The organism is Flavobacterium sp. RHBU_3, from assembly GCF_046613565.1.
Classification (GTDB): Bacteria; Bacteroidota; Bacteroidia; order Flavobacteriales; family Flavobacteriaceae; genus Flavobacterium.
In genome coordinates this window covers 230,687-330,589 of record NZ_JBKJHC010000005.1, presented here as the reverse complement: position 1 = coordinate 330,589, position 99,903 = coordinate 230,687, and the positions used below count along the sequence as shown (strand labels likewise).

The following is a 99,903-nucleotide window of genomic DNA, read 5'->3' as shown; positions in this document are numbered from 1 at the left end:
AAACTTCTCTGTTGCGGGTGCAAAAGTACACCCATTTTTCACTTCTACAACCATTTTTTAAATCTTTTTTGAAGATCATTTAACACAAAAAGGTAAGTGGCTGATATATCATGATTTGAAACAGGAAGTTTTTTGGAATTATTTTTAACCTCTTTAAAACGGCTACTATACATATGCATTATGACGCCTTTTTAAATAAAAAGTCATCATTGTTACATTTGATAAAGAAGACCGAAACTATAAACAGAGAATACAAAAAGGGCTTTGAATTAGCAAAGCCCTTAAATTATTCAAACCGTATAGCCTTGACCGGCGAAATACGGGTTATAATGTAAGAAGGTATAAGCAGCAGCAGCAGGCACACTATTATAGTACCGAGATTAACCAACACTATAGAAGCAATATCAAGTGAAACCGGAGCTACATTTACATAATAGTTTTCCGGACGTAACTTTACTACACCAAAATACTTTTGAATAAGCAACACCCCTATCCCTATACCGTTACCCCAAAGAAGGCCTCGGATTATAAGGTGAGCAGCATTATACAAGAATATTTTTCGCACGCTCCAGTTATTAGCGCCAAGCGCCTTTAGCATACCTACCATTTGGGTACGTTCTAATATAAGCACCAACAGTGCTACTACCATATTTATGGTAGCCACAATTACCATAATAATTATAATCACCAATATATTCACATCAAACAGCTGAAGCCAGTCAAAAATATTAGCATACTTCTCTTTAATAGTTACGCTGTTAAGTGTGCTGGGTATAGCGTCATAAATTTCTTTTCCTTTTTCATCGAGTTGATCAAAATCATCAAGAAAAACTTCAAAAGAGCCCACCTGATCGGCACGCCATTTATTAATGCGCTGCACATGGCGGATATCACCTATTATATAGGTAGCATCAAATTCCTGAAAACCGCTGTTGTAAATCCCTACAAGTACAAACCTCCTGAGATTAGGAATACCATTACCTCCCTCTTTCATAAAAAAGGTATTAAACTTATCCCCCACTTTAAGCTCAAGCTTATTTGCAAGGTATTCGGAAAGTATTACCTCTTCGTTAAGCCCCGCTTTAAGATTAGGCACACGACCACTTACCAGGTATTCGCTTAACGAGCTCCACTGATAGTCTTTGCCTACACCTTTAAATATAATACCTTCAAAAGCTTTTTCAGTACGTATTATACCCGCCTTACTGGCTACAGCCTGTATATGGCTAATACCCTCCACCCCCTTGAAACTTGGATAAAATGGCTGATGTGACGACAAAGGCTCTACACTAACCTCACTTTGATTATCGTCAAAGTTGGAAATGATAATATTTCCGTTAAAGGCAGAGATTTTTTCGCGTATTTTATCTTGTAGGCCTACGCCCGTAGCTATAGCACCTATCATCATAATAATACTTATTGCAATAGCTGTTACTGCAATTTTTATAATTGGCGCAGACACACTACTTTTGTGGCTTTTAGCAGAAACAAGCCTGCTGGCTATAAAATATTCTAAATTCAAAGTTTGTATATGGTATATAATCCGTCTGTCTTTCGCAAAGCTCTAGTTGCTGCAGTCAAAAATACAGTTTTATTCTTATTTATACTGATTACCGCCTGCGGAAATTCGGCTGCTGTTACCTCTGCAAACACCACAACAATTGAAACCGAGAATCCTGAACCCGGCAAAAAAGGCATTAACACCGGTGCCGATCGCTCATGGCTGTACCTGCCACTGCTGCGCAATAAACGTGTAGGGGTTGTAACAAACCAAACCGGTACTGTTGTTCAATACGACACGATACGCACACCCGGTTCGGACAAAATAACTTTGGAACCAAAATATGTGCATCTTGTAGATTTTTTAATTGATAAAAAAATAAACATCCAAAAGATATATGCCCCTGAACATGGTTTTAGGGGAACAGCAGACGCAGGAGAACTTGTAAAAGACGGCAAAGACACCAAAACGGGTATACCTATTATATCTATTTATGGTAACAACAAAAAACCATCACCGGAACAATTAGCCGACATAGACATTTTGGTATTCGACATACAGGATATAGGCGCCCGTTTCTACACTTATATATCGTCATTACATTATGTAATGGAAGCGTGTGCTGAGCTACACATTCCGCTGGTAGTACTGGACAGGCCAAACCCTAACGGCGGTATTGTAGACGGACCCGTGTTGGAAAAAGAAAACAGCAGCTTTATAGGAATGCACACTATACCAGTGTTGCACGGCATGACCATAGGCGAATATGCGCAAATGATTAATGGTGAAAAATGGCTGAAAGATGGTATACAGTGCGATCTTCATATTATTGCGTGCTCTTACTATAAGCGTGAAATGCCTTACTCTCTCCCGGTAAAACCGTCGCCAAATATACCTAATGACCAGGCTGTGAACCTGTACGCCAGCCTTTGCTTTTTTGAAGGAACTAATGTAAGCGTAGGCCGTGGTACAGACAAACAATTTCAGATATACGGGTCGCCGGATTTACCTGATGATGGTTTCAGTTTTACGCCTGCGCCAAACGAGGGTTCTAAAGAACCACCTCAAAACGGGAAACTTTGTTTTGGCAAAGACCTTACCAATGTACGCCACGTAAAAAAGCTGGAATTAAAATGGCTGATAAAAGCCTACGAGGAAACAGCTGATAAAAGCAGGTTCTTTACTTCTTTCTTCACCAAGCTGGCCGGCACAAAAAAACTACAGGAACAAATAGAAGCCGGAATGAGTGAATCTGAAATAAAGGATACTTGGACCGAAGGGCTAAATGCTTTTAAGGAAATGCGAAAGCCTTACCTTATATACGGCAATTAAATTCTTAAGTTTTACCCAAAGTCTTTTTAACTGAACAATTGGTGTCGTATCTTTAGGTTATAATAATTGCAAAACCTAAAAGCCATGAATATTAAAGAAACAACAGAAACCGTAATACAGTTTATTCTTAACCTGATAGAAAAAGCTAAAGGATACGTAGATGACATTATTGAGTTTTTCTCAAAAATAAGAGACCGTATAGAATCGTTCCTGGAGTATATAGAAGAAAAACTTGCCGCTATAACCGGCTTTATAGAAGAACTGAAACAACAACAGGCCGAACACATGCTGGCAGTATAGAGAAAAAGCCTTCCCTTAATTAAGCGGAAGGCTTTTTCTTATTAACAGCTTTGCCCAGCAGGCGTGCTACCATGTATAAAAACAACAGCAGGATAAAAACGGGCACCGCAATAACGCCTATTTCTCCTGCCATATCTGTTGTAGATGTTTTTATAGCATTAGCATTAAAGGAATACACTCCATACCCTACTGCTAAAGATATAACGAGCATTATAAAAATATCCCTCAGTTTTTTCATATCTATTGATTTATGGGTTGGCCAAACTGTAATATATAATTGTTATTATCGTAAATAGCAAACTCGCGCATGCCATATTCAAAATCATCCATGTCATAACAAATGCTGCATTTGTCTTTCCAGGCTTGCCACAGTTCCTCTACTCCCGTTACATTAAAGTAGAACGAGCCCGTAAACATGGGGCCGCTATACGGCACATGGGCATTAGGGTACGCCAGCATTATTTCTATACCATCGCGCTCCAGCACCGCCCAGCCTTCTTCAAACAACGTACATACAAAGCCCAACACTTCGGTATAAAAATCTACCGTTTGGGGTATTTCTGCTGTCCACAGCATTGGGGTAAGATAATTGAATTTTGCCATGATGATTTGGTTTTAAAAACGAAGATACAGCAAAATTATTTCCCTGTACATCCGTGTATAAAAAAAGGCGCCTTACAGCGCCATCCTCTTTTTCATTTCTTCTACTATATTGTATGCCGCAGGGCATATAGCCACATTTTTTAGTGTAATATCTGTAATCTGCTGAAACTTCTTCCTGTCGGTATGCGGATATTCGCGGCAAGCTTTCGGCCTTACGTCATATATCATGCAGTAATTTTCGGAATCAAGAAAAGTACAAGGTACGCTTTGCAACACATAGTCTCTATCTTCATCTACCCTAAGGTATTTGTCTATAAACTGCTGCGGCTTTAGCCTAAGATGTTTTGCTATGCGTTCTATATCGGCCAGCGTAAATAGCGGCCCTGTAGTTTTACAACAATTAGCACACTTGAGGCAATCGGTACGTTCAAACTCACGGTCGTGAAGTTCCTGCATAACGTAGTCCAGGTTTTTTGGCGGCTTTTTCTTTAGCTTATCAAAAAACTTCTTATTCTCAGCATGCTTATCACGGGCCATGCGCCCCAGGTTTTTTAATACCTCTTCCACTGTGTTATTCTGCTTTCAGCAATTCCTTTATCTTTTCCTCCACTTCAGGGCTGTTCCATTTATCGGCTATCCCCTCCATTTTCATAACCTCATCCATAATTGCCTTTTGGCAGTCGCCCAGGGCCAGTGCCTCACTGTACGGACGGTGGCTAAAGGTAACCATACTGTATAGCGGTTGCCATAACTCAGGAAACTTATCTGAAAAGTGTTTCTCTATCTTTTTCCTAAGTATAAAGCTTTCATCGGCAGTGCTGCTGCTCATCTCCATAAAGTTGCGGTACGAAAGCTCTGCTATGGCATCGGCATCGGGCTTACGGCTTTTTTCATATTCCTTAAATATGGTTGCCCAGTCGTCACCATATTGCTGCATCTTCTGGTTAAGCACCGTAATATCTTCAAAACCTGCATTCATACCATGACCATAAAACGGAACAAGCGCATGGCAGGCATCGCCTATAAGAGCCACTTTATCTGAGAATGTCCATGGAAAACACTTCATGGTAACCAGAGAACTGGTAGGATTTTTAAAGAAATCCTCAACCAGCTTAGGTATTACCTCTTGTGTAGACGGGAAATACTTTTCAAAAAATGCTTCAAGTGTTTCTTTATCCTTAAGGCTGTCAAAAGAGTTTTCGCCCTCAAAAGGCATAAATAATGTACTGGTAAAACTGCCATCGAGGTTTGGCAGGGCTGTTAGCATAAAATCATGCCTTGGCCATATATGCAGTGAGTTTTTATCAAGCTTGTGCGTGCCATCCGGGTTAGCCGGAATATTTAGCTCTTTATATCCTAACGGTAAAAATTCCTGGCTGTAGTTAAATCGGTTTTGGCGTTGCATACGGTGTCGTATGCGGCTAAAGGCACCATCTGACCCAAATACCATATCATATTTCAATTCGGTCCAGGCACCACGTTCTGTTTCTCCTGTGTATAATGTGGCTGTTGCCAGGTCTACATCCCAAACGCGGGTTTCAAAGAAAAACTCAGCGCCTTCGTTTTCGGCAAGGGTAACCATCTTGCGGTTCAATTCGCCCCGGCTTATAGAAAAAATGCTTTCGCCGTCTTTACCGTAGTACTGGTACACAAGATCATTATTTTGCAGGTGAATGCCTCTTTTTTCCATAGGCACGGCCATTTTTCGGATTTCGTCACCCAAGCCCACCTCATCAAGCGCACGCCAGCCGCGGTGCGAAACTGCAAGGTTTATAGAACGCCCAGAGAACTGAATGGCCCTAATATCGGGGCTGCGGTCGTACACATGTACGGTATGCCCTGCCCTTCTTAAATATATTGCCAAAAGCGAACCAACCAACCCTGAGCCCACTACGGCAATCTTCAACGGAGTTTGCATGAAATGTATTTTCTGTAAAGTACAAAAGTACTAATTAATTATACGCACCACTTTTTTTGTTGAATTATTTGCAACAGGGTTATTAAGAAAACTTTAGCAGCTAAAGGATTCTTAATGAATTAACAGTTTACCTCAATAAGCAGTAATTTTAATATATCAAATTTTAAAATACACTATTATGAGAGATTTAATTTGGCTTATCGTTGTAATCCTTCTTATAGGATGGGCAATAGGATATTTTGCCTTTAGCCAGGCAGTAGGTTCACTAATACATATCCTACTTGTACTTGCCATTATAGGTATATTATACAGGTTAGCTACCGGCAGAAGGCCTTAGGCTGCTTTTACTCACTGATAACCTATATAACACCAACCTATTCCTGAATACTACAGGAAAGGAAAAAATTCTAAAAACAGCAGTTGCCACAAGCGCTGCTGTTTTTATTTTTCTCACTTTAATGTTGGCCTGAGTTTCTTAAAATTTTCTTATAATACCAAATACTTTGGCAAGGTTTGTGCTACTTACGAATGTGATTATTACTTTTGGCAAACCAAAAAGGTTTTCTTTTAATGAAAAGGCAAAGCAGGTATATCGGTCAGCGTGTATTGTGGGTGCTTATGGCATTGCACATACTCAACTTTAGTATCGATAACCCGCACACTTTTTTTGAACACAGTACCGTAGACGAAGATTTTGAAGAGGTAGACAGTATGGCCGAGCTTGTACTGGAAGACGTGCTTCTTATAGAAAACGCCATACCTGAACACCACACCAAAAGTACCCAACACCTAAAACTAAACGTAAAGAAAACCGTGTGGACCTTTGAGGCTATACAAGGTTTAAAAGTAGCTTCGGAAGGCGAAGAAAACTTTAAACAGGTACAGCCCGATACTTTTTACAAAGATCCATTATACAACACACCAAAACTTACCCTATTTTCTCCACCACCGGAGGTTTAAAAGCTCTTTTATTCCACACATCGGATTGTCGTTGATTTTCAACGACATGCGTTAGTTTATTAATTAATTTTAATAGACCATTTCCGGCTGTGGATTTGTTTTAACAAAAAAAGTACGCTTTTAAATACACATAAGATGAAACTAAAAAACTTCTTACCCTGCATGGCCTTGCTGCTGTGCTGGGGTAGTATGGTTGCGCAGGCACCCCAAAACCTTACGCTTACCATAAAACAGGCAGAAGAATTATTCTTTAAGAACAACTTTCTTTTACTGGCAAGCCAATATGATATAAACAAAGCTGACGCCGCAATAATACAGAGTAAAGTATACCCAAACCCAGAAATTACGGCTGATATGATTGCCTATCAGGGGCAAAACAATTTGTATTTCCCTACAGGCAGTAAAGGAAACTTTCAGGCTGGACTAGAGCAGCTTATCCTTATTGGGGGTAAACGTAAAGCCCAGATAGAAATGGCTAAACTGGATAAGAAAATGGCTGAAGCTGAACTGGCCGACCTTACCCGGAACCTGCAACAACAAATATGGCAATCGTTTTACACGGTGCATAACCAGCAAAAAATAATAGAAAAGTACAATAAGCTGCTGGAAAAGCTATCTACGCTTATAGGCAGCTATGAAGTACAAGTGGCAAAAAACAACATCGCATTAAAAGACCTTGTGCGCCTAAAGTCGGTTTATGTAAAGATAAACAACGACAAATCGGAAGAAAGCCAAACGCTTATAGATGAGCAACAAAAACTGAACATACTACTGGGCACCACAGCAACCATTAATACCATATATGAAGCCGGTGATGCCAATGGTTTTGCTGCAAAATCGTTTTTGTATGATGATATATTAAACAAGTCATTAGAAAACAGACCCGATTTTAACGAAGCAAAACTGGCTGGCGAGTCGGCTAAACTGAATGTATCGCTACAACGTAAACTAGCTATACCCGATGTTACCATACGTGGCGGCTACAACCAGCGCGGTGATGCCTTTAACAATCAGTATAACATTGGGCTTGGGATACCGCTTCCTGTATTTGACCGTAATCGTGGCAACATACAATCGGCCAAAGTACAACAGACAGCAAGCGAAAAAAACATTGATTATAAGCAACTGGAAGTACAAAATGAAGTACTTGCCGCTTACCAGAACTTTACCCGCAGCGTAGAAGAATACAAACGTATCAACTCGCTTATTAACCAGGACTTTGATGCGGTCTTTAACGGTATTAACACCAACTTTCAGAAAGGTAACGTATCTATGATAGAGTTTGCCGATTTCTTTGAGGCTTACAACGAAGCACAAACCGAAGTAGAAAGGGTAAAACAACAGTTGGCACTGGCTGCCGCCCAAATTAATTATGTAACCGGCACAAATAATTTTTAAGCAATGAAAATTTTAAGAAACATCCTATATATATCAGTAAGCGCATTAACCCTGCTTACTGCCTGCGGTAAAAAAGAAGCAGAACCAGCAAAGGAAGAACAAACACAAAAATTTGTGATGAGCGACCAGATGTACAATCAAAGTACATTTGCCACAGCCACTGAAGAATTTGCACAAAACGAAATACGCCTTTTTGGCAAAGTAAGCGCCGAAAACAATAACATCAGCCAGGTATTCCCTGCCGTGGGCGGTAGCGTTATAGAAATTAAGACTGAGCTGGGCGACTATGTAAAGCAAGGTCAGCTATTAGCAAGTATACGCAGTACCGAAATTGCAGGTTACCAAAGTGAAACCAGTGATGCAGATGCTAACGTGAGCATAGCCGAACGCAACCTCCAAAGTGTAAAAGACATGTATGAAGGTAAGCTGGCCAGCGAAAAAGAACTGGTTATGGCACAAAAAGAACTGGATAAAGCCAAAGCCGAACGCGAAAGGATGCGCGAAGTAAACCAGATTTACAAACTGAAGAGCGGATCGGTGTACAACATGTATGCGCCTATAAGCGGGTACATTGTAAGTAAAGACATCAGCCCTAACGAAATGCTGAGCAGTAACCGTGATGAAGCCGTATTTACCGTAGCAAAACTTGATAATGTATGGATTTTGGCCAATGTAAACGAAAGTGACCTTGGCAGGATTAAAGTGGGCCAGGACGCAAGCATACACACCATAGCTTATCCTGATAGGGACATTAAAGGAAAAATTGATAAGATTTTTAACGTTATAGACCCTGATACCCGCGCTGCCAAAGCACTGATTAAGGTACCAAATACCGATGTGACCCTGAAGCCGGAAATGAATGCAACTGTAAAAGTGCACTATGCCGATGATAAAAAGTATGTAGCGGTACCAAGCGCAGCGGTTGTTTTTGACAACAATAAAAACTTTGTAATGGTATTTAACGGTAAAGACAATATAGAAACCCGTGAGATAACCATATACCGCGCACTTGATGATAAAACCTATATATCAGCAGGGCTTAAGCCGGGCGAAAAGGTGATTGTAAAAAGCAATCTGCTTATATATGATGCTATTAACGATTAATCCTTACAGCCATGATAAAGTTGATAAAAAACATAATAGGGTTTTCCCTACGCAATAAGCTGTTCACTTTTTTCTGGGTAGGATTAGTAGTTATAGCAGGTGTTATCAGTTATAAAAACATTCCGGTAGAAGCATTCCCCGACGTTACCAATACGCAGATTGTAATAGTAACCCAATGGCCGGGCCGCAGTGCCGAAGAGGTGGAGCGTTTTGTAACCTCACCCATAGAAATTTCCATGAACTCGCTTCAAAAGAAGTCGAACGTTCGTAGTATCACTATGTTTGGTTTATCGGTTATCAAAATTATCTTTGATGATGATGTAGACGACTTCTTTGCCCGGCAGCAGGTAAACAACGTGCTGCGCGGCGTAGAGCTGCCTGAAGGTATAGATGCAGAGGTACAGCCTCCTTATGGTCCCACGGGCGAAATCTTCCGGTATACACTGGAAAGTCCAACCAAAGATACCCGTGAACTGCTTACCCTGCAAAACTGGGTAATAGACCGTCAGCTTCGTGCTGTACCGGGTATAGCAGACGTTGCTGTTTTTGGCGGACGCGAAAAAACCTATGAAGTAGAGGTAGACCCTACGTTGCTTCAAAAATATGAGCTTACCTCACCCCAGGTATTTGAGGCTGTAAGTAAAGCCAACCTGAATGTGGGGGGAGATGTTATTGAGAAAAACGGACAGGCTTATGTAGTGCGCGGTGTGGGCCTTTTGGATAACATAGCCGATATAGAAAATACCATTGTAGCCCAATACAACGGCAACCCGATATTGATTAAGGACATTGCCAAAGTAGAGGAAAGCAACGTGCCGCGTGTAGGCCAGGTAGGCCTTAACGATAAGGACGACGTAGTAGAAGGCATTGCGATTATGCGTAAAGGCGAAAACCCTTCGATAGTACTTAAGGCGCTTAAAGAGAAAATTGCCTATGTACAGGATAACGTACTGCCAAAGGATGTAAAAATGGTAACGTTCTACGACCGTGACAATCTTATGGATTTTTGTACCGAAACAGTAACGCACAACCTTATGGAAGGTATTATTTTGGTTACTGTTATTGTATTCCTTTTCATGGCCGACTGGCGTACTACAGTTATTGTGTCTATAATTATTCCGCTGGCATTACTGTTTGCATTCTTGTGTTTAAGACTTAAAGGCATGAGTGCTAACCTGCTTTCATTGGGTGCGGTAGACTTTGGTATTATTATAGACGGCGCCGTGGTAATGGTGGAAGGGCTCTTTGTAGCACTCGATCACCTACGAGCTAAGGAAGGCGACGAACGCTTTAACAAGCTTGCCAAAATGGGGCTTATCCGTAAAACGGGTTCTAAACTGGGCGTAGCCATCTTCTTCAGTAAACTGATTATTATTTCTGCACTGCTCCCTATATTCTCATTTGAAAAAGTGGAAGGAAAAATGTTCTCTCCACTGGCCTGGACACTTGGTTTTGCCCTACTTGGAGCATTGATATTCACCCTTACGCTTGTACCGGTACTATGTTCTATTTTACTGAATAAAAACGTACGCGAAAAACACAACCCGTTTGTAGAGTTTTTCAATAAATCAGTTGCTAAGGGTTTTGCGGTAAGCTTTAAGCACAAAAAGACATCTATAATAGTATCGTTTGTAATACTTGGCCTTACATTATTCTCTACACGCTTTTTAGGCACCGAGTTCCTGCCGCCTTTAAATGAAGGTGCGCTTTGGGTAACTGCCGAGCTACCTATTAGCAACTCGCTTAGCGAAAGTGTAAAAATGGCTACCATTATTCGTAAGGAATTAAAATCTTTTGAGGAAGTAGACGATGTAATGTCGCAAACCGGACGTAGTAACGATGGTACCGACCCTAACGGTTTTGGCTTCCTGCAATTCCAGGTAGACCTTAAACCAAAAAGCGAATGGAAACACAAAATAACCATGGACGAGCTTGTAGAGCAAATGAACAAAAAGCTAAGCGTGTACCAGGGTATTACATGGAACTACTCTCAACCGGTTATAGACAACGTAGCCGAAGCCGTGGCAGGATTTAAAGCCAGCAATGCTGTAAAAATTTATGGTGACGACCTGCAAACGCTGGACAGACTGGCTAATGAAGTAATGGCCAAAATAAAACCGATAGACGGTGTTAAAGACGTAGGTGTACTGCGCAACCTGGGTCAGCCTGCAATGAGCGTGAAGTTTGACGAACAAAAAATGGCGCTGTACGGTGTGCAAAAAAGCGATGCACAGAGTATTATAGAAATGGCTGTGGGTGGTAAAACCGCTACAGAAAAATACGAAGGCGAACGCAAGTTTGACATACGTATACGCTACCTTAAAGAGTACCGCAAAGACGAAGAAGACATTATGAATCTTATGGTACCTACACTTCGGGGCGGCAAAGTACCTCTTAAAGAAATAGCTACGCTTACCACCGAAACAGGTCCATCTTTTGTGTACCGCGATAATACCAAACGTTTTATAGGGGTTAAGTTTTCGGTACGCGACCGCGACCTGGGCAGTACTATAGCTGAAGCACAAGCTAAAGTGAAGAAAATAAAACTCCCTAACGGCTACACCGTAGGCTGGACCGGCGAATACGAAAACCAAATTCGTGCCAGTGCCAAGCTTACTCAGGTAGTGCCTATATCGTTAGTACTGATATTTGTACTACTGTTCATTATGTTTGGTAACATAAAAGATTCATTACTGGTATTGGTAAACGTACCTTTTGCCATAATAGGAGGTATACTGGCGTTGCAAATTACAGGGGTTAACTTTGGTATATCTGCTGGTGTAGGCTTCATAGCCCTATTAGGTATCTGTATACAAAACGGGGTAATCCTGGTATCAGAGTTTCATGCTAACCTCAAGCTAAAAATGTCGCTCGCCGATTCTATCATAGAAGGCGTAAAAGCACGTACCAGGCCGGTAGTAATGACCGCACTTATGGCAGCAATAGGTCTTATGCCTGCTGCAATTTCTACAGGCATTGGATCTGAGAGTCAAAAACCACTTGCCATCTCTATCATTGGAGGCCTGGTTACCGCAACGGTATTTACATTATTAGTATTCCCTAACTTCTTCTACTGGGCCATGCGGAACAAGCACCAGAAAATGGAGATGTAATATAACAATATAAAGTTTTAGTTTCTTTTTTATGTAGGCCGTCCTGTACCGTAAAGTGCAGGGCGGCTTTTATTTTACAGGATGATAATTATCATTTTTTTACCCGTAGTGGTAAAGTAGCTTTGCTTAGGAAAACATGACACCATGAAAAATTCATTAGTGCAAAAATATAATGTCCCCGGGCCACGCTATACCAGCTACCCTACAGTGCCATACTGGGATGAAGCCGGCTTTACCACTGCACAGTGGAAAAAAACATGCGTAAAAGCATTTAACGAAAGTAATGCCGGCGAGGGAATAAGCCTGTACATACACCTGCCGTTTTGTGAGAGTATGTGCACTTTTTGTGGCTGTAACAAGCGTATTACCAAGCGTCATGATGTAGAAGAGCCTTATATAGCAGCAGTACTTAAGGAGTGGGATATGTATTGTGCCATGTTCAGCCAAAGGCCTAAAATAAAAGAACTACACCTGGGCGGAGGTACTCCTACATTCTTCAGCCCCGAAAGCCTGAAGACCCTTATAAAAGGCATTTTAAGAAAGGCCGACCGCATGCCCGGTCATGAGTTTAGCTTTGAAGGCCATCCTAACAATACTACCCGTGCCCACCTGCAAACTTTGTTCGATCTTGGTTTCCGCAGGGTGAGCTTTGGCGTACAGGACTATAACCCCGATGTACAAAAAGCAATTCACCGCATACAGCCGTTTCATAATGTAGCTAAGGTTACATTTTGGGCCAGGGAAATAGGTTATACCTCTATAAGCCATGACCTTGTTTTTGGGCTGCCGTTTCAAACGCTGGACAGCTGTATAGATACCATAGAGAAAACAAAATCGCTTAACCCCGACAGGCTGGCGTATTACAGCTACGCCCACGTGCCATGGATAAAAGGCAACGGGCAACGTGGTTTTGACGAAAGCAACCTGCCGAAGGATGAGGAAAAACGCAAACTGTATGAAGTAGGTAAAGAACTCCTGTCTGAAAAAGGATTCCATGAAATAGGTATGGACCATTTTGCGCTTGAAACAGATAGTATGTACAGCGCCTACCGCGACGGCAACCTGCACCGTAATTTTATGGGATACAATGCCAGTAAAACCCAGCTGATGATAGGCCTGGGGGTATCGTCTATAAGTGATAGCTGGTACAGCTTTGCCCAAAACGAGAAAACACTTGAAGACTATTATACCAGGATAGAAGCCGGCGAGCTTCCTGTTTTTAGGGGACACTTACTTACTGATGAAGACCTGTTAATCCGTACGCACATACTTAACCTTATGTGCCGGTTTGAAACCTCATGGAAACCTTTTGGCAACGGGTATTTTGAAGAACTGCCCGAAATACTGGAAAGCTTAATCGAAATGGAACACGATGGCCTTATTAACCTGGGCAACAACAGCATCAGCGTAACTGAAAAAGGAAAACCCTATGTACGCAATGTATGTATGGCTTTTGACCTGCGCCTACGCAGAAAAGCCCCCGACACTAGGTTGTTTAGTATGGTTGTGTGATTAAAAGAATCAACATTATAATAATTATCGACACCGGCAGTAAAATGCCAAAAACGAAATGCCGTATACAATTGTATGCGGCATTTTTGCTTTAAAAAAAGGTCAATTCAGCCTTTTTTGAGTACTTTTATAGTATAATTTTCTGTAAAAGATGTTTCGGCACAAAGGGAAAAGACGTTCATACATACACAACCTCAGGCTTGCATCGTTGTTGTCGTTTGTAGCCGGGATTGTAAATATATCGGGGTTATTGTTGGTAAATATACTTACAACAAACCTTACGGGACATTTTGCATACTTTTCAGATACTGTTGTGAATGCAGATTACAGCAAAGCACTGGTATATCTCCTTTTTGTTATATGCTTTCTCTTCGGATCATTCCTTTCGGCACTTTTAGCTGAACTTACTGCCCGAAAAAATCAAAACCTGTCTTATGTATTACCCATAGTCATAGAAATAGCTTTGCTTTTGTCGGCTACTTTTTTAATGGATGCTACTCCTGATTTAATCGCCTCATTACTGCTGCTTGCTATGGGCATGCAAAATTCGCTGGTAACCCGTGTTTCGCAATCTGTAGTCCGCACCACACACCTTACAGGATTATTTACAGACTTAGGAATAGAACTGTCGCAGTTGCTCTTTAATAAAAAAGATACCGGACGTTTTATTATTAAGAAATCCATAAACCTGAAGCTGGCAATTATTATATTCTTCTTTATAGGAGGTATCACAGGAGGCTACTCGTTTGCTTTCCTTGGCATTAAAACATTACTTATAGCTTGTATTTGCTTGCTGCTTGGATTGCTTTATGACTTTATACTGCTGAAATATTATAAAGTGAGGCGTAAGGTACTGTATCACTAAAAAAAAACACCCCTGCATTGAGCAGGGGTATCATAGAGTAGGATGTAAGTATTTAGGTTATATATACTATCTGCAGTTTGGCATAGCGCCTACAAAAAGGTTCATATTACCCGGAGACATATAAGGAATATTTAGCCCCAGGCCACGCACTATAAACAACATCCCTATAAAAGCTGCAACATAAGGAACTGCCTTTGCAAGAGTGTTACGCAATGGTGCCTTAAAGAATGAGGCTGTAAACACTACCACAGTCATTAGTGGAATAGTACCCACACCATAAAGAAACATAAAGGCAGCGCTGTATAGTGTATTTTGCATGGCAAGTGCTCCAAATAAAGCGGCATACACGAGCCCGCAGGGTAAAAAGCCGTTAAAAAGCCCGGTCATAAAAAGCGCTTTGTAACCTTTTTTCCGGAACTGGTTTCCCAAACCCGATTTTACAGTAGTAATAAGTTTATAAATAGGCTTAGAAAAATTATACTTAGCAAATATCCTTTCGGGTACCAGTGCTATGGTTATCATTATTATGCCTGCCAATATGGAAAGCTGTTGTTGCATTCCGGCCAGGTAAAACCCGCGCCCCAATATTCCAAAGGCAATGCCCAGTGTACTATAGGCAGTAAGCCTGCCCAGGTGGTAGAGCAATACCTGTATGGTTTTCTTTGCTGGGTTTTTATGGTCTACAGGCAGCATCATGGCTATGGGGCCGCACATGCCTATGCAGTGCAGGCTGGACACAAGCCCTAATATGAGTGCTGAGTAAAGCATTTTTTTTGCAGTTTACAGTTTACAGCAAACGGTTTACAGTTTCAGCACAACGACTGTTAACTGTAAACCGTAAACTGAAAACTAAAGATTCAACATATCCTTATTTATGTAGCCTTTGCCGTTATACTGCCAGTCTACAGTAATGTCCCAGCGGCCGCCTGCCAGATTGTTTTTAGGTATGAGCATGTATGGAGCGGATAATGAAATAGGAGTATCAAAATCCAGCTTCTGATCAGACGGCCTGTAAAGGGACACTTTACCTTCAATTTTTTTGAAATCAAATGATTCCGGAAATGTTATTTTTATGGCTTGCGCCGTATTTTCTATTATTACTTTCTGGTTTAGCGAAGCTGCATTATCTTCTTTTGCCAGTGTAGCCTCAAGGCTGCGTTCCTGCTTGTAATAGTCGTTTACTACAAGTTCGTTATCGTATTTTTTATCGCTTTGCACACGGAATATGAAGAAAAATATAAAACTCATAAACAGTACAAAAGCGCCTACTATTCCGGTTCCCCAACTAATTTTCATGATGCTGTTCTTTTTTTAGTTAAAACTCCTTGGCGCAAGGAAACTCGATGTTTCGGTATCTATGCGCTTATCACCCTCGTATACACCAAGTATAATCTTGGTCTTGTCTTTTTCGAGGAATGCAGGGTTAATCTCAATAAACAAAGTACCCTGTGCGAGGCCGGCTTTTTCTACTTTAAAGTTTTGCTTGCCTACAAGTTTTACGGTACCCTTTATATTCTCAAGCTTAAAGTGGACATTGGTAAACGTTTTTTCGGTTTTATTAATAACCTTAAAAGTGTATATGTTACTAATGTTGTCTCCTTTGTGTTCGTACAGCTGTCCCGGCAACCTTAGCACTGTGGCATCTACATCGTTTCTAAGGAACAACATGCCTATAAACACCGCTGTAAGTATACCCAGTACGGCTGTATAGCCTTTCATACGTGTGGTAAAGACAAACTTCTCTTTCTTAGTAATCTCGTCTTCACTGGCGTAACGAATAAGCCCTTGCGGAAGCCCCACCTTGTCCATAACGGTATTACACTCGTCTATACAGGCGGTACAGTTTATACATTCCAGCTGCGTGCCGTGGCGTATGTCTATACCAGTTGGGCAAACAGCAACACAAAGTTTACAGTCTATACAGTCGCCTTTGCCTACAGCCTTACGGTCTTCGTTTTTAACGATACGCCCACGTCCATTTTCGCCTTCACCGCGTACATGATCATAAGCTACAATAATACTTTTATTATCCAGTAGTGCTCCCTGAAGCCTTCCGTACGGACAGGCAATAATACATACCTGCTCACGGAACCATAGGTAAATAAAGAAGAACACGCCGGTAAATATCAGCAGGGCTATAAGGGTACCCTTATTCTTAGCCGGGCCTTCTGTTACCATTTGTATCAGCTCATCGCTACCTGTTAAATATGCCAGGAATACATTGGCTATAAAAAACGATACTACAAAGAACACAAACCACTTAAGCCCTTTTTTGCGAATTTTTTCTGCATTCCAGGGTTGCTTTTCGAGTTTCATCTGTGCATTCCGGTCGCCCTCTATGGCGTATTCTATCCGCCTGAAAACCATTTCCATAAAAATGGTCTGCGGGCATATCCATCCGCAGAAAATACGTCCGAAAACTACAGTAAACAGTGCCACAAATATTACTCCTGTAATCATGCAGATAACAAAGAGGTAAAAATCCTGTGGCCAGAACGGGAATCCGAAGATGTTAAACTTGCGCTCCAGCACATTAAACATCAGGAACTGCTCACCGTTAATTTTTACAAACGGTGCAGCAAATAAAAAGGCAAGCAGCAACCAGCTTACGGTTTTGCGGTACTTGTACCATTTACCTGCGGGTTTTTTAGGATATACCCAAGCCCGCTTGCCTTCTTCATTTATTGTTGATATACGGTCTCTAAATTCGTCATCATTATGTTCTTGCTCATACCTATCTGTTGACATAATGCTCCTTTTTTAAAATTATTTTGCGGGTTTTGCCGCAGCTGCATCTTCTTTCCAAAGGTCGCCCTGTGGCTCTTTCGGATCTTTAGGATTGCTTCCCTGAAGTGAGAGTACATAGCTTGCTACCGCTTGTATTTCAGATGGCTTAAGAGTACCTTTCCATGCCACCATACCTTTACCGTCTCTACCACCGTTTGTAATAGTGTGGAATACATTTTTTATTCCGCCACCCAGTAGCCAGTACTGGTCTGTAAGGTTTGGCCCTATGGCACCACCTGCGTCTGCCCTGTGGCACGGCACACAGTTATTAGTAAACACCTCTTTACCCTGTGCCAGCTCTGCAGGCTCAGTAAGTAGCGTAACGCTGTTTTCGTCTATAAGATCTTTAGCTGTTTTTTTGTATTCTTCTACCGCCAGCTTTGCATCGGCCATTTCTTGGGCAAATTCCTCTGCCTGGTTTTTATCTCCTGCAACATGGTAGCGTATCAGGTACACCACCCCAAAGAATATAGTGATATAAAACAGGGCTACCCACCACGGCGGAAGCACGTTGTCCAGCTCCTGTATGCCATCGTAGCTATGGTGTAGCGTGATTTCCCCTTCTTCTTCTATCGGTTTCGCCTTCGTAAAGATGGACTTCAGCTTTTTACCCAGTGCACTGTCTTTAAAGTCCAGTGCATCTGCTTCGGCAAGTTTAGCTTTTTGTTCGTCAGTAAGCAGGTTGTACGTTACCCTGTCTATAGCCAGTATTACTATTTCTATGGCTATTTGTATAAACAGGAATACTGCAAGAAATAAAGAAACCAGCGGGTATTTTATAAATGCGGGTCTGTCGCCGGAGTCTATAAAGTATTCCAGGGCAGCAAACACCATGGCAAATATTAAGGGAACCCTTACATATACCGGAATGAATTTTTTCATGATGCCTTCAGTTTAATGTTTACAATTATTGTTTGATTTCACTTTCTTCATCACCAAAAGGGATATTACTCAATTCGGTAATTTTTTCTTTCTTGTAGGTATATGTCCATGTGTACAGTGCTACAAAGAAGATAAAGAAGATAAGCAGTGATAGTAGCGGATAGATCTCAACTCCCGAGATGGTTTCCAGATTGTGTTTTACAAACTTCAGCATGGCTTCTTATTTAGTGTTTTCTGCTACAGGTTTCGCTTTTATATCAGTACCCAGGCGTTGCAGGTAAGCAATCAGGGCTACAATTTCCCTTTGTTTCATTGGTACAAATTCTTCTCCTTTGGCGGCAGAAGCTTTTTTACTGGCTTCATAGCTCTTCACAAAGTCAGGGTCGGTATGCAGGTTAGCTTCAATTTTAGAAGCCTGCTCGTCTATAGCCTTTTGTGCATTGGCGATATCCTCTTTGGTATACGGTACTCCAAGGGTAACCATGGTTTCCATTTTTTCCTGAATTTCGCTGTAGTCTGCTTTTTTATTGTCAAACATCCATTTGTACGAAGGCATTATACTTCCTTCAGATACACTTTGCGGATCCCACATGTGGTTAAAGTGCCAGTTGTCGCTGTACTTGCCGCCTACACGTTTAAGGTCTGGACCGGTTCTTTTAGAACCCCACAGGAATGGGTGGTCGTACACGTATTCACCTGATTTAGAACACTCACCATAACGTTCTACCTCACTTCGGAACGGTCTTATCATTTGCGAGTGGCAGTTTACGCAGCCTTCTCTTATGTAAAGGTCGCGGCCTTCAAGCTCCAGCGGGGTATATGGTTTTACCGCACTTATGGTAGGTATATTACTCTTAACCATTATGGTAGGTACAATTTGTATTACACCACCTATAGTTACTGCAATTGTAGCCAGTATGGTAAGTTGTATTGGCCTTCTTTCAAGCCATCCGTGCCATTTTTCGCCTTTAAGCCTTTTGGTGCTTATTTTTTCAAGAGCAGGAGCCTCAGCCAATTCATCTTCTATGGTTTGTCCTTGCTGTATGGTTTTTATAATGTTGTATACCAGCACAAACATTCCTATTACATATAGGGTACCACCTATGGCTCTTAGCCAGTACATAGGCATAATTTGTTTTACGGTTTCCAGGAAGTTACCGTATTTAAGGGTGCCATCAGGGTTAAACTCTTTCCACATTGACGCCTGGGTAAAACCGGCAACATACATAGGAAGTGTATACATAACAATACCCAATGTACCTATCCAGAAGTGGAAGTTAGCCAGTTTTTCAGAGTACAGTTTGGTTTTTGCCATACGCGGTATTAGCCAGTATAGTAAACCAAAACTCATAAATCCGTTCCATGCAAGTGCACCTACGTGTACGTGGGCAATAATCCAGTCAGTAAAGTGGGCTACAGCATTAAAGTTTTTAAGCGAAAGCATTGGCCCTTCAAATGTAGCCATACCGTAACCGGTAATAGCAACAACAAAGAATTTAAGTACTGAGTTTTCACGCACCTTATCCCATGCTCCACGAAGCGTAAGGAGACCGTTTATCATACCACCCCAAGACGGAGCTATAAGCATTACAGAGAATACTACACCCAAGTTTTGAGCCCAGTCTGGCAGGGTAGAATACAGCAGGTGGTGAGGACCCGCCCAGATGTATATGAATATTAGTGACCAAAAGTGGATAATAGAAAGCCTGTAAGAGTACACCGGCCTGTTAGCTGCTTTTGGTAAAAAGTAGTACATAAGCCCCAGGAAAGGCGTAGTAAGGAAGAATGCTACCGCATTGTGCCCATACCACCACTGTACCAGCGCATCTTGTACACCGGCATATACAGAGTAACTTTTGTGCCAGTTTACCGGAAGCTCAAGGCTGTTAAAAATGTGTAACAGAGCTACAGTAACAAATGTTGCTATATAAAACCACACTGCCACATACAGGTGTCGTTCTCTTCTTTTTAATATGGTACCAATCATGTTAATACCGAATACCACCCAAATAAGTGCAATGGCTATATCTATAGGCCATTCCAGCTCGGCGTATTCTTTTGCTGTAGTCCAGCCCAGTGGTAAACTAATTGCCGCTGCCACAATAATAAGCTGCCAGCCCCAGAAGTTAATGTTGCTTAGCGTATCGCTAAACATACGGGCCTTAAGCAGCCTTTGTAATGAATAATAAGTACCTGCAAACATGGCATTACCTACAAACGCAAAGATTACAGCGTTTGTGTGAAGCGGCCTCAGCCTACCGTAGCTAAGCCATGATATACCCTCAGTAAGATTAGGAAACAGGTAAAAGAAAGCGATTAACAAACCAACCAAAAAACCTACAACGCCAAACACTATTGTGGCATAGAGAAACTTTTTGACGATTTTATTATCGTAATAAAATTGCTGCATTTCCATGATAGTTAAATATTATTTTTGTTTTCACTCTTTTTTGTTTCGTCGTCAAAAAGCATCCTTACCGATGGGGTATAGTCGTCGTCAAACTGGCCATTGCGCACCGCCTTAATAAAGGCGTACAAAAACAGCAATGCCACTATAACACTGATGGAGATTAATAGATAGATTACGCTCATACTTCTTAAATTTGTGTTAACAAAGGTAGTTTCGTACTTCGGGGGAAAACATGACATTTATCATCCTTCCCTTATTTTATCAGCTATTTTTTACGGTTTGCGTAGTAATTACTCATCACCGTAACAAACGATACTATGGTTACCGTACTTAGCGGCATAATTATGGCTGCAAACAGCGGCTGCATCTTGCCCATTACCGCAAAAGTGAGCCCCACGGCATTGTACAGCAGCGATAATGCAAAACTCATTTTTATGGTTTTTACCGTGTTTTTGCTCAGCTTCATAAAGTACGCTATACGGCTAAACTGTGTAGCATCGAGTATACCATCGCAGGCAGGGGAAAACACATTTACGTTTTCTGAAACCGATATACCCACATTACTTTGCGCCAGTGCTCCGGCATCGTTAAGCCCATCACCTACCATCATTACATTACGCCCCTGTTTTTGCAGGTTTTCTATAAAGGCAAGTTTCTGGTCGGGTTTTTGGTTAAAAACCAGTTCGGTGCCTGCCGGTAATAGTTTTTCCAGGGCATGGCGTTCGCCTTCGTTGTCTCCGCTTAATATCTTCAGTTTGTAATTAGTCGATAGGCTTTCAAACAATTCTGTTAATCCCTCACGATACTGGTTCTGGAAAATGAACCTGCCTATATAATTGTTGTTCAGGGCTACATACACGTACGTTTGCAGTGATTCTGTTTGTGGTGCACCCGTAAACGCTGCCGAACCTATTTTTATATGAAAACCATTTACATAACCATGAATTCCTTTTCCGGTTACTTCTTCAAAATCGTCTACAGGCAGTAACTGGCTTACCGGCAGGTACTCATATAACCTGCGGCTTAGCGGGTGGTTGCTGCCACGCAGCATACTACGAATGAAGGCTAACTCCTTAGTGTCTATTTCTTCACCTTCGTACAGTATTTCCGATTTTTTGTTAGTGGTTATGGTACCTGTTTTATCAAATACTATGGTGTCTACCTTAGCCATTTGTTCTATTACCGTAGCGTTTTTCAGGTACAGCTTACGGTTGCCCATAATACGTAGTACGTTACCCACGGTAAACGGCGCACTCAGTGCCAGTGCACACGGACAAGCTACAATAAGCACTGCCGTAAACACATTAAATGCCGTATTGTACTGTCCCATTAATAACCATACCGTAAGCGACACAACTGCTATAAGCAACAATGCCGGAGTAAAATATCGGCTAACAGTATCGGTAAGGGTTTTATAATTCTCTGTGCTTTTCTTTTCAAAAACCTCATTGCTCCACAGCTGGGTAAGATAGCTTTGCGATACCGAACTCAACACTTCCATCTCTACAACCGGGCCAAGCTGGCGGCCACCTGCATAAATTTTGTCACCTGATTTTTTGGTAATCGGTTCGGCCTCTCCGGTTACAAAGCTGTAATCTATCTCCGTTTGGGCACTCATCAGTATACCGTCTACAGGTATCAGCTCTTTATTGCGAATAATAAGCCTGTCTCCCGGGGTAACATCATATACCGGCACCGATACCTCTTCCCTGCTTCCGGTTAGTTTTGTCACTGCAATAGGGAAATATGATTTAAAATCGCGTTCAAACGAAAGGAAATTATAGGTCTTTTGTTGAAACAGCCTACCCAGCAGCATAAAAAACACAAGCCCACAAAGGCTATCAAAGAATCCCGAACCCAAATCGAAAATAATGTCTACACTACTGCGCACAAACATTACAATAAGCCCCAGGGCAATTGGAATTTCTATATTCAGCATACCTGCCTTAATGCTTTTCCATGCCGAGATATAGTAGCCACTTGCCGAATACAGGAACGACGGCATAGCCAGGGCAAATATCAGCCAACGGAAAAAACCGCGGTAATTATCCAACCAGTATTCTTCCACTTCAAAATATTCGGGAAACGAAAGCAGCATTACATTGCCAAAACAGAAAAAAGCCACACCCAACTTGTAAATAAGTTCACGATTTACTTTTTTCTTCTTTTCCTCGTAGTTTTCCAGGCTTATATAGGGCTCATATCCTATTGCATTGAGTAACAGTACAATTTCCTTAAGGGTGGTAACTTCAGGGTTAAACACTATTCTTGCTTTCTTTTCGTGGAAGTTAACCTGCGAACTGCTAATGCCTTTGTTTAGCCTGTTCAGGTTTTCCAGAATCCATATACACGAACTGCAATGTATGTGTGGAATGTACAGCGATACGATGTGCGTATGCTGTTCATTAAACTCCAGCAGCTTGCCGGTTATGGTTTCATTATCAAGAAAATCATATTTGCTGCCTATATCCTGTGGAGTGGCGCCGGGTGATTTCTCAAAATCGTAATAATCAGTTAGACCGTTTTGTGTAAATAATTCGTATACGGTTTTACAACCCGCACAGCAGAATGATTTATCATCAAAAACAATCTCATCCTTTTTTACAATTTCTAACCCGCAGTGATAACAGTTTTGGGTTTCCATAAATGCTCATTTTACCTGTAGCAAAGTTGCGGGTAGCCAATACTTTAAAATATGACTTTTATCATGCTTTGATCGAAAGCTTTATTTTATATTTGCATTGGTATGAGTAAATGTGAACAATGTATAGTACGTGAGCTTAGCTCATTAAAAGCGCTTAATAAGGAAGAGCTTTTAAAAATAGCTGGCTGCAAGTCTACCTACACTATAAAAAAAGGTGAGACTGTTTTTAGCGAAGGCGAAAATGTGAATGGCATTTTTTGCGTGAAGGACGGCGTGTGCAAACTTACTAAGCTAAGTGCAAACGGTAACGACCAGATTGTTAAGCTGGTATCTAAAGGCGAACTATTGGGGCAGCGCAGCATGATAAGCGAAGAGCCTGTAAACCTTAGTGCGGTGGCACTGGAGGATATGACGGTATGCTTTATACCCAAACAGGAAGTAATGGGCTTTTTTAACGAAAACAATAAATTTTCGTTCCAGGTGATGAAAACCATTTGTGGCGACCTGAAAGAAGCAGACGACCACCTGGTAAACATGGCACAGAAATCCGTAAAACAGCGCCTTGCCGAAACACTGATTTACCTGCAGGATAACTTTGGTGTAAATGAAGACAACAGCCTTAACCTAAAGCTATCTCGCGAAGAGCTGGCGGGTATGGTAGGCACTGCCACAGAAAGCTGTATCAGGATACTGTCTGAATTCAATAAAGCAGGATACATAGCTCTTACAGGCAAAAAAATAACCATCCTGAACAGTAGCGCTCTTAAGAAACTGTAAAACCAATTTAAACTACATATCCTTATTTAATTTTCATTAAGTAACCTTTCGGCTACATCCCTGCCGCTGGTTAATGCTGCCTCTACGGTACCCATAGCAGCACCCTCATAAAGATATTCTCCTGCAAAATATATAGTATTGTTTACGGGCTGTTGCAATGTTTTGCGCGCTTGTGGGCTTTCTACTATGTCATAAGCATAAGAACCGCGGGTAAATGGCTCGGTATGCCAGTTAGCCACTTCGCATGCTGTGAGGTTACCCTTTACTATCTCAATACCGAAAACCGCGCTCAGGGATTTCAATGTAACGTCCAAAATATCATCATTACTCATCGTTGCGATTGCAAATGCAGGCGGTCCTCCGAGCCAGCCGGTTAGTAAAGGCCTGCGCGATGGACTTTGTGTCCAGTAGGTTGGTATGGTTTCATCGGTAAAGAGGAAACCCATAGTAGAAAGGTCTGATTCCCGTGAATGTATAATATGGTTTTCCCAAAATAAAGTATCAAACTCCAGCAGTATTTTTATAACCGAACCAAAACCAATATTTCGGAATGCCTGGGTTTGTACAGGCAAAGGCGGATTAAATAAAACTGCCCCTTCTTCATTTTCAGAAGCCTGCAAAACACCTAAAGGTAGGGCAACTATTAACTTCTCTGCTGTATATAGGTCGCCGGTTGTAGTTACTATTTCTACCCCATTGTTTGTATGGTTAATAGTACGGGCTACTGCATTAAGAAAAATCTCATTCCCGGCATCAGTACAAACAGATGCAAGATAGTTCATCAATACACCATACCCGCCTGTAATACGATGCTGTTCATCTTCGTTTTCATGGTTCCACTCGTTTCGAAGGGCAAAAGCACTGGCAATGTCACTATCGGCAGTGTCGTAACCTGCTACATAGTTTTCTATCTGCGTGCGCATCAGCGCGTGCGCATCTCCCGAAAAATATTGCTCCATAAAATGGGCAATGGGCATATCGTGCTCTAACATATTGAGCCTCTCCAAAAAAACTTCAAAGCCTTGTATAAACTCATAGCTTTGCTCAAACTCATTGTTACGATAGTGCCACATTTCAAAATCAACGCCAGTGGTTCCTATACCGGCTTCATTAAGTAATTGTAATGTCACAGGCAGATTGCCGTGTACAAACTCGGCCCCCAACTCCGTCACCTCAGAAAAATCGCCCATAATCGTATGTATGCGGCCACCTATGCGGTTACGAGCCTCCAAAACAATTACTTTTTTCCCGGATTTAGACAAAAGAGATGCAGCCATAAGTCCTGCTGCTCCAGCGCCTATTATAATAACATCAGTCTTTTTCATTGGAAAAATATGTGACGGAAAGGTAATAATTTATGCTAAAACACCGGTAAATGAAAAAGCCATAACTTTTTAAAAAAGTCATGGCTTTTATGTGTGACCCCATCGGGATTCGAACCCAAATCGTCAGAACCGGAATCTGATATTCTATCCATTGAACTATGGAGCCAAGATTTTTTGTTTCAGGTTTAAAGTTTCAGGTTCTATACAGAACGGCAATCAACTTGAAACTTTAAACCTTAAACAAAACTCTTATGATAAAACCTTCTTCACTAAAGTAGAAATGGTTTTACCATCGGCAGTACCGGCAAGCTCTTTATTAGCTATACCCATAACTTTGCCCATATCGGCCATGCCGTTAAAGCCGTTTTCAGCCACAATGCGGCGTATAACTACTTCAACTTCTTCCTCGCTTAGCTGAGCCGGAAGGAATTTCTCTATTACAGCAGCTTGTGCAAGCTCAGGATCGGCAAGATCCTGACGGCCCTGCTGAATGTATATAGCAGCGCTATCCTTACGCTGTTTAACCAGTTTTTGCAGTAGCTTTATTTCTTCCTCGGCAGATACTTCTTCTTTAGCTCCGCTTTCGGTTTGTGCTAAAAGAAGGCCTGATTTTATTGCCCTTAGCGACTCCAATGCTACTGTATCTTTCTCTTTCATGGCTGCTTTCATAGCGTCCATAATCTGTGATTGCAAACTCATAAACCTTGATTTTAATGTGCCCGCGAAGATAAAAAAATAACCCGAAAATATTGTTATATTTCCGGGTTAAGGTTCACATTTGGGTTAGTTTAATCTACGTTGTCATGAAGGAACGAATTGTTCGACCTCAGTTGCAGGTCATTGTTGCTGTCTAATCCCAGCGACAGGCGCGACCTGTTATTATCATTACGCGTTTCGTTAAGGTCTACCCCCATACGCTTGTAAGCAGGCTCCTTTTCAAACTCGTCTATTCTTGAGTTATGGAACTTATAATTAAATTCCTTCATCTTCCTTCTGCGTTCCTCAGCCCTTAGCCTAAGGGTTTCTTCAATGGTCATTTCCACCGGAGAAATATCCTCAGCTGTAGGAGGAGTAAACCTCGGTGCCACAGGCTCTGCCGGCATTACAGGCTGCTGCGCTACAGGTTGTTGAACTTGCACAGGCTGCTGCTGTACTGGCTGTGGTTGTACAGGTTCTGCCTTTGGTTCTTCCGCTACAGGCTCAAATATATTCCTAAGTGTAAACTGAAGCTCTTCAGACACCGGTTCTTGTACAACCTTAGCTGCAGGCTTAGAGTTTAGCAGTTCATTTTCTTTTTCAAGGTAGTCCTCAAGAGAATAACGAATAACACCACTTTCATTCACTTCAGTTACCGGAACCACATTTACTGGCTCGCTTACTGTAATGTTACGCATTTCGTCCGTAAGGCTGAACAGTAATTTCTCCTCGCTTTTGGCATTATTTACAGAAAGGTCAAAAGAAAATGCAAACTGCTCTTCTTTCTTTTCTACGATAACAAACTCCGGGTCTATTACCTCTATATCCCTTACGTCTTTAATTACAGGCTGAGAAAAAGCTTTAAAAACCGGAGCTGCCTCTTGTACTGGCTGTACCTGCTGCACTACCTGTACCGGCACTTCAGCAACAGGAACTACAATAGTTTCCTGCTCAGGAGCCACTATTTCAAAGAATACGTCAAGATTATTGATGTGCTCTGAAGTGGGCTCAGCCATCACTTCAGCTATCGGCTTTTTTTCCTCAACTTCCTCCTCAAGCGTAAACACGATTTTTTCTTCAACAACCGGCTCAGGGGTTACTTCTACTTTCGGCTGCTCTATGGCAGTAGAAAAGTCGAATGCCTGTACCGTTCTCTTAGTAAGATCGTGCACCATTTTTTGCTCTTCTTCAAGGGCATGCACTATCTTTTTAGGTTCAGTATTTACAATCTCATTTTGCTGTTCCAGGTTAAAACCGGTAGCAATCACCGTTACGGCAATAGCATCGCCCAGGCTTTCGTCTTCGCCCACACCCATAATGATGTTAGCGTTAAACCCTGCTTCGCTTTGTATGTGGTCGTTTATTTCACCTATTTCGTCAATGGTAATCTCGGTAGTACCCGAAACAATAAGCAACAGTACGTTCTTAGCACCGTTAATCTTGTTATCGTTTAGTAGCGGACTATCAAGCGCTGCAACAATAGCGTCTTTGGCACGGCAATCGCCCGAAGACAATGCCGAACCCATTATAGCTGTACCACTGTTACTTAGTACCGTTTTAGCATCTTTAAGGTCAATGTTTTGTGTATAGTGGTGTGTAATTACCTCTGCTATACCGCGCGACGCCGTGGCTAACACCTCGTCTGCCTTAGAGAAACCGGCTTTAAAGCCAAGGTTACCATACACCTCCCTAAGCTTATTGTTATTAATAACAATAAGCGAGTCTACCTGCTTGCGCAGACGCTCTACCCCCTTCATAGCCTGCTCAGTACGTACCCTTCCTTCAAACTGGAACGGAATGGTAACAATACCCACAGTAAGGATATCGCGCTCTTTAGCCAGCTGGGCAATAACAGGGGCAGCACCGGTACCGGTACCGCCACCCATACCTGCTGTAATAAAAAGCATCTTGGTATTGGTGTCGAGCATTTGCTCTATTTCTTCTATACTTTCAAGAGCCGACTGCTGGCCTACTTCAGGATTAGCACCCGCGCCAAGGCCTTCGGTAAGGTTAAGGCCCAACTGTATTTTGTTGGGTACCGGACTGTTTTGCAATGCCTGGCTGTCTGTGTTACAAACAACAAAATCTACGCCTTTAATGCCCTGCCTAAACATGTGGTTGATAGCGTTACTACCGCCTCCGCCTACTCCTATTACCTTGATTACGTTCGACTGGTTTTTAGGTAAGTCAAACGAAATACTTCCAAAATCTGTATTCATCATAATCAACGGGTTTTATTCTGCGTTATCTAAAAAATCTTTAATCTTATCTATATACTTGTCAAAGAATGACCTCTTCACTTTCTTCTCAGTCGATTCATTAACAATACTCATGTCTTCTTTTGGTGCTGCTACAGTTTCCAGTACAGGCTCCTCTACTTTGGCAGCTATTTGTGCCGCTACAGGTACAGGTGTTTCTACAGCGTTTACAACCGGTGCCGCTACAGGCTGCTGACGTACTACCGGCTGGTACACCGGTTTTTGCATCTCTACAAGCGGAGTAGCACTTTGTGTATTGTTTCGCAGGCTGTTCATTACAAGTCCCACTGCCGTTGCATATAGCGGGCTCGAAATTTCCTCACCTGATTTACCAGCAAGGTGTTCGTTAGGGTAACCTATACGGGTATCCATGCCAGTTATGTATTCTACAAGTTGCTTTATATGTTTCAGTTCAGATCCACCGCCTGTAAGTACAATACCGGCAATAAGCTTCTTGCGTGGATCTTCATGTCCGTAAGCTTTAATCTCGGCAAATACCTGCTCTATGATTTCCACCACACGGGCGTGGATTATCTTAGAAAGGTTTTTAAGCGAAATTTCCTTTGGCTCACGTCCGCGAAGACCAGGGATAGAAACAATCTCGTTGTCTTTGTTTTCACCCGGCCAAGCTGAACCGAATTTTACTTTAAGCAGTTCGGCCTGTTTTTCTATAATAGAGCAACCTTCCTTAATATCATCGGTTATTACATTACCACCAAATGGTATTACTGCTGTATGGCGTATAATGCCGTCTTTAAATATAGCAAGGTCGGTAGTACCGCCACCTATATCGATAAGCGCTACACCTGCTTCTTTTTCTTCCTGGCTAAGTACCGCATCAGACGACGCAAGTGGCTCCAGCGTTAAACCCGAAAGGTCTAAGCCTGCACTTTTAATGCATCGGCCTACGTTACGGATGCTCGATGCCTGCCCCACCACCACGTGGAAACTGGCCTCAAGCCTGCCGCCGTACATACCAATAGGTTCTTTTATTTCGTTTTGACCGTCTATTTTAAATTCCTGAGGCAATACATGTATTATTTCTTCACCCGGCAGCATGGCCAGTTTGTGCACCTGATTAATAAGCAGGTCAATATCAGCATCGCCTATTACCTCTTCAGGATTGCTCCTGCTTATGTAATCGCTGTGCTGTATACTGCGTATGTGCTGGCCGGCTATACCCACCACCACATCATTAATACGGTAGCCGCTGTTTGCTTCGGCTTCCTGTACCGCCTGCTGAATAGATTGAATGGTCTGGGTAATGTTATTCACCACGCCACGGGCTACCCCAAGGCTTTTCGATTTTCCGATGCCCAGGATTTCCAGCTTGCCATACTCATTCTTCTTACCTATCATCGCTACGATCTTCGTAGTACCGATGTCTAAACCTACTGCAATGCTCTCTCTTTCCATATCTCTATTTTTTGGTGCACACCACCTGCTCTGTAAACTTCAGGTTGATGGTTTTGTAATTTTCTATCAACGTATCCTTGGTAGCGTCCTGCAAAAACGCTTTATAATTTTTAAACTTCCTGTCTATGTTTACCGGGCCGCCAAACAAAATATCGTAGCTGTACCCCCGCGTACTCATAGTAATGTAGCCGGTAGACATTACTGAAATCCCTGTGATGTTCTTCCTTAAAAAGTCATCATCATAAATATAATTCAGCAGTTCTTTTAGCTTCTTACGGTCTAGTTTATTAAAATCGCCTGTTAACAATGGTACTCTTGCCGTTTCACTTTCACTAAGCGGCATTGCTTTTCCGCCATAGTCTATGTAATACGATTTTGTACCCTGAAATGCTCTGGCCACCGGTTGCTTTTGTGTTATTTCCGCTATCAGTTTCCCATCTACTGTAGCGTAAACCTTTGCCCGGCCAACCATCGGATTTGCACTGATAGTTTTTTCCACCTTATTCAAATCTAACTGAACTTTCTTTATGGTGTTAACAGGACCAAAATTTTGTATTAACAACTTATTAACCGCGTCTTTTGTTATAAATTTATCATTATCGGCAAAAAATATCTCGGCTTTTTCAAGATTCCTCTGTTCATTGCGCTTCCCTGTAAAAGCATACAGAAACACCGTAACACACAGTATTGCTATCAGCCTTATGTTTGCCCAATCAATATTTTTCATCTAACATTGCCTTAATATCTCCTACCATTTCTCCTATATCACCTGCCCCTATGGTAATAATAACCCGGGCATCTGTTTGCTTAAGCAGCGGTAGCAATTCTTCTTTGCTTACCAGCTTCTTATTCGGGTTCTCTATCTTATCCAGCAACCACTGGCTGGTTATTCCTTCTATAGGTAATTCCCTTGCCGGATAGATGTCTAACAATACAATATTTTCAAACTGCCCCAGGCTTTTTGCAAAGCCATCGGCAAAATCCCTTGTGCGGCTGAACAGGTGTGGCTGAAATACCGCCAGTACCTTATCATTTGGGTACAGCTCGCTTACCGCCTGGTACACCGCATTTATCTCTGTAGGGTGGTGCGCATAGTCGTCTATATACACCAGCTCCTTTTCTTTTATCTGGTAACTAAACCTGCGCCTTACGCCTTTAAAGCTTGCCAACGCCGATTTTATATCCTCACCCGAAACACCGTATGTCCTTGCCATGGCTAAAGCCAAAGTAGCATTGGTAAGGTTGTGGTGGCCCGGCAAACCGAAACGTATATCGGTTATGGTTTCTTCCGGGGTTACAACGTCAAACACATACCAGCTGTCTTCTATACGGATGTTCTGTGCCGAAAATTGCCCTTCACCAACTCCCACGGTAACACCTTCAAGTGGAAGCCCCTTAACTACAAACAGCTTGCTTTTGTCTTCCACCTTGTCGGCAAACTCACGGAACGATGCTTCTATCGAAGCGGTATCTCCATAAATATCCAGGTGGTCGGCATCCATACTCGTCACACAGGCAATATCCGGGTGCAGGTGTAAAAACGAACGGTCAAACTCGTCGGCTTCCGCTACAGTAACCGTTTTGCCACTGCCTATAAGGTTAGAGTTGTAGTTTTCTACAACTCCGCCTATAAAGGCTGTAACGTCTACGCCACTCTGGTACAGTATGTGCCCCAGTATACTGCTGGTAGTGGTTTTGCCATGCGTACCGGCCACCGCAAAAGAGTACGTACCCTTAGTGATGATACCCAGTACCTCGGCGCGTTTTTTAACCACAAAACCGTTATCCAGGAAATAGTTCCACTCAGTGTGGTGCTTAGGCACCGCCGGGGTTACTACTACCAGTGTATTTTCTTTATCAAGGAACGAATCTTCAATCAATGCTGTGCTGTCGTCAAAGTGAATGTTTATCCCTTCGGCTACCAGCTCTTCTGTAAGATGGGTTGGGGTTTTGTCATAACCCGCTACATTTTTGCCTATGAACTTAAAATAGCGTGCAATGGCACTCATACCTATGCCGCCAATACCAATAAAATAGACATTTTTAATGTTTGCTAATTCCATCTTTTTTTAAGCTGCTGAGCACCTGAGTCCTTTAGCTTCTTAGCTATTTTCGGGACACCGGCATTCAGCTTATTTTTATTCTTTAGCCGGCTATTTAAGTACGTTATCTTATAACTTAAATCCGGAATTTATCTTCTGTTTCCCTGCTCAGTAACTAAGTAGCTTAGCGGCTCAGCAGCTTTACAATCTCTTCAACAATATCGTTGGTGGCATTTACCTTTGCCAGCCCTTTTATGTTTCCAGCCAAAGCTGCCTGCTTTTCGGTATTGCTTACCAAATCCGTAAACACCGGTTGAAACTCGGCTTCAAGCTGTGGCTCCTTCATCAATAATGCCCCTCCTTTATCTACAATAGCCTGCGCATTTTTGGTCTGGTGGTCTTCCGCTACGTTTGGCGACGGTATAAAAATTACCGGTTTGCCCACAATACAAAGCTCAGACACTGATGATGCCCCTGCCCGTGATATTACAAAATCTGCCGCAGCGTAAACCAAATCCATCCTGTCTATGAACGAAAGCACCTGAACCCCGTCTTTATCGCCATGATGACGGTATTCGTCAAAATAAAGCTTACCACACTGCCATATTACCTGCACACCTTGTGCCTGTATAAAAGCAAGCTCTTTATCAATAAGCTGGTTTATGCGGCGCGCGCCAAGGCTACCTCCTAATACCAACAATGTTTTTTTATTCGGGTCGAGACCAAAACGTGTTACGGCTTCATCTCTCTTATCTGCTGTACCTATCAGGTCCTGCCTTACAGGATTACCGGTAAAAACAATTTTCTCAGCAGGAAAAAACTTATCCAGGTTGTCGTAGGCTACACATATTTTGCTTGCCCATTTAGACAACCATTTGTTTGTGATGCCCGGAAACGAATTTTGTTCCTGTACAACCACCGGCACCTTCATACCACCAGCTACCCTTAAAAGCGGACCGCTGGCAAAGCCTCCGGTACCTATAACCACATCGGGTTTAAACTTTTTTATAATACTGCGCGACTTTATAAGGCTGCATATCAATTTTAGCGGAAACAGTGCATTATCAAATGTCAGCCTGCGTTGTATACCCGCTATCCATAGACCCTCTATTTTATAACCGGCCTGTGGCACCTTTTGCATTTCCATCTTGTCGCTAGCTCCTACAAACAGGATTTCGCTTTCCGGGAAACGCGCCTTCAACTCATTAGCAATAGCTACCGCAGGGTAAATATGCCCCCCGGTTCCGCCACCGCTTAATATGAATTTAGGATTCGCCATTGTTTATTTTTAAAAGCTTCTGAGTTGCTTAGCCTCTTAGCGACTTAGTCTCTCAATACATTAATTTATTAATCTAATTTCTTTATCCCTAAAAGCTAAGAAACTCAGTTGCTCAGCGCTAAGTAGCTTACTTCATTACCGCCCTCATCGGGTTTGCAGCATCCTCAACCGAAAAAGCCGCCGGCTCTATACCTTGTGCTTCGGCTTCTTCACGCTGTTTTTCTTTCAGTATGTGTTCGTCTATCAACTGCTGAATAATCGCTTCACGCTCCAGCTTATCGGCTTCTTCCTGTGCCACCTCTTCTTCTTTTTTGGTAACACTAAGAATGATGCCTATAGATATACACGTCATCCAGATGCTACTACCCCCGCTGCTGATTAGCGGTAGCGGCTGACCCGTTACAGGAAGTAATTCAGTTGCCACACCCATATTGATGAACGCCTGAAATATGATGGGAAAACCTAATCCCACTATAAGCAGCTTACCAAAGAGCGATTTCGATTTATGTGCCTGTACCAGGAACCTGAACATCAGCATCAGGTAAAGGAACATTACCAGCAATCCGCCCAGCATACCGTATTCTTCTACTATAATAGCGAAGATAAAATCGGAAGACGACTGCGGCAGGAAGTTCTTCTGAACACTCTTACCAGGTCCCAGTCCGTATACCTGTCCGGTAGCAATGGCTATCTTGGCGTTTTCAATCTGGTAGCGGTCTTCGTTTTCATCATCACTTGCAAAACGTTCTATACGGCTCTTCCATGTTTGTACCCTACTGTTTGGTATTGCCTTAGGGAACAACATTACAAACGATATGAACAGCGCAAGCATTACGGTACTCATACCTACAACCATACCCAGGAATCGCAACGGATAACCTCCCACAAACACCAGCATACATACCATGCTGAAGATAAGTGCTGCTGTACTGAAGTTGGCCGGTAATATAAGTGCCAGTATAATAAATACCGGAATCCATAATTCAATGAGCGATGATTTAAACGTATATGCCTTATCCTGTACCTTAGCCAGGTAGCGTGCTACATACACCATAAGGACTATCATAGCCAGAGACGACGTTTGGAACGTAACCCCCACAAACGGGATTTTTATCCATCGGCTGGCATTGGCTCCGTCTATTACTGTACCCTGCAAAAAGGTATACACTAACAGCACTGCTATAAGCGGCATAAACAGTATAGAAAGCCCTTTGTAATAATGGTACGGCACTTTGTGCACCATATAAATAAGCCCGAAACCAATAAATATATGCACCAGGTGCTTAACCAAATAACCTATAACAGTGCCCTTACCTATTACATACACAAGGTTGCTGCTTGCGCTGAAAACAGGCATGAACGACACAAGGGCAAGCAATATGGCGAACGACCAGATGCCCTTATCTCCTTTCAGGTTATTGATTAATTCTTTCATTTTTTATTTTGTTCTGCAAAAACGCGTTTTACAAATTCTGTACAGCAGCCTTAAACTGTTTGCCACGGTCTTCGTAGCTTTCAAACAGGTCGAAGCTTGCACACGCCGGCGAAAGCAATACAGCATCACCTTTCTCCGCCAGCTTAGACGCTGTTTTCACAGCATCGGCCATACTGGTGGTTTCTACCATAATATCTACCACGTTACCAAAAGCGTTTACGAGTTTCTGGTTATCTACACCAAGGCACACTATGGCTTTTACTTTTTCGCGCACCAGTGCCATAAGTTCATTATAGTCGTTACCTTTATCTACACCACCTACTATCCACACGGTAGGTGTGGTCATGCTCTCAAGAGCAAAATAAGTAGAGTTAGTATTAGTAGCTTTACTGTCGTTAATGTACTCCACACCCTGAATTTTCAGCACCTTTTCCAGTCTGTGTTCTACACCCTGAAAATTAGAAAGACTTTCCCTTATGGTTTTCTTCCTTATGTTTTTAAGCTGAGCAATAGCTGTAGCTGCCATAGCATTCTTAACATTGTGTTTTCCTTCAAGTGAAAGTTCGTTTATCGACATTGTAAATTCTTTTTCAGTTATGTTGCTAATAATGGCATTGTCCTTAACATAAATCCCTTTTTTATTTTTACCTGAAAGCGAAAAAGGGATCAATTTCGCTTTGGTTTTATTTTTAGAAAGCCAGTTGTTTATGGCTTCGTCATCCGCATCATAAATCAGATAATCATCTTTAGTCTGGTTCATGGTAATACGGAACTTAGCAGCAATGTACAGGTCGTAATTGTACTCGTACCTGTCAAGGTGATCCGGGCTTATGTTGGTTATTACCGCTATATGAGGGCGGTAATCCTCTATCCCGTCCAGCTGAAAACTGCTCAATTCAAGAACATATCCTTCCACCTTGTCTTCGGCTACCTGCCAGGCAAAGCTTTTACCTATATTACCTGCCAGCCCTACATTCATTCCGCCCTGCTTAAGCAAATGGTGCGCAAGCATGGTGGTGGTGGTTTTACCGTTACTGCCCGTAATGCCTATCGTTTCTTTTTTATTAAACTGATTGGCAAATTCAATTTCCGATATTACCGGTATGCCTTTTTCCTTCAGCTTCTTTACAATGGGCGACTTATCGGGTATACCCGGGCTTTTCATCACCACATCGGCATTCAGTATTAACTCCTCAGTATGTTTTTCCTCTTCCCAGGCAAGCCTGTTCAGAGCAAGAACTTCTTTATAGTTATTTTTTATCTTCCCGAAGTCCGACAAAAAAACATCGTATCCTTTTTTCTTTCCGAGGATTGCAGTACCCACACCGCTTTCTCCGCCACCCAGTACTACCAGCCTCATATTATCTCAGTTTTAGTGATACCAGTGAAAATATTGCCAGTATGATTGCTATAATCCAGAAACGGGTTACGATTTTACTTTCGTGGTATCCCTTCTTCTGGTAGTGGTGGTGCAGCGGCGACATCAGGAATATCCTTCTGCCCTCGCCGTATTTCTTCTTTGTATATTTAAAATAACTTACCTGCAGTACTACTGATAAATTCTCGGCAAGGAAAATACCGCACAGTACCGGTATAAGTAGCTCCTTTCGCACTGCAAGTGCCAGTACTGCTATAATACCGCCTATGGTAAGGCTACCCGTATCTCCCATAAAAACAGTGGCCGGATAGGTATTGTACCACAGGAAGCCTATGAGCGACCCGCCAAAGGCCGCTATGTACACTGTCATTTCACCGGAGTTAGGGATGTACATTATATTGAGGTAATTACTAAAAATGATGTTACCCGAAACGAATGCAAAAATCCCGAGGGTGAGCACCGCTATGGCACTGGTGCCTGCCGCGAGTCCGTCTATACCATCAGTAAGATTAGCACCGTTACTTACTGCTGTAATGATAAATATCACTACAGGAATAAATATCAGCCAAGCCCATTTGGTATAGTCACCTCCCATAAATGATAATGCCTCGGCATAGTCAAATTCATTGTTTTTAAAGAACGGTATGGTAGTAGCCGTAGATTTTTCTTCTACAGGCGCCTGTACAATTACATTTCGGCCCTGCTGATATTGTACAATAGGAGCACTATCAGTACGCACGGTAACCCCCGGGTGAAAGTAAAGCACGTAGCCTACTATTAGCCCCAGGCCTACCTGCCCCACTACTTTAAACTTACCCTTAAGCCCCTCTTTATCCTTTTTATGTACCTTAAGGTAATCATCAAGGAAGCCTATGGTACCCATCCATAATGTGGTAACAATAAGCAGTACTATATAAATATTATCAAGCTTGGCCAACAGTAATACCGGCACCAGTGTAGAGAATATAATAATAAGCCCTCCCATGGTAGGTGTACCTGCCTTTTGGCTTTGTCCCTCAAGACCCAGATCGCGCACGGTTTCACCTATTTGCTGACGGCGCAGGAAATTGATAATCCTTTTTCCGAATATGGTAGAAAGGAGTAGCGACAGTATTACTGCCAGTCCTGAACGAAACGTAATGTACTGAAACACCCCGGTACCTGGAACATCCCACTGTTTGTCTAAAAACTGAAATAGATAATAAAGCATACTATCGCGCTATTTATTTAATTGGCTTAATAATTCTTTTACCACCTGCATGTCATCAAAATCGTACTTTACTCCTTTAATTTCCTGGTAGGTCTCATGGCCTTTGCCGGCTATAAGTATAATATCGTTTGGCTTAGCCAGCTGGCATGCCAGCTTTATTGCCTGTTTACGATCTATGATCGCTACTGTTTTTTTATAGTTTTGAGGCTCTACGCCTTTTTCCATGTCTTCAATAATATCTTCGGGCACCTCACTACGCGGATTATCGCTGGTAAAGATGGCCTGATCGCTCATATCGCTGGCTATCTTAGCCATTTCCGGGCGCTTGGTCTTATCCCTGTCTCCGCCACAGCCTACTACTGTTATAAGCTTTTCATTGCGTGTGCGGATGTTTTCTATAGTATTCAGCACATTCTCCAATGCATCGGGCGTATGGGCATAATCTACAATAGCCGTAATGTTTGTAGGCGACACTATAAACTGAAACCTACCGCTTACGCTTTCCAGCTCGCTCATCAGCCTTAGCACCTCTTGCTCCTCAAGACCAAGATTTACAGCAGCGCCGTATATAGCCAGTAGGTTATACGCGTTAAACGTACCAATAAGCTTTACCCAAACTTCCTGACCGTTTATTTTTAAAAGCAGGCCGGAAAGTTGGTTTTCCAATATCTGCGCTTTATAATCGGCGTATGTTTTAAGACCGTAGGTAAGCTTTTTAGCAAGTGTGTTTTGCAGCATTACCAGCCCGTTCTTATCGTCTACATTTGATATAGCAAATGCTGTCTTTGGCAAATTATCGAAGAACGATTTCTTTACATCCCTGTACTCTGCAAACGTGGCATGATAGTCCAGGTGGTCATGAGACAGGTTTGTAAAAATACCTCCTGTAAACAGGAGCCCGCTGGTGCGGTGCTGGTGTATGCCATGGCTGCTTACTTCCATAAAGCAATAATCGCAACCGTTGTCTACCATTTCGCGCAGGTACTTATTTATACTTAGCGAATCGGGAGTTGTATGCGTGGCAGGATATTCCTTATCATCTACCATTACCTTTACGGTACTCAGCAAACCTGTTTTAAACCCCGCATTTTTAAACAGCTGGTACAGCAGTGTAGCTATGGTGGTTTTACCGTTTGTACCGGTTACCCCTACAAGCTTCAGGCTCTCAGACGGATTACCGTAATAGTTTGCCGCCATAAATGCCAATGCAGCATGGGTATTAGCCACTACTACATAAGTAACACCTTCTGCAACCACCTCCGGAAGCTCCTCGCAAATAATTGCTGTAGCTCCCATGCTTATTGCCTTGTCTATAAAACTATGGCCGTCGCTTACCGTACCCCTTATGGCTACAAAAGTATCGCCCGTCTCCAGCTTACGGGAGTCGAACTCTATTTTACCCACAGGTATATCGGTAGCGCCTTTTACCTGCTCTAAGGATACTTTATATAATATGTCGCGCAATAGCATCACGATAATTCCAGTATTACAGTTTGGTTCTTACGAATTGATTGTCCCGGCGAAAGCGACTGCTTTTTTACTTTACCAGAACCTTTTATTTCCACCTTCAGCCCCATATTACCCAGCATAGCTACAGCATCCATGCCTGCCATACCCAGCATATTTGGCATTATATTACTCTTATTCTTGTTTTCCTTATCATAGTAAGCAGCATACAACTGCTCCTGTTTTTTTATGTTTTTATCCAGCTGCTGCACCTTGTTTGTAGAAGGCACATCGGTAAATATCTTTTGTGCTATCCTTCTAAACACCGGCCCAGCTACGTCTGCTCCGTAATAGCCTTTTGCCACATGTGGCTTGTGCACCACCACTATACACGAGTACTGCGGTTCATCGGCAGGGAAATACCCCACAAAAGACGAAGAATAATACATTTCGCCATTGGTTTTACCCTTACCGTAGTTTACCTGCGCTGTACCCGTTTTACCGGCCATACTAAAGTTGGGCGAATACAGCTTAGAAGCCGTACCCTTTTTAACCACATTCTGCATAATCGCCTTAACCTGCTTAATGGTTCCCGGTGAGCATATTTTAGGGTTTATCACCTCTTTATCATACTTCTTTATGGTTTTGTCCCAGCCTTTTATTTCCTGAACAAAAAGCGGACGCACCAGTTCGCCGTTATTAGCTATACCATTATAAAAAGCAAGCGTTTGCAGCGGTGTAAGCTTAAGCCCATAACCAAAGCCCATCCACGGAAGTGTAAGCTTAGACCAACGTTTATCGTCGGGCCTCAGGAATGCCGGCATTCCCTCACCTTTAAGCGAAACACCTAACCTGTGGGTGATACCAAAAGCATCGAGCCTTTTGTAAAAATCCTTTGGGTCGTTCTTGTAACTGTTATACAAAGCCTGCGTAAGCACTGTATTGCTTGACAGTTCGAAACCACGTGCAAGTGATATTTTACCGTACCCTCCTTTGTGAGAGTCTTCTACTGTTTTTCCAAAGAACTTTACTTTACCACCATTGGTGTCGTACACCTGCGCTGTATCTACCTTTCCATCCTCTAACATAGCTACTAAGGCAGCAAGCTTAAAGGTAGAACCCGGTTCCTGGCTTTCGCCCACGGCATAGTTCACCGTTTCGTAGTACGACCCGTCGGTAGCGCGACCCAGGTTACTTATAGCCCTTACATAACCGGTTTTGGTTTCCATAACCACCACACAGCCATGATCGGCCTCATAATATTCCAGCTGCTTTAAAAGAGCATGGTGCGCTATATCCTGTATATAAACATTCAAAGAACTTATAACATCGTAGCCATCTACAGGATCCACCTCATTAACATCACTTATCGGCTTCCACTGGTTCTTGGCTATCTTCTGCATCATGTGGCGGCCATCCTTACCCTTAAGATACTCGGCATAAGCCCCTTCAACACCCACATAAAGCACCTCTCCATCTTCATCTACACGCTCGTACCCCACGGTACGCTCAGCTATTTTACCTATCGGATGCTCACGTACTATCTTTTGTTTTACGATAAGTCCGCCTTTGTACGGCCCCAACTTAAACAACGGAAAGCTTTTCAGCTCCATCAGCTCAGGATAACTAAGCCCTTTGGCTATAAGCACAAATCGCTTGTTTCCCCTGCGGGCATTGCGAAGCTTTTTCTCATAATCTTCAGATGCACCACCCAACATTTTTTCGAGCGAAACAGACAGCGGCCCTACAAATTGCTGAAAATCCTTTTCCTTAGGAGCCACGGCATCAAACCTCACCGTATAATTTGGCACCGATGTAGCCAAAAGGCTGCCATCACTACTGTACAGGTTACCCCTGTTAGCCGGTATAACCGAATCGTTTACCGTACGTTCTTTAGCAAGCCTGCGATAACTATCACCTTCTACCCACTGTATATTAAAGAGCTTTACAGAAACAAGGATAGCCATTACCACAAGGGCAAAGGCTACTACATATATCCGCAATGACTTTTTATCTTCTACTGCCATAACCGCTCAAAAAATCCTTCTTCCTTCTTCTTGGCCACCACTATTTTTTCCGGAGGGGTTGTTGCCGGGTAAATACCCCTTGGCTCCATTTTTGCCGCCACCGTACTTTCCATTTTCAGTTCCATCAGCTCGCTGCGGCGTGCTACAAACTCTGCCCGCAACTTCTGTATCTCATCCTTCATCTCACTTATGCGGTACACCTTCTTCTCATAATTATGAGAGTTAGCTACCATAAGCATTGCCACAAAAACCAGAAACAGTATAAAGCGCCAGTTTTTCATGGAGCCCTGGTCTACCAGATATTTTGCCTTAAGCAAGCTGTATACACCACCTTTCATAACCTGTTTCTTTATAATTTTTCAGCCACCCTAAGCTTAGCACTTCGGGCCCTGTTATTTATTGCAATTTCTTCTTCTGTAGGCACTATTAGTTTTTCAATGCTTTTAAACGGCACCTCAAACCTGCCAAACATATCGCGCTCAGGCTCACCCTCAAACATGCCGTTTCGCACAAAACGCTTTACCAGCCTGTCTTCAAGCGAGTGGTAGCTTATAACACTAAGCCTGCCACCCGGCTTAAGCACCTCAAGGCTTTGTTCTAAAAACTCCTTAAGCACCTCTACCTCCTGGTTTACCTCTATACGTATAGCCTGATAAATCTGCGCCAGTATTTTGTTGCTTTTATGCGCCGGAAGAAACTTAGCCAACACCTGTTTTAATTCACCAGTGTTCTTTATCGGCTTTTCTTTTCTTGCCACACCTATAGTATAAGCAAGCGCTCCTGCATTTTTTAGTTCACCATAATCAAAGAACACCTTCTTAAGATCTTTCTCATCGTAGTCGTTAACCACCTTATAAGCATCAAGATCGTTTTTCTTGCTCATCCTCATGTCCAGTTCAGCATCAAAACGGGTACTAAACCCGCGCTCTGCTACATCAAACTGGTGTGATGAAACACCAAAATCTCCCAGTATACCGTCTACCTCTTTTATACCATAAAACCTAAGGTATCTTTTTAGGAACCTGAAGTTTTCCGGTATCAGGGTAAAACGCTCATCATCTATTACATTTGCCTGAGCATCTTCATCCTGATCAAAAGCAAACAACCTTCCGTTCGGCCCCAGCCTCTTCATTATCTCTCTTGAGTGTCCGCCACCACCAAAGGTTACATCCACATATACACCATCAGGCTTTATATTGAGTCCGTCTACTGTTTCTTTTAGCAATACGGGGTTATGATATTCCATCTTCGTCATCCATTATATTACCCATCACATCTTCAGCCAGGCTTGCAAAGTCTTCATCAGAAATCGCTATCGAGGCTTCGTATCGGCCCTTATCCCAAACCTCCACAATACTTACCGCCGAACTTAGCACCACATCTCCTTCTATTCCGGCAAATACCGCAAGGTCTTTTGGTATCAGCAACCTTCCGGCAGCATCCATTTCTATCACTCTTACCCCAGCAGTAAACGCCCTGATGAAGTCGTTGTTCTTTTTCACAAAACGATTCAACTTATTCAGCTTCCTCATTTCCTTATCCCACTCCGCCATAGGGTAAAGCTCAAGACATTTCTGGAAAACCGACCTCTTCAGCACGAATCCCTGACCCAAACCTTCGTGCAATTGCTTCTTCAAAGGAGCAGGCAGCATTAGCCTTCCTTTGTTATCAGCTTTACATTCATATGTCCCGACTATGGTATTCAAGCAGTTAGATATTAGGTCTTCTTAAAGCAAAAATAAAAAAATATTACCACAATTTCCCACCACCTTACACATTGTTGATAAGTTTTACCACCACGCTTAAATTTCAGGGTTTTAGCCCAAAAAATAAAAACCAAGCTTCGATTAAAAAATACACACCAAAATCAAGTGTTTGAAGAGAATAAATCACCTAAACCCACACCAAAAACACACAAAATAAGAAATATTCAAAACTTGAAACAAAACAAGAAGCAGTGCGTTTGTGATATATTTAACAGAAGTACAGTGGTAAAAAGTGGAAACAAAAACCAAAAAAGCAAGTTTCACCACACTCTCTATTATATTTATGGGGTAAAGCCTTATTAATTTATAAAGTCATATATTTGTGCAGTTTTTGAACTGAAAAACCACATGCAAAGCAATAATAACGAAGGGAAGTACCACTACTTTGAAAAAGGCGAAGGCACTCCTATTATAGTACTACACGGATTAATGGGCGCCCTGAGCAATTTTGACGGCGTAGCAAACTATTTTCCGCAACACGGCTTTAAGGTTGTAATACCCGAACTGCCGCTTTATACCCAAAGCATTTTAAAGACCAATGTAAAGGCATTTGCCAAATGGGTAAAAGACTTTATAGAATACAAAGGTTTTGACCGCGTAATATTACTGGGCAACTCACTTGGCGGACATATAGCGCTTTACTTTAGTAAAATGTACCCCGAAAAAATGCTGGGACTTATTATTACCGGCAGCAGCGGACTGTATGAAAGCGCCATGGGCGACAGCTACCCTCGCAGGGGCGACCGCGAATACATAAAAAGAAAAGCAGGCGAAGTATTCTACGACCCTGCCATAGCTACCGAAGAACTTGTAGACGATGTATACGCCGTAGCAAACGATCGTATAAAACTGATAAAAACCCTTACCATAGCCAAAAGCGCCATTCGTCATAACATGGCTAAGGACTTACCAAAAATGCACGTGCCTACAGGCATTATTTGGGGCAAACAAGACGGCGTAACTCCACCGGATGTAGCCGAAGAGTTCCATAAGCTATTACCAAACAGCACCCTGTACTGGATAGACAAATGCGGACACGCTGCCATGATGGAGCACCCGGACGAGTTTAACCGACTGATGCACGAGTGGCTTACAAAGCAGGGACTACCTCAGTAATTTAAGATTTCAGAATAGCTTCACTCGAAATCTAAAAATATAAAAGGCGTAAAATCATTTGATTTCATGCCTTTGTTTTTTCTCTTAGTTCCGAAAAATCTGAAATCTGAATTCTAAAATTTGAAATACGTATCTTTGCGGCTTAATTGATGACGACATGAAAATTACCTCTGCCGAATTTATAGTAAGCAACTCCGATGCTGCCAAGTGCCCTAAGGAACCCATACCGGAATATGCCTTTATAGGCCGCAGTAATGTAGGCAAGTCGTCATTGATAAACATGCTTACTAACCGCACCTCCCTGGCCAAAACATCGGGCAGGCCCGGAAAGACCCAACTTATAAACCACTTTAAGATAAACAACAACTGGCACCTGGTAGACTTACCCGGCTATGGCTATGCACGCGTATCTAAAAGCACCAAGGAAACCTTCCAGAAGTTTATAACCGATTATTTTGAGAAGCGCGAGCAACTGGTATGCGGCTTTGTACTGGTAGACATACGCCACGAAGCACAAAAGATAGACTTGGAATTCATCAACTACCTGGGCGAATCAGGTGTGCCGTTTTGCATTATTTTTACCAAAGCAGACAAAATAAGCAAAGGCAAAGTACAGCAGCACGTGGCGGCTTACCGCAAAAAAGTAATAGAAAACGGATGGGAAGAAATGCCACAGCATTTTGTTACCTCATCTGAAGATGCTACCGGCCGTGAAGAATTACTAAATTATATAGACGAAGTAAACAAAGGTATTTTTGAAAACGAAGGTTTTTAACTATCTTAGCTTAAACATAAAACCACAGCCATGAAAGAAATTATGAAAAACTGGAGCGAAAATACCTGGAACGGTTTTTTCTGCACAATAATAGCCATCGCCTTTTTTATATTCTTGGCGGTAGTATAAAACAAAAGCGACCTGGTTTAGTCGCTTTTGTTTTATAACTGTTTTTTCATTCGGAAGTTTGTAAATAACTGTCCGTTATATTCCACCTGTTGTTCGGTTTCTATAACATATCCTTTGTTCAGAAAAAAAGTTTTAGCCGTAATAGAAACATGCACTTCTAAAACAGGAATTCCTTTGGCTACTGCAGAGCGTTCAATTTCTCTTACAATTAACGACCCCACGCCAATACCCTGATAGTCTTTATGAACAAAAAGATGGTCGAAGTAACCGTTATCATGCAAATCTCCAAAACCACATATTACACCCCCTGACTCTGCCACCACAGTAAAATGCTCCACAAGCTTAGCGCACCACCGTGCACCGTCTATCTGCGCCGGAGCCCAGGCATTAAGCTGTTCTATTGTGTAATCTTTAGCATTTACAAAATGAATAGTGTCCCTAAAAAGGGACACTACATCATAAATATCTTCAGCAACAAAAGGTCTTAACTTAACCATTTTCACTTACTCTTTTTTCAGTTCCAGCTTCTCTGCAAAGTAATCGCAGAAATCACGCATGGTATCGGCCATTTTTTCATCGCCTGTAGCACGCTGAAAGGTATCGGCCATGCTTACCAGCGTCTGATGGAAAAACACTTTCATTTCATCTACCGGCATATCCTTAGTCCATAAATCTATACGCATGCTTTCCTGCGGTTTGCTATCCCACACGCTTAGCATTACTGCCTTTGTGGGCTGTGCCACCACGCCACCATCGCGCGCTGTCCAGGTTAGTTTTTCGGGTACTCGGTTATCATCCAGTTCTATGGTAACTTTTATTTCAGATTTTACTACTTGTTTAGCCATTACTTTTCGGGTTTGTATTTAGAATTGTCAAAAATTGTTTGGGCATCCATTGCCAGCATTGCTTCTGGCTTTACCCCTTTGTTATGCTCCATGTACGAGCGCACTATCTGCCAGCCTATCCACTGCCCCAGCCTGCCCGGAGTATCGTTATCAAACCCAAGGTAGAATTTACTGAACGGCGCCGGCTGCACAAAACGGGTAAGCAACTTAGGATCGTTATCATAAAACAGCTTGTTTTCTACAAAGTAGCGCCAAATTTCTGTTTCGTTTTCCTTAGTCCACTTCATTTGCTGGGCAGTATAGCCTATTTTATTATTATCCTTTACTTCGGGTATCAGCATATCCTTCATGTAAAGCTCCTTGCCATAATAAATAATGTATGAAAGGAAGTTGTTGTTCTTTATAGGAGCAATTTTGTTTTTACTGAAAGCCGTAACAATATCCGGAAGTATTTGAGACGGGTTATGCTCCGGCAGGTGGTAGTTATCCATACTACCCACATAAAGCTCATCTTTTTCTCCTAAATATATACTTAGCGGAATCAATATAAGATCGCCGGTATACACGCATTTCATATCCAGGTCATCATACACAAGTGTTACTACCCTTGGCTTTGTAACAGTAGGGTAATAATATTTCATGTGGCGGTACAGGTCTGTAATATTTTCCTGCAGCGTGTCTACATTAGGGTATTTCTTTTGCACCTCAGCATATAATTGCTTCTGGAAAGGATCTTTCTGTTTTTCCAGCCACACATTATCCGGCACTTCCTTCGGGAAAAGGAAATCAAATTTCTTTTTAAGCTCCGGTAGCTGCGCAGGCGTACTTTCAAAGAAAATCTTATCAAAACGCTCTATCTTAATATCTTCAGCAGGAAGTTCGGCTATTTTCTCCTCCACTTTGTTCTCATCCTTACACGAAAACAGCAGCAGCGCTGCCAGCGGAAGTAACAGGTATTTTCTCATTTTATGTTTTATTGCTGCTTTGTTTAAACAGGATTCTCTAAATTTATGGCAAATATAGCACAACCATTATAATTTATACTGCAATGCAAGTACATTCAAAATTTGAAGCACAGGCTATTAACAACCATATAGTAAACTGGCTGGGCGATTATGCAGCTAACGCAAAAGCAAAAGGATTTGTTGTAGGCATATCAGGCGGAATTGATTCTGCCTTAACATCAACACTTTGCGCACAAACCGGGCTACCTACCCTATGCGTAGAAATGCCCATTCACCAAGCCGAAAGCCATGTAAGCCGCGCCAAGGAACATATAAACTGGCTAAAAGAAAATTACAGCAACGTTTCGTCTGTAGAAACCGACCTTACCAGCACTTTTATCCATTTTAAAGAACAGGTGCCCGCCGCACCTACCCAGGCGCTTACTGACCATACCGAAGCCAACACCCGTTCGCGCCTTCGTATGATTACCCTATACTACCATGCCGGAATTCACGGTTTTATAGTAGCAGGAACCGGTAACAAAGTAGAAGACTTTGGCGTAGGTTTTTATACAAAATATGGCGATGGCGGTGTAGATGTAAGCCCTATAGCCGACCTTACCAAAACCGAAGTACGCATACTGGCAAGGCATCTGGGCGTGACAAACAGCATACTGGTAGCCAAACCTACCGACGGGCTTTTTGGCGATGACCGTAGCGATGAAGACCAGATAGGAGCTTCTTATGAGGAGCTGGAATGGGCTATGCAGCAGGATGCCTTCGGGAAAGAAAGTCATGAATTTACCGGGCGCGAAAAAGAGGTTTTTGACATTTATAAACGTCTTAATACGATAAATCAGCACAAAATGAACCCGATTCCGGTGTGTGAAATACCTAAAAATTTGAAATAAAATTCTTTCATTCACAAATCTTTAAGAAACTAATGGTTAATTTTACTGTATGTAGAACCCAAAACATGCAGTTATGATTAAGTTATGCCTTGCGGATAACCACCCGGTGGTTCATTACGGAATGAAGTCGTATTTCAATGACAATCCGCAGATTAGCTTTGTGGGTGTGGTAAATAACCTGGATGCACTTATTGAGGTTTTAAGCAAAAAAACGGTTGACATAGCCGTAGTAGACCTGGAATTAGAGGGACTTACAAGCATAAGCAATGTAAAGAACCTTGTAAGGGATTTTCCGGACACTAAAATTGTTGTGTTTACAAACCTGGCAGAGCAAATTTATGCTCCAAATGCCTTAAAGGCGGGTATATCTGCCTATGTACACAAAAGCTCGCGGCTTGAAGACCTGGAAAGTGCTATAAAAAAGGTAGACGAAGGTGATGTTGTATTTAGCGACGCGGTTAAGAAAAACCTTGCCCTGCTAAACAAAGGCAAGAAAAGCGAACGCCTGTACCGCAAACTCTCTTCAAGGGAAATTGAAGTACTGCGCTACCTTAGCGAAGGAAAAAAGAACAAAGAGATTGCACACCTGCTGGACCTGAATGAAAAAACAATCAGCACGTACAAGCTCAGACTGCTTACAAAGCTACACGTTACAAACCTTGTAGACCTTGTAAACAAAGCCAAAACGCTGGATATAGTATAACAAAACAGTACAGGCAAAAGGAAAACACCACTACTCACAAAACGCTTTTAAGACAAAAATACCCCCTTAGGTATTAAAAAATTAAGCGCCCTTTTCCCGGGGCGCTATTTTTTTGCTTAATAAAAGCTGCTTCTTAACCTGCTCAGTTTTCGAGAAAGGTAATTTACCAGCGTATTGTAGTCATTTACCGCCATTAATATCTCCATATTATCAGCCTCAGGGCTTACCTGCATTTTAAGATCCTGAATCAGGCGCCCCAGCAGCAGCCATCTCAGGTCGGCAATATGCTCATTTGTATACACCGCTATAGACAGGGCTTTATGCTTTACAGGTATTTGCTTGCGCTCTTCCCACTCATGTACATGATAGCGTTCTTCCTGCATAAAAATATCAGCCGCCTCATATTGCAGCTCCGGAGGGAGCGCATTTAAAAACTCTTCAGGTACCAGGTTTTGGTGCGTCATATAATGATTAATTATGGCAGCGTACAAGTCCCTGAACAACGGATGGGTAAACTGTATCTCATCTTCCTGAAGGTTCAGGTAAACACGCTCATACACCTTATACTCCTTACGTTCGGTATGCTCGTATTCTTTACCAAACTCGTCAAACTTTATAAACACATCCTCAAACTCCTCCTCATTACCACCATAGAGCAGTAATATTTCTATCATTTTCCGCTCTACACGCTCCAGTATGTTTACACGTTCACGATTTTCCGGCATTTCATCCGTCACAGGTTTCATAGCCTGCGCCTTGCGGTCTTCTTTCAGCTTTTTATCGGCATCAGCTATATCCTTGGTGGTAATCTGAGCCAGCGTACTTACCAGCACCTGCTCATTAATATCCATAATGCGCGAAGTTTCCTGTATGTACACTTCACGCTGTATACGGTCGGGTATTTTAGAAATACTGGTTACCATATCGCGGATAAGACCTGCCTTTTTTACAGGATCCTGCTTCGCTTCATCCATAAGCAGCGAGGCCTTAAACTGTATAAAGTCTTTAGCGTTATTTTCCAGGTAATTTACCAGCTCATCGTGCGGAGTACGTTTTGCAAAGCTATCAGGATCATCCCCTTCCGGGAAGGTACATACCTTTACATTCATGCCTTCCTCCAGTATCAGGTCTATCCCCCGTACCGAAGCACGCAAGCCCGCAGCATCACCATCAAAAAGCACCGTGATGTTTTTGGTAAGGCGGCTCACCAACCTGATTTGGTCCGGCGTTAATGCCGTTCCACTCGATGCCACCACGTTTTCTATACCTGCCTGATGCATTTGTATCACATCGGTATAACCTTCAACAAGGTAGCAGTTATCTTTTTTAGCAATGGCCTGCTTGGCATGAAAAATACCGTACAGCACCTTGCTCTTATGGTAAATATCACTCTCGGGCGAGTTAAGGTATTTGGCTACCTTTTTATCGTTACCCAATATACGCCCACCAAAACCCAGCACGCGCCCGCTCATACTTAGTATAGGGAACATTACCCTACCCCGGAAACGGTCGGCCATACGGCCATCTTCACGCACTATGGTAAGGCCGGTTTTTTCCATATACTCCAGCTTATAGCCTTTACCCAGCGCTTCTTTGCTAAAAGCCTCATAAGCTTCGGGCGAATAACCCAAGCCAAACTTTTTTATGGTTTCGCCGGTAAAGCCACGCTCTTTAAAGTACGAATAACCTATAGCCTGCCCCTCATCGGTATTCAGCATTATATTCTGGAAATACTTTTGGGCAAACTCCGACACCAGGAACATACTCTCCTTTTCGTTGGCCTGTTCCTTATCAGCATCGCTTTGCTCAGTTTCCTCTATCTCAATATTGTATTTTTTGGCAAGGTAACGAATGGCTTCGGGGTAACTGAAATGCTCGTGCTCCATAAGGAATGCCACGGCATTACCACCCTTACCAGAACTAAAGTCTTTCCATATCTGTTTAACCGGAGACACCATAAACGAGGGCGACTTTTCATTACTGAACGGGCTCAAACCTTTAAGGTTGGTTCCTGCGCGTTTCAGCACTACAAAATCGCCGATTACCTCCTCTACACGGGCGGTTTCAAAAACGGTGTCTATGGTGTTTTTAGATATCAATTGTAGTATATAAAATCGTAAAGTTTATAAAGTCTAAAAGTCGCAGGCAACAAAGTTACAAAGATTGGCTTTTAAAAACATCTTTACACATAAACTCAAATACTATTTTACAAAAAACAGAAAAGGTTATAAAAGCAAAAAGCCTCCCGTTTGGGAGGCTTACCAGTTGGTCTACTAGGACTCGAACCTAGAATGACTGAACCAAAATCAGTAGTGTTACCATTACACCATAGACCATCGTGGTTGCTTATTGCGAGTGCAAATGTACTACATATTTTGTTTTTTCCAAATGTAGCGCATAAAAAAATTTAAAATTCCGGAATAAAACACCTCATAAACCTCCCAACAAAAACAGTATCAAATACTTGAAAAAACAGAGATTTTTTGTAATTTCAGCATTGCTACGAATACTTTAGGAACAATTCTGCCGTTTATTGTAACAACCAAAAAAACTGTTTATGAAAAACTTTACCTTTAAAAAACAGAACAATCTGGCCGGATGGCTGCTATTCATCACAGCATTAATAATTTACTATACCACCGCCGAGCCTACCATGAGTTTCTGGGACTGCGGCGAATATATTTCCACTTCGGCCAAGCTGCAAATAGGCCATCCGCCGGGAGCACCACTCTTCCAGATGCTGGGGGCTGTGTTTGCGTCTTTCGCACTAAACACTAAAGAGGTAGCCTTTGCTGTAAACATGGTATCGGTACTGGCCAGCGCCTTTACCATACTTTTTATGTTTTGGTCGCTTACGCTGATATTAAAAGACCTGCTACCAAAACAAACAGAGGATAACAAACATCAAAACCGCTTGATACTGGGTGCAGCTGCCGTGGGTTCGCTTGCCTTTTTGTTCTCAGACAGTTTTTGGTTCAGCGCCGTAGAGGCCGAGGTATACGCACTGGCTTCCCTGTTTATAGCACTTATTTTGTGGTGTGGCCTGCGCTGGGGTAATGAAATGCACAACCCTAAAGGCAACCGATGGTTATTGCTAATAGCCATGCTTACCGGGCTATCGTTCGGGGTACATTTTATGGCACTGCTTACACTGCCGTCTATAGGGCTTATCTATTATTTTAAGAACTACAATAAAATCACCATAAAAAACTTTATCATTGCCAATATCGGCATTGTAGCATTACTGTTCTTTGTATTTGCTTTCCTTATGCCGTACACAATGGCATTCTTTGGCAAAACGGAAATATTGATGGTGAATACCTTCGGGCTGCCTTTTAACTCCGGTACCATACTGGCTTTTGGGTTACTGATAGGTGGGTTTTATTTTAGCCTGCGCTATTCGGCTCGAAAAGGCTGGGCTGCCGCAAACACCGGCATACTGTGTATACTTTTTATACTGATAGGTGCTTCGTGCTGGATAATGCTACCCATACGCGCCAATGCCAATATTGTTATTAATGAAAACAACCCGAACAACGCTGCCGAACTCCTGGCTTACTACAACCGTGAACAGTACCCGGAACAAAAAACATTCTATGGCCCTATGTATACCGAAGCCTATGCAGGCCTGGATGCAAAACAGCCGTATGTAGATGAAAAGCCAAACTACGAACGAAACGATAAAACAGGCAAATACGAAATTGTAAACCAATATAAAAACGCCCGCCAGAATACCGACAATGCACACAAAGGTTTTATGCCCCGCATGAACAACCCCGATATGGCGGTAAACTACATGGCGCTTGCCGGACCTCCGGCATTCCACATTAACCCGCAATATGATTTTACCGACGACCTGGCGCATGCAGGCGTAGATATAGACAACCTAAGCGAAGAAGAAGCGGCACAGGCCATAGACAGCACACGTGCGCAACTTGAAGGCATTATAGCCAAATTCAGGGCAGCGTATGCTAAAGGCGAAATGGGGAATGAGGAGTACGACAACTTCTTGAAAAATTACGGGCGTTATCTTGTGGTAGAAAAGCCTACACTGCAACAAAACCTGTCGTATATGTTCAGCTACCAGTTTGGATATATGTACATGCGGTACCTGATGTGGAATTTTTCAGGCCGTCAAAGCGACGAGCAAGGCAAGCTGGATGCCGTAAATGGCAACTGGATGAGCGGCATTACCGCTATAGACGAAGCCCGCCTTGGCCCTCAGGACAGCCTTACATCGGACATGCAAAACAACAAGGGGCGTAATCTGTATTATATGCTGCCATTTGCACTGGGTATAATAGGGCTTGTGTACCACGCCAGGAAAGACACAAAGAGTTTTTATACCCTGCTGGTATTGTTCCTGTTTACAGGTATTGCCCTTAAAATATTCCTGAATGAAAAACCTTTCGAAGTCCGCGAGCGCGACTATGCACTGGTAGGGTCGTTCTATGTATTTGCAATATGGATAGCGCTGGGAGCATTTGCCGTACAGCAGTTCACTCAAAAATACCTGAAGGCACCCATGCTTGCACCCGTTGCCCTTGTACTTATACTTTTGGCAGTACCCGTACGTATGGCTACTCAAAACTGGGACGACCACAACCGTAGCGACCGCTACACCGCAGTAGCCATGGCAAAAGCCTACCTGGACAGTTGCGACAAAAATGCCATACTGTTTACCGCCGCCGATAACGACACCTTCCCGCTATGGTATGCACAGGAAATTGAGGGCTACCGCACCGATGTACGCGTGGTGTGTACAGAGCTGCTTAATGCCGACTGGTATATTGACATGATGAAACGAAAAACCTACACTTCGGAGGCACTGCCAATAAACTTTAGCCATGAGCAATACCGTGCCGGCACGCGCGATTACCTGCTGTACGACCCACGTACCGACAAGCGCGTAGACATGGGCGACTTTATGAAATTTATCCACACCGATGATGAACGCACTACTATAACTCTTGAAAACGGACGCAAGGCATATACCTACCCCGCCAATAAACTCAGGCTGACGGTAGACCAGCAAAAGGTTGTAAAAAACAAGGTGCTGCCAGCGCACAAATATGACTCTATAGTTCCGTTTATTGATATTGACCTACCTAAAAGCGCCATTTACAAAGGCAATATGGCCATGCTGGACATTATAGCCAATAACAATTGGGACCGACCTATCTGTTTTACCGGCCGTACCGGCGAAGCTGCCGATTATGGCTGGATGAAAAACTACCTGCAAGCACAGGGGCTGGTTCTAAAACTTGTACCCGTACGCACTGAAGCACCCGAAAATGCCTCGCCGTTTGAGTTGGGTTACGTGGACAGCGAAAAATCGTATGACACGGTAAAGCATTGGGACTGGGGGAACAGCGGTAACGCCAAAATATACCATGACCCCGAAACCCGCCACAACGGTATTACCTTTAGGGCAAATATGGCACGCCTGAGCGACACCCTTATAAAAGAAGGACAATATGACAAGGCACGTGAAGTGATAGACCTTGCCATGGAAAAAATGCCTGTAGACCTTTTTGGGTATTACACCATGGTTACACCATTTGCCGAAGGTTATTATCGAGTAGGTGAAAAAGCAAAAGCACAGCAATTACTGGCACAGCTTACCCGCAAGTACCAGGAAAGTCTGGGGTATTACCATTCACTTTCTGCTGTGGAACAAAACCGTCAGGCAAATGAAATTGTAATGCAGATAGAGCGCTACCGCATCTTACTACAGGTTATGCAGGAAAACGGTGATACCGCACTGTACGAAAAACACAAAGGAACATTTAATACCTGCAACGGCTGGTTTATGCGCTTTGGCAGGGAAAACGAAATATGATTCAGTTCCATTTGCTTCGCCTATTCGGGTATAACCCTTGGGTCGAGCGAAACGCAGTGGAGTCGAGACACCGAAGGTTCAACGAAGTTAAATCACTAATGGCATTCTATTGAGATTTCTCCATTCCGCTTCGCTACAGTCGAAATGGAAAAAACGAAACGCTACACTTTGAGATATGGCCTCTTTTTCATTCAAAAAAACACAATATCCTTTATCATTGGCAAAAAAATAGTTTCTTTGCATTTAGAATTTATATCCAGGATAATTCACCATACATGACAACATTCAATTTCAGGAAATGGGACACCATTGTGGGATGGTCCGTATTTGCGGTTGCCCTAATCACGTATTCATTAACTGTAGAACCTTCTTTGAGCTTTTGGGATTGCGGGGAGTACATATCTACTTCAGCCAAACTTGAAATAGGCCACCCTCCGGGAGCGCCGCTTTTCCAGATGATGGGCGCTTTTATGTCCATGTTCGCAATAGACAAAGAGCATGTAGCCCTTATGGTGAATATGGTTTCGGTACTTTCCAGTGCCTTTACCATACTGTTTATGTTCTGGTCAGGTACCATGGTACTGAAATCAGTTGTAAGCAAATATTCTGAACTAAGCGAAAGCAACCTTAAAGCCATACTTGCTTCTTGTGCTGTAGGCTCACTTGCCTTTACTTTTACCGATAGTTTCTGGTTTAACGCTACTGAAGCCGAGGTTTATGCCATGGCATCGTTATTTATAGCCCTGTTGCTTTGGCTTGGCCTTAAATGGGAGCAGGACATGCACACGCCACGCGGCAACAAATGGCTACTAATCATATCACTGATTATAGGCCTTTCGTTCGGGGTACACTTTATGGCACTACTTGCCTTTCCCAGTATTGGCTTTATATATTTCTTCAAAAATTACAAAACGGTAACGGTAAAGAACTTCATTATAGCAAACATTGTTATCATAGCTATACTACTGTTCATCTTTAAGTTACTGCTACCATACACCATGGCGCTTTTCAGGATTACTGAAATATTCATGGTAAATTCTCTTGGCATGCCGTTTAACTCGGGTACTATTTTTATGTTCCTGGCTATAGTAGCGGTATTTTACTTTGGTCTTGGCTATACTAAAAAGAAAGGCCTTGCCATGTACAACAGCATACTGCTAAGCATACTGTTTATACTTATAGGTTTCAGCACCTGGATGATGCTGCCGATACGCGCTAACGCTAATGTGGTTATAAACGAAAACAACCCAAGTGATGCCACCGAAGTACTGGCTTACTACAACCGTGAGCAGTATGGTGAGCAAAAACTATTCTACGGCCCTATGTATACTGATACGTACAGCGGCCTGGATAAAGACCACCCGTATGAAGACGAAAAACCTAACTACCAGCGTGATTACAACTCTGGCAAGTACGTTATAGTAAACGAATATAAAAACGCTAAGCAGAACACCGACAACAACCACAAAGGCTTTATGCCACGTATGTGGAACCCGGAAAGCGCAGCAAACTATATGAACTTTACAGCACCTCCTGCCTTCAGGCTGGATCCTGCTTATGATTTCTCTGAAGACCTATACCGCATGGGGCTTCCGGTAGACCAAATGAGCGAAGAAGAAGTAGGCCAGGCTGTAGCAGAAGCACGTGCCAATATAGAGCAGGTTATTGCCGAATTCAAAGCCTCATACCACTCTGGCCAACTTGATTTTACTGATTACAACAAGTTCCTTAACCACTACGGTTCTTATCTTATAGTAGAAAAACCAAGCTTTGCAGAGAACATGAAGTTCATGTTTGAATACCAGTTTGGCTACATGTACGGTCGTTACCTAATGTGGAATTTTGCCGGAAGGCAAAATGACCTACAGGGTCGCTATGACGACCTTGAAGGCAACTGGATTTCGGGAATTAAATTCCTTGACGAAATTAGGTTGGGCAGCCAGGAAAACCTGCCAAGCGACCAGGCAAACAATAAAGGCCGTAACGTATACTACCTGCTACCATTCCTTTTAGCATGTTTAGGTTTAGCTTACCATGCCACAAGGGATATGAAGAGTTTCTATGTACTGCTTACCCTATTCCTGTTTACAGGGCTTGCATTAAAAATATATCTTAACGAAAGACCATTCGAACCACGCGAAAGGGATTATGCCCTTGTGGGCTCATTCTACGTATTTGCCATTTGGCTGGGCTTTGGAGTATATGCCATTTACGAATGGATAAAACAATATGTAACCCCGAAGATAGCCCTACCTGCCGTTACCGCAGTATGCCTATTGGCGGCCCCGGTTCTTATGGCAAGCCAAAACTGGGACGACCACAACCGTGCTAACCGCTATACCGCACTGGCTATGGCTAAGGCATACCTGTCGTCTTGCGATAAAAACGCAATACTGTTTACCATTGGTGACAACGACACCTTCCCGCTATGGTATGCCCAGGAAATAGAGGGCTACCGCACCGACGTACGTATTGTAAACACCAGCCTGTTTATGACGGACTGGTACATAGACCAAATGAAACGCAAGGCTTATGAAAGCGAGCCTATGCCTATAACCTTTAATCACGACCAATACAAACAAGGTACACGCGATTATATGCTGTACATACCGGGTACTGATGAGCGCATAGACCTGAGTTACTTCCTTAAACTGATGGGCAGCGACGACAACAGGCTAAAACGCCAGCTGAACAACGGCCACTGGGTAAACTACTACCCTACTAACAAAATCCGTTTTAACGTAGACAAGGCTTCGGTACTTAAAAACAAAATTGTAAGTCCTGAGCTGGCTGACAGCATAGTACCGTATATTGACTTTACTATAAAAGGTGACGCTCTATACAAGAACCGCCTTATGATGCTGGACATTGTATACAACAACAACTGGAAAAGACCTATATATTTTACCGGCGGTAGTTTTGGCGATGACGATTATCTATGGATGAAGGACTACCTTCAGCTTGACGGTATGGTATATAAACTTGTACCTCTAAAAACTGCAATACCCGAAGATGGCAGCCCACTGGATATGGGTCGTATAGACACCAACAAAATGTACGACATTGTTATGCACTGGGAATGGGGTAACAGTGAAAGCCCGAACATTTACCATGATCCGGAAACCCGTAAAAACAGCATTACCTACCGTACCAATATGGCAAGGCTAATGCAGGCACTAATAGACCAAGGCGATAAAGTAAGAGCACGTAAGGTAATAGACCTGGCCATGACCAAGCTACCAGTAGAACAGTATGGTTTCTATACGCTACTGGAGCCGTTTATTACAGGTTACTACGAGTTAGGCGATAAACAAAGTGCACATAAAGTATTAGATATACTGATTAAAAAATACCAGGAAAGCCTTGTATTTTATGCCGGCGTAAGCCCAAGTGACCAAACGTATATACGCAACGACATTGCTACCGATATAGAACGCTATCGCAGTCTGCTGTGGCTGGCGCAGGAAAACGGAGATGACGAATACTATAATAAAGAGTATCCTAAGTTTAACCAGCTTAACCAAAAAGTAGGGAAATACAGAAGGGAAAACGAAGGTGAAGCAAAACCCGAAGACTCTTTAGATATTGAAGCGTTAGACACTAACAAAGCAAAAGCTGCCGATACAGCAAAAGGAAAATAACACAAATACAGATGCAGCTTCGGCTGCATCTTTTTTTAGCTATGGGATTTTACTGGGTAAAAACACGCTGGTTTATAAAGAAGTTCTTCGGGGGATTCATCTGGAATGTAGCCCGGAGGGAGAAAACCGTGTACCTTACCTTTGACGACGGTCCCATACCACAAGTTACTCCCTGGGTACTGGATGTGCTGAAACGCCACGACATTAAGGCTACATTTTTTTGCATAGGTGATAACATAGAAAAACACCCCGAAGTTTTTGAGCAGGTTATAGCAGCCGGGCATGCTGTAGGAAACCACACCTTTAATCACGTTAACGGTTGGGTGGTAGATGACGAAATCTATGTAAAAAATGCCGAGTTGTGCCAGAAATCCATAGAAAAGCACAAACCCGAAGGCACGCGCTTATTCCGTCCGCCGTATGGCAAAATGAGCCGCAAGCAGGCATCGGCCATGAGGCACAAAGGATTTAAGCTGATAATGTGGGATGTACTTAGTGCAGACTTCGACCAAGACATTACTCCTGAGAAATGCCTGAAGAATGTAATAAATAATGTGGAAAACGGCAGTATTATAATATTCCATGACAGCGAAAAAGCACGCCGCAACCTGCAGTATGCACTGCCACGAGCCATAGAATATTTAAAAAGGGAACGGTACCGTTTTGGTCTGTTACCGTATTAGTACTGTTCTTTTACCAGGCCGATGATTGTATTGGCATCAAGTTCGCCGCTTTGCCTCCATACCATTTCGCCGCCCTTATAGATCATAAGCGTAGGCAAACCTTTAATACGAAGCGCATCGGCAAGTTCCTGGTTTTTATCCACGTCAATTTTAATAACCTTAGCCTTATCGCCCAGCGCAGCAGCTACATCCCTGATTACAGGGTGCATGGCTACAGAAGGCTCATTCCATTCCGTATAAAAATCAATCAGCACAGGAACCGGCGAGTTAATAAGTTCTCCGAATTTTGACATAAATTGGCTGTGTTAAAATACTCTAAAAACCTTTGTTATTAGGAAATTTTCATACAAATATAGCATTTTTACAATACGAAGGCGCTAATTAACCTTTTTTTAGTGTAAGCACGGTAATTTCAGGCCAAATGCCCACCCTGCCCGGATATGCATGGAAACCGAAACCGCGGTTTACATAAATGTACCTGCCCAGGTTTTCATAAAGGCCAGCCCATTGTTTGTACACGTATTGTACAGGACTCCATTTTACAAAACCCGGTATTTCTATACCAAACTGAAAACCGTGTGTATGCCCGCTAAGGGTAAGCTGGTAATGCCTGTCGTCCTTTTGCACCTCTATATCCCAGTGGCTTGGATCGTGGCTCATCAGTATCTTGAAATCATCTTTACCTAAACCTTCCGAAGCCTTGTTAAGATCGCCTGCCTGCTTAAAGCCTTTACCCCAGTTTTCAACTCCCACCAGAGCTATCTGTTGACCGTCTTTATTCAGCTTTACGTGTTCATTAAGCAGCAGTTTAAAGTCGATTTGCCTATGCAGGTCTTTAATCTCTTTAAAGTTTTCATCCTTTGCCTGCTGCGAAGGCCATGAAACGTATTCTCCATAATCATGGTTGCCCAATACTGAGTATTTACCAAACTTAGGGGTGTGTATACGCTTAAAGGTTTCTATCCACGGATGCATTTCTGTTGCATGGGTATTTACAATATCACCAGTAAACAGTACTATGTCCGTTTTTTGCTCATTAATAAGATCAATTGCGTATTCTATTTTCTCTTTATCATCAAAACTGCCGCTGTGTACATCGGATATCTGTGTAATCGACATGCCATCAAAAGCTTCAGGCAAATCGGGGAAAGTAAGGGTAGTTTTGCGTACCTTAAAATTGTATTTGCCTTTGGTCATGCCATACAGCAGCGACAGGAACGGCACAGCAGCCACACCCAGCGCGGCAAGGCTTACAAAACGGCGGCGTTCGGCAAAGAACGGCTGCCCGGTTTGCCCTGCAAAAGCACGGATAACACCATTAAACAACCTAAAGATATCTTCGCCCAGCATTACTATGGCTATAAGCAGCTTTGGCACTACGGTTATAAGCATTAGCCCTATAGTAAACAGGGTTTGGCGGGTTTGTCCTTTACTGCGGTCAAACTGCATGAATGAATAAACAATATAAGCTATGATAAGCACTGATATTGCAAGGTATACCCAGTGGAACCAGCGGTTTTTTACCGCTTCCTTTACCGCTATAAAGGTGTAAATTTCGCTGATTACTATAAAAACCAGCAAAAGCGGCAGTATTATTTGGCGCATGTGTGTAGTAAAAAAATATATTGCTAAGGTTGCATCATAAAATGTGCCACATTACGTTATGTCAGTATACGTGTCAGGTGTTTTTTTAGCAAAACACTATCAGTTCGTTAGGTTTTTGTTCACTAAACACTGCCTAACTTTGCTATAAACACCACACGGAAAACTATCACTCTATATATACAGCGCCCCGCAGCTTTTATAGCAACGGGGCGCTGCACTTTTTTATTAAGGCAGGTTTCAGTATTTTTACATCCTAACAAAAACCGGACTCATGTCACAGCAAAAACGACTTTTCCTGCTTGATGCCTATGCGCTTATCTTTCGTGGCTACTATGCCTTTATAAAAAACCCAAGGATAAACAGCAAGGGCATGGACACCAGTGCCATACTGGGCTTTATGAACTCACTGATTGATGTAATAAAGCGCGAACGCCCGGACCACCTTGCCGTAGCCTTTGATAAAGGAGGCAGTGCAGTACGCTCTGAAATGTTTACGGCGTATAAGGCGAATCGTGATGAAACCCCTGAAGCCATTCGTATTGCTGTGCCTTATATACAGGAAATACTTCGTGCCATGCACATACCGGTTATAGAACTGGCAGGTTGTGAGGCCGACGATCTTATAGGTACTATAGCACAACAGGCAGAAAAGCAAAACTACCAGGTGTACATGGTAACGCCCGATAAGGATTTTGCACAGCTGGTAACCGAAAACATTTTTATGTACCGCCCATCCCGACTGGGGAATGACATAGAAATATGGGGTGTGCAGCAGGTACTGGACCGTTTTGAGATAGAGCGCACCGAACAGGTTATTGACTACCTGGGCATGATGGGCGATGCTGTAGATAACATTCCGGGACTGCCGGGTGTAGGCGAAAAAACCGCAAAAAAGCTACTGAAAGAATATGGCAGCATGGAAAACCTTTTGGCCAATACCCACGAGCTGAAAGGTAAAATGCGTGAAAACATAGAAAACAACAAAGAGCTGGGCATTATGTCTAAAAAGCTCGCGACGATAATTACCGACTGCGACGTAACGTTTGACGAGCACGACTACGAGCTTACAAAACCCGATACCGAAAAAGTAGAGGCCCTGTTTAACGAACTGGAATTCCGCCGCCTGGCCGACCAATTCCATAAGCTGTTTGCACACGGTGAAGAATACGACCAGATAAACCCTAATAGTGCTGATGCCCACGCAACAGCGGCTAAAAAAAGCAGCAAAAAAGACGAAAACCAAACCAACCTGTTTGGGTTTGATGATGCTGATACTCCTGCTGCAGGACACAGTTCTTTTTACAGCACGCTTGAAAATACCGACCACCACTACCAGGTAGCAGAAGGGATAGCCGTAAACTTTTTAATAAGTAACCTGCTTAAGCAAACGAGCGTATGTTTTGATACCGAGACTACAGGCGTAAATGCACTTACCGCTGAGTTGGTAGGCATGTCGTTCTCGTGGGAGAAAGGTAAAGGCTTTTACGTACCGGTTCCGGCAGACAGAACCGAAGCACAAGTGCTTGTAGATAAATTCCGCCCGTTCTTTGAAGCCGAAGAAATAGAAAAAGTAGGCCAAAACCTGAAATACGACCTTGAGATTCTTTCGAGCTACGGTATTACGGTAAAGGGTAAATTCTTTGATACCATGATAGCGCATTACCTGATTAACCCGGATATGCGCCACGGCATGGATGTACTGGCCGAAACCTACCTGAAATATACCCCAATGCCTATAGAAAACCTTATTGGCAAAAAAGGCAAGGGACAGAAGAGCATGCGCGATGTAGCACTGGAATTAATCAAGGAATACGCCGTAGAGGATGCCGATATAACCCTGCAACTGAAAGAAGTGTTTGCCCCGATGCTGGATGAAACCGGCACACGCAAGCTTTTTGACGAAATAGAAATTCCGTTGATGCCGGTACTGGCCGCTATGGAAACCGAGGGTATCAACCTTAATGTACCATACCTTAAGGAGCTTTCGGCAGAACTGAGCGCCGACACCAAGGCATTGGAACAAAAAATATACGAAGCCGCCGGGGAAACGTTCAACCTGGGTTCGCCGAAGCAATTGGGCGAAGTGTTGTTTGACAAAATGAAGATTGGCGGCAGTAAACAAAAGAAAACCAAGACCGGGCAGTATGCTACCGGTGAAGAAGTACTGTCGTACCTTACTAACGAACACCCCATTATTCAGGATATACTGGACTGGCGCCAGGTAGTAAAACTGCAAAACACCTATGTAGATGCGCTTCCGGGGCAGGTAGAAACCAAAACCGGCCGCGTGCACACCGATTATATGCAAACGGTAGCCGCTACAGGCCGACTGAGCAGCAACAACCCGAACCTACAAAACATACCTATCCGTACCGAGCGCGGCAGGCAGATACGCAAGGCATTTGTGGCACGCGATGAAAACTATGTTTTAGTTAGCGCCGACTACTCGCAGATAGAACTGCGCATTATTGCAGCACTGAGCGAAGACCCTGAAATGATACGTTCGTTCCAGAACAGGGAGGATATCCATGCCAGTACCGCGGCAAAAGTGTTTAATACTACTCTTGAAGAAGTAACCCGCGAGCAGCGTAGCCATGCCAAAACGGTAAACTTCGGTATTATTTATGGTGTGTCGGCATTCGGGCTTAGTAACCAGACTTCCCTGAGCCGCAGCGAAAGTAAAGACCTTATTGAAGCCTACTACAAAACCTACCCGCGCCTGAAGCAGTACATGAGCGAGCAGATAGAATCGGCACGCGAAAACGGTTATGTAACCACCGTACTTGGACGCAGGCGTTACCTTAAGGACATTAACTCCGCTAACGCCGTGGTACGCGGTGCCGCGGAACGAAATGCCGTGAACGCACCTATACAGGGCAGCGCTGCCGACATTATTAAAATAGCCATGATTAACATACAGAAACGACTGGTGAATGAAGGCTGGAAAAGCAAAATGTTGCTACAGGTACACGACGAACTTGTTTTTGACGTTTATAAAGAAGAACTGGAACGCATAAAGCCCATGATAAAGCATGAAATGGAACATGCTTTTACCCTTGCAGTACCGCTGGAAGTGGAAATAGGTGAAGGCGTAAACTGGCTGGAAGCGCATTAAGATATTATTACAAATTTAAATTAATCGCATCCTTTATAGATTTTATATTTATACTCGAGGGACTCTTTATGAGTAAAATTGATTTTATAAAGTCATAATTATAATCTGTTCCCGATGAAATGTAGTTAAAAAACAAATGGTCAATAGATGTACCCATGAATTCTTTCCCTTTTATTATAGAATAATCATAAATATTATCAACAATTCTATCAGTACTTGACGGACATAGAGTAACTAACACCATTGCAACCTCGGGCTCAATATTGAGTTGCCTATCAATATCTTGAGCCCACAGTTGGTGTATTTTGTCAAAATTAATTTTTGACATGTCATACTTTTCCGTTTCGAATGCATAAGAAGGTTTTTTATCTTGGACCTTTTGTTGTTCTTCTATATTTTTCCTATGTTCATTAGTGAACATTAACTTTTTTTTACCAAAGTTCAAAAAGTCATTGAATAGATTAGGATAAAACTCATATAATATAATTAAATATAAAACGAGAATAGTTTAAAATAACCTGCTGTCTCTTTTTTATCCTTATAATGAATATTTAATTTGCTATTAGATTGCACTAGTATTGAGACAAATATCATGTATTTATTAAGAACTTTTTTTACTTTTCTAGGATTAGTAAAATTTAACGAACTCAAAAAATCATTAATTCTATAATCAACCTGTAACTTCTTTTTATCCTCTTTATTTTTATAGATTTCTCCAAAATCGTATTTTTTTTCTCCAAAACAGTTAGTTATTAATGGAAGTATATTGTTGTTAATAGGCATCGTGAACGATATGTCAAAAATCTTTTCTAAATATTCATTTGATTTTACGACCTCACCATACTTTGTCCGTACCGCTTCTTCAACCGCCTTTTTATCAATCCCGCAAAAGAAAACAGTTTTTTTTCCATATGTAAAAAATAATTTGACCGCAGAAAGCAAATTAAGTATTTGGTTAGGCTCGCAACGATCAAGGTCATCTATTAAAACAATATTAAATTTCTTCTTTGAAACTTTCAAAAGTTCATTTTCCATCTCTATAAAATCCTCTTGAAATTCTTTCAAAGCCTCTCGAAATGACAGATCAGAATTTAATATATTTTCTACTATTTTCTCACTATCAAATTCAATTTTTGCTCCACCTGTTTTTATAAAGTCGCCAATTTTAATTTCAGGCGAGCTAAGCTCAAACTTCAAAGCCTTCGCTAAACCTGTAAAAAATTTCACAAGAAATTTCCTGCCTTTTGTAAAGAATTTACCTTTCTCGTTTTTAGTATTTATCTCTTCGAATAATGAAAGAATGAGATTACTATCTTTTTCATATTTCCATGCCTCAAAAAAACATGTATTAAAATCAGATCCCATCTTTTTTTCAATATATTTCATTAGAGTACTTTTGCCACTTCCCCATTCCCCATAAAGGGCAAACATTTTTATTTCTCCAAACTGATTTTTATTCTCTTTTAAAAATGAAGATATTATATTTCCTTTTTTAATGAGACCAAGATGATCATTCTCATATGTAAGATTATCGATATGAAGATTGTTAAGAAGGTTTACGGTTGCCATATTTCTGGTTGTTTACTTCAAAAATAATAATATGTTTTTAATTTAGCAGTTATATAGTATATGCAAACAACTATGAAAAAAACATTTACGCTACTTTTCAGCATAATAAGCTTTTCTGTATTCGCCCAAGGCGGGGAAGCTAAGTTCAGGAAGATAGACAGCCTGATGACCTACCTGTACCAGAACGGTAAGTTTATGGGTAGCCTTACACTACGCGAAAAAGACAAGGTGGTTTTCAGCAAGGCGTATGGTTTTGCGGACATAGGCAGTAAAGTTAAAGCCACTACACAAACCAAATACAAGATAGGGAGCATTACCAAGATGTTTACCGCCAGTGTGGTTTTTCAGCTTATTCAGGAGAAAAAACTAAAACCGGACACCAAGCTCAGCACGTTTTTCCCGAAGATAAAAAATGCCGATAAAATTACCATTGCAAACATGCTGAACCACAGCAGTGGTATTTATAATTACACTAACGACAGCACCTTTACCCCGAAGCTTACCACACAACAGCTGCGACGCGATATGCTGGAACAACTGTATAAATATGACGCAGTTTTTGAACCCGGCACCAAAGCCGAATACAGTAACAGCAACTACCTGTTATTGGGTTTTATTATTCAGGATATTACCCACAAAAGCTATAAGGATAATGTTACCAGCCGTATTATAAATAAAGTTGGGCTGAAAAACACCAAATATTACGGGAAGATAGATTCTAAGAAAAACGAGGCGTATTCATATAAAAAAGAAGGCGACACCTGGGTAAAACAGGAGGAGTGGCACGAAACTGTAGCGGGAGCAGCAGGAGCCCTACAGAGCACCCCGGAAGATTTAACTAAATTTATTACCGCATTGTGGGCGGGGAAAATCATTAACCCCGAATCGTTGGCACACATGACCACCATGGATTTCAGTTACGGTAAAGGTGTGTTCAACTTCCCGTTTGGGGAGCGTAAGTTTTACGGACACAACGGCGGCATAGAAGCATTTGAGTCGGTAGTAGGTTATTATCCTAAGGAAGAGCTTGCCGTATCTCTTATAACTAACGGGATAGACTGTAATTTTAACGACACCATGATAGGCATCCTGAGTTGTTACTACAAGCTGCCTTATCGTTTCCCTACATTTGATGCTGTAGCGCTTGACGAGAATACCCTGAAAAAATTTGAAGGTGATTACACCAATGCAAGCCTGCCGTTTGTAATAAACGTTGCGCTGGTAAAAGGCCAGCTAAGGGTACATGCCGACGAGCAGGGAACCTTTTATATTACCCCGCTTAGCGAAACCGAGTTCATACACGAAGGCTCGGGAGTAAAGATGATTTTCGACCCGAAAGGCTTTACCCTGGAGCAAAACGGCTCGGCTACGTATTTCAACAAAAAATAATAGTAAGAGTATACAAAAAACTAATGGCTGCCCGAAAGAGCAGCCATTTACTATTTTTTATAAAGGACAAACCGGCATTATTTCCTGGTAGATTCCCTTTGGCGTAATTCTGTTTTAATTACCGTAGTTTGGTAATCCGGAGCTTCTCCCTCTTTACTTTCAAGCCTGTTTATAAGGATGTCAGCCGCTGCCTCTCCAATTTCGGGACCGTGCTGGCTCACTGTACTAAGGCTTGGTGTAAGCCTGCGCGACCACACACCATCAGCAAAGCCTACAAGCTGTACTTCCTCAGGTATCTTTGCACCTAATTTAAGCGTACCCTTGTGTCCAGCCACTGAAGCGTGTTCCTCTACCGCAAACACACCGTCAATCTTTTTACCTTTGATATCGAAGAAATCAGGGAATTTCTCGTCAAATTCTTCGTTGCTTTCGCATCGTAGTATCAGGCTTTCGTCTATCGGGAGTCCGTTGTCTTTAAGTGCCTGTAAGTAACCTTCGGCTCTAAGCTTACCCACACTTGTATTATCAAGGTTAGAAAGCAAGGCTATCCTCTTACTTCCTTTCTTTATCATATGATTTACCGCATTTACTGCCGAATCAAAGTCGTCTACAATAACCTTATCACAGTTTACATCGTCAGATATCCTGTCAAACATTACAATAGGAATATCATCGGCTATAGCTTCCTTAAAGTGCTTAAACTCGTGCTCTTTTTGGGTTTCATCGGCTATAGAAAGGATAAAACCGTCTATGGTACCATTACTAAGCATGTCCATAGCAGCAATTTCCTTTTTAAGCGACTCGTTACTGATACAGGTAATTACATTATACCCGCGCTCGTTAGCCTCTTTTTCTATACCGCTAAAAACCTTAGCAAAGAAAGGATTAAGAATATTAGGGATAATAACACCTATGGTTTTAGAGCGTTTGCTTTTAAGGTTTACGGCAATGTTGTTTGGCTTATAATTTTTAAGCTTGGCAAATTCCTGAACCTTTATTTTCGTTGGCTCGCTGATTTCGGGGCTGTTGCTCAGGGCTTTCGACACCGTAGATACCGATACACCGAGTTCTTTTGCAATTTGTTTTAAGGTCGCTTTTGGTCTCATACACGGGAGGATATGTTTTTACATTGTAAAAGTAACGAAAATTTTACGAAAATCTTGCAACCAACTTTACGAAAACGTAAACATTGCAACGGCAATCTAATAGCTATTATTCCCTTTAAGCGCCATTAGCAAGAATTTTTCATAAATATATAACGTTTTCTTATTTCAAAACGTTAAAAACTTAATAAAAATTTCACCATTCTTACAACAAAACGCATTTTGCAAGAAATCGCATTATTTTGCAAAAAACCGCAATAAAATCCTCCTGAATTTTACAACGACCATTAAATGGTAAATATTTGTTAAAAAACCCCGAAACACCCTTCACGGACAAAACCACAATCATATAAGCGGCGTATGTAACAGTAACCACAGCAGGCAGGCAATGCTTGCCTTACATATTAACCGCTTAATTTATTCATTATGAAAAGTAAAAAAGTTACCGTAACCGAAGTTGTTACCGCCCCCGCCGCAAACATGGCAAGCCGCAGGAGTTTCTTAAAAATATCCGGGTTGGCTATTGCAGGTACAGGCTTACTGCTTGCCGGCTGCAACAACGATGACGACAATAACAACACCGACAGCCAGCTACCGGGAGTAAGAAATGGCGTTTTCGATCTGGGTGGAGGCGACGCAGGTATACTTACCTATGCCTATGCACTGGAGCAGCTGGAAGCCGATTTTTATACCCGGGTGGTAAACAGCAATACCTTCGGCTCAACATTCAACAGCGAAGAACAACAAGTACTTGCCGACCTGTACGCACACGAGGTACTGCATAGGGAATTTTTTAAAACAGCCATTACCGCCGCATTGCAAGGTACTTCGGGTACGCTGCTGCCCGACCTGGAATTCTCTTACGGATCTGTAAACTTTAACAACAGGAACAGTGTACTTGCTACCGCACAGGCACTGGAAGATACCGGTGTAAAAGCGTATAACGGCGCAGGGCAATATATTACCAATGCCGACTACCTGGTTATTGCCGGAAAAATAGTATCTATAGAGGCGCGCCACGCCAGCGCCATACGCAGCCTTATAAGCCCGGGCACGGCAAGCTTTGCAGGGAACGACGTGGTGGATACAAACGGACTGGATGGAGCCGAAAAACCCAGCGCAATAATTCCGGTGGTAGCCTCGCTGAATTTTATACAAACTGCTTTTTCTGCCAATTACCTTCCATAATCATTAACCTCTAACACGAACCGTCATGAATATTTTAAAACTTATAGAATCATTTACAAACGAAGGCTTTATAAAAAACCTTAACGAAAAAAGCAATCGCCGCGACAGCTTTAACCAATTTGGAAAAGTAGGAGCCAATGCCGCTATGGCCGCATTACCACTGGGTATGGCTGCTTTATTCAGCCAAAAGGCGAATGCCGCAAACAGCGCGTATGCAACCACATCAGCAGACAGTGCCACAAGTGCACTGCAACTGGCACTAATACTGGAATACCTGGAAGATGAGTTTTATGCCACAGCGCTGGATACAGCAGGGCTTATTCCGGCAGCAGACCAGGCTATCATAGCACAGATAAGCCAGCACGAAGCTGCACACGTAAATTTCCTGATGAGTGCCCTGGGCGCTAATGCACCGGCTAAACCTACATTCGATTTTACTGTAGGCGGGGCTTTTGACACATTCAGCAATTACGAAACCTTCCTGGCGCTATCACAGGCATTTGAAGACACAGGAGTACGTGCCTACAAAGGCCAGGCAGGCAACCTAATGGGTAACGGCGACTTACTTACTGCCGCACTGCAAATACACAGCGTAGAAGCGCGCCATGCATCGCAAATACGCAGGCTGCGCGGACTTAAAGGCTGGATAACCGGCAACACCCGTGGCGCAGGCATGCCCGAACAAACCCAGGGAGTTTATGACGGCGAAGAGAATACTACACATGGTGGGGTAAACATTACCATGTATACCGCTACAGCAGGCAATCCTGCTTTTGGTTCGGGGTCGTATACCGAATCATTTGATGAACCAATGACCGGTGAAACCGCCACAAGCATAGCAAGCCTGTTTATTGTGAGTTAACAGAATTTTAGGTTGGTTTTATATTTACAGATGCCCGGCACTTAAAAAAGGCCGGGCATTGTTTTACAAAAAAGAAAAGCCACGCAATGCGTGGCTTTCTAATGCTTTCTGTTATCTGACTCTTAGTGAGCAGCTGGAGCTTCAGCAGCTGGAGTAGCAGCAGCAGCAGTATCAGCAGCTGTAGTATCAGCAGCAGCAGTATCAACAGCTGGAGCTTCTGGAGCAGCAGTAGTGTCTACAGCAACAGTATCAGTACCTTCTGTAGCTTCACCTTCTGATTTCTTGCATGAAGTGAAAGAAAGACCTAGTACAGCAACTAGAGCCAGGCTTAAAACAACTTTTTTCATCTTACTAAATTATAAAGGTTAATTATTAATTCGGAGCAAAGATATAAATTTTTTAATACTGCAAAATAATTCCGCAACAATTTTTTTTAGGCTTTTCGCTCTTGAAATTCAATATATTATTAGCTTAGAACCCAATTTTAACATTATCATTAAAGGATTATTCATATCTGCATGCATAATATTTTGCAAAACAAGTCCGTTTAGCCCCTCTTCATAACAGGATTATTTTACCAGTTTCATCTCTTTTACCAGGTGGCCTGCGCCGGCAAACTTGTCTATAATAAACAGCACATAACGCATGTCTACCATTATGTTTCGGCAAATTTCAGGGTCGTAATAAATATCGCTCATGGTGCCTTCCCACACACGGTCGAAGTTAAGCCCTATAAGGTTACCCTTAGCATCTATGGCAGGGCTGCCGCTGTTACCGCCTGTAGTATGGTTTGTAGCAATAAAGCATACCGGCATTTTACCATTTTCGCCATACTGGCCGTAGTCTTTTTTATTGTACAGGTCGATAAGCTTTTGCGGCACATCAAACTCATAATCGCCCGGCACGTATTTTTCAATCACACCATCCAGGTAGGTTGTAGGCTCATAGTACACCGCATCGCGGGGTTCGTATCCTTTTACCTTACCATACGTAACACGCAGCGTGCTGTTAGCATCCGGGAAAATGCGCGCATCTTTCGGGCTAAGTTCCAGTATGGCTTTCATGTAGGTACGTTGCAGCGCGGTAATTTTCAGGTTAATTTCATCGTACTTCGGCATTACCTTATCATAGTATGCCAAAGCCATTGCCTTAATAACCTGATAGCCTTTATCGGCATTCAGTTTTTCAATAATTGCAGCAGGGTCGCTCTCTAACAGTTGCTGAACACCTTCGTAACTTGTCAGTTTACTTTTACCGTACACCTCAGCGGTAAGCTGGGTCACATTAGCATTAGCTAATGATTCCGGTAAAAACTGCTTAGGCGATTTGGTTAAGTACAGCGCCATAAGCTGTTCAAATACTTTTTCATCTACCACCTTGCTGTAGTCTTTAAAGGTAGCCTCAAAACCTTTTAGCGCGTTGGCTTTACGGTCGTTAAACGCCTGTGCGCCTTTAGCATTAAAAATTTGCTCTAACTGATACAGCTTGTACCCTGTGGTAAGCAGCTCCGTGTTGCGCAGGGCTACCTCAACAAAGTAATCACGAGCCAATGAATACTGCTCTATGGCTTTGTAGTTCTTTTCAAACTCAGGAAGCAGGTTACCGTACTCGGCTTGCCTGCCCGCGGTGTTTACCCACTGGGTAAATTTCTTTTCGTATTCGCGCTTTACAGCTACGGCATCGCTCTTTTTAAGCCCCTGCACCTCGCCTATCCATTTCTTCCAATAGTTGGCTATACCGGCATATTTAGCGGCATACTGTATTTTTATCTGCTGGTCTTTGCGCATAAAGCCGTCCTCAACTTTAAGGGCAGCATCGCGCACTTCAATTTTGGCAGGATCCAGTACGTTCATTATTTGCTCTACGGCTACAGCCGGAAGATACTCTGTAGTACGACCCGGGTAACCAAATACCATAGTAAAGTCGTTCTCTTTCACCCCACCTATGTTAACCGGGAAAAAGTGCTTCGGTTTGTACGGCACGTTGTCTTTGCTGTATTCTGCCGGGCGGTTGTTCTTATCGGCGTAGATACGGAACATACTAAAGTCGCCCGTATGGCGTGGCCACACCCAGTTATCGGTATCACTACCAAACTTACCAATGCTCGATGGCGGCGCACCTACAAGGCGTACATCCTTAAACGTTTCGGTTACAAAACGGATGTACTGGTTGCCTTCGTAAAACGTACGGATGCTGTTTTCCTGCCACGCTTCTTTTGGCAGCGACTTGGTAAGGCTACTTATGTTTTCCTGTATTTTTTGTTGGCGTGCTTTTTCGTCAAGCCCCTGGGTACCTTCAAGCACCTTTGTAGTTACATCGTCTATGCTAACAATAAACATTACGGTAACACCCGGGTTAGGCAGTTCTTCGGCAAGGCTCATGGCCCAGAAACCGTTGGTCAGGTAATCGTGCTCCAGGGTACTGTGGCTTTGTATGTTATCAAAACCGCAGTGGTGGTTAGTAAGCAGCAATCCCTGGTCTGAAATCATTTCGGCAGTACAGCCGCCGTCAAACTGAGGTACAGCATCTTTAAGGCTGCTGTGGTTAACATCGTAAATATCCTTAACCGACATTTTCATGCCCAGGTGTTTCATCTCCTTTTCGTTAAGGCCGCTAAGCAGTGAGGGTATCCACATACCGCCCTGCTGTGCAATGGCAGGCACTGTAATAAACAGTACCAGTAAGCGTAGTAGTTTCATTATTAGGTTTGTTTTTAACGGTTGCAAGGTAAGGAATTTTGGGGAGGGGATAAAACCAAAGAGATTTCACTATTTTTGACCAACAAACCAATATGTATGTCGCAAACATTTGAATCTTTTTCTAAAGAAGGATATAACGCTCTCCATGAAAACCAAGAGCTTTTTTTAGCCAAACATGAAATTAATAGTTATGCGCGTTGGGATTTCGACCAGCCATCGGGTGTATTTATGTTTTCTGACAAACCGGGTGATAACATAAAGAAATATTTTGCATTTCAGAGTATTGGAACCTATTCTCCAACAGCAGGAACCTGGATGTGGAGCTGGGCAAACAAGACTACATACCCTAATGTAAAAACAGCATCGGAACAGATTAAAGAGTTTGGAGAAAAAGCAGCATACGAAAAACTTATAACTGCCTCATGGGAAGCTGATGAAATAGACGGATGGGAAATGCTGGCCTTTACTCAAAAGATAATTAAACCTATAGGGACTTACAGAGTGTCGTCGGGTGGGCTGCTGCATTATCTTATTTTCATCAATGAACTATCTGAGGCAGAAGCCTTAGAAATGAAGGAAAATGCAACTGAGCTCATTCAATGTAATACACATGGCTTAAGAAGAATGGCATTTGTGTGCCAACACTTAAACAAGACCCAAAGAACAGGTTTTCATGAAGCCTTTGAAACCGAACCGGGAATGGAACTCTATGAAGATGACGATTTTCAGGCATGGTGCGATGATTGCGAAACGATACGACTTGAGGACGACGGCTGGAATGAAAAAGCTATGGAATTTGCAAAGATTAAACTCGTTTGCGAAAGTTGTTATTTCGAAATGAAGGATTTTAACACCTAAAATAAGATTGCCGCGCTCCGTTCCTCCGCTCGCAAGGACGGAGCCTGAAAAACGCAACACATAAGCAGCCCACCGACCCTGAAAGGGTTGCACATACTAACCTCGGGCAACGCCCGGGGTATTCCATAAAACCCACCCCGCCCTACTCCCCGATAACTATCGGGACTTCACAGGAGGGGAATGAGTAAGCGCATAAAACTCAACCTGACAAATCTCCCTATGAACGGTACAACAGTATTATAGGTTTTGGCTATATTTACCGCAAACCGTGGCTAAAACCTGCTTTTTGTTATGAAACGTATTGTTACCCTGCTGGCGCTTATGGGCATGTTGTGCCCTGCCCTTGCCCAAACCGAACATATCATTGCCCCGAATACCGCCGATCCGCTTAGTGGTACGCCAAACAATTACCACTTTGTGTACACCAACCCTAATGTGGCGCAAAAGGATAAGCTGTTCCTGTTTTTTCCGGGTACGGGTGGCGTGCCGTATGGGTATAGCCAAATACTAAAGCTTGCGGCCAACCTGGGTTACCACGCCATAGGACTTATGTACCCTAATGATATTGCCATTAACGACCTGTGTGCATCGGTAAGTGATACCACCTGCCACAGCCGCGCCCGCCTGGAGGTGTTTGACGGCACAGACCGTCACCCCGATATTACGGTTGACGAAAACAACTGCATAAAACGCCGTACCCAAAAGCTGCTGCAATACCTTGCCGCTAATTATCCTTCGGAGAGTTGGGATCAATACATGGATGGCGACAGCATACAGTGGAATAAAATTATTGTTAGCGGGCATTCGCAGGGAGGTGGGCATGCAGGTATTATATCGAAGCTGTATGAAGTGGACCGCGTAGTAATGTTTGCCGCCGCCGACTGGATAACGCCACTGGTACGCACCGCCGACTGGATTACCTGGGATGGACCCACACCTTCTAATAAGTATTACGGATTTATCCACGAGGAAGACCAAATGGTAAACTTTGCTGTAGAACAGGTTACCTGGAACAACTACGGTATGGATGCCTTTGGTTCACTTACGCTGGCAGACAATGCGAGTCCACCCTACGGTAATACACACATGCTGTATACCCAGGCTACCCCTGATAACGACCCTACAAATTTTCACGGATGCATAGTAGCCGACCCATACACACCCATGAATGGCACCACCCCGGTATTTAACGATGTATGGACGTATCTTATAGACAGCGACAGCAGCCTGAACACAAACGAAATCAACCCGGAAAAAGTAAGTGTGTACCCTAACCCTTTTTCGGGTAGTTTTAGCATTGTCAATGCGCCCGAAGGATATACCGTAGCCGTTTATGATGTGCTGGGTCGCGCAGTAGATTTTACACGAAATGGCAACAAAATAAGCCTTAATACCTCTGCCACCGGAATATACTTAGTGAAAGTAAGCAGTAACGGAAGCAGTATCATCAAAAAAATGGTACAAAACTGATTTTTGCAATTCGTATACAAAACAAAGTCCCGGATGTACAAACCCGGGACTTTGTTTTTATAATCAGCAAGACTTTTATTTTTCTTCTTTAGCCTCTACTACTTCGTACATATTTTTGCCGTCTACCTGTATGGGTTGGTAGTAGGTGTCACCATATTTCACATAGGTTTGCTCACCTACCCTAACTTCTTCGGCTCCTTCAGGCAGGTTCTCTACTACGGTTCCCGCTGTAGGAGGCACTACCGTATAACCGCCTGAACCTTTTTCGTAATAGGTACCCCCATAGTAGTAGTTGTTTGTGGTTTCGTTTACCACCACTGTTTGGCTGCCTTCGGGCAATACCTTAATGGTAGCCCCCACAGGCGCCTGTACGACTGTGTATCCGCCGTTACTTTCTATGTAATACACTCCCTGGTCGTAGTGGTACTGTTGGTTTTCTATAGAAATAATAATGGCTGTAGTGGCCAGCGATGCTACAAAAAAGCCCCACGGATGCCATACCGGCCCCCAATAGAACGGCCTGAACGGATGGTAATAATACGGCCTGAAACTATAGTACCCCCATCCGCCATACCTGTACGGTGGCCTTGAATAATGGTGCATGGGCGGACGCGGCCTGGTATTATAATGATTGTGGTTGTTGTTTATATTAATGTTCACATTGTTATTGTGGTTATTATTGTTCGGCCTATTGTTCGGCCTGCCACCCCCATGGTTTCCGTTATTATCTGGCCTGCCGCCGCCCTGGTTTGCATGTCCGGACGAACCCGGGCCGTTACCTCCCGGCTGCCTTGAAGGCGACCTGTGGCTACCACCGTTTATAGTGCCATGCGAATTGTTGTTTTGGGATGGGCGCTGAACATTTTGCCTGGACCTGCCACCGCCTCCTCCACCGCCTCTGGGAGCTGACGGTCTTGATGCCCTTGATGTCCCACGCGAAGCGCCGTGCCCCATACGCTGTGCCTCTACGGTATGAGAAAACAGCAGCATGCATAATACCAGAAAAAGTGATTTTATATAGGTTTTTATTTGCGTATTCATAATGTGGTGGTTTTAGGGTTACTGCGATTTTTTAGATAGCATCTGTATTTTTCGCGCTCCCGAAGGCGGCACAAAATCAAACAGCACATCGGGGAAATCACCGTTTATCTTCCAGTTTGAAAATTCCGCAAAGTACTGTGGGGTTCCTTTCTGGTCTTTGTAGGTAATTAAAAACTTTTGGGGTAGCGTAAGCGCATCATTAGACACCCATACCTGAAAATTCAGCTTACTGTTATCGGCCAGTATGTGCAGGTAATCTTTGCCGTTTATGGTTTCATTTTCCAACAGTACAACAGTACCAAACTCCGCCAGCAGGTCATCTGTAAATCCCGGATAAAAGAAATCGGCAGCAGGGAAATCAATGTCGTATTCGGCATTAATACTGTCTATGGTTTGCATAATCCCTCCTTCTGATGCTATTATGGAGAAATTATTTTCCTTGTACGAATAATACACCAAGTGCTTACCATTGTACCAATACCCTTTGTGCGAATCTGTACCTTTGGTTTGCACCAGCATTTTGTCGGGGCCTTTAAAAATCACTTCGTGGTTTACAAAACGTTTTTCCAAACCGTATTCGCCGGTGGCATCGTAGCTTACCGCCAGGTTAAAACTACAGGAATTCAGTTCGCCTATTATATCAGACATCCTGTCGAGCACCCGCACCGCAAGGGAATCTACACGTGCTGTTTGAGACATACATAGCAGGGGAATAGCGAAAACAAAGAGTAAGAGTTTCATTTTCATGATGGAAGCGGTTTTTGTATCTTAAAATTAAAGAATTACCTTACTCACTCCCACGGACAACTAATCAATTTAACAAAAAATTAAGACCAAAATACCATTGACCGTCAATGCATTACAAAAACAAAAACCCACACAACCACATAAAAAATCCCCACCCAAACCGGATGAGGATGCCTAAATTTTTATCCAATGGGGTGTTATTTGGTCTTATTTATCTGGTCTAATATCCACAGGTAATCTTCCTGGTTGTTTATAAAGTCACGGTCGGTAACATCGATAACCAAAACGTTTAATCCCTGTACTGATTTTATATAATCCAGGTAACCGCGGTTAATACTTTCAAGGTAATCGGCGCTGATGTCCTGCTCGTAGTCGCGCCCGCGTTTGCGTATGTGCTGCAACAGTCGCGGTGTATTTTGATACAAGTACACATACAGCCCCGGTTTGGGCAGTTCTTTATACATAATATCAAACAGGCGACGGTACAGGCGGTATTCGTCCTCACTCAACGTGACTTTTGAGAAGATAAGCGACTTAAAAATATGGTAGTCGGCTACTACAAAATCGCTAAACAGATTGAATTGAGAAAGGTCGTCGGTTATTTGTTGGTAGCGGTCGGCCAGGAACGACATTTCGAGTGAAAACGCATAGCGCGACTGGTCGTCATAAAACAACGGCAGGAACGGGTTATCGGCAAAGCGCTCAAGCACCAGCTTACCATTGAAATCCTCACTCATTTTACTAGCCAATGATGTTTTACCGGCGCCTATGTTTCCCTCTATGGCTATGTAATTAAACCGTTCGGGGTTATAAGATTTTAGCGGCGCAGGCAGTTTCATGACCCATTGGCAATCGCTATTATCGGTAGTTGACGCTATAAGTTTGCTTACATCTTTTTTAAAAATGGGATGTACCCAGTGTGGGGCTACATCGCGCAACGGGTACAGTACAAAGTTACGATCCTGTAGCCGCGGATGCGGCACCTGAAGTTGCACCTCATCTATTACCTCATCATTAAACACTATAATATCTACATCAATGGTGCGCGAAATATACTCACCGGTAGCACTGCGCATACGGCCTCCCTCCTGCTCGGCAGCACGTACGCCAACCAGCAATTGTAATGCGGTTTTAGAGGTATGCACTACTATGGCGCAGTTATAAAAAGCATCGCCCTCAAAGCCCAGCGCCGGGGTTTCGTAAATACCAGAAACCGTAACCACTGTAGCCACATGTGTATGTATATAATCTATAGCTTGTTGCAGGTTTTGCAGGCGGTGCCCCATGTTGCTGCCCAAGGATAGTATAGCGCTGTTTTGAAAATTCATTCGTACTGTTTTCCGTAAAACTGCAAAGTAAGGAAACATTTTACTGGTGGCTGCCGGGTGTTGATAAGTTTAGGCGAAAAAGAGTTTTCATCAACGAAAAAAATTTCGCATAAATCTGTAACACAAGCGGCATTCCTGCTACTTATTTGTAAATAAAAATTCAATTTTTTCAACTATGCAGTTTTTAAAAAATGTATTGTCTACCGTAGTGGGTATCTTCATGTTTATCATGATTTTCTTTTTCCTGATTATTATTGTAGGTGTAATAGCCGGAAGTAGCAGTGAAGATGTTGTAGAAGTAAAGGACAATTCGGTAATAGAACTGGACCTCAGTAAGGTTTCGCTTGATTATGGCGGAAAATTTGAAGGTGGAGAATTTGCTATATTTAACGACACACCTAATAATGGCCTGGAAGATGTACTAAAAGCCATTGACGCAGCTAAAGAAGACGACCGTATTAAAGGTATTACCATAACTAACAGCACTAACGCATTAGGAATGGCACAGCTAAAAAGCCTGCGTAACAAACTTGATAACTTTAAAAAATCAGGTAAGTTTATTGTTTCGTATGCCGATACTTACACGCAGGGCGACTACTACCTGAATTCGGTTTCAGATACGTTGTACCTTAACCCTGTGGGCGACTTCGAGTTTAAGGGCCTTAGCAGCGAAATAATGTTCTTTAAAGATTTCCAGGAAAAAACAGGCATTACCATGGAAGTAATACGCCACGGCAAGTACAAGAGCGCCGTGGAGCCATTCATTGCCAATGAAATGAGCCCTGAAAACCGCGAGCAAATGAGCACGCTGCTTAACGCCATGTGGACATCGGTAGTAGATGATATTTCGAAAAGTAGGAAAATATCGGCAGACAGCCTTAACGGTATAGCAGAAAGGCTTAGCGCCCGTACAGCAGAAATGGCTAAATCACGTGGACTGATAGACAAAATAGGCTACGAGGACGAGTACCGCAACGGTATTAAAAAAGCCCTGAAAGTAGAAAAAGACGAAGACTACAATGAGATAGACATACTGGATTATGTGCAGCAAAACAAAATAAATGAAATGATAAGCACAGCCGAAAGCCAGATAGCCATTATCTACGCCCAGGGAGAAATTTCGGGAGGAAAAGGCGGTGTTAACCAGGTAAGCGAAGAGCCTATTCGCGAGGCTTTCAAAGAAGCACTGGAAAATGACGATGTAAAAGCCATAGTGCTTCGTGTAGACTCTCCGGGTGGTAGCGCCCTTACTTCTGAACTTATTTGGAGGGAAGTAGAACTTGCCAAAAAGAAAAAACCGGTAGTGGTAAGTATGGGTAACTATGCTGCATCGGGCGGGTATTACATATCGTGTGCCGCCGACCGTATTTTTGCACAGCCAAACACTATTACAGGTTCTATAGGCGTATTTGGTGTACTGCCAAACCTTACCAAGCTAAGCAATGACATGGGTATCCATGCCCAAACGGTTAGCACTCACAACAATCATGCAGAATACAGCCTGTTTCAGCCACTGGAGGCCGACACACGTGAGGTAATACAACAAAGTGTAGAGCAGGTATACGGCGTATTTGTGAGCCGTGTAGCCAAAGGACGAAAAATGAGCACCGAAGCTGTAGATGCCATAGGCCAGGGACGTGTATGGAGCGGAGTCGATGCTAAGCGCATAGGTCTTGTAGACGAGCTGGGCGGGCTTGAAGATGCTGTAAAATATGCAGCAAAACTGGCTAAGGTTACCGACTATTCTACAATAGACTACCCTGAGTATGAGGCCGACTTTAATACCTTCCTTTCTAAACTTGGTAACAGCAGCGCATCGGTATTTACAAACCGCGAAACGTTTATTAAAGAAGAAGTTGGCGAAGAAAACTACCAGATTATAGAACGTCTTCGCAGGGTAAGCAAAACAAGAGGTGTACAAGCAATGATGCCTTTTGAAATAAACGTAAGGTAATTCCGTTATTTACCTTATATTTAAGGCAAATTATAACACATCAACAATGGCTAAAAAAATTTTAAAGTGGACGGGCATATCCCTGCTGGTTATCATTGTTTTACTGATAGCAGCACCGTTCCTTTTTAAAGACAAAATTAAGAGCATGGTCGTTAAGGCCATAAACGATCAGGTAGATGCTACCGTTTCGTTTGAAGACGTAAGCCTAAGCTTTATAAGCAATTTCCCACAGGCAAGCGTTACCGTAGACAAACTAAGCGTAATAAACAAAGCTCCTTTTGCAGGTGACACGCTGGTGTATGTGGGCGAACTTAACCTGAAAATGAGTGTTAACGAACTCTTTAAAGGCGATGGCGAACCTATGGACCTAAAATCGTTTAGTGTAAAAAACAGTGTGATAAACATATTGTTTAACAAAGACGGCATAGGCAACTTTGACATTGCACGTAAAAAAGCTGAAGAAGAGCAGCCTGCAACAGAAGAGCCAAGCAAGCCATTTGCTCTTAAGATAGATGAATACGCCATAGAAAACCTTAGGTTCCGTTTCTTTGACGAGCGCTCTAAAATGAATGTGGTTATAGACAGCCTTAACCATAACGGCACAGGTAATTTTGCTGCAAATAAACTGGATCTTGACACCCATACCGACCTAAACCTTACGGTAGATATGGACAAGACCAACTTTATGCGTAACACCAAACTTAAACTCGATGCGGTTATAGGGATGGATATGGATAAAAGCATTTACACCTTTAAGGAAAACAAGCTACTTGTAAACCAAATGGGACTGGAGTTTGACGGTAGCGTGGCGCTACTGGAAAACGGCCAGGATATAAACCTTACCTTTAAAACACCGGAATCGTCGTTTAAGAACTTCCTGGCACTTATACCGGAAGCCTACAGCAGTAGCCTGGCCAATGTAAAAACCGAAGGTAACTTTACTGTAAACGGTAAAATAAACGGCGTAATGGACGACAACCACATACCTAAGTTTAATGTGGCTTTCCTTAGTAAAAACGCTTCGTTTAAATACCCCGACCTGCCTAAGAGCATTACCAACATAAACATAGACACTAAAGTTGTGAATGAAACGGGTACTATGAACGACACCTATGTTAACATAGATGAATTCTCTTTCCGTATAGACCAGGATGTATTTAGCGCCAAGGCAAACATACGCAACATAGTAGAAAATGCGCTGGTAGATGCCAAGCTGAAAGGAACCGTAAACCTGGGCAACGTAACCAAGGCGTACCCTGTAAAACTGGACACACCACTATCGGGTATACTTAAGGCAGATGTGGAAACCAAGTTTGACATGGCTTCGGTAGAAAAAGGAGCTTATGAAAACATAGACAACCGCGGCAATATTAGCCTTAGCGGATTTAACTATACTATGGACGGCTTTAAAAATCCGTTTATCATCAGCCTTGCTGATATGTCATTTAACCCGGGGCGTGTAAGCCTTAACCGCTTTGATGCAAAAACAGGAAGCAGTGACCTTTCTGTAAGTGGTACCCTGGACAACTTCTACGGTTTTGTATTTAAGAACAAAACACTAAAGGGTAATTTCGCTATGAAGTCGAACAAGCTTGTTATAAACGACTTTATGAGCAATGAAACTGCCGCAGCAGCACCTGCTAAAACCGAAGGCGACGCAGAAGGTGAAAAGAAAGCAGCTACTAAAACAACAAGTAGCGATGCGGTAAAAATACCTGCATTCCTGGATTGTACTATTACTGCTAACGCTAACAGCGTAGTGTACGATAACCTTACCCTGAAAGACTTTGGAGGCAAAATGGTAATTAAGGATGAAGCAGTAGCCATACAAAATGCCAAGACTTCAATTTTTGGTGGCAATATTGGCTTTGCAGGAGATGTTTCTACAAAGCAGGCCACACCTACATTTAACATGGACCTTGGCCTGAACAGCCTTGATATCACCCAGGCTTTTACCCAACTTGACATGCTGAAAAAAATAGCCCCGATTGCCGAGGTTATTACCGGTAAACTTACCGCAGGTGTAAAAGTAGGCGGTAATCTGGATAGCAAGGAAATGACCCCGGACACTAACTCAATTTCGGGTAACCTGGGCGGTAATATTGCCAATGCAGTAATACATACAGACAAATCAAAAGTACTGCAATCCCTTACCAGCAACGTGAAATTCCTTGATCCAAGCAAGCTGAACCTGAACCAAAAGATTAACCTTACCTTCAGCAACGGTAAAGTTATCATTCAGCCGTTTGTGGTGAAATACCAAAACATGGATATTAACGTAAGCGGTGAGCACGGCTTTGACCAGAACATGAGCTACAAAGCTTCGTTTGACCTGCCTGCAAAATACCTGGGCGATGACATTGTAAACAAAGCAGCTGCCCTTAAGGTAGACATCAGTAAAATTACCGTTCCGGTAAACGTAAACATTACAGGTACCTTCCAGAAACCTAAAGTGGGTACCGACCTTGCTGCTGCTACAAAATCTGTAGCTACACAACTTGTTAACCAACAAAAAGACAAGTATGTAAACGAAGCCAAGGAAAAGGCAACCGAAAAAGGCAAGGAACTAATAGGCAACCTGATTAGCGGAAACAAGAGTGGTACTACTACAAAAGACACTACTAAAACCACTACCACGTCTAACCAAAATGTACAGCAAAAAGCCGAGGAAGCAGCAAAAACCAAAGGTAAAGACCTGATTAACGGCTTGTTTAAAAAGAAAGACAAGAAAGAAAGCAACTAATGGTTATTGGTTGTTGGTTGTTAGGCCACTCTGAAAATTAATATCATAATATAGAACACCCCGGCAGCATAATGTTGCCGGGGTTTGTTTTTTTATAGGGCTTTCATATCCTAAAAGAGCATTCAAAACATGGGGAACATTTTGATGCTAATGAACCCCGGAGGGGTGGCATGTTTATAGTAATCAGAAAAGCACGAGTAAGCAGAGTTCCGGAGGAACGGCATATATCCATAAAAAATGCCGTTCCTCCGGAACTCCTTAACCCATAAAACATTATTCCTATAGATATGCCGCTCCTCCGGGGCTGAAAAAACAAACCCCACTGAAAACTCAGCGGGGCTTATTAGGAAATGTAGGTTATATAAGTGTTACTTCACTTCTTCTTTAACGCTTATGGCACAGCCACCGCTGGTAGCCAGTTTCTGCTTCAGCTTGGTTTTGCTGGTCACTTTCACTTTTTTTATTACATAAGCCTGTGGGTTTTTGTCGTAGCTGGCATCAGGTGCGTCAGCATATACAGTAGCCCAGTAGGTTTTGCCTTTTGGCAGGAACTCAAATGTAAAAGTAGCTTCGCGTGCATTTTCATCAGTAATGGCACCAAGGAACCATTCGTTTTTTCCTTTTGCCTTACGAGCCATGGTAATATAATCACCGGGCTCAGCTTCCAGTACCCAGCTTTGGTCCCAGTCTACTGCTACATCTTTAATAAACTGGAATGCATCCAGGTGCTTGTTGTAGGTTTCCGGAAGGTCGGCAGCCATTTGCAGCGGGCTATAGAAGGTTACATACAGAGCAAGCTGTTTCACCAGCGTAGTGTGCACGAATGAATTGTTATCAGGGTTGTACGCGCTTATCTTCGTTTGGAAGATACCCGGCGTGTAATCCATAGGGCCACCTACAAGACGTGTAAACGGTAGTATGGTAGTATGATCGGGGTTGTTACCGCCAAACGATTCATACTCCGTGCCGCGGGCGGCTTCGTTACCTATAAGGTTAGGATAGGTACGCGCCAATCCTGTAGGGCGAATCGCTTCGTGGGCATTCACCATAATTTTGTATTCGGCTGCTTTTTCAATGGCAAACTGGTAGTGGTTTACCATCCATTGCCCATAGTGGAACTCACCACGCGGCAGTATGTTACCCACATAACCACTCTTAACAGCATTGTAACCGTTGTCTACCATAAACTGGTAAGCTTTATCCATCCAACGCTCGTAGTTACGTACCGAACCTGAGGTTTCGTGGTGCATAATGATTTTTACACCTTTGCTTTCTGCATAGCGGTGTAGTTCCTTAACATCAAAATCAGGGTAAGGGGTTACAAAGTCAAAAACAAATTCTTTCGATTTACCAAACCAGTCTTCCCAACCTTCATTCCAGCCTTCAACCAGTACGGCATCAAAACCGTGCTTTGCAGCAAAGTCGATATATTCTTTTACATGTGCAGTGTTAGCAGCATGCTTACCGTTTGGCTTGGTTTTGCTGTAATCCAGCTCACCAAGGTGCACATTGGTAAGGTCGTTATACGCCCAGGTGCTTTTTCCGGTAATCATTTCCCACCAAACGCCAACGTATTTTACAGGTTTAATCCATGATACATCTTTGTATTGCGTAGGTTCGTTAAGGTTATACACCAGGCGCGACATCAGGATATCACCCGCCTTATCGCTTACAATAACGGTACGCCACGGTGAGGTAGACGACGTTTGTATATTCCCTTTGTTGCCAATAGCATCCGGCGTAAGCCATGATTCCAGCACCATGTTTTTGTCGTCAAGGTTAAGCGACATGCACGAATAGTCTTTCAATGCAGCTTCGTGTATGTTGATGTAAAGGCCATCGGCACTTTTCATCATCAGCGGGGTTTGCAGCCCTGTAGGCGAGAAAGTAGTCTGCGATGCATTTGGTGTAACGGCAGCTTTCATTTTACCGCGTACCTCGCTCAGCTTGCTGGTTACGGTGCTGTACTCCTGCGTATCATAATCACCCGGAAGCCAGAACGCTTTGTGGTCGCCAGCAAGGGCAAACTGTGTGCGCTCTTCTTTAATAATAAAGTAGTTAAGTTCCGGCTGCTCCGGGAATTCATAACGGAAACCAAGCCCGTCGTTAAACACACGGAAACGGATGCGGATGTAACGGCCTTTCTGGTCTTTTTGAGAAAGGGTAACAAGCAGCTCATTATAGTTGTTACGGATGTTTTTTTCCTCGCCCCAAACCGGCGTCCAGGTTTCGTTAAACGTAGCTGTTTCGGTTTTGTCGATGGTAAAGCCGTTTAAAAGCGGCGCTACATCTTTAGTATCTATACCCAGCTTACTGGTTTTAATAACCGGTTTCTTTTTGTACGTAAGCGCGTAGGTAGGCTCCCCTTTGGCAGAAAGGGCGAAAGTAAGCTGTAAGTTATTGTCAGGCGAAGCGATCTGCTGGGCAGAAACACTCAGGCCAAACAACAGCACACAAGCCAGTAGCAGTTTGTTCATTGTATCAGGTTTGAGTATTAAGGGTTTAAAATTATCCAAATTCCTGATATAAATTTACCAATTTGTTATTTACGCCCTGCGAAAACCTTTGCGTGTTGAAAACTTTTTGATTTTGGCATAGCAAAATTAAGGGAAATGTAGATTTAAAGTAATACAAACTACTACACAAAGCCCTTCAAGGGGAGGCGAGAAGTTCTTAGAGCATTCCTCGGCACGGCTTTCAAACCCACCCCGCCCTGCGGGCACCCCCCCGAAGGAGGGGAATCGTAGTATCCTGTATGCAGAGTAAGCATTCCCCTCCCTCGGAGGGGTGGCGGAACGCCGGGGTGGATTTTCGGCCTCAGTCCTTAATCTCAGCTTAGCGATTATCGAAAAATTATAATACAAAGCAGTTATTACCAAAGGAAGCGCGAAGTTCCTCAAAGTTTTTACTAATGCTATTTCAGAAGTACAAAGCTTCACTCTCCCATGTCGACCGAAGCGCAGCGCAGTGGAGACATCTCGTGGCTTGGCGGCTTGGCGAGGAATTTGTAACACAGAGGGACACCGAGAATTCACAGAGCTCCACAGAGAAGATTATAACCCAAAGTCTCTCAAAGGAAACGCGAAGTTGCTCAAAGTTTTTAAGCATTAAATTAAAGCACACAGAGCATTCCTGCGGAATGTATAAAAGGCACAAAGTTACCGCTCTCCCATGTCGACCGCAGCGCAGCGTAGTGGAGACATCTCTTGGCTTTGCGAGCATTTTGTACCACAGAGACATACCTTTAATTTAATCACCCTGCACTATTTCGGGTAAAACCGTCTCCTTTAATCCCTGCTGCACAAACCTCCAAAGGAAGTTAAAAACCGATTTATCTTTCTTTCTTGTAACCTCAGGAGTAGTTTCCTTCAGCTCTCCATCGCTGTCGTTTTTCACCAGCATATTACCTACGGCCGTCATAATCTTGTTCTTCTTTTTACCGTCTTTTTTGTAGAGGTCTACTTTAAGGTGGTCGTACTGTATGGCAAACTTCCCACTGCCGTTTTCGCGGTTACCATTAAACGTAAACCTAATATCACGCAGGTTACCTTTGGTGGTAACGTTCATCAGCGGTTTAGATACCGGGTTTATATCCTCACTGCGGATGTTTTGCAGGTGGCCTATAATGGTAAACGAATCTGAAACATCCAGAGTATTAAACGACCAGTTTACCGTCATGGGCGATTTCCGCATGAAAAGGCATTGTACATCTATGGCAGTATTGGGCAACTTGCCTTTCCGTATCGGGCTGTATAGGTTACTCACCGTAGCATAAAACTTAGAGAACGACACCTTAGCAGGTGGCCTTTTGTACGTCAATTGTTCCTCATATTGCAGGTCGGCATTTTTTAGCAACAGCTTTTCTACTTTAAGGTCGAAATCAAGATTACGGAGCAACTCACTGTAGAGCTTTTTTCGCGTAGGGTCATCTTTAACTTCCTTGCTACGGTAAATATTGGCATTCACCTTATCCAGCACCACTTCGGGTGTGTGAACATAAAGCGTATCGTTTACAAAACCCCAGTCGATATTATGCACACTTATGGCATTAGCTTGCACATTAAACTGGTCTTTCTCCACGGGTATCATAGCGTTAAACTGCATTCGGGTATACTTCGGCACCAAGTGAAACTGCTTTGCCACTACAGAAGTGTCTGTCGCGGAAATATTATCGGCTGTAATGTTATAGTGCAGACCTGCATTATAGTACAGGCTGTCGGCGCTAAAAGTATAATCCCTATAGCGTAGCGGTATATTTTTTTCTACAGTGGCGCTGTCTACTTTAATATTCGTCAGTGTAAAATCAATATTATTCAGGCGGAATTTGGGATGTTCTAGAGAATCTAACATACGGAAACGTCCGCCCTCTATATGCAGCGCATTGGTTTGCACCACCTGCCTGAAGGGTTTCTCTACATCATCCTGCACATTGTATTTTCGTCTGGTATAATACAGCGTAGCATCAGGCCGTATTACCTCTACCCTATTTGCCTGTATGCGACTATGCTTCAACAGCTGCCAAATGCTCAGCCCCCGTACAGAAACCTCATCTACATTAGCAAACAATGTGTTTTTAAGTGTATCCTTTGCCAAACTCTTCGGTTTTAGCTGTAATCCCTGCACTGTAAAGTTACCCGCCCATACATTTACATCAAGGTCTTTATATTCTACTATATACGGAAAATCCTTCTGCTCTTTAAGCAGCGCAGGTAGCTTTTTTTTGGCGTAGTAAGTAATCCCAAAATTGGCTGTTATTGCCAAAACGACCAGCACCATAACAACTATCATTATCTTTTTCAGCATAACAAAATATATTTTCTTAATGAAAATTACTACTAAACCACGGTAAAGCCATAGGCATTATATTTTTATTAATATTTTGATTTTTAGCCTCGAAAGCAACCTAAAAAAGCTTCTTTAATATGCGTGCATACAAAATGTTTAAAAAATTGCAATCTTTTGTGATTTTTTTATAAAATATGTGGTGTAATTTTGACGAAATAATTATTATGAATGCATAATAATTTACATCGTTATCTTGCGTAATCGATAATTTATTATAAATTTGATATAGAAATTAATAATCTGATAACCTAACCTAATTTCAACCCATGAAAAAAATATTATCCTTAACCATGGCAGCCTTAACCGCTACCACGGCTTTTGCGGGTGGATACCGTATTAGCTTACAGGGGCAAAAGCAACTTGCCATGGGACATACCGGAGTAGCGGTAGTAAACAGCGCCGAAACTCTGTTTTTTAACCCGGCGGGTGCTTCTTTCCTTAAAGACCGCTTTAACTTCTCGGTAGGTGGTAACCTGTTATTTGCACGTACCAAATTCCAGAACGACACCTACAACTGGAAAGCTTCTACCGAAAATATGGGTACCCCGCTTGAATTCTACGCTTCGTACCGCGTTACCGACTGGCTTACTGCCGGTGTAGCTGTGTATACACCATACGGCAGCTCTGTAGAATGGGACAGGGACTGGCAGGGTGCTAACCTTGTAAACAATATTGATCTTGAAGCAGTATACGTACAACCTATTATATCAATTAAAGTAAACGATTATTTTAGCGTGGGTGGTGGCCCTATCTACGTTAACGGAGGGGTAACCTTTGACCGTAACCTTTCGCGCAGCCTTACTGACGAAGAAGGCAACCCAAGCGACGTAAACCTTGAAGCAAAAAACGTAACCGCATGGGGCTGGAGCGCCGGTTTTATGTTTAACCCTCATAAGAGTGTAAGGCTTGGGGTTAACTACCGTTCGCATATAACCATGGAAGCCCGTAACGGCGACGCCACCTTTAACCAGGTGCCTGCCTTTGCACAAGGCACTTACTACGATACCAAGTTTAACGCCGACCTGCCCCTACCTGCCGAACTTACCGCAGGTTTATCTGTACAGGCAACCGATAAACTATTACTTGCATTTGACTACAACCGTGCTTACTGGAATGTATACAAAGCGCTGACTGTAGATTTTGCAAACGGCATACCTACATCGGTAAACCCACGTAATTACAAAGATGCCAGCACCTTCCGTTTAGGAGCGCAATATAAAGCTATACAGCAGCTTACAGTACGTGCCGGATGGTACTATGACGAAAGCCCTGTACAAAAAGGTTACTTTGCACCTGAAACACCAAGAAACGATTCAATGGGCTTTACCGGAGGTTTTACTTATATGGTAACGCCGCACCTTGGTATAGATGCTTCATTCCTGTACCTGCACTTCAAAGAAGTTAATGCTTCTTATGACCACGCTGCCGAAGACAACGGTACTTACTCATTTGGCGGAACTTACAAAAACGTAGTGTTCTCTCCGGGACTTGGTTTATCTTACAGCTTTTAATTGACGCAACATGAAAAATAAAAATATACTATTATTAGGGCTGCTTGCCATAGGTATTACCGCTTGTGAGCCTGAATTTGAACATGAACTTAGCGATGCAGATTATTCTGCCGGCGAAGCCGATTTTAGCTCGTATGTATCTATAGGCAACTCACTAACTGCCGGATATATGGACGGCAGCGTATCGCGTGTAGGGCAAGGCTATTCGTACCCTAACCTGCTGGCACAGCAGTTTGCCGTAGTAGGTGGCGGCGCCTTTACACAGCCTTCTTATGAAGACGATGTAAACAACCTGGGGGGGCTTACACTTATGGGCACACAGCTTACCAGCACCAGGCTGATACTTAACGCTTCTACGCAGTCGCCGGAACCAATAGCGGGTACTCCTACTATTGACATAAGTGTACTTCAGCAGAAAGCATACCACAATATGGGTGTGCCGGGTGCCAAATCGTTCCATCTCCTGTCATCAGGTTACGGCAATATACAGGGAGTGCTACTGGGTACAGCTAACCCGTACTATGTGCGCACGGCTACTTCGCCTACAGCTACAGTACTGGGCGATGCTATGTCGCTTAACCCTACTTTCTTTACAAACTGGATAGGCAGCAACGACGTACTGGCGTATGCGCTTTCAGGTGGTACAGGCGTAGACCAATCGGGTAATACTAATCCTGCTACTTACGGTTCAAACGACATTACCGACCCGAATGTATTTACAAGTGTTTATAACACTATCATCACTACACTTACCGGAAATGGCGCTAAGGGTGTGGTAATGACCATACCAAACGTAACCTCTATACCGTACTTTACCACAGTGCCGTACAACCCGTTTACAGCAAGTGCACTGGGCAACGGCGATGAAGCCGCAGGACAAGCTACCATAGCAGAGCTAAACACACTTTACGGAGGATTAAAGCAGGCGCTTACAGCCTTTGGGCAGGGCAACAGGATAAACCTGCTTAGCACTACAGATGCTAACCCTATACTGATTAAAGACGAAACCCTAACTAACCTGCAGGCACAGCTTACAGCGGCCTTTACTCCTACTTATGGAGCACAGACTGCCGCCTTTATAGGCGCTACTTACGGACAGGCAAGGCAGGCCACATCGGCAGATCTTGTAGTGCTTACTGCAAGCTCGCTGTTAGGTACAGAAGCGGCGGGTGTACCGGCTCCGTTTAATGTACAGGGTGTAACCTATCCGCTTACAGACCAGTATGTACTGATACCAAGCGAAATATCGGCTATTAACACCGCTACTACAAGCTTTAACACCTCAATTACTACCATTGCAGCAAGTAAAAACCTGGCTGTAGCCGACATGAATGCTATTCTTGGGCAACTTGTAGAGGGATTAAGGCTGGAAGACGGACAAATATATACGGCTAATTACTTTAGCCTGGACAGGGTAAATACTACTTTGTTCTCGCTTGATGGCGTGCACCCTAACGCAAGGGGATATGCGCTTGTAGCCAATGAAATCCTTAAGGTGATTAACGAGCATTACAATGCTAAATTACCTCTACTGAACCCGGCATACTACCCTGGTTCTACCATATTGACTTCAAACTAGTAACCTCATATTTATTTGCAAAATGCGCCACTAAATGTGGCGCATTTTTTATTTATAAGAAAAATTATCGGTAATACTTTCAGCAGCAATGAAGCCTTCGGTCCATGCATTCTTGAAACAGGAATTTGATTTACATCAACTAAAGAAAAGGAGTATCTATCTCGAAAGGTCCATTATCACCTACATATTGGCAATACAAAATTGGTCTTGCCTCTGAACTATCTAAATCAATTAAATAAATCTTATCAAACGACAGTAATTTTCTCTTAATTATTCCACTTCCAGAATAATAATCGACTATAATTCCTTCATCAGTTATATGGTAGGGTTCAACTCCAAAGTAGCTATACCAGCCGAATTCATCTTGAAATGTTTCCGAATCACTATCAAACACCGACCTTATTATGAATTTACTATACTTAAATCTATGATTACCTAATAGGTCTTCAGAGGAGTTAAAAGGTTTCATAGTTACACTTTTTAACAAATCACGAAACTCAATTCTCTTTTTTATTGAATCTATTTTATTTGCTAATGTATTTCCATTTCCGAATCCAAAGTATATATATAATAAATCTGAAAATTCATTATAAAGATATGCTTCAAGAGTACTTCTCGACCATACAAAAATGTCATCATACTCTAATTCAATCTTTAAATCTTCCAATTTATCATAACAACGTTTAGTTAGGCTACATGAGATTACCAAGTAAAGTACTTTATATTCTTTATTACCTTTATGAATATCTCTTACTATTTTCTCTATCTGACTTGGCGAAATACTCTTGTACCTTTTACATTGGATTAAAGTCTTCAAAAACTCCTTTTCAGAAATTTTCTGTATCCCTTCAATATCAATCCCGTCATCTGCTCCAGCTGAACCAAGATGGTTCAATTTATACCATTTTTTACATCTAAATAAAATATTAAACACTAAATCCTCAAACCTCCTATGGTCTAAATCTTCAAAATGTAATGGATTGTGAGTTCTACTAATTTCAGACCTTTTCATATTCCTTTATTTGATTTGAGTAGTTATACTTTCTGCGGCAATGAAGCCTGCCGTCCATGCATTCTGGAAGTTAAACCCTCCTGTTATCGCATCAATATTCAGTATCTCTCCGGCAAAGTATAGCCCTTCGTGCAGCTTGCTTTGCATGGTTTTAAAATTCACTTCACGCAGGTCGATGCCTCCTGCGGTTACAAACTCCTCTTTAAACGTGCTTTTACCGTTTACAGTGTATTCACCCTGTACAAGCTCTGTTGCCAGTTTGTAGAGCTGTTGTTTACCCAGGTCGGCCCAGCGGGTTTCTGCATTTATGCCTGCCGCTTTGGTTAAGCTTTCCCACAAACGGTTAGGGAAATCAAACGGGCTTTTTTTAGAAACGGTCTTCTTGGCGTGTTCCAGTTTCAGTTCGCGCAGGGTTTCTTCACATTCTTCAAAAGTAACATTATGCAGCCAGTTAACCGAAATGGTAAATTTATAATCCTTGTCAGCCAGCTCCCTTGCACCCCATGCCGAAAGTCGCAATATACCCGGGCCGCTCATACCCCAGTGGGTAATAAGTGTAGGCCCCGAAGCATTCAGCTTACTGCCTTTAACTTTCACCTCAGCCAATGCCGAAACACCCATGAGGTCTTTTATTCGGGCATCTTTAATATTAAATGTAAATAACGACGGCACCGGTGGTACTATAGTGTGCCCCAGTTCCTGCATCATGTCCCACATCTTAGGATTACTTCCTGTAGTCATTACCAGGCTTTGGGCAATGTATGTTTCATCCTGGGTTTGTATTTTCCAGTGGCCTGCATCGGCATGGTAAAGCGATTGTATGCTTTGTACCGTAAGTATGTGTATGTTGTATCTTTTGGCTGCCGCCAAAAAACAGTCAATTATGGTTTGCGATGAATCAGTAACGGGGAACATCCTGCCGTCTTCCTCTATCTTTAGTTCCACGCCGTGCCTCTCGAACCATTCAATAGTATCGCCACTACAAAAACGGTTAAACGGGCCTTTTAGCTCACGCTCGCCACGCGGGTAAAACTTTACCAGCTCGTTCGGGATAAAGCAAGCGTGCGTAACATTGCACCTACCCCCACCCGATACGCGCACTTTAGCCAGTACTTCCTTGCCACGTTCAATAATGGCTATTTTAAGGCGAGGGTTGCGCTCGGCTATATTTATGGCGGTAAAGAATCCGGCGGCACCGCCCCCGGCTATTACTACATCGTATTGTTTACTCATAGACAACTATTCAACTTTGTTCAAATATACCTTTCCAAATTCAGTTAATATATATCCCCTCCCCTGAAAAAGAAATATTAAATTTAAACTCTGTAACCTTGACAGTAAAACACTTAAATCATTCAACGGTACTCCTTCGTTATCAAAATATCTCGCAAGCGTCATTTGATCAAATCCATCCTTAAAAGATTTCAAGAATCTTATTGTATGTTGGAATATCACATCTCCATAAAGAGATTTTAAGTGATCGGAAACCTCTTTAGTCATAACTGCAGACTCTCTTTCGAATCTTTGGTTAGCATGTGACACTTCTTGATATTTACTCTCAATTTCTTTGAACTTATCTTCCTTTTCTTTAAGCAGTCTTGTTAGCTCGGTATTCTTCTCTCGTTCACTATCAAGATGAGAAACGGAATCTAATTTTACTATATTTAGATCATTTTCAAGATTCATAATTATTTTATTGAGCTCTTCAAGACTTCTCTTGCCACTTTTTTCCTCTTCAATCTGAAACTCAAGTTTCGCATTTTGAAGTTTCCCCAACAAAATTTCAGTATTTCGGGCATCTTTTATTTTCTGTCTTTTACTGTTAATGAGCTTTAGAACAAATTCAAGTCCCCACATTATTGTTGGAGCAAGTAATGAAACAGCAATAGCCTTAATCAATGGGCACCATAATCTACTGTAATATGGGTCGGCAAAACTATCGTTTATGTATTTTATACGCTCTTCAATAGCTTTATCTGAAAAACAAAAAACAGCTAAAACATCCCAATTGTATATAATCAATAGGATTGAATAAACCGTAATTATCGGATACTTTAATCGCTCTCTAAAAAGCTTTACAAGTTCATTTGTTGTTGTTTCCATGGATTAATTGGTTTGTAAAAATATTAAAGTAAAAGGCCTTTATTACTTCATACCCTCTCGGGGAAATCAGTTATTATACCGTCTACACCCAGCGCTTTCATGCGGGCTATATCGGCAGGTTCGTTAACGGTCCATGTGTATATTTTGTAACCCGCTTCATGGGCTTTTGTTACATTGCTCTCGGTAAGCAGGGTAAAGTTCGGGTGGAGTGCCACAGCATTAAATTCCTGTGCCCATTCCCATGCCTGGTGCACGCTGGCTTCGGTTAGCACCCCCAGCGGAACATTCGGGTTGAGCCTGCTCATCGCCTGTAACTCCTCATACTGGAAACTCGACACAATAAGATCGGTATACTCCCAACCTTTTTCGGCAATATATCTTTCTATAGTATCACTCACCGGTTGTGCCGTGTGGCGGCCTTTCATTTCTATATTCCAAAGACATTTGTTGCCAAAAGCATCAAGCACCTCATCGAGTGTAGGTATGTCAAACCCACCTGTAAGCTTTAAAGCCTTGAGCTCAGAGAGCGTTAACTTAGCCACTTCGCCGGTACCGTTTGTAAGGCGGTCTACTGTAAAATCATGGAACACCACAAGCTCTCCCGACGCACACACATGCACATCGAGCTCTATACCGTGTACGCCAAGCTCAATAGCCTTGGCAAACGATGCAAGGGTGTTTTCGGTAACGTGGCCTTTGGCGCCGCGATGGCCTATATTCAGCATAGTGTTACTTTTTAGCAAAGATAATCTTTTGTTTATTCGTGGATTCGTGGATGTGTGTATTTGTTAATTTGTAGAAATAAGCGTAATTCGTGGCTAAACCTGAAAGCAAAAAACCCTGCCGGTTGGCAGGGTTAAACAAAAATTACAATTTATGTTGAAGTCCACGAATTAGGACTGACTATTTATTTAAGGATTGTATGACAAGCCCACATTCACATAAAACACTCCGCTGGGCTTTGCACTAAACTCATAGTTGCTAAACATGTGGTTTTTTTCCACTACGCGGCTACTGGGTATATACTTATACCCGGTTTTTAATGTTCCTATAAGTCCTTTGTAAAATGAATGTTCATACTTAATACCAGAAAGCAGTTCCATTTGGTTATATATATAGGTTTTTTTATCGTTATTAAAGTTGTTTAAATAAAACATGGTTCCATCCAGCTCAGTACCTATAGAGAGCCTGCCTTCTTTAAACATATCCTTTTTCATGTACACGCTTTTAGGTAATATAACATCGGCAATCCATCCGTTGTTAAAATGGTGCTCGTAGCTAAAGCTTAGCGCCGCCGGCACTACCGATGTAGGGTCGGCAATAACAAACACACCCAGGGTCATTTTGGTTTTGGCGTTAGCTTTAAGCACTATGGTAGCCGTAGCAAGCCCTGTAACCCTTTCAAAACCATTGTTCCCACCACTGGGTATTGCCGAAGCGGTATAAATGGCCATTTTACCAAACAGCTGTGAAAAATACGTAACGTTTACAGCGGCAGCATAGTAATGTAAATCAGCTGCACCAGAGTGTATACTTTGCTCAGTTTCGGCATGGATATAATTGTAAAACAACCCTGTACCTACCATCCATTTCTTTGTTTTTACAAAGTTGAGGTTAGTACTTATACGTCCCTGGTACATTTGCGTAACCTTTGCTTCCGGTAATAACGTACCGTGCAGTTTAGAGGTATAGGTATACGGCGCGTCATACCTAAACTCAGCATTAAACATACGTGTTAGCGGAAACTTATCGGTTACATATTTTATAGCGCCGCTGTGCAGGCTGTCTTTTTCCTGTGCAAATGCGCCACTGCCCGTAACTAAAAACAGGAGTATAAAAAGATGATGTGTGTGCCTCATAAGGATAACTGTTCGTTTTTATAATTGATGAAGTGATGATTTATAAAAATTAAGCACAAAAACACGGTTGAACTGTTTTTGCAATTGCCTGTGTAACGCAAGGTCGTTTACAGCAGCGGTACCCTGCGGATATATGGCACCATCGCGTACCATAACCAGCCAAATTTCCTGTACTTTTAAGGCCTCTATTTGTTTTCGTACCTGCTTAACAAGTCTGTCGGGGTTTAGTATATCACAAAAATAAACTCCCGCCATGGTATTGCCGGTAGTAACTATGCTAACTAATCCGGCAAAGGGGCGTATAACTTTTAGTTCGCTGCCATACGCTTCTTTAAAACGCACCAAATCGGCCGCCTGAATCATCATGCGTTCTTTTTCCTGTTCGCACACCGGCTGTACTTCTATCTCTTCAGCCAGGGCCATCATATCGTATACACTCATGCCGTTTAAATTTTTAAGCAAATAAATGCCTTATGCATACGCCGGGATTTTTATTTATACAAAACGGCTGTTATTTTATACCAAAGCCCCGAAAAAGGTTTTCGTATAATAAATAGCGGGTTTTGTACAAATTAGGATTTATGATTTTAAACTACCCGTACCTTTGTACATAGAAAACAAAGGTTTATGGGTAAATTTTTAATTGAGAAAAACAGTAAAATCATCTGTTTCCTTACCGAAGACCGGTACAAAGCACTGCGGCATGCCATACTGATAATTGATTTCCTTATACTGTATGCAAGTGCCCGTGTGCTATTTCATCTTAATGAAACGGAACAATACAGTGGCAACTATGGATTTTATCATGCGCTGAGCCCCTTTGTGGTTTTTATTTTTGTTATATACATAAACATATACGCTATAACACCGGTATTTTTTAAGGGAAAATACGTACTGTACATTTTTATGGTAATGGGGTTGTGCCTTTCGGCACTTACATTTTTACACTATGTAATAGACCCCATTTTCGAACCTTACTATATAGGCCCGCAACAGCAACGCTTAAACAGTTTTGTACAGCTGCTCTCTGCGTCTATTTTTACTATGCCCATAGTACTGGCATCTTCTACCGGAAGGCTTATGCAAAAATGGATAAAAGACAGTGAAGAAATTACCGAGCTAAAAACCATAACCACAAACATGGAACTGGAAGCGCTGCGCAACCAGATAAATCCACACTTTTTGTTTAATATGCTAAACAATGTAAACATGCTTACGCGCAGTAACCCCGAAAAAGCATCGGCGGTAATTGTAAAACTGTCGGAATTTTTACGCTACCAGCTCTACGAGAACAATGCCGAAAAAACATCGCTTGTTGGCGAGGAAGAATTTCTGTCTAACTTCCTGAATCTTGAAAAAATACGCCGCGATAACTTTAATTTCACGCTAACCTGCACCACACCAGGGCAACATATTTCGAATATACAAATACCTCCAAACCTGTTTACCACTTTTGTAGAAAATGCCATAAAGCATAGTGTAGATCTATCGGGTAACGAAGCTTGGGTACACATAACCATTACTACCCAAAACGGCCTGTTAGAGTTTAGTTGTGTAAATTCTATGAACCCCGACGAACAGTATCGGGATACACACGAGGGCGGACTGGGACTTGCCAATATTAAAAGGCGACTGGAAATCCTGTATGGTGACGCCTATAGCCTAAACTGCCAGAACAATACTATTACGTATAACGTAACCTTAACCATTCCGTATGACCTGTATTATAGTTGATGACGAACCCCTGGCACGTGAAGGGCTGGAGGCAATGCTTGCCGAAATATCGGACATACAGGTATTGGGTAAATTTTCGAACGCACCGGCAGCTGCCGATTTTATGGCGCATGCCATACCCGATGTGGTATTTTTAGACATACAGATGCCTAAGGTTACCGGGCTTGAATTTGCCTCATGTATACCTAAAGACACACTGGTTGTTTTTACTACGGCTTACTCGCAATATGCACTGCAAAGCTATGAGCTCGATGCGCTGGATTACTTATTAAAACCCATAGACAAACCCCGCCTGCAAAAAGCAGTGGAAAAAGCGCAGCTGTACAAATCATTGTTTGCCGATAAAACTACACTGGAACAAACCACGCCCGAATTCCTGCTTGTAAAAGCCGACAGGCGCTTTTACAAAGTATTTCTAAAAAACATACTTTTTATAGAAGGGCTAAAAGATTATGTAGTAATACACACCACCGGCCAGCGCCTTGTAACCGCGATGAACTTAAAAACATTTCATCAGCAACTGTCAGCCGAAGCATTTCTCAGGGTAAGCAAATCGTATATTGTTAACCTCTGCGCTGTGGACTCCTTTGATTCCCACAACCTATACATAGGCGAATCAGAAATTCCTTTAGGCGAAATATATAAATCCGAGTTTATGCAACGTTACTTAGGAAATATAGGCACTTTTTAATAAAAAATTAAGCGGATGGAAATACGAAAAGCCCCGCCAATGGCGGGGCTCAGAAAAAACTATCACTAAAAAAACGCTATTAAAAATGCTTAATTTTTAACTACCCTGATTACAGTAGTACCTGTAGCGGTGCTTACTTTGGCAAAGTACACTCCTGTAGCCAGGCCGTTTGCGTTTATGGCCGCCTGAGCCGCATTAACAGTTTGGTTAGATACAATTTTACCGGTAACATCTGTCACGGTTATGTTGTTTATAACACCGTTAGTACCTGTAAAATCCCACACCGTGTTACTTGGGTTAGGGTACACCACTATGCTGTTTTTTACTATAGTAGTTAGCCCTGCAGTTGATGTAAAGGAATACTGCCCTGCAATACGATCAAACATTACATTGTAAGTACCTGCCATAGCAGGGATGTTGCTGCCGTTTTCTACAGCGGCATCGGCAGTAAAAATAGTTCCTCCCCAGCTAACACCCCAACCGTGGTTTTGGCGGAATTTAATATCACCATCTGCAAGTGTTACATCCATTTTACTATAGTAATTACCATCTTCGGTATCAAGGTCTATATCTATAGACCAATCAGCATCAATGGCAGATCCTATAAGGCTTACAACAGTTGGGCTAAACATGTATTCACCTGTATCGCCATTTACTGTAATGTTATAATTACCTGTAGGAATGCTTATGGTAGTATTTTCGGTCGCAGTACCCGAAGGAAAATCACCGCCCCACTGGCCAGAGCCGTTTATTGCAAGTGAATAAGAACCTTCAGTGATTGCTACAGCATTTGCCGTATAGGTAACGCCATCAGTAGTAGCAAATGTAGTGCTAAACCCATCTCCTTCTAATGTAAGCGTAGGATAACCTTCCACCGATGAGAACAAATATTCGCCCGTTAAACGGTTAAACATAATATCGTACTCTCCTGCAACAACCATTATGTTAGCACCATCCTGAGTACCATATCCTGTGGGGAAATCAGCAGCACCCCAGTTTATGTCCCAGTTGTGGTTTTGGCGGAATTTAGCTTCACCACTGGCCAGTGTAACACCAAATGCAAAGTAATATATACCTTCGCCTGTTTCCAGATCTAAATCTACAGCCCATTCCGGATCCACTGCCGAACCCACCAGACTAATGGTAGGGAAACCAAAATTGTACATCCAGTTACTGTGATCAAAGGTAATGTTGTATACACCTGCCGGTACACTAACGCTAACACCTTCCATACCTGTACCGGATGGAAAATCTACGTTTCCTATATTCCCTACGCCATTTATACTGAAATAATAGTCGCCTTCAGAAAGAACAAGGTTATCTACACTGTAGGCTACTCCATCGCCAGTAGCAAGTGAATATGAAGCACCGCCCCCCATAAGTGTTACTGTATCATAGCTGATACCTGCAGGGGTAAAAGCGTATGCCCCGGTTGTGTAGTTAAAGGTAACATCCCACGTGCCATCTGTAGCAGGAATATTTGCGCCGTTTTGTGCGCCCGTACCTGTAGGGAAGCTTGCGGCACCCCAGTTTGTTGTCCAGGCATGGTCTTTACGAAACTTAACACCCGGATCGGTTGAAGGAACTGTTACCACAAGGCCACTATAGGTATAGTTAACACCATCAGTGGTAGCCATATCATAATCGCCACCCCATCCTAAAGCCGTAGAACTGCCGGTAATGCTTATTACAGGAAAATCATCAGCAAACATTGCTGTAGTAGTAGCCATGAATGCTACTACCAGCATTAGTAATTTTTTCATCATAAAATTCGTGTATTAAAAGAGGTTAAATGGTTAAAGAAAACGTTATAGTAAATATAATCAAAAAAAGCCCTGAACCTTTCGGCTTAGGGCTAATTTTTTACGCTAATCAGTTAATATCCAGAACTCCCACGGTCTTGCATCCCATTTTTGGCCTGCTCCAAAAGTAACTTTCTTCTCTGTCATATAATCAGTATACGTTCCTGACACCGGAACGGTAAAACTTACAGGCGCATTAGTAAGATTTGCAACGTAATATACCATACCATCGGCACCTTTGCGGGCAAATGCTAACACTTTAGTATCATCACTGGTAGTAAGCCTTGCATACGGTGCAGCATCCTTAGCTCCTGCAAGTGCGGTATTGGTATTTTTCAGTTTGCCCAGCTTTTCATAAAAGGCAAACATACTGTTATCATCGTGGGAAATAAGGTCTTTCTCAAAGAACTTAAGCTTAAGCTTATTGCCGTACTCCTGCCCCGTATAGATTAGTGGTATACCCGGCATTACATACGTAAGCGCAGCAAAGGTATGTGCAGCGTCGCCCATACGCTCGTACTCACTGCCGTGCCATGCATTTTCGTCGTGGTTGCTGGTAAAGTTCATAAAAAAGTCTTCCTTCTGGTACTTAGTAGCAAATTCTTCCATAAACTTATCCCAGTCGGCTACGGTTTTCTTGCCTTGGGCTATGTCGTTCATCAGGTGGTGTGCCACCCAGCCGTAACCCATATCAAACGAATTTTTAAGCAGGTAGTCCTTGTCGCTTTCCATCAGCATAAAAATCGGTTTCTCCTTACGCAGTTGCGGCACTGCCCAGTCCCAAAAGTCCTGAGGTACGTTATCGGCCACATCACAACGGAAACCGTCAATGTTCTGTTTTTTTATCCAGTACATCATTTCGTTTTTCATGGGTTCGTACACCTTTTTGTTAGTATACTCCAGCTTGGCTACGTCCGTCCAACCCCAAGGTTGCCCGGTCGTAGGGTCTATAGGGTCGGTCACCTCACCTTTTGCATTGTGCTGGTAATATTCGGGGTGTTCTTTTATCCACTTATGATCCCAGCCTGTATGGTTAGCCACCCAGTCCAGTATTACATACATACCATTGGCATGCGCAGTATTCACCAGGTTTTTAAAATCGGCTTCGGTACCTAAATCAGGG

81 protein-coding genes and 2 tRNA genes (1 of these 83 running past the window's edge) are annotated in these 99,903 nt (G+C 42.7%); 29 read left to right on the top strand and 54 right to left on the bottom strand.

What is annotated here, in order from left to right; translation table 11 throughout:
- Positions 1–286: 286 nt before the first annotated feature.
- Positions 287–1,522, bottom strand: a complete 1,236-nt coding sequence (locus ACLI1A_RS09660) for an ABC transporter permease (protein WP_411408442.1) — start codon at positions 1,520–1,522, stop codon at positions 287–289.
- A 9-nt stretch (positions 1,523–1,531) separates the two neighbouring features.
- On the opposite strand from ACLI1A_RS09660, the gene ACLI1A_RS09655 reads away from it, so the two are divergent.
- Positions 1,532–2,833, top strand: a complete 1,302-nt coding sequence (locus ACLI1A_RS09655; RefSeq protein WP_411408441.1) for an exo-beta-N-acetylmuramidase NamZ domain-containing protein — start codon at positions 1,532–1,534, stop codon at positions 2,831–2,833.
- A gap of 84 nt (positions 2,834–2,917) precedes the next feature.
- Positions 2,918–3,133, top strand: coding sequence for a hypothetical protein (locus tag ACLI1A_RS09650; protein ID WP_411408440.1), 216 nt, complete (start codon positions 2,918–2,920; stop codon positions 3,131–3,133).
- A gap of 19 nt (positions 3,134–3,152) precedes the next feature.
- Here ACLI1A_RS09650 and ACLI1A_RS09645 read toward each other — a convergent pair whose 3' ends face one another.
- The 4 genes from ACLI1A_RS09645 to ACLI1A_RS09630 all read right to left on the bottom strand — a co-directional run bounded on the left by ACLI1A_RS09645 (position 3,153) and on the right by ACLI1A_RS09630 (position 5,654).
- The gene (locus ACLI1A_RS09645; RefSeq protein ID WP_411408439.1) at positions 3,153–3,371 is read right to left on the bottom strand and encodes a hypothetical protein; all 219 of its coding nucleotides are present in this window, start codon (positions 3,369–3,371) and stop codon (positions 3,153–3,155) included.
- 2 nt (positions 3,372–3,373) lie between these two features.
- Positions 3,374–3,736, bottom strand: a complete 363-nt coding sequence (locus tag ACLI1A_RS09640; RefSeq protein ID WP_411408438.1) for a VOC family protein — start codon at positions 3,734–3,736, stop codon at positions 3,374–3,376.
- Between the two features lie 72 nt (positions 3,737–3,808).
- On the bottom strand, positions 3,809–4,273 hold the full coding sequence (locus tag ACLI1A_RS09635) for a YkgJ family cysteine cluster protein (protein WP_411408446.1): 465 nt from the start codon (positions 4,271–4,273) through the stop codon (positions 3,809–3,811).
- A 34-nt stretch (positions 4,274–4,307) separates the two neighbouring features.
- A complete protein-coding gene (locus ACLI1A_RS09630) occupies positions 4,308–5,654 on the bottom strand; it encodes an FAD-dependent oxidoreductase (RefSeq protein ID WP_411408437.1) in 1,347 nt (448 codons plus the stop codon).
- 178 nt (positions 5,655–5,832) lie between these two features.
- Between ACLI1A_RS09630 and ACLI1A_RS09625 the strand changes: the two genes are divergently transcribed.
- The 7 genes from ACLI1A_RS09625 (at position 5,833) to ACLI1A_RS09595 (ending at position 14,606) form a co-directional block, all read left to right on the top strand.
- Positions 5,833–5,991 carry a lmo0937 family membrane protein gene (locus tag ACLI1A_RS09625; RefSeq protein ID WP_411408436.1) on the top strand — a complete coding sequence of 53 codons (159 nt, stop codon included), beginning with the start codon at positions 5,833–5,835 and terminating at the stop codon, positions 5,989–5,991.
- Positions 5,992–6,224: 233 nt separating this feature from the next.
- On the top strand, positions 6,225–6,614 hold the full coding sequence (locus tag ACLI1A_RS09620) for a hypothetical protein (protein WP_411408435.1): 390 nt from the start codon (positions 6,225–6,227) through the stop codon (positions 6,612–6,614).
- Between the two features lie 135 nt (positions 6,615–6,749).
- Positions 6,750–8,012: a TolC family protein gene (locus ACLI1A_RS09615; protein WP_411408434.1), complete on the top strand. Its 1,263-nt coding sequence runs from the start codon at positions 6,750–6,752 to the stop codon at positions 8,010–8,012.
- Positions 8,013–8,015: 3 nt separating this feature from the next.
- On the top strand, positions 8,016–9,116 hold the full coding sequence (locus ACLI1A_RS09610) for an efflux RND transporter periplasmic adaptor subunit (protein WP_411408433.1): 1,101 nt from the start codon (positions 8,016–8,018) through the stop codon (positions 9,114–9,116).
- A gap of 11 nt (positions 9,117–9,127) precedes the next feature.
- Positions 9,128–12,229, top strand: coding sequence for an efflux RND transporter permease subunit (locus tag ACLI1A_RS09605; protein ID WP_411408432.1), 3,102 nt, complete (start codon positions 9,128–9,130; stop codon positions 12,227–12,229).
- A 144-nt stretch (positions 12,230–12,373) separates the two neighbouring features.
- Positions 12,374–13,741, top strand: a complete 1,368-nt coding sequence (hemN, locus tag ACLI1A_RS09600; protein WP_411408431.1) for an oxygen-independent coproporphyrinogen III oxidase — start codon at positions 12,374–12,376, stop codon at positions 13,739–13,741.
- Positions 13,742–13,892: 151 nt separating this feature from the next.
- On the top strand, positions 13,893–14,606 hold the full coding sequence (locus tag ACLI1A_RS09595; RefSeq protein WP_411408430.1) for a YoaK family protein: 714 nt from the start codon (positions 13,893–13,895) through the stop codon (positions 14,604–14,606).
- Positions 14,607–14,672: 66 nt separating this feature from the next.
- Here the strand turns inward: ACLI1A_RS09595 and ACLI1A_RS09590 are convergent, their stop codons facing one another.
- The 8 genes from ACLI1A_RS09590 to ACLI1A_RS09555 all read right to left on the bottom strand — a co-directional run bounded on the left by ACLI1A_RS09590 (position 14,673) and on the right by ACLI1A_RS09555 (position 23,329).
- Positions 14,673–15,374: a sulfite exporter TauE/SafE family protein gene (locus ACLI1A_RS09590; RefSeq protein ID WP_411408429.1), complete on the bottom strand. Its 702-nt coding sequence runs from the start codon at positions 15,372–15,374 to the stop codon at positions 14,673–14,675.
- Between the two features lie 81 nt (positions 15,375–15,455).
- A complete protein-coding gene (locus ACLI1A_RS09585) occupies positions 15,456–15,902 on the bottom strand; it encodes a FixH family protein (RefSeq protein ID WP_411408428.1) in 447 nt (148 codons plus the stop codon).
- Between the two features lie 15 nt (positions 15,903–15,917).
- Positions 15,918–17,354 carry a cytochrome c oxidase accessory protein CcoG gene (gene ccoG / locus ACLI1A_RS09580; protein ID WP_411408427.1) on the bottom strand — a complete coding sequence of 479 codons (1,437 nt, stop codon included), beginning with the start codon at positions 17,352–17,354 and terminating at the stop codon, positions 15,918–15,920.
- Positions 17,355–17,372: 18 nt separating this feature from the next.
- The gene (locus ACLI1A_RS09575) at positions 17,373–18,275 is read right to left on the bottom strand and encodes a cbb3-type cytochrome c oxidase N-terminal domain-containing protein (protein WP_411408426.1); all 903 of its coding nucleotides are present in this window, start codon (positions 18,273–18,275) and stop codon (positions 17,373–17,375) included.
- A 25-nt stretch (positions 18,276–18,300) separates the two neighbouring features.
- Positions 18,301–18,489, bottom strand: a complete 189-nt coding sequence (locus ACLI1A_RS09570) for a CcoQ/FixQ family Cbb3-type cytochrome c oxidase assembly chaperone (protein ID WP_411408425.1) — start codon at positions 18,487–18,489, stop codon at positions 18,301–18,303.
- Positions 18,490–18,495: 6 nt separating this feature from the next.
- Positions 18,496–20,691, bottom strand: coding sequence for a cytochrome-c oxidase, cbb3-type subunit I (gene ccoN / locus ACLI1A_RS09565; RefSeq protein WP_411408424.1), 2,196 nt, complete (start codon positions 20,689–20,691; stop codon positions 18,496–18,498).
- A gap of 5 nt (positions 20,692–20,696) precedes the next feature.
- Complete coding sequence (gene ccoS / locus ACLI1A_RS09560; protein ID WP_411408423.1) at positions 20,697–20,867, bottom strand: cbb3-type cytochrome oxidase assembly protein CcoS; 171 nt, start codon at positions 20,865–20,867, stop codon at positions 20,697–20,699.
- 83 nt (positions 20,868–20,950) lie between these two features.
- Positions 20,951–23,329, bottom strand: coding sequence for a heavy metal translocating P-type ATPase (locus ACLI1A_RS09555; protein ID WP_411408422.1), 2,379 nt, complete (start codon positions 23,327–23,329; stop codon positions 20,951–20,953).
- A gap of 102 nt (positions 23,330–23,431) precedes the next feature.
- Between ACLI1A_RS09555 and ACLI1A_RS09550 the strand changes: the two genes are divergently transcribed.
- The gene (locus tag ACLI1A_RS09550) at positions 23,432–24,106 is read left to right on the top strand and encodes a Crp/Fnr family transcriptional regulator (RefSeq protein ID WP_411408421.1); all 675 of its coding nucleotides are present in this window, start codon (positions 23,432–23,434) and stop codon (positions 24,104–24,106) included.
- Between the two features lie 26 nt (positions 24,107–24,132).
- Here the strand turns inward: ACLI1A_RS09550 and ACLI1A_RS09545 are convergent, their stop codons facing one another.
- From ACLI1A_RS09545 to mraZ, 16 genes are all read right to left on the bottom strand, one after another.
- Positions 24,133–25,431 (bottom strand): flavin monoamine oxidase family protein, encoded by a 1,299-nt coding sequence (locus tag ACLI1A_RS09545; protein ID WP_411408420.1) that lies wholly within the window; start codon positions 25,429–25,431, stop codon positions 24,133–24,135.
- A 94-nt stretch (positions 25,432–25,525) separates the two neighbouring features.
- Positions 25,526–25,597, bottom strand: a tRNA-Arg gene (locus ACLI1A_RS09540).
- 83 nt (positions 25,598–25,680) lie between these two features.
- Positions 25,681–26,130 carry a GatB/YqeY domain-containing protein gene (locus tag ACLI1A_RS09535; RefSeq protein ID WP_411408419.1) on the bottom strand — a complete coding sequence of 150 codons (450 nt, stop codon included), beginning with the start codon at positions 26,128–26,130 and terminating at the stop codon, positions 25,681–25,683.
- Between the two features lie 89 nt (positions 26,131–26,219).
- A complete protein-coding gene (gene ftsZ, locus ACLI1A_RS09530) occupies positions 26,220–28,349 on the bottom strand; it encodes a cell division protein FtsZ (RefSeq protein WP_411408418.1) in 2,130 nt (709 codons plus the stop codon).
- A gap of 12 nt (positions 28,350–28,361) precedes the next feature.
- Positions 28,362–29,801 (bottom strand): cell division protein FtsA, encoded by a 1,440-nt coding sequence (ftsA, locus tag ACLI1A_RS09525; protein ID WP_411408417.1) that lies wholly within the window; start codon positions 29,799–29,801, stop codon positions 28,362–28,364.
- A 4-nt stretch (positions 29,802–29,805) separates the two neighbouring features.
- Complete coding sequence (locus tag ACLI1A_RS09520; protein WP_411408416.1) at positions 29,806–30,528, bottom strand: cell division protein FtsQ/DivIB; 723 nt, start codon at positions 30,526–30,528, stop codon at positions 29,806–29,808.
- Entirely contained in the window at positions 30,515–31,864 is a 1,350-nt protein-coding gene (gene murC, locus ACLI1A_RS09515) for a UDP-N-acetylmuramate--L-alanine ligase (RefSeq protein ID WP_411408415.1), read from the bottom strand. The genes ACLI1A_RS09520 and murC overlap by 14 nt, the downstream gene beginning before the upstream one ends.
- Positions 31,865–32,027: 163 nt before the next feature.
- Positions 32,028–33,122, bottom strand: coding sequence for an undecaprenyldiphospho-muramoylpentapeptide beta-N-acetylglucosaminyltransferase (gene murG / locus ACLI1A_RS09510; protein WP_411408414.1), 1,095 nt, complete (start codon positions 33,120–33,122; stop codon positions 32,028–32,030).
- Between the two features lie 127 nt (positions 33,123–33,249).
- Positions 33,250–34,557 (bottom strand): FtsW/RodA/SpoVE family cell cycle protein, encoded by a 1,308-nt coding sequence (locus ACLI1A_RS09505; protein WP_411408413.1) that lies wholly within the window; start codon positions 34,555–34,557, stop codon positions 33,250–33,252.
- Positions 34,558–34,585: 28 nt separating this feature from the next.
- Positions 34,586–35,917, bottom strand: a complete 1,332-nt coding sequence (murD, locus tag ACLI1A_RS09500) for a UDP-N-acetylmuramoyl-L-alanine--D-glutamate ligase (protein WP_411408412.1) — start codon at positions 35,915–35,917, stop codon at positions 34,586–34,588.
- A gap of 1 nt (position 35,918) precedes the next feature.
- On the bottom strand, positions 35,919–37,145 hold the full coding sequence (mraY, locus tag ACLI1A_RS09495; RefSeq protein ID WP_411408411.1) for a phospho-N-acetylmuramoyl-pentapeptide-transferase: 1,227 nt from the start codon (positions 37,143–37,145) through the stop codon (positions 35,919–35,921).
- A gap of 9 nt (positions 37,146–37,154) precedes the next feature.
- On the bottom strand, positions 37,155–38,615 hold the full coding sequence (locus ACLI1A_RS09490; protein WP_411408445.1) for a UDP-N-acetylmuramoyl-L-alanyl-D-glutamate--2,6-diaminopimelate ligase: 1,461 nt from the start codon (positions 38,613–38,615) through the stop codon (positions 37,155–37,157).
- Positions 38,615–40,618 (bottom strand): penicillin-binding protein, encoded by a 2,004-nt coding sequence (locus tag ACLI1A_RS09485; RefSeq protein ID WP_411408410.1) that lies wholly within the window; start codon positions 40,616–40,618, stop codon positions 38,615–38,617. The genes ACLI1A_RS09490 and ACLI1A_RS09485 overlap by 1 nt, the downstream gene beginning before the upstream one ends.
- Positions 40,609–40,956, bottom strand: coding sequence for an FtsL-like putative cell division protein (locus tag ACLI1A_RS09480; RefSeq protein ID WP_411408409.1), 348 nt, complete (start codon positions 40,954–40,956; stop codon positions 40,609–40,611). The genes ACLI1A_RS09485 and ACLI1A_RS09480 overlap by 10 nt, the downstream gene beginning before the upstream one ends.
- A gap of 11 nt (positions 40,957–40,967) precedes the next feature.
- On the bottom strand, positions 40,968–41,873 hold the full coding sequence (gene rsmH / locus ACLI1A_RS09475) for a 16S rRNA (cytosine(1402)-N(4))-methyltransferase RsmH (protein WP_411408408.1): 906 nt from the start codon (positions 41,871–41,873) through the stop codon (positions 40,968–40,970).
- Complete coding sequence (gene mraZ, locus ACLI1A_RS09470; protein ID WP_411408407.1) at positions 41,851–42,324, bottom strand: division/cell wall cluster transcriptional repressor MraZ; 474 nt, start codon at positions 42,322–42,324, stop codon at positions 41,851–41,853. Before mraZ ends, rsmH begins: the two co-directional genes overlap by 23 nt.
- Before the next feature lie 408 nt (positions 42,325–42,732).
- On the opposite strand from mraZ, the gene ACLI1A_RS09465 reads away from it, so the two are divergent.
- Positions 42,733–43,500 carry an alpha/beta fold hydrolase gene (locus tag ACLI1A_RS09465; protein WP_411408406.1) on the top strand — a complete coding sequence of 256 codons (768 nt, stop codon included), beginning with the start codon at positions 42,733–42,735 and terminating at the stop codon, positions 43,498–43,500.
- A 157-nt stretch (positions 43,501–43,657) separates the two neighbouring features.
- Positions 43,658–44,275, top strand: a complete 618-nt coding sequence (yihA, locus tag ACLI1A_RS09460; RefSeq protein WP_411408405.1) for a ribosome biogenesis GTP-binding protein YihA/YsxC — start codon at positions 43,658–43,660, stop codon at positions 44,273–44,275.
- A 161-nt stretch (positions 44,276–44,436) separates the two neighbouring features.
- Here the strand turns inward: yihA and ACLI1A_RS09455 are convergent, their stop codons facing one another.
- The 3 genes from ACLI1A_RS09455 to gldB are packed head-to-tail and all read right to left on the bottom strand — an operon-like array spanning position 44,437 to position 46,214.
- The gene (locus tag ACLI1A_RS09455; RefSeq protein ID WP_411408404.1) at positions 44,437–44,901 is read right to left on the bottom strand and encodes a GNAT family N-acetyltransferase; all 465 of its coding nucleotides are present in this window, start codon (positions 44,899–44,901) and stop codon (positions 44,437–44,439) included.
- Between the two features lie 6 nt (positions 44,902–44,907).
- Positions 44,908–45,249, bottom strand: coding sequence for a gliding motility protein GldC (gene gldC, locus ACLI1A_RS09450; protein WP_411408403.1), 342 nt, complete (start codon positions 45,247–45,249; stop codon positions 44,908–44,910).
- On the bottom strand, positions 45,249–46,214 hold the full coding sequence (gene gldB, locus ACLI1A_RS09445) for a gliding motility lipoprotein GldB (protein ID WP_411408402.1): 966 nt from the start codon (positions 46,212–46,214) through the stop codon (positions 45,249–45,251). The genes gldC and gldB overlap by 1 nt, the downstream gene beginning before the upstream one ends.
- 83 nt (positions 46,215–46,297) lie before the next feature.
- On the opposite strand from gldB, the gene nadE reads away from it, so the two are divergent.
- Both nadE and ACLI1A_RS09435 read left to right on the top strand, forming a co-directional pair.
- Positions 46,298–47,104, top strand: coding sequence for an NAD(+) synthase (gene nadE, locus ACLI1A_RS09440; RefSeq protein ID WP_411408401.1), 807 nt, complete (start codon positions 46,298–46,300; stop codon positions 47,102–47,104).
- Positions 47,105–47,177: 73 nt separating this feature from the next.
- Positions 47,178–47,807 carry a LuxR C-terminal-related transcriptional regulator gene (locus tag ACLI1A_RS09435; RefSeq protein ID WP_411408400.1) on the top strand — a complete coding sequence of 210 codons (630 nt, stop codon included), beginning with the start codon at positions 47,178–47,180 and terminating at the stop codon, positions 47,805–47,807.
- Between the two features lie 116 nt (positions 47,808–47,923).
- Here the strand turns inward: ACLI1A_RS09435 and dnaG are convergent, their stop codons facing one another.
- Positions 47,924–49,906 carry a DNA primase gene (gene dnaG, locus ACLI1A_RS09430; RefSeq protein WP_411408399.1) on the bottom strand — a complete coding sequence of 661 codons (1,983 nt, stop codon included), beginning with the start codon at positions 49,904–49,906 and terminating at the stop codon, positions 47,924–47,926.
- A 166-nt stretch (positions 49,907–50,072) separates the two neighbouring features.
- Positions 50,073–50,143 (bottom strand) — tRNA-Gln (locus tag ACLI1A_RS09425).
- A 221-nt stretch (positions 50,144–50,364) separates the two neighbouring features.
- Here ACLI1A_RS09425 and ACLI1A_RS09420 point away from each other — a divergent pair.
- The 3 genes from ACLI1A_RS09420 to ACLI1A_RS09410 all read left to right on the top strand — a co-directional run bounded on the left by ACLI1A_RS09420 (position 50,365) and on the right by ACLI1A_RS09410 (position 57,973).
- Positions 50,365–53,649, top strand: a complete 3,285-nt coding sequence (locus tag ACLI1A_RS09420) for a protein O-mannosyl-transferase family (protein ID WP_411408398.1) — start codon at positions 50,365–50,367, stop codon at positions 53,647–53,649.
- A 275-nt stretch (positions 53,650–53,924) separates the two neighbouring features.
- Complete coding sequence (locus ACLI1A_RS09415) at positions 53,925–57,290, top strand: DUF2723 domain-containing protein (RefSeq protein ID WP_411408397.1); 3,366 nt, start codon at positions 53,925–53,927, stop codon at positions 57,288–57,290.
- Between the two features lie 11 nt (positions 57,291–57,301).
- Entirely contained in the window at positions 57,302–57,973 is a 672-nt protein-coding gene (locus ACLI1A_RS09410; RefSeq protein ID WP_411408396.1) for a polysaccharide deacetylase family protein, read from the top strand.
- Here the strand turns inward: ACLI1A_RS09410 and ACLI1A_RS09405 are convergent.
- Both ACLI1A_RS09405 and ACLI1A_RS09400 read right to left on the bottom strand, forming a co-directional pair.
- Complete coding sequence (locus ACLI1A_RS09405; protein WP_411408395.1) at positions 57,970–58,266, bottom strand: thioredoxin family protein; 297 nt, start codon at positions 58,264–58,266, stop codon at positions 57,970–57,972. The two genes, ACLI1A_RS09410 and ACLI1A_RS09405, sit on opposite strands and share 4 nt — an antisense overlap.
- A gap of 88 nt (positions 58,267–58,354) precedes the next feature.
- Positions 58,355–59,578 (bottom strand): metallophosphoesterase, encoded by a 1,224-nt coding sequence (locus tag ACLI1A_RS09400; protein ID WP_411408394.1) that lies wholly within the window; start codon positions 59,576–59,578, stop codon positions 58,355–58,357.
- Positions 59,579–59,849: 271 nt separating this feature from the next.
- Here ACLI1A_RS09400 and polA point away from each other — a divergent pair, with 271 nt between their 5' ends.
- Complete coding sequence (gene polA, locus ACLI1A_RS09395; RefSeq protein WP_411408393.1) at positions 59,850–62,693, top strand: DNA polymerase I; 2,844 nt, start codon at positions 59,850–59,852, stop codon at positions 62,691–62,693.
- Between the two features lie 7 nt (positions 62,694–62,700).
- On the opposite strand, the gene ACLI1A_RS09390 is transcribed toward polA, so the two are convergent.
- Both ACLI1A_RS09390 and ACLI1A_RS09385 read right to left on the bottom strand, forming a co-directional pair.
- A complete protein-coding gene (locus ACLI1A_RS09390; RefSeq protein WP_411408392.1) occupies positions 62,701–63,114 on the bottom strand; it encodes a hypothetical protein in 414 nt (137 codons plus the stop codon).
- Positions 63,115–63,179: 65 nt separating this feature from the next.
- Positions 63,180–64,262 (bottom strand): P-loop NTPase fold protein, encoded by a 1,083-nt coding sequence (locus ACLI1A_RS09385; protein ID WP_411408391.1) that lies wholly within the window; start codon positions 64,260–64,262, stop codon positions 63,180–63,182.
- A 72-nt stretch (positions 64,263–64,334) separates the two neighbouring features.
- Here ACLI1A_RS09385 and ACLI1A_RS09380 point away from each other — a divergent pair, with 72 nt between their 5' ends.
- A complete protein-coding gene (locus ACLI1A_RS09380) occupies positions 64,335–65,651 on the top strand; it encodes a serine hydrolase domain-containing protein (protein ID WP_411408390.1) in 1,317 nt (438 codons plus the stop codon).
- Between the two features lie 77 nt (positions 65,652–65,728).
- Here the strand turns inward: ACLI1A_RS09380 and ACLI1A_RS09375 are convergent, their stop codons facing one another.
- The gene (locus tag ACLI1A_RS09375) at positions 65,729–66,757 is read right to left on the bottom strand and encodes a LacI family DNA-binding transcriptional regulator (RefSeq protein ID WP_411408389.1); all 1,029 of its coding nucleotides are present in this window, start codon (positions 66,755–66,757) and stop codon (positions 65,729–65,731) included.
- A gap of 423 nt (positions 66,758–67,180) precedes the next feature.
- Between ACLI1A_RS09375 and ACLI1A_RS09370 the strand changes: the two genes are divergently transcribed.
- Entirely contained in the window at positions 67,181–67,942 is a 762-nt protein-coding gene (locus tag ACLI1A_RS09370; RefSeq protein ID WP_411408388.1) for a ferritin-like domain-containing protein, read from the top strand.
- Positions 67,943–67,967: 25 nt separating this feature from the next.
- Positions 67,968–68,804: a ferritin-like domain-containing protein gene (locus ACLI1A_RS09365; protein ID WP_411408387.1), complete on the top strand. Its 837-nt coding sequence runs from the start codon at positions 67,968–67,970 to the stop codon at positions 68,802–68,804.
- A 122-nt stretch (positions 68,805–68,926) separates the two neighbouring features.
- Here the strand turns inward: ACLI1A_RS09365 and ACLI1A_RS09360 are convergent, their stop codons facing one another.
- Positions 68,927–69,151 carry a hypothetical protein gene (locus tag ACLI1A_RS09360; RefSeq protein WP_411408386.1) on the bottom strand — a complete coding sequence of 75 codons (225 nt, stop codon included), beginning with the start codon at positions 69,149–69,151 and terminating at the stop codon, positions 68,927–68,929.
- A gap of 222 nt (positions 69,152–69,373) precedes the next feature.
- Complete coding sequence (locus tag ACLI1A_RS09355) at positions 69,374–71,503, bottom strand: S46 family peptidase (protein WP_411408385.1); 2,130 nt, start codon at positions 71,501–71,503, stop codon at positions 69,374–69,376.
- A gap of 96 nt (positions 71,504–71,599) precedes the next feature.
- Between ACLI1A_RS09355 and ACLI1A_RS09350 the strand changes: the two genes are divergently transcribed.
- On the top strand, positions 71,600–72,361 hold the full coding sequence (locus ACLI1A_RS09350; protein WP_411408384.1) for a DUF6882 domain-containing protein: 762 nt from the start codon (positions 71,600–71,602) through the stop codon (positions 72,359–72,361).
- Between the two features lie 291 nt (positions 72,362–72,652).
- Positions 72,653–73,831: a T9SS type A sorting domain-containing protein gene (locus tag ACLI1A_RS09345; RefSeq protein WP_411408383.1), complete on the top strand. Its 1,179-nt coding sequence runs from the start codon at positions 72,653–72,655 to the stop codon at positions 73,829–73,831.
- 75 nt (positions 73,832–73,906) lie between these two features.
- Here ACLI1A_RS09345 and ACLI1A_RS09340 read toward each other — a convergent pair whose 3' ends face one another.
- The 3 genes from ACLI1A_RS09340 to folK all read right to left on the bottom strand — a co-directional run bounded on the left by ACLI1A_RS09340 (position 73,907) and on the right by folK (position 76,947).
- Complete coding sequence (locus tag ACLI1A_RS09340; RefSeq protein ID WP_411408382.1) at positions 73,907–74,872, bottom strand: DUF6515 family protein; 966 nt, start codon at positions 74,870–74,872, stop codon at positions 73,907–73,909.
- Positions 74,873–74,890: 18 nt separating this feature from the next.
- The gene (locus ACLI1A_RS09335) at positions 74,891–75,619 is read right to left on the bottom strand and encodes a DUF2092 domain-containing protein (RefSeq protein ID WP_411408381.1); all 729 of its coding nucleotides are present in this window, start codon (positions 75,617–75,619) and stop codon (positions 74,891–74,893) included.
- Between the two features lie 197 nt (positions 75,620–75,816).
- Positions 75,817–76,947, bottom strand: coding sequence for a 2-amino-4-hydroxy-6-hydroxymethyldihydropteridine diphosphokinase (gene folK / locus ACLI1A_RS09330; protein ID WP_411408380.1), 1,131 nt, complete (start codon positions 76,945–76,947; stop codon positions 75,817–75,819).
- 175 nt (positions 76,948–77,122) lie between these two features.
- Here folK and sppA point away from each other — a divergent pair, with 175 nt between their 5' ends.
- Positions 77,123–78,901 carry a signal peptide peptidase SppA gene (gene sppA, locus ACLI1A_RS09325; protein ID WP_411408379.1) on the top strand — a complete coding sequence of 593 codons (1,779 nt, stop codon included), beginning with the start codon at positions 77,123–77,125 and terminating at the stop codon, positions 78,899–78,901.
- 46 nt (positions 78,902–78,947) lie between these two features.
- Positions 78,948–81,644, top strand: coding sequence for an AsmA-like C-terminal region-containing protein (locus ACLI1A_RS09320; protein ID WP_411408378.1), 2,697 nt, complete (start codon positions 78,948–78,950; stop codon positions 81,642–81,644).
- A 368-nt stretch (positions 81,645–82,012) separates the two neighbouring features.
- Here ACLI1A_RS09320 and ACLI1A_RS09315 read toward each other — a convergent pair whose 3' ends face one another.
- Together ACLI1A_RS09315 and ACLI1A_RS09310 are read right to left on the bottom strand one after the other, a co-directional pair.
- A complete protein-coding gene (locus ACLI1A_RS09315) occupies positions 82,013–84,121 on the bottom strand; it encodes a glycoside hydrolase family 97 protein (protein ID WP_411408377.1) in 2,109 nt (702 codons plus the stop codon).
- Positions 84,122–84,893: 772 nt separating this feature from the next.
- Positions 84,894–86,447 (bottom strand): hypothetical protein, encoded by a 1,554-nt coding sequence (locus tag ACLI1A_RS09310; RefSeq protein WP_411408376.1) that lies wholly within the window; start codon positions 86,445–86,447, stop codon positions 84,894–84,896.
- A 308-nt stretch (positions 86,448–86,755) separates the two neighbouring features.
- Here ACLI1A_RS09310 and ACLI1A_RS09305 point away from each other — a divergent pair, with 308 nt between their 5' ends.
- Positions 86,756–88,000, top strand: coding sequence for an OmpP1/FadL family transporter (locus tag ACLI1A_RS09305; RefSeq protein ID WP_411408375.1), 1,245 nt, complete (start codon positions 86,756–86,758; stop codon positions 87,998–88,000).
- 10 nt (positions 88,001–88,010) lie between these two features.
- Entirely contained in the window at positions 88,011–89,579 is a 1,569-nt protein-coding gene (locus ACLI1A_RS09300) for a G-D-S-L family lipolytic protein (protein WP_411408374.1), read from the top strand.
- A 139-nt stretch (positions 89,580–89,718) separates the two neighbouring features.
- Here ACLI1A_RS09300 and ACLI1A_RS09295 read toward each other — a convergent pair whose 3' ends face one another.
- The 6 genes from ACLI1A_RS09295 to ACLI1A_RS09270 form a co-directional block, all read right to left on the bottom strand.
- Positions 89,719–90,591, bottom strand: a complete 873-nt coding sequence (locus ACLI1A_RS09295) for a restriction endonuclease (RefSeq protein ID WP_411408373.1) — start codon at positions 90,589–90,591, stop codon at positions 89,719–89,721.
- Between the two features lie 6 nt (positions 90,592–90,597).
- On the bottom strand, positions 90,598–91,824 hold the full coding sequence (locus ACLI1A_RS09290) for an NAD(P)/FAD-dependent oxidoreductase (RefSeq protein ID WP_411408372.1): 1,227 nt from the start codon (positions 91,822–91,824) through the stop codon (positions 90,598–90,600).
- Between the two features lie 6 nt (positions 91,825–91,830).
- Positions 91,831–92,694: a hypothetical protein gene (locus ACLI1A_RS09285; protein ID WP_411408371.1), complete on the bottom strand. Its 864-nt coding sequence runs from the start codon at positions 92,692–92,694 to the stop codon at positions 91,831–91,833.
- A 47-nt stretch (positions 92,695–92,741) separates the two neighbouring features.
- Positions 92,742–93,419 carry a glycerophosphodiester phosphodiesterase gene (locus tag ACLI1A_RS09280; protein WP_411408370.1) on the bottom strand — a complete coding sequence of 226 codons (678 nt, stop codon included), beginning with the start codon at positions 93,417–93,419 and terminating at the stop codon, positions 92,742–92,744.
- A gap of 186 nt (positions 93,420–93,605) precedes the next feature.
- Complete coding sequence (locus tag ACLI1A_RS09275; protein WP_411408369.1) at positions 93,606–94,553, bottom strand: hypothetical protein; 948 nt, start codon at positions 94,551–94,553, stop codon at positions 93,606–93,608.
- A gap of 18 nt (positions 94,554–94,571) precedes the next feature.
- Complete coding sequence (locus tag ACLI1A_RS09270) at positions 94,572–94,994, bottom strand: hypothetical protein (protein ID WP_411408368.1); 423 nt, start codon at positions 94,992–94,994, stop codon at positions 94,572–94,574.
- A gap of 186 nt (positions 94,995–95,180) precedes the next feature.
- On the opposite strand from ACLI1A_RS09270, the gene ACLI1A_RS09265 reads away from it, so the two are divergent.
- Both ACLI1A_RS09265 and ACLI1A_RS09260 read left to right on the top strand, forming a co-directional pair.
- The gene (locus ACLI1A_RS09265) at positions 95,181–96,287 is read left to right on the top strand and encodes a sensor histidine kinase (RefSeq protein ID WP_411408367.1); all 1,107 of its coding nucleotides are present in this window, start codon (positions 95,181–95,183) and stop codon (positions 96,285–96,287) included.
- Complete coding sequence (locus tag ACLI1A_RS09260; protein WP_411408366.1) at positions 96,268–96,978, top strand: LytR/AlgR family response regulator transcription factor; 711 nt, start codon at positions 96,268–96,270, stop codon at positions 96,976–96,978. The genes ACLI1A_RS09265 and ACLI1A_RS09260 overlap by 20 nt, the downstream gene beginning before the upstream one ends.
- An 89-nt stretch (positions 96,979–97,067) precedes the next feature.
- On the opposite strand, the gene ACLI1A_RS09255 is transcribed toward ACLI1A_RS09260, so the two are convergent.
- A complete protein-coding gene (locus tag ACLI1A_RS09255; protein ID WP_411408365.1) occupies positions 97,068–98,744 on the bottom strand; it encodes a T9SS type A sorting domain-containing protein in 1,677 nt (558 codons plus the stop codon).
- A 102-nt stretch (positions 98,745–98,846) separates the two neighbouring features.
- Positions 98,847–99,903, bottom strand: partial view of an alpha-amylase family glycosyl hydrolase gene (locus ACLI1A_RS09250; protein ID WP_411408364.1) — the 3' portion only. 395 nt of this gene lie beyond the right edge of the window; the window shows 1,057 of its 1,452 coding nt (coding positions 396–1,452); its start codon lies beyond the right edge, outside the window; its stop codon occupies positions 98,847–98,849.

Bases quoted from the DNA above. Each gene is read 5' to 3' on its own strand.
- ACLI1A_RS09415 (WP_411408397.1), top strand. From the start codon at position 53,925: ATGACAACATTCAATTTCAGGAAATGGGACACCATTGTGGGATGGTCC.
- ACLI1A_RS09455 (WP_411408404.1), bottom strand. From the start codon at position 44,901: ATGGTTAAGTTAAGACCTTTTGTTGCTGAAGATATTTATGATGTAGTG.
- murG (WP_411408414.1), bottom strand. From the start codon at position 33,122: ATGGCGAATCCTAAATTCATATTAAGCGGTGGCGGAACCGGGGGGCAT.
- ACLI1A_RS09270 (WP_411408368.1), bottom strand. From the start codon at position 94,994: ATGAGTGTATACGATATGATGGCCCTGGCTGAAGAGATAGAAGTACAG.
- ACLI1A_RS09365 (WP_411408387.1), top strand. From the start codon at position 67,968: ATGAATATTTTAAAACTTATAGAATCATTTACAAACGAAGGCTTTATA.
- ccoS (WP_411408423.1), bottom strand. From the start codon at position 20,867: ATGAGCGTAATCTATCTATTAATCTCCATCAGTGTTATAGTGGCATTG.
- ACLI1A_RS09585 (WP_411408428.1), bottom strand. From the start codon at position 15,902: ATGAAAATTAGTTGGGGAACCGGAATAGTAGGCGCTTTTGTACTGTTT.
- ACLI1A_RS09650 (WP_411408440.1), top strand. From the start codon at position 2,918: ATGAATATTAAAGAAACAACAGAAACCGTAATACAGTTTATTCTTAAC.
- sppA (WP_411408379.1), top strand. From the start codon at position 77,123: ATGCAGTTTTTAAAAAATGTATTGTCTACCGTAGTGGGTATCTTCATG.
- ACLI1A_RS09280 (WP_411408370.1), bottom strand. From the start codon at position 93,419: ATGCTGAATATAGGCCATCGCGGCGCCAAAGGCCACGTTACCGAAAAC.
- ACLI1A_RS09635 (WP_411408446.1), bottom strand. From the start codon at position 4,273: ATGGCCCGTGATAAGCATGCTGAGAATAAGAAGTTTTTTGATAAGCTA.
- ACLI1A_RS09645 (WP_411408439.1), bottom strand. From the start codon at position 3,371: ATGAAAAAACTGAGGGATATTTTTATAATGCTCGTTATATCTTTAGCA.
- ACLI1A_RS09310 (WP_411408376.1), bottom strand. From the start codon at position 86,447: ATGCTGAAAAAGATAATGATAGTTGTTATGGTGCTGGTCGTTTTGGCA.
- ACLI1A_RS09590 (WP_411408429.1), bottom strand. From the start codon at position 15,374: ATGCTTTACTCAGCACTCATATTAGGGCTTGTGTCCAGCCTGCACTGC.
- ACLI1A_RS09575 (WP_411408426.1), bottom strand. From the start codon at position 18,275: ATGAAAAAATTCATTCCGGTATATGTAAGGGTTCCCTTAATATTTGCC.
- ACLI1A_RS09480 (WP_411408409.1), bottom strand. From the start codon at position 40,956: ATGAAAGGTGGTGTATACAGCTTGCTTAAGGCAAAATATCTGGTAGAC.
- ftsA (WP_411408417.1), bottom strand. From the start codon at position 29,801: ATGGAAAGAGAGAGCATTGCAGTAGGTTTAGACATCGGTACTACGAAG.
- ACLI1A_RS09405 (WP_411408395.1), bottom strand. From the start codon at position 58,266: ATGTCAAAATTCGGAGAACTTATTAACTCGCCGGTTCCTGTGCTGATT.
- ACLI1A_RS09655 (WP_411408441.1), top strand. From the start codon at position 1,532: ATGGTATATAATCCGTCTGTCTTTCGCAAAGCTCTAGTTGCTGCAGTC.
- ACLI1A_RS09260 (WP_411408366.1), top strand. From the start codon at position 96,268: ATGACCTGTATTATAGTTGATGACGAACCCCTGGCACGTGAAGGGCTG.
- ccoN (WP_411408424.1), bottom strand. From the start codon at position 20,691: ATGGAAATGCAGCAATTTTATTACGATAATAAAATCGTCAAAAAGTTT.
- ACLI1A_RS09550 (WP_411408421.1), top strand. From the start codon at position 23,432: ATGAGTAAATGTGAACAATGTATAGTACGTGAGCTTAGCTCATTAAAA.
- ACLI1A_RS09350 (WP_411408384.1), top strand. From the start codon at position 71,600: ATGTCGCAAACATTTGAATCTTTTTCTAAAGAAGGATATAACGCTCTC.
- ACLI1A_RS09615 (WP_411408434.1), top strand. From the start codon at position 6,750: ATGAAACTAAAAAACTTCTTACCCTGCATGGCCTTGCTGCTGTGCTGG.
- ACLI1A_RS09520 (WP_411408416.1), bottom strand. From the start codon at position 30,528: ATGAAAAATATTGATTGGGCAAACATAAGGCTGATAGCAATACTGTGT.
- ACLI1A_RS09300 (WP_411408374.1), top strand. From the start codon at position 88,011: ATGAAAAATAAAAATATACTATTATTAGGGCTGCTTGCCATAGGTATT.
- ACLI1A_RS09625 (WP_411408436.1), top strand. From the start codon at position 5,833: ATGAGAGATTTAATTTGGCTTATCGTTGTAATCCTTCTTATAGGATGG.
- ACLI1A_RS09370 (WP_411408388.1), top strand. From the start codon at position 67,181: ATGAAAAGTAAAAAAGTTACCGTAACCGAAGTTGTTACCGCCCCCGCC.
- ACLI1A_RS09335 (WP_411408381.1), bottom strand. From the start codon at position 75,619: ATGAAAATGAAACTCTTACTCTTTGTTTTCGCTATTCCCCTGCTATGT.
- ACLI1A_RS09360 (WP_411408386.1), bottom strand. From the start codon at position 69,151: ATGAAAAAAGTTGTTTTAAGCCTGGCTCTAGTTGCTGTACTAGGTCTT.
- ACLI1A_RS09355 (WP_411408385.1), bottom strand. From the start codon at position 71,503: ATGAAACTACTACGCTTACTGGTACTGTTTATTACAGTGCCTGCCATT.
- ACLI1A_RS09315 (WP_411408377.1), bottom strand. From the start codon at position 84,121: ATGAACAAACTGCTACTGGCTTGTGTGCTGTTGTTTGGCCTGAGTGTT.
- ACLI1A_RS09400 (WP_411408394.1), bottom strand. From the start codon at position 59,578: ATGCGCCAAATAATACTGCCGCTTTTGCTGGTTTTTATAGTAATCAGC.
- ACLI1A_RS09410 (WP_411408396.1), top strand. From the start codon at position 57,302: ATGCAGCTTCGGCTGCATCTTTTTTTAGCTATGGGATTTTACTGGGTA.
- folK (WP_411408380.1), bottom strand. From the start codon at position 76,947: ATGAATTTTCAAAACAGCGCTATACTATCCTTGGGCAGCAACATGGGG.
- ACLI1A_RS09265 (WP_411408367.1), top strand. From the start codon at position 95,181: ATGGGTAAATTTTTAATTGAGAAAAACAGTAAAATCATCTGTTTCCTT.
- ACLI1A_RS09620 (WP_411408435.1), top strand. From the start codon at position 6,225: ATGAAAAGGCAAAGCAGGTATATCGGTCAGCGTGTATTGTGGGTGCTT.
- ACLI1A_RS09640 (WP_411408438.1), bottom strand. From the start codon at position 3,736: ATGGCAAAATTCAATTATCTTACCCCAATGCTGTGGACAGCAGAAATA.
- ftsZ (WP_411408418.1), bottom strand. From the start codon at position 28,349: ATGATGAATACAGATTTTGGAAGTATTTCGTTTGACTTACCTAAAAAC.
- polA (WP_411408393.1), top strand. From the start codon at position 59,850: ATGTCACAGCAAAAACGACTTTTCCTGCTTGATGCCTATGCGCTTATC.
- ACLI1A_RS09375 (WP_411408389.1), bottom strand. From the start codon at position 66,757: ATGAGACCAAAAGCGACCTTAAAACAAATTGCAAAAGAACTCGGTGTA.
- ACLI1A_RS09570 (WP_411408425.1), bottom strand. From the start codon at position 18,489: ATGCTGAAGTTTGTAAAACACAATCTGGAAACCATCTCGGGAGTTGAG.
- ACLI1A_RS09605 (WP_411408432.1), top strand. From the start codon at position 9,128: ATGATAAAGTTGATAAAAAACATAATAGGGTTTTCCCTACGCAATAAG.
- mraY (WP_411408411.1), bottom strand. From the start codon at position 37,145: ATGCTTTATTATCTATTTCAGTTTTTAGACAAACAGTGGGATGTTCCA.
- ACLI1A_RS09555 (WP_411408422.1), bottom strand. From the start codon at position 23,329: ATGGAAACCCAAAACTGTTATCACTGCGGGTTAGAAATTGTAAAAAAG.
- ACLI1A_RS09610 (WP_411408433.1), top strand. From the start codon at position 8,016: ATGAAAATTTTAAGAAACATCCTATATATATCAGTAAGCGCATTAACC.
- ACLI1A_RS09380 (WP_411408390.1), top strand. From the start codon at position 64,335: ATGAAAAAAACATTTACGCTACTTTTCAGCATAATAAGCTTTTCTGTA.
- ACLI1A_RS09435 (WP_411408400.1), top strand. From the start codon at position 47,178: ATGATTAAGTTATGCCTTGCGGATAACCACCCGGTGGTTCATTACGGA.
- rsmH (WP_411408408.1), bottom strand. From the start codon at position 41,873: ATGACGAAGATGGAATATCATAACCCCGTATTGCTAAAAGAAACAGTA.
- ACLI1A_RS09275 (WP_411408369.1), bottom strand. From the start codon at position 94,553: ATGAGGCACACACATCATCTTTTTATACTCCTGTTTTTAGTTACGGGC.
- hemN (WP_411408431.1), top strand. From the start codon at position 12,374: ATGAAAAATTCATTAGTGCAAAAATATAATGTCCCCGGGCCACGCTAT.
- murC (WP_411408415.1), bottom strand. From the start codon at position 31,864: ATGGAATTAGCAAACATTAAAAATGTCTATTTTATTGGTATTGGCGGC.
- ACLI1A_RS09295 (WP_411408373.1), bottom strand. From the start codon at position 90,591: ATGAAAAGGTCTGAAATTAGTAGAACTCACAATCCATTACATTTTGAA.
- yihA (WP_411408405.1), top strand. From the start codon at position 43,658: ATGAAAATTACCTCTGCCGAATTTATAGTAAGCAACTCCGATGCTGCC.
- ACLI1A_RS09305 (WP_411408375.1), top strand. From the start codon at position 86,756: ATGAAAAAAATATTATCCTTAACCATGGCAGCCTTAACCGCTACCACG.
- murD (WP_411408412.1), bottom strand. From the start codon at position 35,917: ATGAGGCTGGTAGTACTGGGTGGCGGAGAAAGCGGTGTGGGTACTGCA.
- ACLI1A_RS09630 (WP_411408437.1), bottom strand. From the start codon at position 5,654: ATGCAAACTCCGTTGAAGATTGCCGTAGTGGGCTCAGGGTTGGTTGGT.
- gldC (WP_411408403.1), bottom strand. From the start codon at position 45,249: ATGGCTAAACAAGTAGTAAAATCTGAAATAAAAGTTACCATAGAACTG.
- ACLI1A_RS09255 (WP_411408365.1), bottom strand. From the start codon at position 98,744: ATGATGAAAAAATTACTAATGCTGGTAGTAGCATTCATGGCTACTACT.
- nadE (WP_411408401.1), top strand. From the start codon at position 46,298: ATGCAAGTACATTCAAAATTTGAAGCACAGGCTATTAACAACCATATA.
- ACLI1A_RS09490 (WP_411408445.1), bottom strand. From the start codon at position 38,615: ATGCTATTGCGCGACATATTATATAAAGTATCCTTAGAGCAGGTAAAA.
- ACLI1A_RS09320 (WP_411408378.1), top strand. From the start codon at position 78,948: ATGGCTAAAAAAATTTTAAAGTGGACGGGCATATCCCTGCTGGTTATC.
- ACLI1A_RS09485 (WP_411408410.1), bottom strand. From the start codon at position 40,618: ATGGCAGTAGAAGATAAAAAGTCATTGCGGATATATGTAGTAGCCTTT.
- ACLI1A_RS09385 (WP_411408391.1), bottom strand. From the start codon at position 64,262: ATGGCAACCGTAAACCTTCTTAACAATCTTCATATCGATAATCTTACA.
- gldB (WP_411408402.1), bottom strand. From the start codon at position 46,214: ATGAGAAAATACCTGTTACTTCCGCTGGCAGCGCTGCTGCTGTTTTCG.
- ACLI1A_RS09285 (WP_411408371.1), bottom strand. From the start codon at position 92,694: ATGGAAACAACAACAAATGAACTTGTAAAGCTTTTTAGAGAGCGATTA.
- ACLI1A_RS09595 (WP_411408430.1), top strand. From the start codon at position 13,893: ATGTTTCGGCACAAAGGGAAAAGACGTTCATACATACACAACCTCAGG.
- ACLI1A_RS09340 (WP_411408382.1), bottom strand. From the start codon at position 74,872: ATGAATACGCAAATAAAAACCTATATAAAATCACTTTTTCTGGTATTA.
- ACLI1A_RS09390 (WP_411408392.1), bottom strand. From the start codon at position 63,114: ATGTTCACTAATGAACATAGGAAAAATATAGAAGAACAACAAAAGGTC.
- ACLI1A_RS09290 (WP_411408372.1), bottom strand. From the start codon at position 91,824: ATGAGTAAACAATACGATGTAGTAATAGCCGGGGGCGGTGCCGCCGGA.
- ACLI1A_RS09420 (WP_411408398.1), top strand. From the start codon at position 50,365: ATGAAAAACTTTACCTTTAAAAAACAGAACAATCTGGCCGGATGGCTG.
- ACLI1A_RS09535 (WP_411408419.1), bottom strand. From the start codon at position 26,130: ATGAGTTTGCAATCACAGATTATGGACGCTATGAAAGCAGCCATGAAA.
- ACLI1A_RS09505 (WP_411408413.1), bottom strand. From the start codon at position 34,557: ATGAAAGAATTAATCAATAACCTGAAAGGAGATAAGGGCATCTGGTCG.
- ACLI1A_RS09545 (WP_411408420.1), bottom strand. From the start codon at position 25,431: ATGAAAAAGACTGATGTTATTATAATAGGCGCTGGAGCAGCAGGACTT.
- ACLI1A_RS09465 (WP_411408406.1), top strand. From the start codon at position 42,733: ATGCAAAGCAATAATAACGAAGGGAAGTACCACTACTTTGAAAAAGGC.
- ccoG (WP_411408427.1), bottom strand. From the start codon at position 17,354: ATGTCAACAGATAGGTATGAGCAAGAACATAATGATGACGAATTTAGA.
- ACLI1A_RS09345 (WP_411408383.1), top strand. From the start codon at position 72,653: ATGAAACGTATTGTTACCCTGCTGGCGCTTATGGGCATGTTGTGCCCT.